114 protein-coding genes and 2 pseudogenes (2 of these 116 only partly in view) are annotated in these 110,960 nt (G+C 68.1%); 49 read left to right on the top strand and 67 right to left on the bottom strand.

Features of this window, described 5'->3' with window-relative positions; genetic code table 11:
• The 5 genes in view from FVE89_RS20800 to FVE89_RS20780 are tightly spaced (at most 40 nt apart) and all read left to right on the top strand, a layout consistent with a single transcriptional unit that may run on beyond the window.
• Positions 1 to 821: the 3' portion of an acyl-CoA dehydrogenase family protein gene (locus FVE89_RS20800; RefSeq protein ID WP_160536151.1), read on the top strand. 262 nt of this gene lie to the left of the window's left edge; the window shows 821 of its 1,083 coding nt (coding positions 263-1,083); its start codon lies beyond the left edge, outside the window; its stop codon occupies positions 819 to 821.
• A 1-nt stretch (position 822) separates the two neighbouring features.
• Positions 823 to 1,971 (top strand): acyl-CoA dehydrogenase family protein, encoded by a 1,149-nt coding sequence (locus FVE89_RS20795; protein ID WP_160536149.1) that lies wholly within the window; start codon positions 823 to 825, stop codon positions 1,969 to 1,971.
• 40 nt (positions 1,972 to 2,011) lie between these two features.
• The gene (locus FVE89_RS20790; RefSeq protein ID WP_160536147.1) at positions 2,012 to 2,812 is read left to right on the top strand and encodes a crotonase/enoyl-CoA hydratase family protein; all 801 of its coding nucleotides are present in this window, start codon (positions 2,012 to 2,014) and stop codon (positions 2,810 to 2,812) included.
• A 2-nt stretch (positions 2,813 to 2,814) separates the two neighbouring features.
• Positions 2,815 to 2,985, top strand: coding sequence for a hypothetical protein (locus tag FVE89_RS20785; protein WP_202130967.1), 171 nt, complete (start codon positions 2,815 to 2,817; stop codon positions 2,983 to 2,985).
• Entirely contained in the window at positions 2,934 to 3,854 is a 921-nt protein-coding gene (locus tag FVE89_RS20780) for a CoA ester lyase (RefSeq protein WP_342390069.1), read from the top strand. Before FVE89_RS20785 ends, FVE89_RS20780 begins: the two co-directional genes overlap by 52 nt.
• 9 nt (positions 3,855 to 3,863) lie before the next feature.
• Here the strand turns inward: FVE89_RS20780 and FVE89_RS20775 are convergent, their stop codons facing one another.
• From FVE89_RS20775 to FVE89_RS30615, 6 genes are read right to left on the bottom strand one after another with little or no spacing between them, the layout of a single operon-like run.
• A complete protein-coding gene (locus FVE89_RS20775) occupies positions 3,864 to 4,628 on the bottom strand; it encodes a 3-hydroxyacyl-CoA dehydrogenase (protein ID WP_160536145.1) in 765 nt (254 codons plus the stop codon).
• Entirely contained in the window at positions 4,621 to 5,121 is a 501-nt protein-coding gene (locus FVE89_RS20770) for an AMP-binding protein (RefSeq protein WP_160536143.1), read from the bottom strand. Before FVE89_RS20770 ends, FVE89_RS20775 begins: the two co-directional genes overlap by 8 nt.
• Positions 5,097 to 5,702: an AMP-binding protein gene (locus FVE89_RS31570; protein WP_342390068.1), complete on the bottom strand. Its 606-nt coding sequence runs from the start codon at positions 5,700 to 5,702 to the stop codon at positions 5,097 to 5,099. Before FVE89_RS31570 ends, FVE89_RS20770 begins: the two co-directional genes overlap by 25 nt.
• Positions 5,675 to 6,115: an AMP-binding protein gene (locus tag FVE89_RS31565; RefSeq protein ID WP_160536139.1), complete on the bottom strand. Its 441-nt coding sequence runs from the start codon at positions 6,113 to 6,115 to the stop codon at positions 5,675 to 5,677. Before FVE89_RS31565 ends, FVE89_RS31570 begins: the two co-directional genes overlap by 28 nt.
• The gene (locus FVE89_RS30620) at positions 6,112 to 6,648 is read right to left on the bottom strand and encodes an acyl-CoA dehydrogenase (RefSeq protein WP_202130956.1); all 537 of its coding nucleotides are present in this window, start codon (positions 6,646 to 6,648) and stop codon (positions 6,112 to 6,114) included. Before FVE89_RS30620 ends, FVE89_RS31565 begins: the two co-directional genes overlap by 4 nt.
• Positions 6,645 to 7,259: an acyl-CoA dehydrogenase family protein gene (locus FVE89_RS30615; protein WP_202130955.1), complete on the bottom strand. Its 615-nt coding sequence runs from the start codon at positions 7,257 to 7,259 to the stop codon at positions 6,645 to 6,647. The genes FVE89_RS30620 and FVE89_RS30615 overlap by 4 nt, the downstream gene beginning before the upstream one ends.
• 104 nt (positions 7,260 to 7,363) lie before the next feature.
• Between FVE89_RS30615 and FVE89_RS20750 the strand changes: the two genes are divergently transcribed.
• On the top strand, positions 7,364 to 8,131 hold the full coding sequence (locus FVE89_RS20750) for a helix-turn-helix domain-containing protein (protein ID WP_160536137.1): 768 nt from the start codon (positions 7,364 to 7,366) through the stop codon (positions 8,129 to 8,131).
• A gap of 26 nt (positions 8,132 to 8,157) precedes the next feature.
• On the opposite strand, the gene FVE89_RS20745 is transcribed toward FVE89_RS20750, so the two are convergent.
• Complete coding sequence (locus FVE89_RS20745) at positions 8,158 to 9,459, bottom strand: MFS transporter (protein ID WP_160536135.1); 1,302 nt, start codon at positions 9,457 to 9,459, stop codon at positions 8,158 to 8,160.
• Between the two features lie 50 nt (positions 9,460 to 9,509).
• Positions 9,510 to 10,505, bottom strand: a complete 996-nt coding sequence (locus tag FVE89_RS20740) for an enoyl-CoA hydratase/isomerase family protein (protein ID WP_246731058.1) — start codon at positions 10,503 to 10,505, stop codon at positions 9,510 to 9,512.
• Here FVE89_RS20740 and FVE89_RS20735 point away from each other — a divergent pair.
• The 7 genes from FVE89_RS20735 to FVE89_RS20710 all read left to right on the top strand — a co-directional run bounded on the left by FVE89_RS20735 (position 10,504) and on the right by FVE89_RS20710 (position 16,292).
• The gene (locus FVE89_RS20735; RefSeq protein ID WP_246731057.1) at positions 10,504 to 10,860 is read left to right on the top strand and encodes an acyl dehydratase; all 357 of its coding nucleotides are present in this window, start codon (positions 10,504 to 10,506) and stop codon (positions 10,858 to 10,860) included. The two genes, FVE89_RS20740 and FVE89_RS20735, sit on opposite strands and share 2 nt — an antisense overlap.
• Entirely contained in the window at positions 10,860 to 12,137 is a 1,278-nt protein-coding gene (locus FVE89_RS20730; RefSeq protein ID WP_160536130.1) for a CoA transferase, read from the top strand. The genes FVE89_RS20735 and FVE89_RS20730 overlap by 1 nt, the downstream gene beginning before the upstream one ends.
• A 49-nt stretch (positions 12,138 to 12,186) precedes the next feature.
• Positions 12,187 to 13,374 carry an acetyl-CoA C-acyltransferase gene (locus FVE89_RS20725; protein ID WP_160536128.1) on the top strand — a complete coding sequence of 396 codons (1,188 nt, stop codon included), beginning with the start codon at positions 12,187 to 12,189 and terminating at the stop codon, positions 13,372 to 13,374.
• An 82-nt stretch (positions 13,375 to 13,456) separates the two neighbouring features.
• Positions 13,457 to 14,824 (top strand): MFS transporter, encoded by a 1,368-nt coding sequence (locus tag FVE89_RS20720; RefSeq protein ID WP_160536126.1) that lies wholly within the window; start codon positions 13,457 to 13,459, stop codon positions 14,822 to 14,824.
• A gap of 69 nt (positions 14,825 to 14,893) precedes the next feature.
• Positions 14,894 to 15,241 carry a hypothetical protein gene (locus tag FVE89_RS31560; RefSeq protein WP_342389711.1) on the top strand — a complete coding sequence of 116 codons (348 nt, stop codon included), beginning with the start codon at positions 14,894 to 14,896 and terminating at the stop codon, positions 15,239 to 15,241.
• Position 15,242: 1 nt separating this feature from the next.
• On the top strand, positions 15,243 to 15,536 hold the full coding sequence (locus FVE89_RS31555; protein WP_281408995.1) for a hypothetical protein: 294 nt from the start codon (positions 15,243 to 15,245) through the stop codon (positions 15,534 to 15,536).
• A 63-nt stretch (positions 15,537 to 15,599) separates the two neighbouring features.
• The gene (locus FVE89_RS20710; protein WP_160536124.1) at positions 15,600 to 16,292 is read left to right on the top strand and encodes a nitroreductase; all 693 of its coding nucleotides are present in this window, start codon (positions 15,600 to 15,602) and stop codon (positions 16,290 to 16,292) included.
• A gap of 705 nt (positions 16,293 to 16,997) precedes the next feature.
• On the opposite strand, the gene FVE89_RS20705 is transcribed toward FVE89_RS20710, so the two are convergent.
• From FVE89_RS20705 to FVE89_RS20690, 4 genes are read right to left on the bottom strand one after another with little or no spacing between them, the layout of a single operon-like run.
• The gene (locus tag FVE89_RS20705) at positions 16,998 to 17,705 is read right to left on the bottom strand and encodes a hypothetical protein (RefSeq protein WP_160536122.1); all 708 of its coding nucleotides are present in this window, start codon (positions 17,703 to 17,705) and stop codon (positions 16,998 to 17,000) included.
• Positions 17,705 to 18,160 (bottom strand): hypothetical protein, encoded by a 456-nt coding sequence (locus tag FVE89_RS20700; RefSeq protein ID WP_210254065.1) that lies wholly within the window; start codon positions 18,158 to 18,160, stop codon positions 17,705 to 17,707. The genes FVE89_RS20705 and FVE89_RS20700 overlap by 1 nt, the downstream gene beginning before the upstream one ends.
• Positions 18,160 to 18,663, bottom strand: coding sequence for a three component ABC system middle component (locus FVE89_RS20695; RefSeq protein ID WP_160536119.1), 504 nt, complete (start codon positions 18,661 to 18,663; stop codon positions 18,160 to 18,162). The genes FVE89_RS20700 and FVE89_RS20695 overlap by 1 nt, the downstream gene beginning before the upstream one ends.
• Positions 18,663 to 19,832, bottom strand: coding sequence for an ABC-three component system protein (locus FVE89_RS20690; protein ID WP_160536117.1), 1,170 nt, complete (start codon positions 19,830 to 19,832; stop codon positions 18,663 to 18,665). Before FVE89_RS20690 ends, FVE89_RS20695 begins: the two co-directional genes overlap by 1 nt.
• 668 nt (positions 19,833 to 20,500) lie before the next feature.
• Here FVE89_RS20690 and FVE89_RS31690 point away from each other — a divergent pair.
• Both FVE89_RS31690 and FVE89_RS20680 read left to right on the top strand, forming a co-directional pair.
• On the top strand, positions 20,501 to 21,934 hold the full coding sequence (locus FVE89_RS31690; protein WP_043074449.1) for a tyrosine-type recombinase/integrase: 1,434 nt from the start codon (positions 20,501 to 20,503) through the stop codon (positions 21,932 to 21,934).
• Between the two features lie 81 nt (positions 21,935 to 22,015).
• A complete protein-coding gene (locus tag FVE89_RS20680; protein WP_043074448.1) occupies positions 22,016 to 22,579 on the top strand; it encodes a metallophosphoesterase family protein in 564 nt (187 codons plus the stop codon).
• Here the strand turns inward: FVE89_RS20680 and FVE89_RS20675 are convergent.
• The 9 genes from FVE89_RS20675 to FVE89_RS20635 form a co-directional block, all read right to left on the bottom strand.
• Positions 22,576 to 23,058 (bottom strand): hypothetical protein, encoded by a 483-nt coding sequence (locus tag FVE89_RS20675; protein ID WP_052516919.1) that lies wholly within the window; start codon positions 23,056 to 23,058, stop codon positions 22,576 to 22,578. The genes FVE89_RS20680 and FVE89_RS20675 overlap by 4 nt on opposite strands.
• A 64-nt stretch (positions 23,059 to 23,122) precedes the next feature.
• Positions 23,123 to 23,797, bottom strand: a complete 675-nt coding sequence (locus tag FVE89_RS20670; RefSeq protein ID WP_043074447.1) for a hypothetical protein — start codon at positions 23,795 to 23,797, stop codon at positions 23,123 to 23,125.
• Between the two features lie 93 nt (positions 23,798 to 23,890).
• Positions 23,891 to 24,172 carry a hypothetical protein gene (locus FVE89_RS20665; RefSeq protein WP_043074446.1) on the bottom strand — a complete coding sequence of 94 codons (282 nt, stop codon included), beginning with the start codon at positions 24,170 to 24,172 and terminating at the stop codon, positions 23,891 to 23,893.
• Positions 24,173 to 24,264: 92 nt separating this feature from the next.
• A complete protein-coding gene (locus FVE89_RS20660; RefSeq protein ID WP_059409973.1) occupies positions 24,265 to 24,774 on the bottom strand; it encodes a hypothetical protein in 510 nt (169 codons plus the stop codon).
• Between the two features lie 114 nt (positions 24,775 to 24,888).
• A complete protein-coding gene (locus FVE89_RS20655; RefSeq protein ID WP_160536115.1) occupies positions 24,889 to 25,038 on the bottom strand; it encodes a hypothetical protein in 150 nt (49 codons plus the stop codon).
• 98 nt (positions 25,039 to 25,136) lie between these two features.
• The gene (locus FVE89_RS20650) at positions 25,137 to 25,658 is read right to left on the bottom strand and encodes a hypothetical protein (protein WP_059409974.1); all 522 of its coding nucleotides are present in this window, start codon (positions 25,656 to 25,658) and stop codon (positions 25,137 to 25,139) included.
• 2 nt (positions 25,659 to 25,660) lie between these two features.
• Positions 25,661 to 25,897 carry a hypothetical protein gene (locus tag FVE89_RS20645; RefSeq protein WP_043074443.1) on the bottom strand — a complete coding sequence of 79 codons (237 nt, stop codon included), beginning with the start codon at positions 25,895 to 25,897 and terminating at the stop codon, positions 25,661 to 25,663.
• Positions 25,894 to 26,133 (bottom strand): hypothetical protein, encoded by a 240-nt coding sequence (locus FVE89_RS20640; protein WP_043074442.1) that lies wholly within the window; start codon positions 26,131 to 26,133, stop codon positions 25,894 to 25,896. Before FVE89_RS20640 ends, FVE89_RS20645 begins: the two co-directional genes overlap by 4 nt.
• On the bottom strand, positions 26,130 to 26,474 hold the full coding sequence (locus FVE89_RS20635) for a hypothetical protein (protein ID WP_245337773.1): 345 nt from the start codon (positions 26,472 to 26,474) through the stop codon (positions 26,130 to 26,132). Before FVE89_RS20635 ends, FVE89_RS20640 begins: the two co-directional genes overlap by 4 nt.
• A gap of 185 nt (positions 26,475 to 26,659) precedes the next feature.
• Between FVE89_RS20635 and FVE89_RS20630 the strand changes: the two genes are divergently transcribed.
• Positions 26,660 to 27,133 carry a hypothetical protein gene (locus FVE89_RS20630; RefSeq protein ID WP_312892895.1) on the top strand — a complete coding sequence of 158 codons (474 nt, stop codon included), beginning with the start codon at positions 26,660 to 26,662 and terminating at the stop codon, positions 27,131 to 27,133.
• 97 nt (positions 27,134 to 27,230) lie between these two features.
• Positions 27,231 to 27,854: a hypothetical protein gene (locus FVE89_RS20625; RefSeq protein ID WP_052516918.1), complete on the top strand. Its 624-nt coding sequence runs from the start codon at positions 27,231 to 27,233 to the stop codon at positions 27,852 to 27,854.
• 75 nt (positions 27,855 to 27,929) lie between these two features.
• On the opposite strand, the gene FVE89_RS20620 is transcribed toward FVE89_RS20625, so the two are convergent.
• The 11 genes from FVE89_RS20620 to FVE89_RS20570 form a co-directional block, all read right to left on the bottom strand.
• Complete coding sequence (locus tag FVE89_RS20620; RefSeq protein WP_043074441.1) at positions 27,930 to 28,238, bottom strand: hypothetical protein; 309 nt, start codon at positions 28,236 to 28,238, stop codon at positions 27,930 to 27,932.
• A gap of 466 nt (positions 28,239 to 28,704) precedes the next feature.
• Positions 28,705 to 29,136: a hypothetical protein gene (locus FVE89_RS20615; RefSeq protein ID WP_043074440.1), complete on the bottom strand. Its 432-nt coding sequence runs from the start codon at positions 29,134 to 29,136 to the stop codon at positions 28,705 to 28,707.
• Positions 29,137 to 29,257: 121 nt separating this feature from the next.
• Complete coding sequence (locus FVE89_RS20610) at positions 29,258 to 30,376, bottom strand: RNA ligase (protein WP_059409976.1); 1,119 nt, start codon at positions 30,374 to 30,376, stop codon at positions 29,258 to 29,260.
• A 1-nt stretch (position 30,377) separates the two neighbouring features.
• Positions 30,378 to 30,617 (bottom strand): hypothetical protein, encoded by a 240-nt coding sequence (locus FVE89_RS20605; RefSeq protein WP_043074439.1) that lies wholly within the window; start codon positions 30,615 to 30,617, stop codon positions 30,378 to 30,380.
• Positions 30,618 to 30,653: 36 nt separating this feature from the next.
• Positions 30,654 to 30,881, bottom strand: a complete 228-nt coding sequence (locus FVE89_RS20600) for a hypothetical protein (protein WP_043074438.1) — start codon at positions 30,879 to 30,881, stop codon at positions 30,654 to 30,656.
• 2 nt (positions 30,882 to 30,883) lie between these two features.
• Positions 30,884 to 31,045 carry a hypothetical protein gene (locus tag FVE89_RS20595; RefSeq protein WP_160536113.1) on the bottom strand — a complete coding sequence of 54 codons (162 nt, stop codon included), beginning with the start codon at positions 31,043 to 31,045 and terminating at the stop codon, positions 30,884 to 30,886.
• 203 nt (positions 31,046 to 31,248) lie between these two features.
• Entirely contained in the window at positions 31,249 to 31,485 is a 237-nt protein-coding gene (locus FVE89_RS20590; protein ID WP_043074437.1) for a hypothetical protein, read from the bottom strand.
• The gene (locus tag FVE89_RS20585) at positions 31,478 to 31,681 is read right to left on the bottom strand and encodes a hypothetical protein (protein WP_043074436.1); all 204 of its coding nucleotides are present in this window, start codon (positions 31,679 to 31,681) and stop codon (positions 31,478 to 31,480) included. Before FVE89_RS20585 ends, FVE89_RS20590 begins: the two co-directional genes overlap by 8 nt.
• Positions 31,682 to 31,983: 302 nt before the next feature.
• Positions 31,984 to 32,895, bottom strand: coding sequence for a hypothetical protein (locus FVE89_RS20580; RefSeq protein ID WP_043074435.1), 912 nt, complete (start codon positions 32,893 to 32,895; stop codon positions 31,984 to 31,986).
• A gap of 95 nt (positions 32,896 to 32,990) precedes the next feature.
• Positions 32,991 to 33,365 (bottom strand): hypothetical protein, encoded by a 375-nt coding sequence (locus FVE89_RS20575; RefSeq protein WP_043074434.1) that lies wholly within the window; start codon positions 33,363 to 33,365, stop codon positions 32,991 to 32,993.
• Between the two features lie 199 nt (positions 33,366 to 33,564).
• Positions 33,565 to 35,682, bottom strand: coding sequence for a hypothetical protein (locus tag FVE89_RS20570; protein WP_059409977.1), 2,118 nt, complete (start codon positions 35,680 to 35,682; stop codon positions 33,565 to 33,567).
• Between the two features lie 167 nt (positions 35,683 to 35,849).
• On the opposite strand from FVE89_RS20570, the gene FVE89_RS20565 reads away from it, so the two are divergent.
• From FVE89_RS20565 to FVE89_RS20555, 3 genes are all read left to right on the top strand, one after another.
• Positions 35,850 to 36,689 carry an IS5 family transposase gene (locus tag FVE89_RS20565; RefSeq protein WP_043074432.1) on the top strand — a complete coding sequence of 280 codons (840 nt, stop codon included), beginning with the start codon at positions 35,850 to 35,852 and terminating at the stop codon, positions 36,687 to 36,689.
• A gap of 47 nt (positions 36,690 to 36,736) precedes the next feature.
• Positions 36,737 to 38,062, top strand: a complete 1,326-nt coding sequence (locus FVE89_RS20560) for an IS701 family transposase (RefSeq protein WP_063111814.1) — start codon at positions 36,737 to 36,739, stop codon at positions 38,060 to 38,062.
• A 1,009-nt stretch (positions 38,063 to 39,071) separates the two neighbouring features.
• Positions 39,072 to 39,829, top strand: a protein-coding gene (locus tag FVE89_RS20555) for an IS5 family transposase (protein ID WP_160536110.1) whose coding sequence is annotated in 2 segments (ribosomal slippage) — positions 39,072 to 39,408 and positions 39,408 to 39,829 — 759 coding nt in all. Because the reading frame shifts where the segments join, the coding sequence is not laid out codon by codon here.
• 244 nt (positions 39,830 to 40,073) lie between these two features.
• Here FVE89_RS20555 and FVE89_RS31275 read toward each other — a convergent pair.
• Positions 40,074 to 40,333 (bottom strand): annotated as a pseudogene (locus tag FVE89_RS31275) (IS630 family transposase); the annotation flags it as partial.
• Positions 40,334 to 41,180: 847 nt separating this feature from the next.
• Entirely contained in the window at positions 41,181 to 42,539 is a 1,359-nt protein-coding gene (locus FVE89_RS20550) for a TAXI family TRAP transporter solute-binding subunit (RefSeq protein ID WP_043074419.1), read from the bottom strand.
• A 206-nt stretch (positions 42,540 to 42,745) separates the two neighbouring features.
• Here FVE89_RS20550 and FVE89_RS20545 point away from each other — a divergent pair, with 206 nt between their 5' ends.
• The 3 genes from FVE89_RS20545 to FVE89_RS20540 all read left to right on the top strand — a co-directional run bounded on the left by FVE89_RS20545 (position 42,746) and on the right by FVE89_RS20540 (position 44,153).
• The gene (locus tag FVE89_RS20545) at positions 42,746 to 42,979 is read left to right on the top strand and encodes a hypothetical protein (RefSeq protein WP_043074418.1); all 234 of its coding nucleotides are present in this window, start codon (positions 42,746 to 42,748) and stop codon (positions 42,977 to 42,979) included.
• A gap of 75 nt (positions 42,980 to 43,054) precedes the next feature.
• Entirely contained in the window at positions 43,055 to 43,228 is a 174-nt protein-coding gene (locus tag FVE89_RS30610) for a hypothetical protein (RefSeq protein ID WP_179239941.1), read from the top strand.
• Positions 43,229 to 43,361: 133 nt separating this feature from the next.
• Positions 43,362 to 44,153, top strand: a complete 792-nt coding sequence (locus FVE89_RS20540) for a fumarylacetoacetate hydrolase family protein (protein ID WP_043074417.1) — start codon at positions 43,362 to 43,364, stop codon at positions 44,151 to 44,153.
• Here the strand turns inward: FVE89_RS20540 and FVE89_RS20535 are convergent.
• The 11 genes from FVE89_RS20535 to FVE89_RS20490 form a co-directional block, all read right to left on the bottom strand.
• Complete coding sequence (locus tag FVE89_RS20535) at positions 44,140 to 44,601, bottom strand: PTS sugar transporter subunit IIA (RefSeq protein ID WP_059409527.1); 462 nt, start codon at positions 44,599 to 44,601, stop codon at positions 44,140 to 44,142. The genes FVE89_RS20540 and FVE89_RS20535 overlap by 14 nt on opposite strands.
• Positions 44,602 to 44,632: 31 nt before the next feature.
• Positions 44,633 to 45,379 (bottom strand): response regulator transcription factor, encoded by a 747-nt coding sequence (locus FVE89_RS20530; protein WP_043074416.1) that lies wholly within the window; start codon positions 45,377 to 45,379, stop codon positions 44,633 to 44,635.
• Positions 45,376 to 48,090: a sensor histidine kinase KdpD gene (locus FVE89_RS20525; RefSeq protein WP_059409526.1), complete on the bottom strand. Its 2,715-nt coding sequence runs from the start codon at positions 48,088 to 48,090 to the stop codon at positions 45,376 to 45,378. Before FVE89_RS20525 ends, FVE89_RS20530 begins: the two co-directional genes overlap by 4 nt.
• A 9-nt stretch (positions 48,091 to 48,099) precedes the next feature.
• Positions 48,100 to 48,705, bottom strand: coding sequence for a K(+)-transporting ATPase subunit C (locus FVE89_RS20520; protein WP_043074415.1), 606 nt, complete (start codon positions 48,703 to 48,705; stop codon positions 48,100 to 48,102).
• A 60-nt stretch (positions 48,706 to 48,765) separates the two neighbouring features.
• Positions 48,766 to 50,856 (bottom strand): potassium-transporting ATPase subunit KdpB, encoded by a 2,091-nt coding sequence (gene kdpB / locus FVE89_RS20515; protein ID WP_043074414.1) that lies wholly within the window; start codon positions 50,854 to 50,856, stop codon positions 48,766 to 48,768.
• Positions 50,857 to 50,917: 61 nt separating this feature from the next.
• Positions 50,918 to 51,115 carry a hypothetical protein gene (locus FVE89_RS20510; RefSeq protein WP_043074413.1) on the bottom strand — a complete coding sequence of 66 codons (198 nt, stop codon included), beginning with the start codon at positions 51,113 to 51,115 and terminating at the stop codon, positions 50,918 to 50,920.
• Positions 51,116 to 51,118: 3 nt separating this feature from the next.
• Entirely contained in the window at positions 51,119 to 52,834 is a 1,716-nt protein-coding gene (gene kdpA / locus FVE89_RS20505) for a potassium-transporting ATPase subunit KdpA (protein WP_043074412.1), read from the bottom strand.
• A 22-nt stretch (positions 52,835 to 52,856) separates the two neighbouring features.
• The gene (locus FVE89_RS20500; protein ID WP_017484418.1) at positions 52,857 to 52,946 is read right to left on the bottom strand and encodes a K(+)-transporting ATPase subunit F; all 90 of its coding nucleotides are present in this window, start codon (positions 52,944 to 52,946) and stop codon (positions 52,857 to 52,859) included.
• 551 nt (positions 52,947 to 53,497) lie between these two features.
• A complete protein-coding gene (locus tag FVE89_RS30605; protein WP_179239942.1) occupies positions 53,498 to 53,638 on the bottom strand; it encodes a hypothetical protein in 141 nt (46 codons plus the stop codon).
• Positions 53,639 to 53,776: 138 nt separating this feature from the next.
• A complete protein-coding gene (locus FVE89_RS20495) occupies positions 53,777 to 53,974 on the bottom strand; it encodes a hypothetical protein (RefSeq protein WP_043074411.1) in 198 nt (65 codons plus the stop codon).
• Between the two features lie 125 nt (positions 53,975 to 54,099).
• Positions 54,100 to 54,426 carry a YnfA family protein gene (locus FVE89_RS20490; protein WP_043074410.1) on the bottom strand — a complete coding sequence of 109 codons (327 nt, stop codon included), beginning with the start codon at positions 54,424 to 54,426 and terminating at the stop codon, positions 54,100 to 54,102.
• 183 nt (positions 54,427 to 54,609) lie between these two features.
• Here FVE89_RS20490 and dapA point away from each other — a divergent pair, with 183 nt between their 5' ends.
• The 4 genes from dapA (at position 54,610) to FVE89_RS20470 (ending at position 58,943) form a co-directional block, all read left to right on the top strand.
• Positions 54,610 to 55,599 carry a 4-hydroxy-tetrahydrodipicolinate synthase gene (gene dapA, locus FVE89_RS20485; protein ID WP_059409524.1) on the top strand — a complete coding sequence of 330 codons (990 nt, stop codon included), beginning with the start codon at positions 54,610 to 54,612 and terminating at the stop codon, positions 55,597 to 55,599.
• A gap of 441 nt (positions 55,600 to 56,040) precedes the next feature.
• A complete protein-coding gene (locus FVE89_RS20480) occupies positions 56,041 to 56,634 on the top strand; it encodes an AAA family ATPase (protein ID WP_179239943.1) in 594 nt (197 codons plus the stop codon).
• Between the two features lie 57 nt (positions 56,635 to 56,691).
• Complete coding sequence (locus FVE89_RS20475) at positions 56,692 to 57,036, top strand: hypothetical protein (RefSeq protein WP_143739238.1); 345 nt, start codon at positions 56,692 to 56,694, stop codon at positions 57,034 to 57,036.
• The gene (locus FVE89_RS20470) at positions 57,033 to 58,943 is read left to right on the top strand and encodes a TniQ family protein (protein WP_043074407.1); all 1,911 of its coding nucleotides are present in this window, start codon (positions 57,033 to 57,035) and stop codon (positions 58,941 to 58,943) included. Before FVE89_RS20475 ends, FVE89_RS20470 begins: the two co-directional genes overlap by 4 nt.
• Here FVE89_RS20470 and FVE89_RS20465 read toward each other — a convergent pair.
• Positions 58,940 to 59,602, bottom strand: a complete 663-nt coding sequence (locus FVE89_RS20465) for a hypothetical protein (protein WP_043074406.1) — start codon at positions 59,600 to 59,602, stop codon at positions 58,940 to 58,942. The genes FVE89_RS20470 and FVE89_RS20465 overlap by 4 nt on opposite strands.
• A gap of 814 nt (positions 59,603 to 60,416) precedes the next feature.
• Here FVE89_RS20465 and FVE89_RS20460 point away from each other — a divergent pair.
• The 7 genes from FVE89_RS20460 (at position 60,417) to FVE89_RS20430 (ending at position 67,714) form a co-directional block, all read left to right on the top strand.
• Positions 60,417 to 61,238: an AraC family transcriptional regulator gene (locus FVE89_RS20460; protein ID WP_053621823.1), complete on the top strand. Its 822-nt coding sequence runs from the start codon at positions 60,417 to 60,419 to the stop codon at positions 61,236 to 61,238.
• 160 nt (positions 61,239 to 61,398) lie between these two features.
• Positions 61,399 to 61,671, top strand: coding sequence for a hypothetical protein (locus FVE89_RS20455; protein WP_244573433.1), 273 nt, complete (start codon positions 61,399 to 61,401; stop codon positions 61,669 to 61,671).
• Complete coding sequence (locus FVE89_RS20450; RefSeq protein WP_246731056.1) at positions 61,668 to 62,486, top strand: TetR/AcrR family transcriptional regulator; 819 nt, start codon at positions 61,668 to 61,670, stop codon at positions 62,484 to 62,486. Before FVE89_RS20455 ends, FVE89_RS20450 begins: the two co-directional genes overlap by 4 nt.
• 582 nt (positions 62,487 to 63,068) lie before the next feature.
• The gene (locus FVE89_RS20445; protein WP_052516914.1) at positions 63,069 to 63,281 is read left to right on the top strand and encodes a YtcA family lipoprotein; all 213 of its coding nucleotides are present in this window, start codon (positions 63,069 to 63,071) and stop codon (positions 63,279 to 63,281) included.
• A 15-nt stretch (positions 63,282 to 63,296) separates the two neighbouring features.
• Complete coding sequence (gene mdtN, locus FVE89_RS20440; protein WP_043074402.1) at positions 63,297 to 64,325, top strand: multidrug transporter subunit MdtN; 1,029 nt, start codon at positions 63,297 to 63,299, stop codon at positions 64,323 to 64,325.
• Positions 64,312 to 66,198 (top strand): FUSC family protein, encoded by a 1,887-nt coding sequence (locus tag FVE89_RS20435; protein WP_083461035.1) that lies wholly within the window; start codon positions 64,312 to 64,314, stop codon positions 66,196 to 66,198. The genes mdtN and FVE89_RS20435 overlap by 14 nt, the downstream gene beginning before the upstream one ends.
• Positions 66,191 to 67,714, top strand: a complete 1,524-nt coding sequence (locus tag FVE89_RS20430) for a TolC family protein (RefSeq protein WP_244573431.1) — start codon at positions 66,191 to 66,193, stop codon at positions 67,712 to 67,714. Before FVE89_RS20435 ends, FVE89_RS20430 begins: the two co-directional genes overlap by 8 nt.
• A gap of 76 nt (positions 67,715 to 67,790) precedes the next feature.
• Here FVE89_RS20430 and FVE89_RS20425 read toward each other — a convergent pair whose 3' ends face one another.
• From FVE89_RS20425 to FVE89_RS20390, 8 genes are all read right to left on the bottom strand, one after another.
• On the bottom strand, positions 67,791 to 68,735 hold the full coding sequence (locus tag FVE89_RS20425; protein ID WP_043074428.1) for an FAD-binding protein: 945 nt from the start codon (positions 68,733 to 68,735) through the stop codon (positions 67,791 to 67,793).
• A 70-nt stretch (positions 68,736 to 68,805) separates the two neighbouring features.
• On the bottom strand, positions 68,806 to 69,555 hold the full coding sequence (locus tag FVE89_RS20420) for an electron transfer flavoprotein subunit beta/FixA family protein (protein WP_059409523.1): 750 nt from the start codon (positions 69,553 to 69,555) through the stop codon (positions 68,806 to 68,808).
• A 64-nt stretch (positions 69,556 to 69,619) separates the two neighbouring features.
• Positions 69,620 to 69,928 carry an SCP2 sterol-binding domain-containing protein gene (locus FVE89_RS20415; RefSeq protein WP_043074401.1) on the bottom strand — a complete coding sequence of 103 codons (309 nt, stop codon included), beginning with the start codon at positions 69,926 to 69,928 and terminating at the stop codon, positions 69,620 to 69,622.
• A gap of 64 nt (positions 69,929 to 69,992) precedes the next feature.
• On the bottom strand, positions 69,993 to 71,777 hold the full coding sequence (locus tag FVE89_RS20410) for an acyl-CoA dehydrogenase C-terminal domain-containing protein (RefSeq protein WP_059409522.1): 1,785 nt from the start codon (positions 71,775 to 71,777) through the stop codon (positions 69,993 to 69,995).
• A 4-nt stretch (positions 71,778 to 71,781) separates the two neighbouring features.
• Positions 71,782 to 74,103 carry a 3-hydroxyacyl-CoA dehydrogenase/enoyl-CoA hydratase family protein gene (locus FVE89_RS20405; RefSeq protein WP_043074400.1) on the bottom strand — a complete coding sequence of 774 codons (2,322 nt, stop codon included), beginning with the start codon at positions 74,101 to 74,103 and terminating at the stop codon, positions 71,782 to 71,784.
• A complete protein-coding gene (locus FVE89_RS20400; protein WP_059409521.1) occupies positions 74,103 to 75,239 on the bottom strand; it encodes a thiolase family protein in 1,137 nt (378 codons plus the stop codon). The genes FVE89_RS20405 and FVE89_RS20400 overlap by 1 nt, the downstream gene beginning before the upstream one ends.
• 274 nt (positions 75,240 to 75,513) lie before the next feature.
• On the bottom strand, positions 75,514 to 75,918 hold the full coding sequence (locus FVE89_RS20395) for a MerR family DNA-binding transcriptional regulator (RefSeq protein WP_244573430.1): 405 nt from the start codon (positions 75,916 to 75,918) through the stop codon (positions 75,514 to 75,516).
• A 57-nt stretch (positions 75,919 to 75,975) separates the two neighbouring features.
• Complete coding sequence (locus FVE89_RS20390) at positions 75,976 to 77,697, bottom strand: long-chain fatty acid--CoA ligase (RefSeq protein ID WP_089231099.1); 1,722 nt, start codon at positions 77,695 to 77,697, stop codon at positions 75,976 to 75,978.
• Between the two features lie 605 nt (positions 77,698 to 78,302).
• On the opposite strand from FVE89_RS20390, the gene FVE89_RS20385 reads away from it, so the two are divergent.
• Positions 78,303 to 79,616: an outer membrane protein transport protein gene (locus FVE89_RS20385; RefSeq protein WP_043074398.1), complete on the top strand. Its 1,314-nt coding sequence runs from the start codon at positions 78,303 to 78,305 to the stop codon at positions 79,614 to 79,616.
• Here the strand turns inward: FVE89_RS20385 and FVE89_RS20380 are convergent.
• Together FVE89_RS20380 and FVE89_RS20375 are read right to left on the bottom strand one after the other, a co-directional pair.
• Positions 79,617 to 80,449, bottom strand: a pseudogene (locus FVE89_RS20380) (DUF4113 domain-containing protein); the annotation flags it as partial.
• 598 nt (positions 80,450 to 81,047) lie between these two features.
• Positions 81,048 to 81,611, bottom strand: a complete 564-nt coding sequence (locus FVE89_RS20375; RefSeq protein WP_053621836.1) for a TetR/AcrR family transcriptional regulator — start codon at positions 81,609 to 81,611, stop codon at positions 81,048 to 81,050.
• Positions 81,612 to 82,124: 513 nt separating this feature from the next.
• On the opposite strand from FVE89_RS20375, the gene FVE89_RS20370 reads away from it, so the two are divergent.
• The 6 genes from FVE89_RS20370 to FVE89_RS20345 are packed head-to-tail and all read left to right on the top strand — an operon-like array spanning position 82,125 to position 88,097.
• Positions 82,125 to 82,352 carry a ferredoxin gene (locus FVE89_RS20370; protein WP_043074396.1) on the top strand — a complete coding sequence of 76 codons (228 nt, stop codon included), beginning with the start codon at positions 82,125 to 82,127 and terminating at the stop codon, positions 82,350 to 82,352.
• Positions 82,349 to 83,635, top strand: coding sequence for an FAD-dependent oxidoreductase (locus tag FVE89_RS20365; protein WP_043074395.1), 1,287 nt, complete (start codon positions 82,349 to 82,351; stop codon positions 83,633 to 83,635). Before FVE89_RS20370 ends, FVE89_RS20365 begins: the two co-directional genes overlap by 4 nt.
• 35 nt (positions 83,636 to 83,670) lie before the next feature.
• Positions 83,671 to 84,933 (top strand): cytochrome P450, encoded by a 1,263-nt coding sequence (locus tag FVE89_RS20360; protein WP_043074394.1) that lies wholly within the window; start codon positions 83,671 to 83,673, stop codon positions 84,931 to 84,933.
• Positions 84,930 to 86,054 carry a catalase family protein gene (locus FVE89_RS20355; protein ID WP_179239945.1) on the top strand — a complete coding sequence of 375 codons (1,125 nt, stop codon included), beginning with the start codon at positions 84,930 to 84,932 and terminating at the stop codon, positions 86,052 to 86,054. The genes FVE89_RS20360 and FVE89_RS20355 overlap by 4 nt, the downstream gene beginning before the upstream one ends.
• A 36-nt stretch (positions 86,055 to 86,090) precedes the next feature.
• Positions 86,091 to 86,702 carry a hypothetical protein gene (locus FVE89_RS20350; RefSeq protein ID WP_043074392.1) on the top strand — a complete coding sequence of 204 codons (612 nt, stop codon included), beginning with the start codon at positions 86,091 to 86,093 and terminating at the stop codon, positions 86,700 to 86,702.
• A 3-nt stretch (positions 86,703 to 86,705) separates the two neighbouring features.
• On the top strand, positions 86,706 to 88,097 hold the full coding sequence (locus tag FVE89_RS20345; protein WP_043074391.1) for a peroxidase: 1,392 nt from the start codon (positions 86,706 to 86,708) through the stop codon (positions 88,095 to 88,097).
• Between the two features lie 617 nt (positions 88,098 to 88,714).
• Here the strand turns inward: FVE89_RS20345 and FVE89_RS20340 are convergent.
• The 9 genes from FVE89_RS20340 to FVE89_RS20300 all read right to left on the bottom strand — a co-directional run bounded on the left by FVE89_RS20340 (position 88,715) and on the right by FVE89_RS20300 (position 100,002).
• Positions 88,715 to 89,743: an IS110 family transposase gene (locus FVE89_RS20340; protein WP_043074390.1), complete on the bottom strand. Its 1,029-nt coding sequence runs from the start codon at positions 89,741 to 89,743 to the stop codon at positions 88,715 to 88,717.
• A gap of 234 nt (positions 89,744 to 89,977) precedes the next feature.
• Positions 89,978 to 90,901 (bottom strand): hypothetical protein, encoded by a 924-nt coding sequence (locus FVE89_RS31270; protein ID WP_245337774.1) that lies wholly within the window; start codon positions 90,899 to 90,901, stop codon positions 89,978 to 89,980.
• A 362-nt stretch (positions 90,902 to 91,263) separates the two neighbouring features.
• Positions 91,264 to 92,214 (bottom strand): FAD-binding protein, encoded by a 951-nt coding sequence (locus FVE89_RS20330; protein WP_043074389.1) that lies wholly within the window; start codon positions 92,212 to 92,214, stop codon positions 91,264 to 91,266.
• A gap of 65 nt (positions 92,215 to 92,279) precedes the next feature.
• On the bottom strand, positions 92,280 to 93,029 hold the full coding sequence (locus FVE89_RS20325) for an electron transfer flavoprotein subunit beta/FixA family protein (protein ID WP_043074388.1): 750 nt from the start codon (positions 93,027 to 93,029) through the stop codon (positions 92,280 to 92,282).
• A gap of 49 nt (positions 93,030 to 93,078) precedes the next feature.
• The gene (locus FVE89_RS20320; protein ID WP_043074387.1) at positions 93,079 to 94,308 is read right to left on the bottom strand and encodes an acyl-CoA dehydrogenase; all 1,230 of its coding nucleotides are present in this window, start codon (positions 94,306 to 94,308) and stop codon (positions 93,079 to 93,081) included.
• A 26-nt stretch (positions 94,309 to 94,334) separates the two neighbouring features.
• On the bottom strand, positions 94,335 to 95,489 hold the full coding sequence (locus tag FVE89_RS20315; protein ID WP_043074386.1) for an acyl-CoA dehydrogenase: 1,155 nt from the start codon (positions 95,487 to 95,489) through the stop codon (positions 94,335 to 94,337).
• Between the two features lie 13 nt (positions 95,490 to 95,502).
• On the bottom strand, positions 95,503 to 96,684 hold the full coding sequence (locus FVE89_RS20310; RefSeq protein WP_043074385.1) for an acyl-CoA dehydrogenase family protein: 1,182 nt from the start codon (positions 96,682 to 96,684) through the stop codon (positions 95,503 to 95,505).
• Positions 96,685 to 96,689: 5 nt separating this feature from the next.
• Entirely contained in the window at positions 96,690 to 97,877 is a 1,188-nt protein-coding gene (locus FVE89_RS20305) for an acetyl-CoA C-acyltransferase (protein WP_043074425.1), read from the bottom strand.
• 43 nt (positions 97,878 to 97,920) lie between these two features.
• Complete coding sequence (locus FVE89_RS20300) at positions 97,921 to 100,002, bottom strand: 3-hydroxyacyl-CoA dehydrogenase NAD-binding domain-containing protein (RefSeq protein ID WP_059409616.1); 2,082 nt, start codon at positions 100,000 to 100,002, stop codon at positions 97,921 to 97,923.
• Positions 100,003 to 100,286: 284 nt separating this feature from the next.
• Here FVE89_RS20300 and FVE89_RS20295 point away from each other — a divergent pair, with 284 nt between their 5' ends.
• From FVE89_RS20295 to FVE89_RS20260, 8 genes are read left to right on the top strand one after another with little or no spacing between them, the layout of a single operon-like run.
• On the top strand, positions 100,287 to 101,450 hold the full coding sequence (locus FVE89_RS20295) for an ABC transporter substrate-binding protein (protein WP_043074384.1): 1,164 nt from the start codon (positions 100,287 to 100,289) through the stop codon (positions 101,448 to 101,450).
• 7 nt (positions 101,451 to 101,457) lie between these two features.
• Complete coding sequence (locus FVE89_RS20290) at positions 101,458 to 102,330, top strand: branched-chain amino acid ABC transporter permease (RefSeq protein ID WP_043074383.1); 873 nt, start codon at positions 101,458 to 101,460, stop codon at positions 102,328 to 102,330.
• A gap of 10 nt (positions 102,331 to 102,340) precedes the next feature.
• The gene (locus FVE89_RS20285) at positions 102,341 to 103,339 is read left to right on the top strand and encodes a branched-chain amino acid ABC transporter permease (protein WP_089231103.1); all 999 of its coding nucleotides are present in this window, start codon (positions 102,341 to 102,343) and stop codon (positions 103,337 to 103,339) included.
• Complete coding sequence (locus tag FVE89_RS20280; protein ID WP_043074382.1) at positions 103,332 to 104,042, top strand: ABC transporter ATP-binding protein; 711 nt, start codon at positions 103,332 to 103,334, stop codon at positions 104,040 to 104,042. The genes FVE89_RS20285 and FVE89_RS20280 overlap by 8 nt, the downstream gene beginning before the upstream one ends.
• Positions 104,035 to 104,745: an ABC transporter ATP-binding protein gene (locus FVE89_RS20275; protein ID WP_043074381.1), complete on the top strand. Its 711-nt coding sequence runs from the start codon at positions 104,035 to 104,037 to the stop codon at positions 104,743 to 104,745. Before FVE89_RS20280 ends, FVE89_RS20275 begins: the two co-directional genes overlap by 8 nt.
• A complete protein-coding gene (locus FVE89_RS20270) occupies positions 104,742 to 105,500 on the top strand; it encodes an enoyl-CoA hydratase-related protein (protein WP_043074380.1) in 759 nt (252 codons plus the stop codon). Before FVE89_RS20275 ends, FVE89_RS20270 begins: the two co-directional genes overlap by 4 nt.
• Before the next feature lie 5 nt (positions 105,501 to 105,505).
• A complete protein-coding gene (locus FVE89_RS20265; protein ID WP_245337775.1) occupies positions 105,506 to 106,312 on the top strand; it encodes an IclR family transcriptional regulator in 807 nt (268 codons plus the stop codon).
• 16 nt (positions 106,313 to 106,328) lie between these two features.
• Complete coding sequence (locus FVE89_RS20260) at positions 106,329 to 107,507, top strand: CoA transferase (protein WP_043074378.1); 1,179 nt, start codon at positions 106,329 to 106,331, stop codon at positions 107,505 to 107,507.
• 526 nt (positions 107,508 to 108,033) lie between these two features.
• On the opposite strand, the gene FVE89_RS20255 is transcribed toward FVE89_RS20260, so the two are convergent.
• Both FVE89_RS20255 and FVE89_RS20250 read right to left on the bottom strand, forming a co-directional pair.
• Positions 108,034 to 110,706 carry a hypothetical protein gene (locus tag FVE89_RS20255; RefSeq protein WP_052516912.1) on the bottom strand — a complete coding sequence of 891 codons (2,673 nt, stop codon included), beginning with the start codon at positions 110,704 to 110,706 and terminating at the stop codon, positions 108,034 to 108,036.
• Positions 110,676 to 110,960 carry the 3' portion of a hypothetical protein gene (locus FVE89_RS20250; protein ID WP_043074377.1) on the bottom strand. Its footprint extends 561 nt past the window's final position, so 285 of the gene's 846 nt are visible here — the last part of the coding sequence; its start codon lies off the right edge, out of view — the gene reads right to left on this strand; it ends in the stop codon at positions 110,676 to 110,678. Before FVE89_RS20250 ends, FVE89_RS20255 begins: the two co-directional genes overlap by 31 nt.

The following is a 110,960-nucleotide window of genomic DNA, read 5'->3' as shown; positions in this document are numbered from 1 at the left end:
TGCTCTCCGAGGCGGACCTGCCACCTTCCGAGGGACCGGCATCGCTGGCGGCCTCGCGCGCGGGCATCGAGGTCGGGCGATCCGGCGATGGTGGAGAATGGACGCTGACCGGCACCGTTGCCGGCGTGCCCTGGGGACGCACCGCGCAGACCCTCGCCCTGCTCGTGGCGCACGGGGGTGAAACGTGGATCGCCCGGATACCGCGATCCGGCTGGTCCGTGGCGGAGGGCCGGAATCTCGCGGACCTTCCGCGCGACGACCTGACCTTGCGCACCGCGCTGTCGGCCGGCGAGGTGCGTCCCCTCTCCGCTTTCTGGAATGCGGAGCGCCTGCGCGCGACCGGAGCGGCGCTGCGGGCCCAGGAAATGGCCGGCGCATTGGAGAGCATACTCGACCTCACGGTCCGTTATGCCGGCGAGCGCGTGCAGTTCGGGAAGCCCATCGGCAAGCAGCAGGCGGTCCAGCAGCAGATCGCCGTCCTCGCGGGCCAGACGGCCGCGGCGGGGGCCGCCGCCGCGCTGGCGGCGGACGCCCTCGTCCTGCCCGAGGGCACCGCGACGATCGCGGCGGCCAAGGTCCGGGCCGGGGAAGCGGCGGGGATCGGAGCCGCCATCGCGCATCAGGTCCACGGGGCCATCGGCATCACGGCCGAGCATTCCCTGCACGTCTTCACCAAGCGCCTTTGGGCGTGGCGGGACGAGTTCGGGTCGGAGCGGGCCTGGAGCCTGTATCTCGGACGGCTCGCCCTCGCCGCCGGAGCCGACGGCTTCTGGCCTTTCGTCACGGACGCCGGCGCGCGGACGCTGGAGGAGGTTGCCTGACATGGAGCGTTTCAGCTTTCCCGATGCGCCTCACGCCCCCGAGGCGGAGCAGCTTCGCACCGAGATCCGGGCCTTCCTGCGCGAAGAACTCAAGGACATGCCGGCCGAGGCCCGCACCGGTTCATGGACCGGGTTTGATGCCGGCTTCAGCCGCCGGATGGGCGAGCGGGGTTGGATCGGCATGACCTGGCCGAGGGCCTATGGCGGCCGGGAACGGTCCGCCCTCGAACGGTACGTGGTGCTGGAGGAGATGCTGGCGGCCGGTGCGCCGGTCGCCGCCCACTGGATCGCGGATCGCCAGACCGGGCCGCTCATCCTGCGCTTCGGCACGGAGGCGCAGCGCAGGACCTACCTCCCCCGGATCGCGGCGGGCGAGTGCTTCGCCTGCATCGGCATGAGCGAGCCGGATTCCGGCTCGGACCTCGCGGCCGTGCGCACCCGGGCCGAGCCGGTGCCGGGCGGCTTCAGGGTCAACGGCACGAAGCTCTGGACCACCTACGCGCACGAATCGCACGTCATGGTCCTGTTCTGCCGAACCGACCCGAAGGCGCAGAGGCACGAGGGCACGAGCCAGCTTCTCATCGACCTTCGCGATACGCCCGGTGTCACGATCCGGCCGATCATCGACCTGCAGGGCGCGCACCATTTCAACGAGGTCGTCTTCGAGGACGCGTTCGTACCGGAGGCCAACCTGATTGGTAATCTCGGCGATGGCTGGAAGCAGGTCACCGCCGAACTGGCGAACGAGCGCAGCGGCCCCGAGCGCTTCCTGTCCTCCATGACGCTCCTCGTCGAGCTGATCCGCCTGCTCGGCCGGGAGCCCGGCGACGAGGCCGCCATCGCCATCGGGAGGCTCACCGCCCACCTGATCGTCCTGCGTCGCCTGTCGCGCGGGGTCGCCCGCCTGCTTCAGGACGGGGCGGACCCGGCCCTTCAGGCGGCCATCGTCAAGGATCTCGGCAGCGTCTTCGAGCAGGCGATCCCCGACGTGGCCCGCGCCCTCGTCATCCTCGACCCGGACGAGCCCGTGACGCGCCGGTTCGGCGAGGTCCTCGCCCGCACGGTGATGAGCGTCCCCTCCTTCTCCCTCCGGGGCGGCGCCCGAGAGATCCTTCGCGGCATCATCGCCAGGGGGCTCGGCCTCCGGTGACCGGGGGAACCGCCTGCGACTCACATCTGACAGGACCGACATGACCGACCCCATCCTCTACGAAGCCACGGACGGGATCGTCACGCTGACGATCAACCGTCCCGACCAGCGCAACCCGATCTCCGATCCCGAGGTGGTGGAGGCCGTCCTCGCCGCCCTCGCCCGTCTCGACACCGACCGGGAGGCGAGGGTCGCCATCCTGACCGGCGCCGGCTCGGTCTTCTCCAGCGGCGGCAACATCAAGACGATGGGCGAGGCCGGCGGCTTGAGCGACGCCCTCCCCGCCCGCACGCGCCTCAACTACAAGCAGGGCATCCAGCGGATCCCCCTCGCCTTCGAGCGCCTGGAAGTCCCGGTCATCGCGGCGGTGAACGGTCCGGCGGTCGGGGCCGGTTGCGACCTGGCCTGCATGTGCGACATCCGCATCGCCTCCGAAGCGGCGTGGTTCGCGGAGAATTTCGTCACCCTGGGTCTGATGCCGGGCGATGGCGGGGCGTGGCTGCTGCCGCGGGTGGTGGGCTTCTCGAAGGCGTGCGAGATGGCGCTCACGGGCGAGCGGGTCGCGGCGGCGGAGGCCCTCGCCTGCGGGCTCGTCTCGCGGGTGGTCCCGGCCGACCGCCTGCTCGAGGAGGCGGTCGGCCTCGCCCGCCGGATCGCGGCGAACCCGCCCCACGCCGTGCGCATGACCAAGCGGCTCCTCTGGGCCGGGCGCTCGGGACGGCTCGATCAGCACCTGGAGACGGCCGCCGCCATGCAGGCCCTCGCCCATGCGACCGCCGACCACCGGGAGGCCGTCGCGGCCTTCCTGGACAAGCGCCCGCCGACCTTCGTGGGGGCATGAGGATGCCCGGCCTGTTTCTCGAAGACTTCACGGACGGGCTGGTGATCGACGCCGACTGGCGCCGCGCGGTCACCGAGGCCGACAACGTCCTGTTCTGCGGCATGGCGATGACCATCGCCCTCTGCACCCGAATGGCCCTGACGCGCCGCCGCCTCGTGGAGGAACGGCGCTGAAGCTGCGGACACTCCTGTTTGCCCCCGGCGATTCGCCGCGCAAGATCGCCAAGGCCCTCGCCGCGGGGGCGGACGGCACGATCCTCGATCTGGAAGACTCGGTCGGGCCGGCGGGCAAGGTCGCCGCCCGCGATCTCGTGGCCGCGGCGCTCGCCGGCCTCGACCGCGATGACATCCTGATTCGGATCAACGCGCGGACGACCCCGTGGCATCTCACTGACCTGGCGGCGGCGGTAAAGGCACGGCCCGCGGCGATCGTCCTGCCGAAATGCACCGGTCCGGCCGACTTCTCGATCCCCGATCACCAAATCTCGGCGCTCGAGGCCGCCCACGGCCTACCGCAGGGGAGGATCGCGATCCTGCCTCTGGTGACGGAGACCGCAGCGTCGATCCACGGGCTCGACTATCGCGGCGTGTCCTCCCGCCTGCTGGCCCTGGCCTTCGGCGCCGAGGATATCGCCGGCGACCACGGCGTCGCGCCTCGGAACAGGGCGGGCCTCTTTTCGGCGCCGGTGATGCAGGCCAGGGCGATGACGCTGCTCGCGGCCACCGCTGCGGGCGTCCCCGTCATCGATACCCCGTTCGCTGATCCCCGGGACGGGGCGGGGCTTGACCGCGAAGCCCGCGCGGCCGCCGAGGACGGCTTCTCGGGCCGGTTCTGCATCCACCCGGACCAGATCGATCCGGTGCGGCGGGCCTTCGCGCCGGGGCCGGAGCGTATCGCCTGGGCGCGGGCGGTCCGCGACGCCTTCGCGGCATCGCCGGAGGCGGGCGTGCTCACCCTAGACGGGCGCATGATCGAAGCAATGCACCTGCGGCTGGCCTACAAGATCCTCGCTCAGGCGGATGCCGGGGGTGACCCTGCCTGAGCGCCGCCGTCAGCGCGGCGGCATGCGCAGGGCGCCGTCGAGGCGGATCACCTCGCCGTTGAGCATCGGGTTCTCGCAGATGTGCCTGACCAGCGCAGCGTATTCGGACGGCCTGCCGAGGCGCGGAGGGAAAGGCACGGTCTTGCCGAGGCTCTCTTGCACATCCGCCGGCAGGCCCGCCATCATCGGCGTTTCAAAAATGCCCGGGGCAATCGTGACCACGCGGATGCCGTGACGGGAAAGTTCGCGGGCCACCGGCAGAGTCAGCGCCGCGACGCCGCCCTTCGAGGCGGCATAGGCCGCCTGCCCGATCTGCCCGTCGAAGGCGGCGATGGAGGCGGTGTTGACGATCACACCCCGCTGGCCGTCTGCGTCCGGCTCCTCCCGCGACATGGCATCGGCCGCAAGCCGGATCATGTTGAACGTGCCGACGAGGTTGATCGCGATCGCCCGAGAGAAGCTGTCGAGCCGATGAGGGCCATCGCGGCCGACGACCTTCTCGCCGGGGGCGATGCCGGCGCAGTTCACCAGACCGTGCAGGTGGCCGAACGTGTCGAGGGTGAGGCGCACGGCGGCCTGCCCGTCGGCTTCCTGCGTCACGTCGCAGGCGGAGAAGCGCGCCGCCTCCCCGAGTTCCGCCGCGACCCGCTCGCCGGCTTCGCGACCAATATCGGCGAGCACCACGCGCGCACCCTCGGCGACGAACATCCGAGCCACCGCGGCGCCGAGGCCGGAGGATGCCCCGGTCACGATGTAGATGCGGTCCTTAATCATCGCGATTCCTCGGGCGCCTGGGGTCGAGCAGGTCCTCGACCTCGTCGTTGAGATAGGTGAGCTTGTGGCGCTGGAGCTTCTCGGTCTCAGTCTTGGGCAGCGTGTCGAGGAACTCAACGTAGCGCGGCAGCATGAAGGTCGGAAGATGCGCGGCGAGATAGGCGCGGACGGCGCCGGCCGGGAGGTCCGAGTGCTCGGCGCGCACCACCGCAACCTTGATCTCCTCGCCCAGGATCGGATCGGCCACCGCCACCGCCGCGCAATCTAAAATCCCCGGAAGCTTGAGCAGGCGGGTCTCAATCTCGGCGGGCGCGATCATCTCGCCGGCCCGGCGGATCAACTCCTTCGACCGGCCCTGAAACCAGAGGTAGCCGTCCGTGTCGAACCTGCCGAGATCGCCGGTATGGAACCAGAGGTTCCGGCACGCCTCGGCGAGCTTGTCCGGCTGGCGATAATAGCCCGACAGGATCACGTCTGGCTCGCTCGGACGCACCACGATCTCCCCTGTCTCGTCGGGGCCGAGGATCCGTGACGCGTGTGGGTCAGCGTGTTGGCGGTCACCCAGCCGCCGATCTCGGTCATGCCGTAGAGCTCGTGGACCTTGATACCGAACCGCTCCTCGACCTCATGCCACACGGAGAGCGGCGCGCCGCCGCCGAGGCAGAAGCGAAGGGCGTGATCCCGCCGCGGGTCCGGATGGCGGGCGGCGAGGATTGCCAGCACCGTTCCGACGAAGGTGAAGCCGGTGGCGCCGAAGCGCGCCGCGTCCTCGAAGAACCGGCCCGCAGAGAACCTATCTCGGAGGATCAGCGTCGAGCCGACATGGAGGGCCGACATCACCGCGTACATCTGCGGGTTCGCGTGGAACAGGGGCAGGACCACCATGCAGCGATCCCCAGGGGTGAGCCCGACCATCGCGGCGGTGTGGCGCCCGGCGGCGAGGTAGGCGGCGTGGCTGTTCACCACCCCCTTAGGCGCCCCGGTCGTGCCCGAGGTGTAGAGGATCATCGCGGGCGCCGAGGCCGGGCGCTCCGCCCGCGTGGTCGCTAGGGGCCATCCGGCAGCCTCCGCCAGGAAGGGTGCCTCCCCCTTATCCGCATGACCGGTAGGTCCGGCGGCGCCTCGTCGAGGCCGGCGAAGGGGCCGTCCAGGAATGCATCGTCCGCGATCAGCAGGCGGGCATCCGACTGGCGCAGGACATAGGCGAGCCCGTCCCCGATGAGGGCGGGATTGATGGTCACCGCCACCGCGCCGGCCGCCATGATCCCGAACCACGCGACGAGGTAGGCGGCCGAGTTGCCGGCGGCCAGGACGACGTGGTCACCGGGGTGGATCCCCTCCCCGGCTAGGCGCCCGGCCGTGCGCAGGGCGGCTTCATAAATTGCCGCGTAGCCATGGACGCCGTCCTCCGTCACGGCGAAGGGCCGATCGGGCGTCGCGGCGGCGTTCCGGCCAAGGAGGTCGGTGATCGTCGCGGACGCGGTCATGGCTGCGCCGCCGGCACCAGGTGGGCGAGGAGATACTTGCCGATGGTGTTGCGCAGGATCTCGGCGGAGCCCCCCGCAATTTCATAGGCTTTCGCATCGCGCAGGTAGCGGCCGAAAGGCGCCGTCTCCATCGTGCCGTAGGCCCCGCAGATCTGGACCGCCTGGGAGGCGACCTGCGTCGCCACCGCAGCCGCCTTGAGCTTCGCCTCGCTGCCGTAGCGCTCCGTCTCGAACCCGTCGTCGAGGACCCGCGCGGCCCGGTAGACGAGCAGCCGCGCTGCATCGATCTCGCTCAGCATGTCGGCGAAGTACCATTGGATGCCCTGGAACTCTGCGACCCGCTTGTCGAAGGCGCGGCGGTTGCCCGCGAAGGCGAGGGCCCCGTCGAAGGCCGCCCGGGCGATGCCGATGCTGATGGCCGCCGCCAGGGTGCGCGAGTAGTTCAGGGTTCCGACCGCTTGGCGGATGCCCTTGCCGTCGATGCCGATGAGCGCGTGCTCCGGCAGCCGAACGGCGTCGAGCACGAGGTTCACGTGCGGCCTATTGCGCAGGCCGAAGGTCGCCGAGTTCGTGCCGACATAGGTGGAGAGGCCCGGCGTGTCGCCGGGGACGGCGAAGGCGGAAATGCCGGCGTTGGTCTCGGCGAGGATGATGAAGAACTCAGCGCCCGACCCGGAGGTGATGAAGGACTTCTCCCCCGGATCGTCCAGCCCTCTCCCTCCCGCACGGCCTTGGTGTCGAGGCTGCGGATGTCGCTGCCGTGGCTCGCCTCCGTCAGGGCGTAGGAGGAGATCAGCCCCTGCGCAAAGCGGGGCAGAAACTCGTCCTTCAGCTGGTCCGAGCCGAAGAGTTTGAGGATCGTCTGTGCCTGAAAGATCGTGATGAGCGAGATGCCGACCGCGGCGCTGGCGTAGGAGACTTCCTCGAAGATCGCCGCCGCATGGCCGTAGCCGAGGCCGCCCCCGCCGTATCGCGGCTCCGTCGTCGCCGCGTTGTAACCGGCTATCGCGAGCGCTTTCACGATGGCCGTGGGGTATACGTCCTCCCGGTCGATCGCGTCGGCCTCCGGGGCGATATGCTCCGCCGCGAAGGACCGCAAACCCTCGACGTAGGCGGGATCGATGCAGGGCTGCCACAAGCTCACGATGCGTCACCACTCTGATGCAGGGACTGACTGTGCCCCGTGCAGGCCACGAGCTTATTCGTCCATTTGATTTCAAAAATCGAGCAGGTGATTAAGCGCGGATCATGGCCAGACCGCGCAAGCCGAAGCCCGAGGGGCCCCAGGTCAAGTCCGCCACGCGGGTCTTGGACATCTTGGAGTATTTCGACCGCATCGAGCGGCCCGCCACCGTGTCCGAGATTTCCCGTGCCTTGGAGATCCCCCAGTCGAGCACCTCGATGCTCGTGGGATCCCTGATCGACCGGGGATATCTCGCCGACACGGGCGATGGGCGCGCTGTCGTTCCGACCGCCCGCGTTCCGCTCCTGGGACGATGGGTCAATGTCGGGGTTACCGACGGCCGGATCGCGCAGATGATGCACGATCTCAGCCTGCGGACGGGCGAGACGGTGCTGCTCGGCATCGCTACGGATATCGTCGCCACCTATATCGATGCCATCCCGGCCACCAAGCCGATGCGCCTGCACATCACGCGCGGCACCGTGCGGCCGCTCGCGACATCCGGCATGGGCGTGCTGCTCCTGTCGGGTATGAGCGACGAGGAGGTGGAGGCCCGGATCGCGCGGGTGAACCGGGTCCGCGAGGGGCGCGACGAGCCGCTGGTCGACCTTGCCGCCGTGGGGGCCGAGATCGCCGCTGTCCGGGCTCGCGGCTACTCCCTGTCGATGGACCGCGTGGCGGCGGGGGCCGGTATAGTCGGCATGCTGCTGCCTGACTCGGTGGCGGGTCAGCCGATCGGGCTCGGCCTCGGCGGGTTGTCCAGCACCATCGAGGCCCAGTCGGAATTCCTCGTCGCCGAACTGCGCGCGGCCATCGCACGCCATCTCGGCTGACGGGCGCCGTTTCCGTCCCGTCCCCGTCATGGCCGCGCCGGGGCCTGGTCGATGGCCCGGAGGTCACGACCCCTCGTCTCCGGAAGGCAGAGGGCGGCGACGAACATGATGCCGTAAGCGACGCTCGCGAACAGTGCCATCGCAGTCGCGAGCGGCATGACCGACGAGAGGTATCCGACCAGCGTCGGGGTGAGGGCGCCGAGCCCGCGCCCGAAATTGTAGCCGAAGTCCTGGCCGGATCCGCGCAGGTGGGTGGGGAACAGCTCCGTCAGGAAGGCGCCGAGCCCGGAAAACGCCCCCGAGGCGAAGAAGCCGAGGGGGAAGCCGAGCACCAGCATCACACCGTTCGAGATCGGGACTTGCGTATAAACCAGCACGATGGCGCAGGCGCCCACCGAGAAGGTCAGGAACAGCGGGCGCCGGCCGTAGCGATCCGCGAACCACGCCCCGTACAGGTAGCCCGCGAAGCTGCCGAGGATCAGGACGGTGAGGTAGTCGGTCGAGTTGATGACGGTGAGACCGCGTTCGACCTTGAGGTAGGTCGGCAGCCATGTGGTGATGGCGTAGTAGCCGCCCTGGACACCGGCCACGAGGACGGCTGCGAGCATCGTGGTCCCGACGATGCTGGGGGCGAAGATGGCGAGCAGGCCGGGCCTGCGCCTGTCCTCCACGCCCGCCCGCGCCGTCTCGGAGATGGCCGGCTCGGCCACGTTCCGGCGCACGTAGACGATAAGCAGGGCAGGGAAGATCCCGATCAGGAACATGGCGCGCCATGCGAGTTCGGGCTCCAGGGCCGAGAAGACCACGGCTTGCAGCAGCACCGCGCTGCCCCACCCAACCGCCCAGGCGGACTGGATCGTGCCGACCGCGCGGCCCCGGTATTGCGGCCCGATCGTCTCGCCCATCAGCACGGCGCCGGCCGCCCACTCGCCCCCGAAGCCGATGCCAACGAAGGCACGGGCGATGGTGAGCTGCGTGAAATCCTGCGCGAAGGCGCAGAGGAAGGTGAAGAGGGAGAACCACAGGACGGTGATCTGCAGCGTGCGCACCCGTCCTATCCGGTCGGACAGGTAGCCCGCGAGCCAGCCGCCGACAGCCGAGGCGAGGAGCGTCAGCGTCGTGGCGAAGCCCGCCCAGCTGCGGTCGACGTGCCAGGTCGCGATGATCGTCGAGAGCACGAGCGGGTAGATCATGAAGTCGACGCCGTCGAGCGCCCAGCCCGTGAAGCAGGCCCAGAAGGCGCGCCGCTCAGGCGGAGTCATATCGCCGTAGAAGCTCGTGAGCTTGGTGTTCGCTATCGGAACGCTGGGGACCGGGGCCGCATCCATCGCATCTGCTCCCTGGATCGCCCGCCGGGTGTCCTCAATCCGTCCGTGGGTCAGGCCGACGCCTGGTCGTGTGAGGCCGCGTGCAGCATCGCTTTCCAGGACACGATCGCGTCCCGGAAGCCGGGCTCCGTGAGCGAGCGCAGGCGCTCCTTGGTCAGGCGGGTGGCGGTGGCCGGGCGGGACCCGAGTTCCGCGGCGAGCGCCAGGGCCTCGGGCAGGACGTCGGCCTGCGGCACGATCCGATTGAGGAGGCCCATCGACTTCGCCTCCTCGGCGGGCATGAGCCGCCCGGTCATCACCAGTTCGGCGGCCCTAGCGGGGCCGAGGCAGGCATGGAGGATCCACGGTCCCATGCTGCTCGGGATGCCGTTCTTCAGTTCCGGCTGGCCCACCCGCACGCCCGGATGCCCGATGCGCAGGTCGCACATCAGCGCTGCTTGAAACGACGAGCCGGCGGCCACGCCGTTCAGGGCCGCGATGATCGGCTTGCCTAGGCCCCGCAGCGCTCCGAAGAAAACCGCCCACTCGTCGATCCAAGCATCGATCTTCGCACCGCCGGAGGGCCGTTTCTCGCGGAGGTCCTGCCCGGCCCCGAATGCGCGTTCGCCCGCGCCGGTGAGCACGACGGCCCTCACGGACGCGTCGCGGTCGTAGGCATGTAGCCAATCCGCGATCCGCCGACGCATCGCCGCGTCCCAGGCGTTCATGACCTCCGGCCGGTCGAGGGTGATAACGCCGATCCCCTCACGACTCTCGGACCGCACCCCCTCGGACATGCCGTTCCCTCCCAGAACGTCGTACATCGGGTACTTGATCATATATGCGATTAATAAAATCGCATTGACGATTTTGTATCGGAACGCGTAGGCTGAATACAAGATGGCCGGAATGAACAATCTTGGAGGAAAGATGGAAGCCAGCCCCGCAATCCCGACCGTTGGTCTTGGGCTGCCGTGGGAAGACACGCCGGTCGGATTCCGCTTCAAGACGATCGGCCGAACGATCTTCGATGCCGACATCACGGCCTTCATCGGCGTCACGGGCATGGTCGAAGTCTTGTTCACGAACGCCGAGTACCTGCGCGAGCGTTCGCTCTACGAGGGACGCCGGCTTGTGCCCGGCGCGCTCGTCTATTCCTTTGCCGAGGGTCTGCTGATGCAGTCGGTGGTGCAGGGCACTGGCCTCGCCTTCCTGGGCATGGAGCTGTCCGTCGAGGCCCCCACTTTCTCCGGCGATACGATCCACGTCGAATGCGAGGTTCTGGAATCGCGGCCGACCACGAAACCCGGCCGCGGCCTGGTCAAGACTCGCAACCGGATCATCAATCAGCGGGGTGAGTGCATCATCGTCTACAGTCCGGCCCGGCTCGTGAAGGGCCGGGAGAGCCTCGGGGGCCTCTAATGGGGCCGCTTTCCGGCATCCGCATCGTCGACATGACGACGGTGATGATGGGCCCCTCGGCGACGCAGGCGCTCGCCGAGATGGGAGCGGACGTCATCAAGATCGAAGCACCAGGGGGAGACGGGGTGCGCAACATCGCCCCCGGTCGCCATCCTGGGATGGGCGGCCTGTTCCTCAACAACAACGCGAACAAGCGCAGCCTTGCGGTGAACCTGAAGCGGCCGGAGGGGCGCGCCGCCCTGCTGCGGCTCGTGGAGACGGCCGACGCACTGGTCTACAACGTCCGCCCCGCCGCCATGGAGCGCCTCGGCCTCTCCTATGACGCGGTAGCGGCCGCCCGGCCCGACATCGTTTATCTCGGCATGTTCGGCTACGGCCAGGACGGCCCCTACGCCGCGCGCCCGGCCTACGACGACCTGATCCAGGGTGCCGCGATGATCCCGGCGCTCGTCGCGCAGGCCAGTGGCTGCGAACCGCGCTACGTGCCCAATGCCATCGCCGACCGCATCGTCGGGCTTAGCGCCGTGAGCGCCCTGTGCGCCGCGCTCTTTCACCGGGAGCGCACGGGCCAGGGCCAGCGCATCGACGTGCCGATGTTCGAGACCATGACCGCCTTCGTGCTCGGCGATCACATGGCGGGCCGGACCTTCGACCCGCCCCTCGACGGGGGTGGCTACGCCCGGCTCCTCGCCCGCGAACGGCGCCCGTTCCGCACCCGCGACGGCTACCTCTGTGCGCTTCTCTACAACGACACGCAATGGCGGTCCTTCTACGCGGCGATCGGGCAGGCCGAGCGCTTCGAGGCCGATCCGCGCCTGACCACAATGGCCGCCCGCAGCGTCCACATCGCCGACCTGTACGCTGAACTGGCGACGATCTTCGCCGGCCGGACCACGGCGGAGTGGGCGGTCCTTCTCGACGAGGCTGACGTTCCGTTCGCGCCGATGCACGACTTCGAGACGATCTTCGAGGATCCGCATCTCAAGGCGATCGGGTTCTTTCGGACCGAGGAGCATCCCACCGAGGGATGCGTGCGCCGCATGCGGACACCCAGCCTCTGGAGCGAGACGCAACCGATCCTCGACCGTCCGGCTCCCGCCTACGGCGAGCACAGCGTCGAAATCCTGAAGGAAGCGGGCCTCGCCAGGGATGAAATCGCCGCGCTGATCGACGGTGGGAGCGTCGCTGATGGGGCCGCGCGTCCGGTGACCGCCGTGGCTACGGAGCCGGTCGGGCCCCAACGCATGGACACGCTCAAGGCCGCCGATCCGGTGTAACGCCCCCGGGCGGGCTGGATCGGGAGAAGGATGGCAGGAGGAGGATGCAATGACGGATGACCCCATCGCCATCGTCAGCTTCGCCCGCACGCCGATGGGCGGCTTCCAGGGCGAACTCTCCGGGGCGACGGCGACAGAGCTCGGATCGGCCGCGATCCGCGCCGCAGTCGAGCGGGCCGACCTGTCTGGCGAGGACATCGATGAGACCCTGTTCGGGTGCGTGCTGCCGGCCGGTCTCGGGCAGGCGCCGGCCCGGCAGGCCGCTCTAGGTGCTGGGCTGCCGCGCGCCGTCGGGTGCACCACCGTCAACAAAATGTGCGGCTCGGGGATGAAGGCCGTGATGATGGCTCACGACGGCCTGATGGCCGGTTCCATCCGGGTCGCCGTCGCGGGGGGCATGGAGAGCATGTCCAACGCTCCCTACCTGCTTGAGAGGGCACGCAGCGGCTACCGGATGGGTCACGGCCGCGTGGTGGATCATATGTTCCTCGACGGGCTGGAGGACGCATACGACCCCGGCCGGCTGATGGGCACCTTCGCGGAGGATTGCGCCGAGGCCTACCAGTTCACCCGGGAAGCCCAGGACGCCTACGCGCTCGCCTCCCTCGACCGCGCGCAGAACGCGATGAGCGAAGGCGCGTTCTCCAGCGAGATTGTGCCCGTGTCGGTGAAGGCGGGCAAAGGCAAGCGGGACGTGACGGCCGACGAGCAGCCGCCCAAGGCCAAGCCCGACAAGATCCCCTCGCTGAGGCCGGCGTTCCGCGAAGGCGGCACGGTCACCGCCGCCAACAGCTCGTCCATCTCCGATGGCGCGGCGGCCCTGGTCCTGATGCGCCTGTCGGAGGCCGAGCGGCGCGGCCTCACACCGGTCGCCGCCATTCGCGGGCACGCCTCCTTCGCCGATGCGCCACACCTTTTTCCGACAGCGCCGGTCGGCGCCGTGCAGCGTCTCGTGGAGCGGAACGGATGGTCGCTCGGCGATGTCGACCTGTTCGAGATCAACGAGGCCTTCGCCGTCGTCGCCATGGCCGCCATGCGCGATCTCAGCCTGCCGCACGACAAGGTCAACGTCCATGGCGGCGCCTGCGCCCTCGGACACCCGATCGGCGCCTCGGGCGCGCGCATCCTCGTCACCCTGCTCGCCGCCCTCGAACGCCGTGGGCAGCGCCGGGGCATCGCGGGGATCTGCATTGGCGGCGGCGAGGCGACGGCCATCGCCGTCGAGCGGCTGAGCTGAGACGGCGTTACCGCAAAAGGCGGGGCACCGAACCGGGCCGGACCGCTCACAAGATGCGGCCGGCTGTATTGGGAGGAAGGCCATGCAGCAGGTTGCCGCCGAAGGAGACCTCAAACGAACGGCTGCAGCGGAGGGCGCGCGCACCACGCGGTTCCGCTGGGTTCTGATGGTCCTAGTCTTCGGGATCTACACCCTCGCCTCGGCCGACAGGGCGAATGTCGGCATCGTGCTGCCGTTCGTGAAGGCCGAGTTCGGCATGACCAACACGGAGGCCGGCGCGGTCATCAGCCTGTTCTTCGTAGGTTACTCCGTCGCGCAGATCCCCTCGGGCTTCCTCGTGCGGCGGTTCGGGGTGCGCAGCACCTTCCCGATCTTCATGCTGCTCACCTCCCTTTTCACGCGCCTTCTCGGCACCGCCGGCTCCGCTTTCGCGATGAAGGCCAACCGCCTCGCCCTCGGCCTCGCGGAGGCGCCCCTGCCGGTGGCTATCCTCTCCATGCTCAACCGGTGGTTTCCACCACAGGAGAAGGGCACCGCCGTCGGGATCTTCCTCGCTGCGGCGAAGTTCGGGCCTGTCCTCGTCCCACCCATCGGGGCCGTCATCATCACGGCCTATGGCTGGCCCTACGTCTTCTACTTCTGCACGCTTCCGGGAATCGTGTTCTCGATCCTCTGGTTTGGGCTGGTAACCGACGATCCGGGGCGCAACCAGTTCGTGTCCGAAGGGGAGGCCAACCACATCCAGGCCGGCCCGCGCACGGCCCCCAGTCCCGAGACCACCACTGCGGCGGCGGAACCGCGCTGGATCGGCCGCCTCGACCGGCTGGTGCGGGCGCGGGTCGTCCGCCCAATCATCACTGCCCGGGAGACCTTCGCGAGCCCGCACATCTGGGGCCTCGCGACCGGATACTTCCTGATGAGCGGGATCATCACGGTGATCCTATCGTGGCTGCCGACCTACTTGGTCACGGTCAAGCATTTCTCGATCATGAATGTCGGCTTCGTCTCCTTGGCGCCATTCGTCGGTGGCGTTCTCGGCAATCTCGTCGGCGGGTGGTTCTCGGACCGGATCGTGGCCAAGCGGCGCAAGCCGACGATCCTCATCAGCACCATCTCGACGGTGTTCATGATGTACGCGCTGGTGCACCCCCCGAACGATCCGCCAACGCTGGCGGCCCTCCTCATGCTGACCGGGTTTCTGCTGAACCTCGGCTACTCGGCATTCACCGTATATCCGGCGGGGCTGACCACGAAGGAAGCCTATCCCCTGGCCGTGTCCGCGGTGAACACCGGTGGTCAAGCCGGGGCCGCCCTCCTGCCGTTCGTCACGGGGGTGATCCTTGATCACTCCGATTGGGACCATGTGTTCCTCTTCCTCGGCGGCGCTTCGCTGGTCGCGCTGACCGTCATGATGACAATCATCGACCCGATCGAGCGGCGCGCCGCTTAGCAGAACAAGCCTCAAAGCAACGAAGGACACGTCGAATCCGATAGTCGCGGTGCACCCGATGCCGTCCTCGTGCAGGACGAGTGGCGGGCCCTTATCGCCCTGCCGATCCCCATGTCGAGCGATGCGCTGGACCGGCTCGGCGAGATGGTGGGGCCGCACCGCTACGACGGGCAAGGCAAGCTTGTCGGCACCGCCCTCACCATCATGACCCGTCCGGGACACAATCTCGGGATGCACGTGACGATGACCCTGATGAAGCTTGGACACGTCCTCGTCGTCGGTGGCGGCGGGGACCTGAACAACGCACTTTGGGGCGACTTGATGCGCGCCTATGCGGTGTCCCGCGGCCGCGCGGGTTTCGTCATCAATGGCGCCATGCACGATTCCGCTTGCTTCGCGACGGGAGACTTCCCCTGATATGCCCCTGGGTTCGTCCACCGGGGCCTACAAGTCAGGGCCGGTCCGGCTAAACGTGCCTGTCTGCGTCGGCGCCGTTGTGAACCCCGGCGATGTGCTGGTTGGGGACGAGAACGGCCTCGTCGCCTTCCCGCAGGAACAGGTGCCGATGCTGACCGAACGCGCCCAGGCGAAACTGCGCCTAGAGCAGGCCATCATGGTCGGGATCGACGGCGGAGCCGGGCGGCAGGACTGGCTGCACGACACGCTCTGGACGCTGCGCTTGGAGAAGTGTCCGCCGCTCTCGTCACCATAGGTGTCGAAGCGAGGTGCCGCCTAGGGTGCCGCGGTACCTGGCCGAAGCAGGGAGAGGCATTTGATGCATGAGGTCCCCAACGGGTTCGACAGCGTCGCGGAGGCGATTGAGAGCCGCCGCAGTGTGCGCGGCTTCCTCGACCAGCCGGTAGAGCAGGGTCTGATCGAGCGCCTGCTCGTCTTGGCGGGCCGAGCGCCGAGTGGCAGCAACATTCAGCCTTGGAAGTTGCACGTGCTGACCGGGCCGGCCCTCGCCCGCCTGACCGAGGCCTTAACTGCGGCCCATTCCGCGGGCGAGCCGGAAGCGCGGGAATACGAGTACTACCCGACCCGATGGCGCGAGCCCTATCTCGGGCGCCGCCGCGAGATCGGCTGGCGGCTCTACGAACTCGCCGGGGTCGCGCGGGGCGATCACGAGGGGTCGCTTCGGCAGCGTGGGCGCAACTATACGTTCTTCGGCGCGCCTGTCGGTCTCATCTTCACCATCGATAAGGACCTGGAGCAGGGCAGCTGGCTCGATTACGGGATGTTCCTTCAGACCCTGATGATCGCGGCGCGCAGTGCCGGGCTCGACACCTGCCCCCAGGCGGCCATTGCGAGCTACCCGGCCATCGTGCGGCGGGAGGTCGGCATCCCGGAGGATGAAACCATCGTGTGCGGGATGGCCCTGGGGTATGCCGACCCGGATGAGCCGACCAACGCCCTGCGCGCCGACCGCGCGGCAGTTTCGGCTTACGCGACGTTTCACGCGGAGTAAGCGCTGGAATGGGCCGGCAGACATCACGCCCAGGTCGGCGCCTCGCCTCGCGGCTTCGACGGGCCTTCGACGTCGGGGCTAATTTGTTGGGTTCGCCCCACTTATCCGCCACTCCGCCCGTCCCATGTGGTCGGTCATGAGCAACACCCTGGTTCTGTCGAGAGCCACACCCACAAGGCGTCCCTGTGCTTTTTTGTCGGCGTTGAGAAGCGGTCAGCACGTTGACCGGCTCGCCTGCGGGCTTCCCGCCGCTAAACGGCACGTGGATGAGAGGCCGAGCGCCCGAAAGCCCTGCTATGTGGTGATAAGCGACCTTACCGGCGTCCTGCACAGAAGTCTGGTGCTGGCGCGACTCCGATTGCTGATCCAGCCGCATTGATGTCCGCTCCGGGCGCAAAGCTGTCGGACGTTCGCTGGGATTGAGCGCCTGCTTTTTGGATTCCGCCACCCGAAACCGGACCGTCTGGAAACCACCCAGCCTTGCCGCCTGGAACGCCGCGGATGGTTCTCCAGGCCGCTCGCTCAGACTGAAGCGGCAACTCAAACACCGCCGGAAATTGCTGTTGCCTCTTCACGCAGCGTCCGGTGCGAGGCGAAGCAAAAAGATTCGCGGGAGCTTTGCATCGGCTTGACCGACAAACATTGCACTCCGAGGCCGACACACTCGCTGCACACCCGAGATCCGCGGTTAGCGATATCAAGGATTTATAAGGACGTGTGCCGACAAACTTCGGCTACCAGCACACCCAGCTGGATCTCGATGCCGTCGAGGGCATTGCACAGCATGACGATCTGCTCGCGTCCCCCGGCTCCGGCCGCTGCGAGGGTCGTGGAAGGTTCATCAACCAGACGGGCTCGGAGCCAGCGCGAAAGCTCGAGCCGTTCGCGCTGCATGAACAAGGCATCCGCATAGAGCGCGCTGCTCTCCGTGAGCCGCGTGATCTCCTTCAATCGAAGCCTATGTTCGGCCAACCGGGATGCCGAAGCCGTCTCCTCCCGGCGGAGGCGCTCCAGCCGGGACAGGGTTGCGTCCATGCCGGCCATGCCCGGCCTAGGCGGAGCCGACGAGGTCCCGACGCGGCGCAGCAGACCCAGGATCCGGGGCCAATCAGTCGGAAGGGGTGGACCGGGGGGCAGAAGTCCGAGTTCGACGGCTTCGCGCAGCCATGCCTGCGCCTCGGCCTGCCAAGCGCCTGTGGCGCCCTCTACGGCACGAAGCTCGCTCTGCTTGCGCCGCAACGTCCGCATGGCTCGATCGAGATCGTGGCGTGCCATGAGAACCTTCGCCGTCACCGCGTCGAGCACATACGGAAAGATGGTCTTGAGCTTCTCGCGGTGTTCGAACGTGTCAGCCTTGAAGAACAACACGTCAGGGTTGGCGACGATGTTCTGCGGCTGGAAGATGAAGGCCATCAGATCCCAAAACTCGGTCGCGCCTTGAACGAGCCGTCGCCCCCCGATTCGAAATCGAGGCCCGTCAAGCCGGCGAGGCGATTGAGCATTGCCTTGACCGTCTCGACGTTCGTGTTCTTTCCCGGGATACGCGCCGGGACCACGAATTCGGGTCCTTCGAGGACGAACATGTCGTCCGTGTTCTGCTGATCGCCCGGTTCTCTCCGAGCGAGCAACTTGCGGCCTTCGAGCGTCTCGATCACGACGCCGAACCACGAACATCGCTCCCTTATGGTTCCGACCGGGATCGCGCACTTCTCTGCGCAGAGGCAGTAGTCGACGATCGGGATGACGGCCGACTTGCCCGTCTTCGACGCTCCGGTGATGACGTTGATCGCACCGAGTTCGAAATTCAGTTCGCGCAACGGGGCCTGTACGCGGGGCCAAAGGATCAGCTTGGACAGTTGGAAATACATCAGAACCGCACCGCCAGATGCGTGCCGACCTGTGCCGGACCCACCATCGCAAACCAATGGCCGAGCTTTTCCGCCGCCGAGGCGATAGGTTTGAGGCCGACAGGCAGGTCGGGACGCCGGATTCCGATTGTGTTCGAGCGCATGCGTGCTTCCGCATGATCGAGTGTGGCCAAGCCCGTCGCTGCCGCCACCCCGATGGCCTCCAGGGACAATCCGCGCATGGCCAGGGCGCGCGTGTGGACGGCAAGGAGGTTCTCCCGTTCCTGGCCTAGTTTCGCTGCGAAGAGGGCGAGGCCGGAACCTGTCCGAGTCGATTCGACGTGTCGCACGGTCGGCTTGTGCAGAACAATCGGGAGAACGAGGAACGATAACGGGACGAGGGGAGGCGAGCCGCACTGATCCTGATGACCGACACCGAACCGCCACAAGGCATATGCGCCCAGGGCGGTGTTATGGATGATGCCGATCTCGTCCGGAATCGCGGCGCCTCGGCGGTAGGACATCAGGATCCGTCAGAGTGCAGCAGGGCCGCGTAGTCCGGATGCCAGCCTATGCGGAAGTCGTCGGCGAGAGCGTTGAGGCACCCATGAACGAAGTGCCCCGGCACGGCTCGTCCCTCCAGCGCAGCCTCGATCCGACTGCTTTGACGATAGGCCAAACGCCCTCGCACCACCCCGGTTCGGTCCGTATGAGTGTCCTCTATCTCACCGCGGATCGCGGAGTGGCGCCTGATCAGATCTTCGTCCCAAAGGTCCAGGCTGCCGGGATAGAGGAGACCTTGTTCCGCCCACATCGTCTTGTCCGCCGACGTTCGTAGATAGTCGCTTACCGCACGGGACGTCTCGTCCAGCCCCACATCGATGATCTCGAGCTGGCGGACGAAAGTGGGTCGGACGGCCAGTACGGCTTCGATGTCGTCGGGCACGGGCTTGGGCGCCAGGGAGACCAGCAGGTCTGGCAGGTTGTGCCTTCGAACGAAGGAGCGAAACTGGCGCTTGTAGACATCGCCTTCGATGATCGCCGGCTTGCCCTGACGGATCAATTCGTCGGCCAATTCCTTCGCTATGCCGATGGCGCTCCTGGCTATGGGCAACGCGAGTTCCGGCGGGACCGTCACCTCGATGAGTTTCAGCAACGGCGAAACGGGAGACTGGTCGCGGTTCTCCAGGCGGAACCGAGCGATCACGCATGCTCGAAGGTTCTTGTCAGCGGCCAGATAGCTTCTCAGATGCGATGCGCATGCGGCGGATGTCGCGGAATTCTCGAGCAGTCTTCCGACCTTCGCGTCGATCGAAGCCGCCTCCTCTTCGGTCCGGGCTTCGTGAAGCGCCTGGACCAGCTTTCCTGCCCGCGTCGGCACCACGTAGAGGCTGAAACGCGCCTTCAGAACGTCGATGCCGCCACGCCCGCATCCCTCGAACCAATGCGAGAAGGTCTTCCAGAGATCGGCCGCCCTATCGGACACCGGATTCTGCTTGAGGGCGCTCTTGCATTGCTCCAGCAGGACCGAGCCATTCGGGTAGTGAACGGCGACATCGTCGAGGTGCTCGAGCGAGACGAGCGCTCCCGGTGGAGCCGTCAGAAGATGATGGCAGAGCCGCACTGGCTGGAGCGCGAAGCCGAGATACTGGCCAGGCGCCGCGTGCGCGGCTGGCTTCGAGGCGATATTCATTCCGTACCCTGAGGAATAGTTCCGCAAGGAGGAGGGGAGCTCAATCTCCCTCGGGACACGCGTCACCCGATTGCTGTCGTCCTCGGCAGAAGCGGAAGAGCAATTCTCGTCCCGATAACGGTCTCGGCGACCGCCGGGCAGGCTTCGCCGGATCATGCTTCCGGTAAGGCGCTGGGATGCGACGATGGATCGTCCGCTGACATACGGACGGCACGCCTCTCATTTCCGCGTTCGGATGGGGAGGACCATACCGTCCTCGACCTCCGCAATCGGCGGCGGCAGGTGCTTCGCGGGGATACGTGTCGCGCGGCGTGGTTCCTTACAACCGACCGATACACATCGGATCGAAGGAACGAGGGATCCTTCCCATCTAGCGAATCAGCTGTGAGGCGAGACCCGCTGCTTCATACAGACGCTCCTTTGATCGATGGAGCCGGCACCGCTTCATGGGGACAAATCGGGGGCAAACCACAAAATAGACCCAGAAAAAATCCAACGATCACAATGTTTTAGGCGGGGTTGAAACGTTATGGCGGAGACGGAGGGATTAGACCCCAAGCATCGCTTAACCGATTCTAGGATAAGCAAGCCCCGGCGATTGCACGGAATCGCGGTTCGAGATAGCGGTACGACTGCGGTACGAACCCCCTCCCGAGGACGTCCATCCAGTGCCCCGCAGAACCAACACAGGCGTGCGCTACCTCGCCGAGTATAAGGGGTACTACCGCGTGACGATGGCGGTCCCCCGGCAGCTCCAGGACCAGCTCGGCCAGCGCCTCGTCAAGGGGCTGGACACGCAGTCCCTGCTCATCGCGAGGGCTCGCGCCCCGCAGGTCATCGCCGAGTTCAAGCGCCGGATCGAGGATGCCTGGACGGCGCGCGGAGGCAAGAAGCACAGCCTCCTCGCCGAGGCCCTGGAGGTCCGGGGCATGCTGCAGGACGCGGACGAGGACATGGAGCACTTCCTCCGCCAGGGCATGAACGAGCGCATCGACAAGATCCTCAGCAAGGGGGCGACCTACAAGACGGTGTGGAACCCCGAGCTCGGCCCGGACGAGATCCGCATCCCCACGAAGGAGGCCCTGGCCGAGGCGGAGGAGTACCGGCAGATCGTCCGTGGGAGCACGCCGATCGCCTACCACCACGAGTCGTTCATGCGGACGCTCAAGATCGCGGACCGGTCGAAGCTCGACGAGCCGCGGGCGCTCGGGATTTTCCTGGACTGGCTGTCGACCCGGAACCCTCCGATCCAGCCCTTCATCGAGAACGTGACCCGGCCCGTCGCGCTCCGGTACATGGACGAGATGCCCGCCTACACCGGGCTCGCGTGGGGATCCAACGCGAAGTATTTCGGGAGGCTCAAGTTCTACTGGTCTTGGCTGTCGAAGCGGGGCTTCGCCAAGGGGAACCCGTTCCATGACCTGACGATCGCCAAGGACAAGGTCGCGCACGACGAGGAGGAGCGGGCGTTCACGGACTCGGAGATGCAGCGCCTGTTCATGGGCGACCCGCCCGAGGGCAGGTCCATGCTCGACGTCATGTGGGTGGCGGCCCTGACCGGGGCCCGGCTCGACGCGGTGATCGACCTGCGCGTCGGCGAGTGCGACGACGGCTGGTTCACCTTCAAGCCGCAGAAGAAGGAGAAGTCTTCGCGCGACGTGCCGATCCACCCGGACCTGCTGCCGATCGTGCGCCGGCGCATCGAGGGCAAGAAGCCCGACGACGACCTGTTCCCCGAGTGGCCGGCCCCCAAGCCTCCCTCGGTCAAGCCGCGTTCATCATATTATTCGAAGAGGTTCACCAAGTATTCGCGTGATATCAAGGTTCGTGATGAGCTGGAAGGCAAGAGAAGGTCTCTAATCAACTTTCATTCATTCAGAAGATGGTTCATCACGAAGATGGAGCGCGCGGCCGTCCCGGGCGACCTCATTGCGGCCATCGTCGGCCACAAGCGGTCCGGGCTGACGCTCGGCCGCTACAGCGACGGCCCCGAGATGGGGGCCGCCATAGAGGCCATCAAGAAGGTGCGGATGCCCCCGCTCGACGGCAGCGTCGTCATCGAGGACCGCAGCCTTACACCGCGCCGCAGGAGGCAAGCATGAAACCGTTCCCCCGTTCGAATCCCGACTCCTCCGCCAAACCCTAGGGCCTCGCAGGGGGTCCGCCCCCTACGGATCCTCGCCATGACCATTTTCCTGACCGCCGACCAGCACTTCGGGCATTCCCAAATCGCCAGAATGTGCGGCCGCCCCTTCGACGACCGCGACGCCTCGGCCATGAACGAGGCCATGGTCGCGGCCTGGAACGCCCGGGTCCGGCCGGCGGACGACGTCTGGCACGTTGGCGACTTCGCCATGAGGCTGAAGGCGGGGCCGCTGCGCGAGATCTTCGACAGGCTCAACGGGACGAAGCGCCTGGTCCGAGGCAACCACGACCACCGCGACACGCTCGACCTTCCGTGGGCCGAGCCGCCGCGCGACCTCGTCGAGACGACGGTCGAGGGGCAGAAGCTCGTCCTCTGCCATTTTCCTATGCGCGCGTGGCGGGGGTCGATGGGCAGCGCCATCCATGCCTACGGCCACGTGCACGGCCTGTTCGAGCCGACTCGGCTGAGCCTGGACGTCGGCGTGGACGCATGGCCCGGCATGGAACCGGCCAGCCTCGCCCAGGTCGTCGCCCGGGTCGAGCGGTCCGAGCTGGAGCCGGAGGAGCAGCGGCTCGTCCGGGAGCGGCGGGAGAGGGCTTAGAGCAGGTCCTGCCCGCGCGTCTCGCTCCAGTCGACCGGCCCGGCGGCGAGGACCTGCCCCACGAAGGCGTCAAGGTCGAAGTCTTCCTCAGGGGCGGCCTCGGCCGCGGGCGACCCAGATTCGCGCGGTGGCTCGCCGTCCGACCCGGGCTCGCCTTGGGCCCCGGGCGGGGCCCCTGCATCGTCGGCGGCGGCATCGAGGGTGGCGGCCCGCGTCCGCAGGTCGGCCGCGGCGGCCCGGGCGATCGCCGGCAGGGAATCGACGACCCACTTCGGGACTGGCTTCGCCGCATCGGTCTCCAGGAGCCACTGCGCCACGCGGGCGCGCCCGATCTCGCGACCCGTCGCCTCGTGGATCGCCTTGGCGAAATCGGCGTGCCAGGTCCCGGTCCTCGCGCCGAAGGACGCATCCCCGATCCGGCGGACGAGGTCCCGGCGGCGTCCGCGCTCTCCCGCGTCAGTGAACTCGCGCGCTCCCATCGGTACCTCGTCGCCCCTTAGTGAACGGATCGTATCACCAACTGGAGGAAGTGAACACACGCGTTCACCAGACGAGTGCCTCCATCGCATCGGCGTCGTCGTCTGGCAGCTGCACCGGCCCTCCGAGCATCGCGGCCTCGCGCGCATACGCGGGTGCGACGAGGTCCCAGAGGTCCGGGGCCAGCACGGAGAAGGCGGGCACGACGACGGCGGCGCCGAGCTCGAATTCCTCCGCCACGTGACGGGCGGCCTCCAGGGCGACGCGTGCGTGCTCGGCGCACGATGCCCTGCTCGTCTCCACCCGGGCTCGCATGGCCGCCGCGACGCAGGCCTCGGCTTCGGCGATTGCCGCCCGGCACAGGGCGGTCCCGTTCTCGCGGAGGCGCGCGTGCTCCGTGCTGCCGCCGGCGATGTGCGCCATCGAGCGGCCGGCGCAGAGGGCCGACACGTTCGGGACGGGCACGACGCGTTCGGACGCGTGGCGCACCCTTCCCCTCGCCACGTCCCGGATCTCCCGCGTCCGCAAGGCCTGGGCGAACCTGTTCAGCGCCGGTGTCAGGCGAGGGGATTCGACGGCCACGAACAGCGTGTGGCTCGGACCCGAGGGACGGATCGGCCCGTACAGCGACGTCACCCCATGCAGCAGGCGCAACGGCGCGCTTTCGTGGTGCTTGAGCGACGTGACGGACGCGGCCTCGCGGAGCGCCCTAAGCAGCGTGTAGTGACAGGTGCGTTCCATGACCGCCTCCGAATGGCATCGGCCCTTGTCGGGACGGCCCTGGCCGAGGGCGGTCCGGAGAAGGGCCGGGGCACGGGGCCCCGGCTGCTGGGTTCAGTCGCGGTAGTTCCCGAACCCATCGCGGGGGCGGTCCCAGTCGTGCGCATCCTCACGCTCGTCGCGGGCGATGCGGGCGTCGTCGGCGGCCTCGCGGTACGCGACCTCGGCGCGCTCCTCCGCGGCGGATGCCGCAGCGATCGCGTCTGGGGTGCCGTGGGCGAACGCGGCGGAGGAGGCGTCCCGGGCACGGACGAGTTCGCGGTAGGCGGCCGCGCTGGCGGCCTTGGCGGCATCGTAGTTGGCGCGGGCACGAGAGTGGGTCTGGGAAGATGACACGGGTGTCTCCGAAGTTGGCGGGGCGGCTCGGCTGAGGCCCGTGCGAGGCCGGCGAGATCCGCGGAATCGCGGCGCCGGCCCCGAGGCGGGCGTCAGTCCACGCCCTCTGCCAGGGCAGCAACGTCCGGGACGTACAGGCGGGCATCGGTCACGCCGACGTAGCCGTCGGCCATCGCCTTTTCGGCAACCTTGCGGGGGCAGTCATGGATCACGACGACCGCGTCCACTACGGTCCGCCAGTTGGCCCTGGAGCCGCCCGACGTGACGGATCCCTCCAGGCGGACCACGCCCTCGCCGAGCTTGGCGCTCGAGTCCCGCCCGAAGGCCCGGGCAATGACCCGGCCGGCGACCTCGACGGGTCCCTGCCAGCTGTCCTTCTCGATGTGGCACTGCAGGGAAACGGTGTCCGGCTCGCCCTCGCCGTCGCCGCCGTAGGACCGCTTGAGTGCGGCCCGGACCAAGGCCTCGTTGCGGGCGTCGACGCGCCAGGCCGGGGACTCCCAGCGGCCGCCCATGTCTCTGAGGCGCTTGTTGAAATTCGTGTTCATGTGCGGCGTCTGCACCAACAGGTCGGTGCCGGACTTGGTGATCTGAATGGCCACGTGGCGTTCTCCGAGATCGTGCCCGCGAGGTCGGGCGGGTGGGTAGGCCCCTCGACGAGCCGCCCTTGCGCGAGGGCGGCTGGTGGAAGGGCCGGGGCGAACCCCCGGCGGTGGTCAGAGGACGGTGGGGAAGGGGAGGACCTCGCCGGTCACGGGCAGCTCGACGAGCTCGGCGTTCTTGGCCTCGACGATCGCCACGAGGGCGTCGAGGGGGATCTCGATCGAGGTCTGAGGGATCGTGGGGGTGGTGGTGGGCTGGGTCATCTTGGCCTCCGCGAGAAGCGTTCTGCTCTCTCAGTGAACATAATGGTTCACTGAAACGGAGGCAATGGGTAGGTGAACGTTTTTGTTCACCATGTCGCTCAGGCGCCACCCCTGCCGCCAGCGCCGCCCTCCGCCGCTTCTCTGGCCAGGCGGTTGCGCCGCCTGGTCTCTGCGGCGCGGCGGGCGGCCTCGCGCCGTTTCTCCGCCTTGTGCAGATACTCGGCGTCATCGACGTCGAGCCGAGCGAGGGCCTCGCGGGCGTCGCCGGTCAGCAGGGCGAGATCGGGGTAGCGCCGCCAGACCCTGCGAGCCCGGTCGTAGCCGATCGGGACTTGGCGCTCTCCGTCAAGCAACCGCACGCGCTGGGGGGCACCCGGCGCGAGCGGCGGCGGGAACCAGAGGCCAGCGCGGCCGCCGTCGAACAGCAGGACTTCGGCGGTGAGGCCTCCGATGGCGTCGTGTTCGATGGCCGTCACGAGGACGACGGGGAGAGGCACCTCCGGCGGCACCCAGGGCAGCGCCAGGCGGAGCAAGGCCTTGACCAGGGCGTCCTCACCGGGGGCGACGCGCTCGACGACGAGCAGGTCGTCCAGCGCGGGGATCAGGGATTCCTGCGGCATGGCTACTCCCCCCACCGGATGCCGGTGCGGACGCCGGCGAGCCAGGCGAGGGCGCCCAGCGCGACGTACGCCCAGCCCCACGTCCCGACCCAGACGACGGCCATCAGCTGCGGGCTGTCGGTGCCGAACAGCGCGACCCCGGCCGGCGTGAGCGTGCCGGCCGTCAGCAGCCGGTCGATGGGCTCGCCCGCCGCGGCGGCGATGCCCTCCCTCAGGGCGGAGCGGAGATCGGGAATCATCGGACCGCCCCCGGCTTCGCGGGCGCATCGACGGGGCCGTATCGCCGCGGCAGCTCGGCGAGGCCGAGGGCGGCCAGGACGCGCTCTCCCGGATCCCGCTTCCCCGCGAGGACTTTGCCGACGTAGCTCTGGTTGATCTCGTGCAGCCGCGACCAGACCCTCTGTCCGCCCGCAATCCGGACGGCGGCTGAGAGCACGATGCGGACGTCCTCGTCCGTCAGGGGGCGCCGGCTCACGACCGGGACTCCCGCAGCGCCTCGCGGCCCCGCTCGTCCGTGGGCAGGCCGTGCCGGGCGGCGGCCTTGGCGATCGTGCTGGGCTTGCAGCCGTAGGCCGCGGCGATCCGGGCGATCGGGATGTCGGTGTGCGCCAGGGCCATAGCGAGCGCCTGGGCGTTCGGCGCGCGCCCATTGGGCTTCCCGATGCCGAGCCGCCGGCAACGGTAGGCGACGCGGTGCTCCTCGACGCCGTGCATCCGCGCGATCGACGCCCTGGTCTCACCCACATCCAGGAGCTGGCGCAGCAGCGCAGGCGGCGCCCGGTACTCCCCATCCCTTATGTACATCGGCGCGCCCATCCCCTTGCCTCCCGGTCCCTTTGAGTCCACGATTGGCCTCAGTGGTACGAGATGTAATCGCAAATTTTGCGGTTAGAAAGGGTTCTACGATAACGAACGCGCCCCATGGTGAATCGAGGCTGAGTCCTGCCCAGGACTCGCCCCCGGCGTCCGGGACGGTGACGGTAGTGATGAGGGCCGGGGCCGTGCTCCGGCCGGTCCTCGTGTGGAGCGGGACGCGCACGCGCCTGGAGGACCGGCTGGTCGCCGGATTCCAGAGCTATCCCAAGCGGCCGCACTACATCGACGAGGCGCAGACGACGTGGAAATCCGCGCACGACCTGCCCGTCGGCGCGGTCGTGACGACCGCGCGCCAGACGCCATGGGATGACGATACGTACCTGGTCACCCCGGACGGCCTGAATGCCATCACGCGTGCCCAGGCGTGGGACATCATCGACCCGGCCGGCGCCGAGGACAGGGCCGCCGAGCGCGAGCACCACCACCGCGCCGACTTGGAGGCCCTGCCGCTGCATCTCACCCGATTCGTCGGCCACCACGGGTTCCAAGACGGGGTCCACCCGGCCGGGAATTCCTATTATTTCGCAGAGAGATGCACGCGCCGGCAGGCTTTCATGCGCCGGGCCACCCGGGCGGAAATCGCGGCCCTCGGTGGCTAGTGCGCGCCTGCGCGCTTTGTGGCTCTCATGGCGGAGTGCTCTGCTCCGGATGAGGGGCCGGCGCCAGTGACCGCGCCCCCTACGCACAGGGGTTCACATGTCCTTCTTCGCCCGCCTCGCCTCCATCTTGGCCCGCATCATGGGCGGCCTGGGCACCGCCGTCGGCTACGGCCTGCAGGTCCCCGGCGCGCTGCTCAGGAGCGTCTTCCCGAACCCGGCGCTGACGCCCCGCCGCGTGGCCGACGACGCCGTCGCCGAGGACGACGCCACCGACCCGGGTTTCAACTTCGAAACCCCCGGGTTCGGGCTGTTCGTCCAGCACGCCGCGCAGGCGCTCAAGGATGGCGGGGAGGCCGCGTTCGCAGAGCATGTGCCCCACATCTCGGAGCCCGTCGCCGACTGGCTGCGCAGCCTCAACCGGGCCGAGCTCGCCAAAGTCTGCAAGGTCGCGGTGCCGGATCTGACGCGCCACGTCGCCGCCAAGACCGTCGCCGAGGGCTCGCCCCTGCTGCCGTCCTACGTCCGATTCGTCGAGCAACAGTCGGCGGCAGAGGCGCGCAGGACGGTCGAGATCGCCGTGATGGCCGCGAAGGCCCGGACCTCGTTCAAGACGATGGAGGCCGAGGTGGCCGCGATGGCGAAGCGCGGGCCGCGCCCGATCGCGGAGCCGACATGGGACGAGCGCCACGACCTCGGTGGGGCGCGCCCCGCCTTCCGCTGAGCCATCCCCAGGAACGAAGAAGGGGCCCGCCGGTCATCCCGGCGGGCCCCTTCTCTTTTGGCGGTCCCCGGCGGCTCAGATGCCCAGGGCTTCCCGGAGCGCCGCCGTCATGTGCCTCTCCTGCGCCAGTGCCTGCCGCAGCGCCGCGATCTCCGCCTGGGCGGCCCCAAGGCGGGCCTCGGCCTGGGCCGCACGCCGGAGCGCGCCGCGCTGCGCCTGCCGGGCCTCCTGGAGGCGGATCGCCAGCTCCGTGACCGAGTCGACGGCCTGCTCGCGGCGGATCCGGTGCTCGGCCTTGGCGATGGCGATGCCGAGGCCGATCGAGCTTCCGACCCTGGCCATCGTCCCTGTGACCTCGATCGCCGCTGCCGTCCCCATGCTCATGGCCGTCTTCCCTTGTTCCGTGAGCCCAGGAGAATCGAGTGGGAGTCCCGGGTCAACGGGGGTCCGCTGGCCACGGTTAAGGGATCCCTGGCCGGGCCGCGGGCCGACGTGCGCCCGACGTCGGGCCGACGTCGGCCTTAAATAGCCTTTCTGTAATTTTGTATTCAGCCCGATAAGCGACTCTCGCGACTCGGGAAATCGACGTTTTCCGAAATGGCTAGGTACAAGAAGCGCGTTACTAGGGGTTCAGGAGCGTTCCAGGCGGGGTGTCCCGTATTGAATCAGGAAAGCCCCGGTCGCGGAAGCATGGGCGAGCGTTACTCGTCTGTGGATAAGCTGCGTTGCAACGGGGGGTGGACGTGCGTTGCAACGCGATTTCCGGTCAGGCACTCCCTCGTTACACAATAGGCAGGTAACGGTAGGACAACTCGTCGGCGTGAATTTCACTCGCCTCCGGAACGATGGCCTAGACGTGGGTGCCCGCGATCCCGACAGCGACCGTGGCCCCGAATAGCGCAGCGCCCGTGTTGACGAACTCGATCAGCGACCCCGGCGACACGAGAAGGGCCCCGGCCCCTGTCAGCGGCATGCTCCCTCCGCCTGCGGGGATCGCGGCCGGGGCGACGGTGGCTCCGTCGACGTGGATCTCGAACGTCGTGGCCGGCGGCGAGGCGGCCGAGGTCGGCGAGGGCAGCAGCACGATCCCCGAACCGGTCCAGGCCAGCGGGATCGAGATCGGGGTCGCGAGCCGGCGCACCGCGCACGTGCCCGCCGGGATCCGGTTGGCCGTCACGTCCACGGGCGAGCGCATCGAGAGTTGACGCGAGCGCGAGAGGACGGTCTCCGACGTCCAGTAGGGATAGCCGCCCGGGTCCACGCTGCCCGGCGCGCTGCCCACGGGGATGACCCTGGTCGGGTCGGTCCAGACTGCATCCAGCCGTGGCGGTGGATGCGACCGCCAGACTCGGCGATGGGGATGGCCCGCTCCAGGGTCATCAGTCCCTCGACCATGCCCATGGTCAGGCCTCATCATCCAGCATGCGGCCCATGGCGTAGGACGGCACGTAGCCGTCGAGGACGTTCCCGCTCGGCCTGATGGCCCGCAGCATCGCCGTGTAGACCTTGCCCTTCAGCACCCCTCCGGCCTTGCGGTAGGCGAATAGGAACGGCCGCACGTCCTCGGGCTGAGCCGCGAGCGTCAGGCCGAGCTCGCGGTCAGACAGGTGCTCGACAGCCTTGGCGGCGGCCTGGATCTTGGCGGCCAGCGCCATGGCACGGCCATCGAGGATTCTGACGATCGCGTCGAAGTCCCCCCAGAACTCCTCGGGCAGGTCGCGGCGCTTGTCGTCGAGCGGCAGACCGGCGTTGAGCACGTCCCACACGGCGAGCGGCGTGCAGCGCGAGATCAACGCGTGGATCCGCTTGTACTCGGACCCCTTGATCTTCAGCCGCGTGCCGTCGCTGAACCGGACGACGAACCCCTCCATGGTGCGGGGCATGTCGCCGGCGATGCGGACGAGCTCCGCGATCGACTGGAACGGGTGCCTCCACGCTACGAAGAACCCGGTGGCGTCGCCGACCTGCAGCATCTCGGACCTGTCGAGCTCACGTCCGGTGTCATCGTAGGCGCCCAGGAAGACCAGCCCGGAGGTGACGTAGCGGACGACGATCACGTTCTCCGGGTAGAGCGCCTCGAACAGGTAGGTGGTGCCGGGCACCAGGGCCGAGGTGTCCCGGGCATCGAGCCAGGCCTGCGCCCATGCCGCCTGGGTCGAGACGAAGGCGCCCTTGGTCGCCGTGCGCCACCGGCCGGCGTGGTGGAAGGCGATGATCAGGCTGCCGTCGAGCTTGTCGAAGGCCTCGAAGGGTAGGTCCGGCGCCACGCCCCGGCGCTCGCCGAGGTTGAAGAAATTCGGGAACGGGGTGGCCACGACGGCTTGCTCCGCCGGGTCGACGATGAGGCCGCGGGCCACCAGCGAGAACGCGTCCCAGGCGTCGTCGTACACGCACCGCTGGGTGTAGCAGTAGATGTGCAGCCCGGTCTCGGGGCACTCCTTGCGGCTGACGAGGCCGCGACCGCGCGCAGCCTCCAGGCCCGCGACGAGGTCGGCATAGGGGATCGTGCGAGCGGGGTGCATCTCAGCCTCGTGCTTCGTGGGTGGCGGTGGTGATGGCGGTGGCAGCCGGGGCCAGTCCGAGCTCACGCCGCAGGTCATCCCGTGCCGCGAGCAGGCCGTGCCGGTAGGCCTGGTGCGCCCACGGCAGGATCCCCTCGGGCGGCTCGGGCTGCCACGCGGCGAGGTCCCGCTCGTAGCCGTCGAGCTCCTGCCTCGCCGTGGCTGCCTGCCGGGCGGCAAGGCGCTCCTGTGCACGTGTCATGGATCGCTCCTGAGGGAGGGGCCCCGATTGAGGCCCCTAGCGCGCCCGCTTCCGCTTCGGCTGCCGGTCCGTCTCCGCCGGCGGCAGGCCAAGCTTCCGGCGGAGCTGGTCCCTGCGCTTGACGAAGGTGGCGAGGTCCAAGGCGAGGAGCGCCGCGGGGATGCCGGCAGGCGGCTCGTCCCTCACCTTCCGGACGGTCTCCTCCATCTCGGCCAGCTCCTGGCGCCAGCGGCTCTCGGCGAGGCTCTCGTCGAAGATCGGCATGGTCAGCGCTTCCTTCTCTTGGCGGTTTCACGGAGGATGTCGGCGATGCCGTCCCGACGGGGCCGGGGACGCTCTGCGGCGGCCAGCGCGCCCACGAGGACGACGGCGAGGACGAGCACCAGGGCGGCGCCCCAGATGACGAAGTCGAGGGCGAGCTCAGCCATCGCTGCGCTTGCTCCAGGCGATCGCCTTGCCAATGGCGACGCCGATCGGGACGGACGCGACGGTCCAGACAGCGATGACCTCGGGCACGGTCACGGGCGGCTCTCCCGGCTATGGGTGGCGAACAGGGCCAAGGCGACCGAGGCGAATAGGAGGGTCGCTCACGGCAGGGTCACGATGAGCAGGAGGGCGAGGCCGGGCGGGCTCACCACGCGCAGGCTCCGGCGGGCTCAGGCTTGGGGACGATGCCGAGGGCCTCGTGCCGGGCGGCGAGTCTGTCCTCGATCGCGGCGATGCGGTCCTCGACGGCACGGGCCCACGCGGCAGATGCGGCGTACCGGACGGTGTCGCGGTCGGCCTTCCACGCCTCCAGGCGCGCCACGAGCTCGGCGGTCGTCAGCCGGTCCAGGAACTCGTCGCGCGGGAGGGCGGAGCTACGCATCGCCGCCGACCACGACATAGGTGACCCGGCGCTCAACCCCGACCGAGGCCAGCAGCCTCGGGCCCGGCGTACGACGTCCCTGCAGGACGTCCCGGACGTGGACCTCGCTCAGACCGGCCTTGCGCGCGAAGGCACGGACGGAGCCAACCGCCGAGACGAAGCTGATGATGCGTGCGAGTACGGCGGCTTGATCCATGTCCGGGCCGGGATCCTGTTCGCCGCGAATCCTCGTCGTCCGCTGCGAGCCAAGAAGCTAACAGGCGCGCACGCCTGGAACAGCGCTCTCGGGCGGTTCGATTTCAGAGTTGACGTGACGGCTCCTAGGAGAGGTCCGCATCCGATGTCTACAGGCGTGTCGGAACAGCATGCGGAGTTGCCGGAATGCCACATGTACATGTGTGCACCCCGGACATGTACATGCCAGCGACGTCGGCGATGCTTCGGGTACCGTCCAGGCTTTCTCAGAAATACCTGGACGAGGGGCCTCAATCGGGGCCCCTACCGTCCCTTGCGGGCCATGTGCTCCAGGCGGTCCGTGAATTCTTGGGCGAGCCGGTCCGGCATCGTCTCGGCGGCCTCCTGCATCGCCCGCTGCCAGCTCGGCGTGGCGATCGGCTTCATCTCGGCCTTCGGGGTGCTGAGGAGGAGGAGCCGCGGCACGTCGTTGTTCACGACCTTCGGGACGCTGACCTCGGTGCCGTCGCGCCGGGTGAACTCCGTCGTCGGGGCGGACATGCGGCCGGCCTTGATCGCCCGGGCCGTTCGCTTGCGGCCGACGCTGGCCACGACCCGGGGCGGGCGAGCCCAGATGCCCGGCTGCCACGTGTAGCCGCTAAGGGCCTTGTCCCCCGGCCTGACCTCGAACACCCCCCACCGGGCCGAGCCGGCGGTCATGCCGGGGGTGCCGATGTTGCGCTGGTAGCCCCGGGCGGCCATGCGGGCGATGTTCTTGGCGTCCCGCCCGGGGACCTTGTCGCCGGCGCCGGGGCGGCCGAGGCCGGTGTAGCTGATGGCCCCCGGGTTCGGGATCTTCAGCAGCGTCTGGTCGGCGAAGTAAGCCTCCACGCCGACGTCGCCGGGGAGACGGGTCTGGTTGCTGTCCCCGAAGGCGTACTTCAGCCATGTCGACTGCAGCGGCAGGACGAACACGGCGGCCGAGGCCTCGCCGACGGTCGTGACCTTGTTCAGCAGGTCCTTGTCGACGACGTACCGGACGGCGTCCCGGGTTGCCCGGTTGGGATGGTCGAAGGTCGTGTCCACGGACCGGCGCCACCGGTTCGCGCCGTCGATGACGGTCCCCGTCAGGGCGTATTGGACGGCGCGGGGGAAGCGGTCGAGCCCGAACGACTCGAACGCCTGCTGGGCCTCGCGGACGGCCTTGGCGACGTCGAACCGGACGGACAGGGACACGGGGCGGCTCCGGGAGATGGCGGGGCTGGAGGAGGTCCTCGACGGCCGCCGCGGGAGTCTACGCTGGCCCCCGGAGGGAACAAGGCCGGGACAACTCAGGCGGCCTCGGCGACGGCCGCGGCGGGATCCGGAGGGGCGCCGAGACGCAGCCGCTCGCGGACGGCCTCGCGGGCCGAGGCGGGATCCATGCCGGCCTCCTGAAGCCGCTCCCGGGCCCGGCGGACGACGTCGACGAGGGGTAGGGCCGGATCCCGGCGGCCGGTGGCCTCGCGGGCTTCGATGTGCAGCCGGACGAGCGTCGCGACCACGGCGGCGTCCACCGCGGCGACGTCGGCCTCGGCTTCCAAGGTTGCGAGCCGGTCTGCGCGGGCCTCGCGCCACCGCCTGTTGCGCTCGCGGCCGCGCTCCAGGCGTGCCTCGTAGATGGCCTGTGCGATGGGGGTGCGGGACTTCTTCCGGGGCTTGGCCATAGCGGGATCCGGCGGCGTTGCAACGCGCGCAGCATCGGATGCCGGGATGCAAGGATCAAAGGACGGACGGAAGGCGGGGTCCAGAAACACGGAAGCCCCCGCGGTAGTCCGCAGGGGCCTCACACGTGTGGTGCACGTCCCAACCAGCGACGGCAGGTGAAGGGATTCTAGCGGACCACCATGCCCGCCACAAGGGCGTTCAGCGACCGGACGCCCGGCGGTAATCCTCGGCGGAGGCGGCGATTTCCTGAGGGGTCATAGGGCGCCGCGCAGCCGAGGAGCGGGGCGCATCGGCGATGGGGCGACGCCGGGTGAAGGCCCGGACGGGGCGGGGCTGCCGGACTTTGCGGGGCGGAGGAACGGCGAGCGGCTCCAGGTGCTCCGGGAGGCTCGTCCACTCACCGGTCAAGCTGAGGACGACCCGGCCGTGGAACCGGTCCTTGGGGTCGTCGATGACGACGTAGCCGACGTCGGGGGCGACCTCGATCATGACCGAGATGTCCGAGATGCGCCGAACCTTGGGCTCGGGGTAGGGGGCGGGGCCAACGTCGACCTCGGCCGTCGCGAGGGGGGCAGGGCCCGGGGCGGAGCCCCCGATAAAGCGTGACGGAAACCGAACCCCCAGGTCCTCGGATTCGCGGACATCGGACGGCTCGATGACGGTCTCGACCGGCTCGACCGCGACGGGCTCCATGGCGACCGGTTCGGCGAGGGGCTCGGCCGGGGCAGCCGCCGCTAGCTTCATGGCCTCGATGGCCCACGTCCGGCCACGTCCCGTGGCAACCCGGATGGCCTCGATTGCCGCGTCCGCCGTCCCGCACTCGGACCGGATGGCCAGACCCTGACGGCCCGCCTGGAACTTGGCGTCGGCCCGGTCGGCGCGGGGGACGGCACCGTCCCGGATCCTCTTCGCTGCCTGCCGCTCCCTCGGCGGGATAGACCTTGCCTTGCCAGGGCGGACCAAGTTCAGGCCCGCGGCATCCGCCTCCTCCTGGGTGACGCCGAGCAGATCGGCCATCTTGGCGCCGGAGTGGTGGAACAACACGTTCCAGACTTCGTCCTTGTACTCGGACGTCTCGCCGGCCTCGTGCCGCCGCATCCTCCGGCCGAGGCTCTGGAGGCAGTCCAAGGCGTCAGGGACCGTCAGCCCAGCCATGTGGGCGTACAGCGCCGCCCAGGTCTCGGGGTTGCCGCCATGGATATGCGCGTGGCAGTTCGCGACGAGGAACAGCCAGCAATGGCGATGCCCCTTCGCGATGCCGCCGCGGTGCCCGTGGAGGCGCATCAGGTCGGCGAGCATCCGATCCCTCACCCCGGCGGTACCGGCGTACTGCCGGGCGCGGCCGACGTTCCGCTGCGGCCTGCTCCGAGGGTTCTGGGCCTTCCACGGGGCCCTTTCGGCGAGTCGCCTGCGCAGCTCTGTGCTCGTGATCGGGAGCACCGAGTCGGCGAGGTCGTCGAAGCGGCACCTCTTGATGTCATCGATGCAGTCCGGCCAGAGCCGTTCGCAGTACGAGTCGGATGCCTGGTTGTAGCTACCCCAGATCCGGAGCACGCGGCTGGAATCCTGCGTGCCGCGGTCCAGGCCGGCGTCGCGGAACGCCATCCACATCCCGACGAGTCGGTTCTCCTGGGCGTCGCGGTCGGGGTCGTCGTACCGCCTCGCCGGGACGCTGCCGTCATCGGTCAGGGTCGGGCCGTAGAGCGCGTCCATGACCCTCTGCACCTTGCCGGCGGCCTCGCCCGGCAGGGCTTCGCAGGCCCAGGCCGCGTGGAGCCCGCGGCCGCTCCGCGTCCAGTAGCTCGGAGCCGGGACGCCGGCAGCGGTGATCGCTGCTGTGAGCAGGACCTGCAGGTCCTTCAAGGGCATTTCGCGGTAAGGAAGGGGGTTGCCGTTCTTGTCCTCGGCGTAGGGGTCGAACTCCAACCAGGCGTGCCCGACGGAGCACAGGGCATCCCCCTTCCGGCTCCAGGAGAACCTATTCATGCTGACGAACTGCGCGTCCCTCAGGATGTCACACGGGATATCGCCGCGCGCGCGGATCAGGGGGAATTGGCGGTAGGTGCCATGCCACTTCGAGGAGAGGACGATGTATCCGTCCGAGCCCTTGGGATGGAGGATCCGGATGTGCTCAAGCATCTCCATCACGTCGCGCGGCAAAAGGCTGTGCTTGGCGTTGCGCGGCTTGCTACCATCTCGCGTGGCTAGCAGGAACGCGGGGACGATGGGACCCCGCACAGCCACGGCCTCGCCCTGCAGGCTGCCTGCACCCGCGGCGGGAATGGCTTTCGGGGAGACATGGGTTCGGGGCGCCATCTTCCGTCGCTGTGGGTTAGGCGCGGGCACCACTCCGCGCGTCGAGCCATGAGGCTAGCCCCGGACCCAGCAATCTCCAAACGGGCACCGACACGCAGAACTACCTAGGCCGCTTCCCCTAGAGGCTGTTATGGACCTGCGTCGGGCTGATGCTCAGATGAGCGGGGATGAGCCCGACCCGCAAGTCGTATCCGTCCGACGTGTCCGATGAGGAGTGGGCGCTGGTCGCGCCCTACCTGACGCTGCTGCGTGAGGATGCCGGTCAGCGTGAGCATGCGTTGCGCGAGGTGTTCAACGGGTTGCGCTACGTGGTCAGGAGCGGCTGCCCGTGGCGGCTGATGCCCCACGACCTGCCGCCCTGGTTTGCCGTGTATCAGCAGGCCCAGCGCTGGCTGGCGGCCGGCTGTTTCGAGCAACTGGCCGAGGATCTGCGTGCGGTGCTGCGCATGGCGGCCGGTCGGGCGCCGGAGCCGAGCGCGGCCGTGCTCGACAGCCGGACCTTGCGCTCCTCACCCGAGAGCGGCGAGCGGGCCGGCTACGACGGAGCCAAGCGCAAGAAGGGTTCGAAGCTGCACATGGCGGTGGATACCCTCGGCCACCTCCTGGCGCTGCATGTCACACCCGCTGATGCCGATGATCGCGCTCAGGTCGCCCGGCTGGCCAAGACCGTGCAGGCGGCCACCGGCGCGAGCGTCGAGATCGCCTTCGTCGATCAGGGCTACACCGGCGAGAAGCCGGCCGTGGCCGCCCGTGCGCACGGCATCGAACTGGAGGTCGTGAAGCTGCCCGAGGCCAAGCGGGGCTTCGTGCTGCTCCCACGCCGTTGGGTCGTCGAACGCTCCTTTCCCTGCTCCACACGCTTCCGCAGGCTCGTCAAAGATTACGAACGCTATGCAAGCACCCTGGCAGACCTGCACCTCGTCGCCTTCGTCTGCCTTCATGCTCAAAAAGGCCGCTCAACTCGCCGCAGGTTCATAACAGCCTCTAGCACTACCTGGGCACTTTGAGGGGCGGTGGGCGTTTTGATCCCGCGGTGGCACTGCGGGAGATGGACATGGGCGAGAGATCGTCGGGGCCGGACCTCGATGTATGGCTGGCCCCGTTTCTGGCTGCGATGGGGCGCAAGACGCGGCGGACCTGGGCGCCGCTGTACCTGCGCGGCCTGCTCGGCCCCGGGGATCGCAAGAGCCTGCAGCCGATGGCCGCCCGTCTCGGGCTGCCGGGTCACGACCAACTGCAGCACTTCATCGCCAGCCCGGCCTGGGACGACGGCCCGCTCTGGGCGGAACTCACCCGTACCGCGGACCGGCTGGTCGGCGGATCCGACGCCTGCCTGGTGATCGACGATACGGCGCTGCCGAAGAAGGGCACGCGCTCGGTGGGCGTGGCGCGCCAGTACTGCGGGCACCTCGGCAAGAAGGCCAACTGCCAGTCGCTCGTCTCGCTCACCCTGGCGCGGGGCGAGGTGCCCGTGCCGGTTTGCCTGCACCTGTTCCTGCCGGAGGAGTGGGTCGCCAACCCGAAGCGGTGTGAGCGGGCAGGTGTGCCCGAGGCGGCGGTGGTGCCGCAGAGCAAGGGCGAGATCGCGCTTGCCGAACTCGACCGCCTGCAGGCCGAAGGCGTCCGCTTCGGTGTGGTACTGGCCGATGCCGGCTACGGCTGTAGCGCCCTGTTTCGGCATGGCCTCGACGCGCGCGGGCTGACCTGGGCGGTGGGGATCGCCAAGAACCAGAAGGTCTACGATCCCGACGTGCGGCTGGTGGAGCCGGGCGGGAGGGCGCGCAGACCCGTGCCGGATCAGGAGCCGCAGGAGGCCGAGGCGGTTCTCGCTGCGCTGCCGTGGCGGCGCGTGACGTGGCGACAGGGCACGAAGGGCGCGCTCGCGGCCCGGTTTGCCATGACCCGCGTGCGGGTGGGCGACGGTCCGATCTGGGGCAACAACCGCCATCTGCCGGGCGCCGAGGTCTGGTTGGTGGGCGAGTGGCGCGCCTCGGGCGAGCGCAAGTACTACCTCTCGAACCTGCCGCCCCGCACGACCCGGCGCGCCCTGGCCGGCACAATCAAGGCGCGCTGGGTGTGCGAGCAGGGCCACCAGCAGTTGAAGGAGGAACTGGGCCTCGACCACTTCGAGGGCCGCTCCTGGACCGGCCTGCACCGGCACGCGCTGATGACGTGCATCGCCTGCGCCTACCTGCAGCACCTGCGCCTGGCTGGGCCCGACCGGACGGATGGGGGAAAAAAAGGTGGCCGGCCTACCGGGACCGCCACCGTCTCCGAGCCTGCCCGCCGTGCGGCAGGCCATCATCGGCCGCCTGTTCGTCGGCCTCATCCCACCGGTGCGATGCCCGCACTGTCGCCGCCGCTTCCGGCTGCCGTCTGACCTCAAAGTGCCCAGGTAGTGCTAGGGGGAGGCCCATGTCGGGGGCATGCCGAGTCCGGATCCAGCCCGCCCGGCGCGCGAATCGACGGCCACGATTCGGTCCCAGGGCCGGCAAGATCCGGATGGCCCATCCTCGGCCTGATCAATTATGACTGAGTACTGGTCGGACGGTAATTACCGTGCACTTGAGATGCGCCTCCCTCTCGGAGGGCGGGCCGCAGTCGCGGTTTCGGTAAAGCCGTGAGAGCTTCAGACGAGGTGTGGTCGCGAGGGCTGGCCGACTAGTTTTCGTGTGTGGTCAATAGCAAGGAGTTTGAGGTTAGCGTATCAAGTCGCCAAGCTCTTCGATGTCAGACCTACATCCAACGATCGGCCGTCTCGAAGATTTTGGAAGAGTCATAGTCCCCGCTAAGATGTCTCCCGCTACGCCGAGGATTTGGCTAGCTCGATGTAGCCAAACGCGTTCAGGCGTGAGCAGAATACACCGATCATCGTTCGCTAATATTACATGCTCTGGGCGTCTAGATATTAATCTTGATCTGATTGCGAAAGCCCAAGCTCGCGGCGGCGTGACTGTGAGCAGCAGCGCAAATGGATTATCTTCGTTGTAATTGAAAATATGAACTGATTTGATGACATTGTAGGGTATAAATTTTCTTGCATCCTTGGTTAGTGGTGCAAAATTCCAGATCGGGTCATCGGATAAGTTGCAAGCAACAGGTTCAATTTGAATTTTTAATTTAGGGTCGTAAGTCGCCCCATTCTGAAAAGGAAACCGGTTAGGTTTAATTGATCGCCAGATTCGAGTCATTCTGATTTATCCCAAAATATAAATCTTTCAGACCGCCTCAGAAAGATAGTTTCATCATGGCTTTTGCTTTGCGTAAGCGAGATTTTTGGCAGGGACCAGCCTAAAGCGGTGAGTGACTAGGGTGTGAACCGAACCAAGGCGTTGCAGGGTTTGTCGTTTTGTGATTCCAGGCGGCCGTTTTGCGGCCTGGAGGTAGCGATGGCGGACCTGTTCTGGCTTTCGGATGAGCAGTGGGCGGTGATCGAACCGTTCATGCCCAAGGATCAGCCCGGCCCCGAGCGGAAGGACGACCGGCAGATCATCTCGGGCATCCTGCACGTGCTGACATCGGGCTGTCGCTGGCGCGATTGCCCGGCCGCCTACGGCCCGCGTACCACGGTCTACAACCGCTTCAACCGCTGGTCGCGGCGCGGCTTCTGGAAAGCCATGCTCGCCGCGCTGGCCACGGCCGGATGGGCAGGTGATGCAGCCGCCCTCGACAGCAGCTACGTCCGGGCCCACCGCTCAGCCCATGGCGGCAAAGGGGGGCGACGGCGCAGGCTATCGGCCCGTCGCGCGGCGGCCAAACGACCAAGATCCACGCGCTCACCGATGTCCTCGGTCGCCCTGGCGTCCTGCTACTGACGCCCGGCAACACCAGCGATGTGACCACCGCTCCGGCGGTCTTGGCCGAAGCGCCTGGTCGGATCCAGCGTCTGGCCGCCGACAAGGGCTACGATGCCGACTGGCTGCGCGCTGACCTGCGCAAGAGCGGCATCACGCCGGTCATCCCGGGCAAGCGCGGCCGCAAGCGGAAGATCCGCCATGACAGGCCCCGCTATCGGGAGCGCTGGCGGATCGAGGCGACCTTCAACCGCCTCAAAGACTTCCGCCGCATTGCCACCCGCTACGACAAACTCGCCCGCAACTACGCCTCGGCCCTCGCTCTGGCCGCCGTCATCGCCTTCTGGTGCTGATCGAGTCCACACCCTAGCACGCGCTCATACATAGAATGGGGTTAAGACGCCATATGACTCCAGAGCTGAAGCGACGGCTACTGGTCGAATCGTGCAACGCACGTTCACAGACGTATCGGAACGTTAAGTCGAGTTGCTGTGCGGCAACACCTCTGCAAGCGTTCAACGCTCAAGAAGCTTAGTGCCGCGTCCCGGTTTTCTCGCTAAGCATTATGGCAAAGGTCACAACTAGAGCCATGCCCGCTCACGTGGCGACGGCCAAGTTAATTTCGTGCCCGGCGGCAGCGATGCAGATGCTGCACTCATCGACCGTGAACCGAGTGAAGGCCTGCCGGATGGTGTACCACAGCTCGGGGATAGTCCGGGCCACCGCAGTTCGGAGCAGGCCCTTCAACTTAGCGAAGATCTGCTTGATCGAATTGAAGTCCGGCTGTTGGGCGGGAGGTAGAGCAGCCTCGCCCTCACGGCCTCTATGGCCTTCCGCGGAAGACTCACGGGGTTAGCCAGGAACAGCTTCTCTGTTGCGCAGGTCGTTCACGGTGGGTGCCTCTCCACACGCGAACCCGTCCCCATGATGCAGCTTGTCATCCCGGGACGGGATGGCGCCGCAGGAAACCGAGCAGGATCGCGTTGAACCGCGCGGGCTGTCGGAATGCAGTCAGTACGCCCGACGCGATCATCGTCTGCTTACTGGATCTCGCTTGGGCCAACTGAATGGCTGTGATAGGCGCGAAGCCGAACGGCCGATTTTGCAATCATTGTCGACTCGGCATGACGTCGTCGGGCCGAAAGCGGAATGGCTGCTGTTAGGCTCAGATTGCGGGCAAGCGGACGTTCAGCGCGGCTAATTTAATGGGCTCAGAGTGCCGTCCTCAGGACCATCCACATCATACCACTGAAGGTCTGCATCAAGTTGCGAATCGGGCGTGACGCTGCTGATGCTGGCGCAAGCTGACGCCCAGTTTTTGCACCCCGGCGCAATGATGTGCTCTGAGGCGCAAAGTTCTGCTTAGATATATCTCAAGTTAGCCAAGTGGCAACAAATTAAACCTGAAGATATTTCGATTGATCGTCTTCCCTTTTTTGCAACCCGGCTCCCGGACCTGATCATCAAGGACTACGCCGTGCTGGCAGGCCGGTGGCCCGTCGTTTCCGAGGCAAAACCGGCTACCTGCGCGCACGCGCCTTCGGCGCAAGCCTAGGCATCGCTAGGACCCGCAGGCATCGAATGTTTCGAGACTGGCAAGCACCACTCATCGCGCCGCCGCCATCTCGGCAGCCTCGGCCTCACCTCTGCGGCCACCGACAAAAATACAGGTTGCGGCGCCCGGCGGCCTCGCACGAGTCGATATCACGTCGGCACTCCGTTCCGGTCCAAGACCCGCTTCACGGTCGAGCGCGCCGCCTCGATGGCCACTGTGGCGGCGCCGAGCGTCCGCGGTTCGGTCGGCCTATTCAGGGCATGGCGGGCAATGCTCCCGGCGAGGTCGTCCACCTCGCCCGCCATCGCCTCCAGGCGCGCACGGTCGGTCTCGCGGCGCGCCTCCGAACGAAGCTCCAGCAGCCTCCCTATGGCCACCTCGATCCGCTCCCGGCGGATGCGTCCGAGGCGCTGCCGCAGCCACGCGGCGGTCGAACCCAGTCCACCACCGAGGATGGCGACGAGGTAGATCCAGCTCTCGTAGCGCTCGATGAAGGTCTCCTGCTCGCGCTCGTAGTAGTCGATGGCACCCGGATGGCTGGGCAGGCGAGCGCTGGTTGCGTCGGCGGTGTCCTCGTAATCGGGGTGGGTGACGTCCTCGGCCGCCGGCACGGTCTCTGCGAGCGCCGTGCGCATCTCGAACAGGTGCTGGGTCACTTCCGCGGCCACGCTGCGCGACAGGCCGGAACGGGCCATCAGCCGGTAGGACGAGCCCACGGTCGCGACGTCCTCGCCGGGGAGGCGCGGGTTGCCGCCGTACAGGGCCGCAGGGACCGTGACCGCTTGCAGGCGCGGCCACCGGGCCAAAAGGGCGGCGGTGTCGGGAAACCCGATCAGCGCGACCTCGCCGGCTTCACTTGCCTCCCCCACGAGGCCGACGATCCGTCTCGCGGACGGGAGGGTGGGCGTCGTCACCAGCGCCATGGCGTCGATCCGACCGTCGCGGAAGGCGGCCGCGACGTCGGACTTCTCCACGGGAACCAACGCGACGGACTTTCCGCCCACGACACCGGTCGGAGGATTGGTCAGGAGTTCAAGCCCATCGTGGGCGAGGAGATCCCGCAGCAGCGTGCGATCCGCCGTCCGCGCGGCCAGCATGCCCAGCCGCTTCCCCGCGAGGTCCGGGATGGCCTTGATGCCGGACGCTCCGGGAGCCACGACGAAGGCCGCGAGCTCGCGCAGGATGGCGAGCGTGAGGCCGTTCCCCGGCAGCGCGACGTCGGGCCTGACCACCGCGAGGTCGGCCTTGCCGCCCCGCAGTGCCTCGGCGCTTTCCTGCACGCCGCCGAACGCGACGACCTTCAGGCGGACGGCGAGCTTTCGACGGGCGAGTTCGTCGGCGTAGGCCTGCAAGAGGGCTGGCTCGGTTCCGCCGCTCGGGGCGACCGCGATGGTCAGAATCGTGGCCCGGGTCAAGTAGAAGCCAGTGGCGACGAGAAGGATGAGCAAGAGCGCCAAGCCGAGGGGCAGCCATGCCCCGCGACCATCCGGAAACGCTAACTTGCGCACGACTGCCCCCCAACCTCGCCGGGTCGACCGGCAGTAGCGCCCAGTTGGGCGGCGGGCCTCCCGATTTCGAGGGGACGGAAAGTCGGCACCAGAAATCCTAACGACACACTTACGGAATCGACGTCGCTTCCCGCTCGAACCCTAACGCATTCGGGCCCAGCTTAGGGTCGCGGTTCAACGAGGACCGCGCGAACCCCAGACACACGATGTCTCCCACCATCCACGTTGCCGCCATCCATGCCGAGGCCCCCGCCTCGGACGCGGCCCGGTTCATCGTAGGCCAGGACCCGGAAGGGCACTGGGTCGCCATCGAGACCCACGGGCGGGCCGGCGGCATCTTCCGCAGCCGGAAGGCCGCCGTCGACTACGCCGAGGACGAGACCGACCACCGGCCTGACGCGGTGTTCCTGTCCGGGGAACGCGTCGAGTTCCGCATCTGAGAACGTGCCCGGCCCACTGGAGCGGCCGGGCCGCGCTTCCCATATCACTCCCGTAACAGATCCCAGGGGTCACCCGTGTCCACCCGTTCCGTCCGAGCCCGCCACTTCCGGCACCTGGGTTCCGGGCGCCGCAGCGCAGACGCCGTCCGGACATCGGACCTCGTCCTCGCGGTCGCGGGTGTCGCCACGCTCGGCGGCTTCTGCCTCCTGCTCGCCGCCGACGTCCTTGGCGACCTAGTGGGCATCTGACGCCCTTCGAACGGCGGGCGATGCGGTCGGCAGGTCCTTAACGGGATACTGATACAGCGACCCCGTCCGCCTTCTCGAACCCTTATGCGAGAGCGTGCAGGCTCCGGGACCTTCCGTGTTCCCAGAACTTGCCATGCTCGCCCTCCGCACCGCCAGCATCGACCCAGACGCGCAGGGGCGGCGGCTCGCGCAAGCGCGCATCGCAGGCAACCTCGCCGACGTCGACCTTTCGTCCGTGATGACCTTGGAGGATGCCGAGGACGTATCCGACGCGACCGTGAGGGCGCTCGGCTGGGCGCAGATCGGCTACGCCCTCGTCGGCACGCATCCCGCGGTGGCGCGCACTCTCCGGCTGGGCGGGCCGGTCGTCGGACCGCTCCTGCGCGAGGCCATCCTGGACGACGGCGGGACGCTCCGGCTGCCGCGCGGCGCGCTCGGCGCCAGCGTCGGCCTCACCTTCATGATCGGTCGCTCGTTCCCATTCACCGACGAGGAGGCGACGACCGCGCGCAACGCCCTCGGCGCCTGCGCCGCCTGCCGGCTCGACCTGCACATCGTCGGGCGGCGCACCGCGCTGCCGACGGTGCTCGACGAGCGGGCGGCGACAGCGGACCTCGGGCTGGAGGTCGCCCACGTGGCCGGACCATGGATCGACGGCTGGATGAGCGCGGACATCGCCGCCGGAGAGGCGAGCCTCGCCATCGACGGGAACGTGGTCGCCCGTGGCCACGGGCGCGACGTCATGGGCGACCCGCTCAACGCGGTCGCGTGGCTGGCACGCCACCTCGCCGACCGCGGCTCGGGCCTGAACGGCGGCGACCTCGTGTCGGTCGGCAGTTGCTGCGGCCTCGCGCAGGTGTTGCCCGGCCAAATACTGACGGCCAGGCTTGGCGGGCTCGGCCCAATCTCGCTCAGGCTTTGCTGAGCATCCGGTCGCCGACGACGGCGTGCAGCGCGGCGGCGTCGCGGGCGCCGCGCAGGGCCGCCGCGGTCTCAGGGTCCCGCAGCCACCGCGCCACGCAGGCCAGGGCGTTCAGGTGCCGCCCCTCGCTGCCGGCGGGGAGCAGCAGCAGGAAGACGAGGTCGATCGGGCGGTCGTCCACCGCGTCGAACTCCATCGGATCGCGCAGCCGCGCCAGCAGGCCGAACGGTCGGTCGATGCCTTCCAGCCTCGCATGGGGCAGCGCCACGCCGTCCCCTACGCCGGTCGAACCCAGTTCCTCCCGCCTGGCGAGGGGGGCGAGGATCACGTCGACGGCGAGGCCGAGCCGGTCCGCGGCCCGCGCGGCCAGGCTCTCCAGCAGGGCTTTCTTGGATGGGGCGCGCAGGCCCGCCAGGACGTCCTCGGGCGCGAGGATCTCGTCGATGGTCATGGTGCCGGCCGGCGGGGCGTCGAGAGCGGCATCAGTGCGTCGTCTCCGTCGTTCGCGGCCCGGCATCGTTCGCGGCGCGCGGCTTGAGGTTTGGCTCGTCGTCCGGGGCCCGGAGGCGATAGCCGACGCCGGTCTCGGTGAGAAGGATGCGCGGCCGCTCGGGGTCGGCCTCAAGCTTCTGGCGGAGCTGGCGCACGTAGACGCGGAGGTATTGCGGCTCGGACGAGACCGCGACCTCGTGCATGAGTTGCGCGTGGGTGAGCACCTTGCCGGCATGGAGCACGAGCACGCGGAGGAAGTCGTACTCGCGCGGGGTGAGCTTCACCTCGACGTCGTCGACCCTCACAACCCTGCGGACGAGGTCCACGCTCAGGCCGTCAATTCGGAACACCGGACGCTCGCCGCGCTGGGCGAGTTGGTGGCGCAGCGCCGCCCGGAGTCGGGCCAGGAGCTCGGCCATGCCGAACGGCTTGGTCACGTAGTCGTCTGCGCCAAGGTCCAGCGCCTCGACCTTGCCGGCCTCGTCGTCCCGGCTCGACAGGACCACCACCGGCAAGCCGGGATGGCTCGCCCGGATCGTCCGCAGGAGGTCGTGGCCGCGCATGTCCGGCAGGCCGAGGTCGAGCAGGACGAGGTCCACGCCCTCCCGCCCCAGCACGTCCAGGGCGGTCGCCCCGTTCGGCGCCTCCAGGATGGCGTAGCCCTGGGTCGAGAGGCCCATGCGCAGCAGCTTACGGATCGGCGGCTCGTCGTCGATCACGAGGACGGTCGGGCTCATGCGGCGATGTCCTTTGACGACCGAGCGGGGACGGGCAGTGTCACGGTGAAGACCGCGCCCAGCCGGTCGTGCCGGTTGCCCGCGGTGACGGTGCCGCCCATCGCCTCGACGAAGCCGCGCGAGATGGCCAGGCCCAGCCCGGTACCGGCTCGGACGCGGTCGCTCTTGCGCACCCGGTAGAACTTGTCGAACAGGCGCTCGACGTCCGCCTCCGGGATGCCGTTGCCCTCGTCGAGGATCTCGATGCGGACGGACCGTCCGTCCTGGCGGGCCCGCACCGTCACGGTCGTGTCCTCGGGCGCGTACTTCGCGGCGTTGTCGAGGAGGTTCACGAGCACCTGCTCGAACAGGACCGGGTCGAGGCGCAGGGTCGGCAGGTTAGGCGCGAGGTCGACCGCGATCCTATGGCCGCACAGCACCTTCTCGACCCGGCGCAGCGCCGTGTCGACGGTCTCGGCCACATCCTGCGGGGCGAGGTTTGGCGCGACCGCGCCTGCCTCCAGGCGGGTCATGTCGAGGAGGTTCACGATGAAGCGGTTCAACCGCTCCGATTCCTCGATGATCGTACCGAGCAGCTCCGCCTTGGCCGCGCCGTCAAGCGCGGTGTCGAGGTCGCGCAGCGTGCTGGCCGCGCCGAGCACCGACGCCAGCGGCGTGCGCAGGTCGTGGCTGATCGAGGTCAGCAGCGCCTGCCGCAGTCGGTCGGTCTCGGCGGCGCGCTCGGCCCGGTCGAGATCCTCCACGAGGCTCACCCGCTCGATGGCGAGCGCCCCCATGTCGGCGAGGGCATCGAACATGCGGCGGCCCTCCGGCGTGAGGATCGGCCCGGTCCCGTCCGCGTCGAGGCCGACCACACCGACGGTGCCGCGCCCGGTCCGCATCGGCAGGAACAGGCGCTTGGCGCCGGGCAGCGTGTCGGCGCCCCGGCCCGCGGGGCGGTCGTTGTCGAAAGCCCACTGCGCCGCCGCGACGTCGGCCTCGTCCAACATGTCCTCCGGCGGGTAGCCGGCCCGCACCGTCACCGCCTTGCCCTCGGGTAGGAGGAGCACGACGCGCACCTTCAGGATCGCCGCGACCTGGGACGAGGTCGCCCAGAGCACGTCGTCGAGGGTGCCGCAGGCGGCGAGCTTGCGCGAGAATCCGAACAGCCGCTCCGTCGCCCGCGCCCGTCCCTGGCTCACCATGGCGGTCAGCCTCGCCCGGGCGGCGAGGTTGGAGACGAGCACGGCCACCAGGGTGAAGAGCAGGAACGCGGCGACGTTGGTCGGGTCGGCGATGGTGAGGGTGTAGACCGGCGGCAGGAAGAAGAAATTGTAGGCGAGCGAGGCGGCCACCACCGCGGCGAGCGCCGGGCCCAGGCCCCATTTGACCGCGACCCCAACCACGGCGGTGAGCAGGAACAGGTCGGCGTTCTCGACGCCCGCGTAGGGTTGGGCCACGACCGCCGCACCGAGGCCGGCCCCCACCGCGGCCAGAGCAACGAGGTAGGGCCGGGCGTCGAACGCCGTGCGCGGTGCGGCGGTCGCGACGGCGCGACGTGTCGGCTTCTCCGGCTCCACGGCCTCACCGGGCACCACGTGCACGCAGATGTTGCCCCCGTCCCGGACGAGGTCGTGCACCACCGAGCCGTTGACGAGTTCGAACAGGCGGGAGCGCTCCGACTTGCCGACCACGACGTGGTTGACGTTGGCCGAGCGGGCGTAGGCCAGGATGTCGTCGGCGGTCCGGCGGCCGCCGGGGAGCGTGACGGCGTCGCCCCCGAGCTTGTCGGCGAGCCGCAGGGCCTCGGCGATCCGGTCGCGCTGGGCCTCGCTCAAGGAGGCGGCGCGGGTGCCCTCCACGGCGAGCGCGGTCCACGGGGCGTGCAGGCGGTCGGCGAGACGCTTCGTGTAGCGGACGAGGCCGGAGGACCGGGGATCCTCGCTGACGCAGACCAGCACGCGCTCGCCCGCCGCCCAGGGGCCAGCGATGGCGTTGGCCCGCATGTGGCTCAGGAGTTCGTCGTCCACCCGGTCGGCCGTACGCCGCAGCGCCAGTTCCCGCAGGGCCGTCAGGTTGCCCCGGGAGAAGTAGTGCTTCAGCGCGCGCTCGGCGTTGGTCGGGACGTAGACCTTCCCGGCCTTCAGGCGCTCGATCAGGTCGTCGGGGTTAAGGTCCACCACCTCGATGTCGTCGGCCCGGTCCAGGACCCCGTCAGGCACGGTCTCACGCACCCGGATGCGGGTGATCGAGGCGACGACGTCGTTCAGGCTCTCGACGTGCTGGATGTTGAGCGTCGTCAGGACGTCGATGCCGGCATCGAGCAGTTCCTCGACGTCCTGGTAGCGCTTCGGATGGCGGGAGCCCGGCGCGTTGGTGTGGGCGAGCTCGTCGACGAGGGCGAGCGCCGGCCGGCGGGCGAGCAGGGCGTCGAGGTCCATCTCTTCAAGGACGGTGCCGTGATACGGCACGGGCCGCCGGGGGATCACCTCGAAGCCGTCGAGCAGGGCCTCGGTCTCGGCCCTTCCGTGTGTCTCGACGACGCCGATCACCACGTCGGCCCCGGCCTTCAGCCTGGCACGTCCGATCGTCAGCATCTCGTAGGTCTTGCCGACGCCGGGGGCGGCCCCGAGGAAGACCTTGAGTCGGCCGCGGGTCCGTTCCTCCCGGCGCGCCGCTTCGAGCAGCGCGTCGGGCGAGGGGCGGTTCGGGTCGCGGCCGTTCTCGGACATGCTCGTTCCTCAGCGCTTGGCGAGGTCGTCCAGGGCGAGGTTGAGCGCCAGGACGTTGACGCGCGGCTCGCCGAGCAGGCCGAGCGTGCGGCCCTGGATCTGACCGGCGACGAGGTCGCGCAGCTTGTCCTCCGGGACGTTGCGGGCCTTGGCGACGCGCGGCACCTGGAACAGGGCTGCGTCGGGTGAGATGTCCGGGTCGAGGCCGGAGCCGCTGGTCGTCACGAGGTCGACCGGAACGGGCTGGCCGGGGTTCTCGGCCTTCAGCGTGTCGAGGTCGCCCTTGACCCGCTCGGCCAGCGCCGCGCTCGTCGGGCCGAGGTTCGAGCCGGAGGAATTCGCCGCGTTGTAGGGCGCCGGGACGGTCTTGGTGGCGTCGGCCGGGTCCGCCGCCGTGGTCGCCGAGGGGCGGCCGTGGAAGTAGTTGGCCCCGGTGAAGTTCTGGCCGATCAGGCTGGAGCCGACGACCTTGCCGTCGCGCTCGATCAGGCTGCCGGCGGCCTTGGCCGGGAAGATGGCCCCCGCGATGCCGGTCATCGCCAGCGGGTAGGCGAGGCCGGTGACCGCCGTCATGGCGACGAGGAGGACGAGGGCGGGGCGAAGCTGGTTCAACATGGCGAGGGCTTTCGTTGGACGGCTCCCCTCCCCACGAGGGAGAGGGAGAGGACGCAGACGTTACGCGAGGTGCAGGGCGCTGACGGCGAGGTCGATGGCCTTGATGCCGACGAACGGCACCAGGACGCCGCCGAGGCCGTAGATCAGCAGGTTCCGGCGCAGCAGCGCGGCGGCGCCGACGGCCCGGTAGGTGACACCCTTCAGGGCCAGCGGGATCAGCGCCACGATGATGAGCGCGTTGAAGATGATGGCCGACAGGATCGCGCTCTGCGGCGAGGCCAGGTGCATGACGTTCAGCGCCTGGAGCTGCGGGTAGAGCGTCAGGAACATCGCCGGGATGATGGCGAAGTATTTCGCCACGTCGTTGGCGATGGAGAAGGTCGTCAGCGCGCCGCGGGTCATCAGCAACTGCTTGCCGATGCCGACGATCTCGATGAGCTTCGTCGGGTCGCTGTCGAGGTCGACCATGTTCCCGGCCTCGCGGGCGGCCACCGTACCGGTGTTCATGGCGACGCCGACATCGGCCTGGGCGAGCGCCGGGGCGTCGTTGGTGCCGTCGCCACACATGGCGACCAGCTTGCCCTGGGACTGCTCCTTGCGGATCAGCGCGAGCTTGTCCTCCGGGGTGGCCTGGGCGAGGAAGTCGTCCACCCCCGCCTCGGCCGCGATGGCGGCGGCGGTCATCGGGTTGTCGCCGGTGATCATCACCGTGCGGATGCCCATCTGGCGCAGTTCCGCGAAGCGCTCGCGGATGCCGCCCTTCACGATGTCCTTGAGGTAGACGACACCGAGTAGGCGGCCGTCCTTGGACACGGCGAGCGGGGTGCCGCCGGCCTTGGCGATGGTTTCCGCGATGGCACGGATCTCGGTCACGACGCCGGTCTCCGCCTCGGGACGGACGGCCAGGGCCACGTTCGAGCCCCGGCTCGCCATCGGCTGGCCCGAGACCGAGGCGATGACCGCATCGACCGCGCCCTTGCGGATCGACGTGCCCTGCAGGTCCACCCCCGACATCCGCGACTGCGCGGTGAACGGCACGAAGGTGGCGTTCAGGCTCGCCATGTCCCGGGCGCGGATGCCGTACTTCTCCTTCGCGAGGACCACGATGGAGCGGCCCTCCGGCGTCTCGTCCGCGAGCGAGGCGAGTTGCGCCGCGTCGGCCAAGTCCTGCTCGGTGACACCGCGGACGGGACGGAACTCGGTGGCCTGCCGGTTGCCGAGCGTGATCGTGCCGGTCTTGTCCAGCAACAGCGTGTCGACGTCACCCGCCGCCTCGACGGCGCGGCCGGACATGGCGAGCACGTTGAAGCGCACCAGCCGGTCCATGCCGGCGATGCCGATGGCCGAGAGCAGCGCGCCGATGGTCGTGGGGATCAGCGTCACGAACAGGGCGACCAGCACGATCACGGGGATCGACCCGCCCGCGTAGCTGGCGAAGCTCGGGATCGAGGCCACCGCGAAGACGAACACGAGGGTCAATCCGGCGAGCAGGATGTTCAGGGCGATCTCGTTCGGCGTCTTCTGCCGCGACGCACCCTCGACCAGAGCGATCATGCGATCGACGAAAGTCGAGCCGGCGGCCGCGGTGATCCGGACCTTGATCTCGTCGGACAGCACCTGTGTCCCGCCGGTCACCGCAGAGCGGTCACCGCCGGACTCGCGGATCACCGGAGCGGACTCGCCGGTGATGGCGGCTTCGTTGACCGAGGCGACGCCCTCGATCACCTCGCCGTCGGAGGGGATCAGGTCGCCGGCCTCGACGAGCACCACGTCGCCGACCTTCAGCGAGGTGCCGGGCACGCTCTCGTAGCTGCGACCCTGGCCGGTGAGCCGCTTGGCGGTCATCTCGGTGCGGGTGCGCCGCAGGCTGTCGGCCTGGGCCTTGCCGCGGCCTTCCGCCAGCGCCTCCGCGAAGTTAGCGAAGATCAGGGTGAACCACAGCCAGAGGATGATCTGGCCTGAGAAGAGGAGGTCGCTGCCGCCGGTGAGGAGGTCGCGGGCGAACAGGATGGTCGTGAGGACGGCCACGACCTCGACGACGAACATGACCGGGTTCCGGATCATGGCGCGGGGGTCGAGCTTCCTGACGGAGCCGACGAGGGCCGGCCCGACGAGGGCGGCGCTGAACAGGGATGAGGTCTGGCGGGACATGGTCTGAGGTGTCCGGAGAGGGGCGGTGGGGCCCGGCCGCGAGGGCCGGGCCTGCCTTGGTTCAGGGAGCGGTCGCACCGGAGGTCAGGACGAAGGCGGCGGCGAGGGCGAGGCCGCCGAGCATCACGACGCCGAGCAACGCCATCACGAGGTCGGAGGTCCGCAGGGGCTGGGCACCGCCGCGGTCGTGCCGCAGCGGGGGGCGGTGCAGCGCGAGGTGGTGGCGCGGCACACGACGGGCGTGGAGGGCGCGAGGCATGCCTCAGCCCCCCGTCGCGAAGGTCTGGCCGGCCACGGCCGCGAAGTGCTCGACGATGGGTCCGAGCGCCAGGGACGGGAAGAAGGTCAGGCCGCCCATGATCAACACCACGCCGACCAGCAGCCCGATGAACAGGCCGCCATGGGTCGGGAAGGTGCCCGCGGAGGCCGGAACCGTCTTCTTGGCTGCGAGCGAGCCCGCGATGGCGAGCACCGGGATCTTCACGAAGAACCGGCCGACCAGCATGCCGATCGCCAGGGTGCTGTTGTAGAACAGGGTGTTGGCCGTCAGCCCGCCGAAGGCCGAGCCGTTGTTCGCGGCCGCCGACGTGTAGGCATAGAGGATCTCCGAGAACCCGTGCGGGCCGGCATTGGCCGGACCGGCAAGGCCCGCGGACACCACCGTGGCGAGCGCGGTGAAGCCCAGCATCATCAGCGGCAGGCAGAGGATGCCGAGCATCGCCATCTTCACCTCCTTCGCCTCGATCTTCTTGCCGAGGTATTCGGGCGTGCGGCCGACCATCAGGCCCGCCACAAAGATCGCCACGATCACGAAGATCAGCATGCCGTAGAGACCGGCGCCGACACCGCCGATAATGACTTCGCCGAGCTGCATGTTGATGAGCGGGATCAGGCCGCCGAGCGCCGTGAACGAGTCGTGCATGGCGTTGACGGCGCCGCATGAGGCCGCGGTGGTGATCACCGCGAACAGTGCCGAGGCCGCGATGCCGAAGCGGGTCTCCTTGCCCTCCATGTTGCCGCCCGTGAGCCCGAGCTGGGACAGGACGCCGGTCGCGTTGGCTTCCGCCCAGTAGGTGACGGCGACGCCGGCCACGAAGAGCAGGCCCATCGCCGCGAGGATAGCCCAGCCCTGGCGCTCATCCCCGACCATGCGGCCGAAGACGTTGGTGAGCGCCGCCCCGATCACGAAGATCGAGATCATCTGGAGGTAGTTCGACAGGGCGGTGGGGTTCTCGAAGGGATGCGCGGCGTTGGCGTTGAAGAAGCCGCCGCCGTTGGTGCCGAGCATCTTGATCGCCACCTGGCTCGCCACCGGACCGACCGCAATGGTCTGCTTGGCGCCCTCCAGCGTCGTGGCGTCCACATAGCCGCCGAGGGTCTGCGGCATGCCCTGCGAGACCAGGAACAGCGTGAAGACGATGCAGATCGGCAGCAGCACGTAGAGGGTGGCGCGGGTCATATCGACCCAGAAAGAGCCCAGCGTCTTTGTGGAGGCACGGGCGAACCCGCGGATCAGCGCCACGGCGACCGCGATGCCGGAGGCCGCCGACACGAAATTCTGGTGCGTCAGCCCAAGCATCTGGGAGAGGTACGAGAGCGTGGTCTCGCCGCCGTAGGACTGCCAGTTCGTGTTGGTGACGAAGCTGGTCGAGGTGTTGAACGCGAGGTCCGGGGCGACCGCCGACTGTTCCGCCGGGTTGTACGGCAGCACCGCCTGCAGCCGGAGGATCGCGTACAGCAGCACGAAGCCGAGCAGGTTGAAGACGATCATCCCCCCGGCGTAGCCGAGCCAGGTCTGTTCCTGGCGGGCGTCGATGCCAGCCACGCGGTAGAGCCCGCGCTCGATGGGAGCGAGCACGGGCGAGAGGAAGGTGCGCTCGCCGTTGAAGACCCGGGTCATGTAGGCCCCGAGCGGCTTCACGAGCGCCAGAACGACCGCGCAGTACAGCGCGATCTGGATCCAGCCGTTGGTTGTCATGGGGGGAGGTCCGTCTGGCCGCTCAGAACCGCTCGGGGCGGACGAGGGCGTAGGTGAGGTAGACGAGGAGGCCGGCGGTCACGAGGGCGCCGAGGGCGAGGTCGAGGGTCATGGCGGCGTGCCTCAGAGGCGATCGCAGAGCGCGGTGTAGCCGGCGGTGAGCGCGAAGAAGGCGAGGCCTCCGGCGATGAAGACGATGTCGAGCATGGGGGTCGTGTCCGGTTCGGCGGGCCGGAAGCGGGGACGCCGCGACCGGTCTTTGCCGACCCTGAATGTGGACCGGAACCGCGTTAGGGTTCGAGACGGAGCCAGGGGCGATCTTATAAGGAAGCCGTTAGGATCGCTCCGATTCCGATCTACCCGCGCTTGCCGGACCAGCGCCTGGACGCCACGCGGCGCGCAATTCGTGGCAGGCTCCGGGCACGTCGATGTGCGCCGACCGATGGCATGCCGCGCGCCACAGGGCCCGGTCGACGCGGACCACGCCGGTGTCTCCGCCGGCGAAGCCGCTGAAGGGGATGCCGCAGGCGGTACAGCGACCGTCGATATGTCGGAGCACGACGGCGTCGGACGCGGTCCCCACCTCCGGCATCGGGGAGGCGGAGGGGAACCTGGGGATCGGGCACGGCAACCGGCCGCGCAGGCCTGGGCGGGAACCGGCGCTCAAGATGGGGGCAACACGTCGATGACGTTCAGGGCAAGCAGCCCGAAGCAGAAGGCCGTCCACGAACCGAGGACCAGGACCATCAGAGCGAAGACGCGGTCGTCCCTGCATTCCGCGGCGATGTGCCGAAAGACGATCATCTGGATGCTCCACGCGGGCGAAGGCCCGGTGGTGCGAGAGGTCTCGCTTACGCCGTTAGGGAACAAGACGGAGGCGGGCGCCGCGGTATAGGTAAGTCATAAGGCGCCGCGGTCGGGTTCCGGGACAGGTCCCTTGGCTCAGCGCTTACCCGCGAGGCGGTGGTCCCTGATCGCGCGCCGGGTCGCACGGCTCGTGCACAGCCGCCGGAATGCGTGCTGCGCCTCTTGCTCGGACGGCACGGCGGCGCGGGCCCGCAGCGTGGCGGCCAGGGCCTCCTCGCCGCGACAGGCATCGAGGGCGCCGAAATCCCTGTCGTCGTTCAGGTGATGGGTCATGTCCGCGCTCCGGTGATGAGGGTCATCCCAGGTGAGCACGGGACCGCGTAAGGATGCGAGATGCCTCGGATGGCATCTCCATCAGGGTTTCATCAGGAGTGCGGGTGCCGATCCTGTCCCGGGAATCAGCTTCCCCGCGGCGCGAAGATGATCAGGCCGCTGCCGAGCAGGCATATCATTCCCCCGACGACGTCCCACCTATCCGGCCGGTGACCCTCGAAGCCCCATAGCCAGAGGATGGCCGCGACGACGTAGATCCCGCCGTAGGCTGCGTAGGCGCGACCGGCGGCCTTGCTCTCCACGAGGGTCAGCAAGTAGGCGAACAGCGCCAGCGAGGCCATGCCTGGGATGAGCCACAGCGGTGACCTGTCGAGGCGGAGCCAAGCCCAGAATGCGAAGCAGCCGGCGATCTCGGCCAGGGCGGCCGCTGCGAAGGCGGGGTAGGTGAGCATGGCCGCGTGTTCGCACGGGCGGGCAACACAACCAAGCCGGGGCGCCGGGCCCCTGTCCTGATGACTTCCTAATCCTGCGAGCCCGCTTGGCGTCTCGTTCCCTTATGCGGGTCGCCTTATCGTCGACGCCAAGGCTTACCGCCCCCCCACCTCACCGCGGCCTGGCCGATCCCGAGGTTCTTCATGTCCCTATCCCGCCTCGACCGGGCCGAGCCGTCCGATGCCGCCAACGCCGGAGCGGACCGGTTCGGGGGCTCGCTGACGGCCCTGGTGACGCCGTTCGCCGACGGAGGACGGAGGCTCGACGAGCGCGCCTTCGCCGGGCTCGTCGAATGGCAGGTCGCGGAGGGCACCGAAGGCCTGGTGGTCGCCGGCACCACTGGCGAGGCGCCCACGCTGACGGCGGGCGAGCACGACCGGCTGCTCCGCATCGCCGTAGAGGCCGCCGCCGGGCGCGTTCCGGTCATCGCCGGCACCGGCACGAACTGCACCCGCAGCAGCATCGAGCTCACGCGGGCCGCCCAAGCCGCGGGCGCCGATGCCGCGCTCGTGGTCACGCCCTACTACAACAAGCCGATGCAGGAGGGGCTCTACCGCCACTTCGCCGCCATCGCCGGCTCGGTCGACCTCCCGATCCTGCTGTACACCGTGCCGTGCCGGACGGGCGTCGACATCGCCGCCGACACGCTCGCGCGGCTGGCGGCGATCCCGAACGTCGTCGGGATCAAGGACGCGACGGGCGACTTGGCACGGCCGACGGCGACCGCCCGGTCGATTGGGACCGTCTTCCTTCAGCTCTCGGGCCACGACGCGACCGCCGCCGCCTTCAACCTCGCTGGCGGACGGGGCTGCATCTCCGTGGTGTCCAACGTCGCGCCGCGGCTGTGCGCCGACCTGCAGCGCGCCTGCCGGGATGGCGACTTCCGGGCCGCGGCGGCCATCCAGGCCCGGCTCGCGCCCCTGGTCTTGGCGCTGGAGCGCGAGACCAACCCGGGGCCGGTCAAGCTGGCCCTCTCCCTCCTGCAGGCGGACGTGTCCCCGGACATGCGCCTGCCGCTGGTCGCGCCCTCGACCGGGACGGCCGTGGCGGTCGCCGAGGCCCTCGAAGCGGTCCTCGGTTCGAGGCCGGAAGCCTCCGGCCTCGAACCCGAGCCGACGTCCCGCGCGGCCTGACGGCGCGCGTCCACCCTCGGCAGGTCGCCCATCCGTGAAGACTGCCCGCTTGCGGGCGAGGTGTCGCCGCCCGAGATCCACCTTGGCCGTGCCGATGACCGGTCCGTTGTCCGCCAGGGCTCGCCACCATGGACGCAGATGCTGGCCTCACCTCCTGAACCTTCCCGGACGCAGACGCCTGGCGTCGTCATGGCTGTCAACACGGTCGGTTCCCTCGGGCGCCCCTACGAGCGGAGACGCGGGGTCCGGTAGCATCGGCGTCTCGGTGGCTACGCCGGCCGGCGGGCGCCGCCGCCCGGGGACTGTCCCATCCGCGCCGCCCGGGCTGGCCGGCTCGATCAACCTGTTTGGGGAGGACGTCGAATGAGCGCCGATAGCGACAGCCTTATCGCCGCGGGTGCTGGCTCGGGGAACCTCTCGTCCGACGACCTTCGTCGGCGGATGCGATCAAAGCTGCCTGATCGAGACCTGAGGGGGCTGACCCGGCTCGACAAGCTCGAAGACGTCTATGTCGAATGCAGCCGCGACAGGATCCTGGAGGATACCTTCGCTCAATTCATGAAGTACCACCTCACCGAGAAGCGCCTGCGCCTCAAGGAGGCTGAGGTCTTCTTCATGATCGGTCCCAGCGGGGCGGGGAAGAGCCTCGCGATGGATCGGGTGTTGCGCGCACACCCGTCCCTTCAGGCGGAACGGCGGTCCTTCGGCGTCGTGCGGCCCCGCATCTCCATTTCCCTGAGCGGATACGTCCACCCCAGGATCCTCGCCGAAATGATCCTCGACGAGGCCGGAGCGCGCGTCGGCAAGATCGGGCGCGGCGACATCTGGTACAGGCTGCCGGAGGAGCTCCTGAAGCGGGAGGTCAGCGTCGTCCATATCGACGAGTTCAGCCATCTCATCCGGAAGGGCAAGACGCCCGAGATCGAGGAACTCGCGGATGCGATCAAGGGGGCATCGATCTCGCGGACCCATCCGGTCGCCTTCGTCCTGTCGGGGCTACCCAAGATCACGAGGCTTCCCATCAAGGACGAGTAGGTAGAACGGCGTAACTGGATCGTTGAGTTCCCCGATCTCCAGATGGAGAGCGAAAGGGTGCTCGTCGTGAAAATCCTCAATACGATGGCCAAGGCGGTCGAGATGAAGATCGGAGCCATGGCGAAGACGGACATGCCCGAACGGATTGCGCACGCCGCACGCTATCGTTTCGCCCGCATCTGCCAGGTCGTCGCCGCCGCGATCCATCAGGCCCTGCACGCCAAACCCGACGCGAAGGAACTCACGCGGGAACACTTCGCCCTCGCTTATGCGAACCGATCCCTCGCCCGTGGCCGCAACGATCGGAACCCTTTCCTCGTGGACGACTGGGATGCGCTGCAGCCCGGGTCGTTCCTCGGGGATACCAAGAACAAGGAGGACGACGACGAGGACGAGCGATGACCCGGGTCGCGGACGTCGAACCTCTGCAATGGGCTCTGCGGGTGCATCCGGGGGAGGTAGCTATCGGCTACGCCTCGCGCCTCGCCGCCCTCAACGGGTATGACCTTCCCACCCTCATGCGCGGCACCGGCGTGGATGTTCGAAGGCTCCACGTTGGCGACGAGGCGGCCGTCCGCCATGTTGCGGCGCTCGGTGCGCTCGATCCGGCCGAGACGGATGGCCTGGTTCGTACGACCCCTCGCAGAAACGGACCTTCGGATTCCAGGATTGGGAGCGAGAGACTCGCGCGGCGCTCACTGCTCACGGGGTTCGTTCGGTTCTGCCCCCACTGCATCGCCGGGGACATTTGCGACGGTCCTGGGGACGTGACGCCCACGGCGCTGACATGGCTGCGTGTCGAGTGGATGGTCGAGCAGATCCACTCTTGCCACGTGCACGCGATCCAGCTCGTCGAAACAGATCTCGTCGCAGGCTTTCCACTTGTGGACTTTTCGAGTGCTATTGCGACAGAGGTGCTGCCTCGGCTCGAACGATTGCGTGTCGAGGCCGTGCCCTCCAAGCCGAGCGACTTCGAGAAGTGGGTGCTCCGGCGCCTTTCCGGCATCATGAACCCGGATGACTGGCTCGACCGGATGCCCCTCTACGCCGCAGTCGATATCTGCGAGGCCCTTGGGATCGAGACGGTCGATAAGGAAGCACACCCTTACGAGTGTCTCGATCCAGCGGAAAGGGCGGCCGTCTCCCTCGCCGGCTTTCGGGTCGCGCAGGGGGCGGAGCCCGGCATCGAGCGCTTCCTCGATGGCCTCGTCTCACGGGCCAACCAGGCTGGCTACGTGGGGAGCAACAAGGTCTACGGGCAAATTTGGAGATCCGTCGGGCGGAACTCGGATCCTGCGTTCGACCCTTTCCGGGACATCGTGCGGCGGCATGCCCTCGACAACGTGCCGTTCGCGGCTGGCACCGTGGTGCTCGGGCAGGTCCTGGAGGCCCGGCGGCTGCACACCATGTCCTCCGCCGCGAGGGAGTCGCGGGTGTGCAACCAGACCCTACGCGGCATGTTTGCAAGACCCGGCGTGGCGCCGGCGCTTCCCGCCTCGGAGCGGACGCGGCTGATGATCGGCGCGGCCGAGTTCGAGGAGCGACTGCGCGAGTTCGGGGTTGCCCTGCCCGTCGCCGCGGTCGTGGCATCGACCGGCATCATCCATAGGCACTTGCTCGAACTCATCGTCCAGGGGGTGATCCCCGTGTTGTTCGGATCGCGCGACGTGGCCAACGCGCGTCACCGCATCGCCCGTGCGGACTTGGAAAGCTTCATCGGCCGCCTGGGCGAGGGAGCCGTGCCTGTCGAGCAGCCGACCCGCTTGCAGGTCAACCTGGGTCATGCGTGCCTGGTCGCATCGACCAACATCGTGGAACTCGTGAGCTTGGTCCTCGCAGGACGGCTCACGTGGAAGGGCCGCCTGGGTGGCGGTGCTCGATACACGGACCTGCTGGTGGACGCCGGCGAGGTGTTGAACGTCCTCAGGCAGGACAGGCCGCCCCCGACGCACATGACCAAGTTCGACGTGGGCGCCGAGATGCGGGGGATGAGCCATCAGCTGGTCGGCCGGATGATCCGGGCGGGCCACCTGAAGGTCGAGAAGGCATTCTGCCCGAGGGTCCGGCGGCGTATCCCCTTGATCACGCGCGAGAGCTTCGAGACGTTCCGCGGCAGGTACGTGACCCTCACGGAGCTCGGGCATACTCAGGACTTGCACTGGCGTATCGTGAGGCGGCACCTCGATACGTCCGGGTGCATGCCGACATATTCTTGGGACGGGCGGGGCAACGCCATCTACGCGTTGTCGAAAGACTTGGAGAAGGCATTGGCCACGCTCCCCGGCGGCGGTGCGCCGAAGGCGCCCTAGTGCATCGGGACCGGAGCCTCGGCCTCGTAGTCCGCCCAGGCAACATCCACGAACGAGAACTGCGTCCGGCCAAGTGCCATGGCGACCTCGCAGGCCACGGCGAGGCTCTCTCGGTCCTTCGCTGACGCCGCGGCGACCTTGTCCGCCGTGACCGGGCCGTCGCCGGAAATGATCCGGCGGAGCCGGGCAAGCTGCCGGCAGGCCTGTTCCACGGTGAAGCCGTCATCGGCGAGGCGCGCGGCCACCCCGGGTAGATAATCCGGGTCGACCGGAACCTCGACCTCGTCGAACACGAACCACCGCATGGCCGTGTCGAAGCTGGCCAAGTAATGCTTCTCTCGCTCCGCGCAGACCGACAGCTGCCTGATTGCGCTCTCCAACGCCGCCCTGCGCGTCGCGCACGGAACGGCGTTCCCGGTCACCACCGGCACGCCGAGCGGAAGGTTCTCGAACACCAAGTCGGCATTCCATCCGCCGTCCGCCTCGTAGACGTGAACGCCGGCGACGTTGGACAGCCGCCAGTGCGGGGATGCAGTCGCGGCCTGCATCGTCATGGTCGTTTCGACGGCCTCGCTTGCGTCGACCAGCCTTCCCTTGAGGTGCTCAAGCAGAGATGCGGCCAGGCGCCGGTTTGGCCGACTCCCATGAACGTAGGCCATCGGAAGATCCCCGGGCGGCTTTCCATCGGGCCGCTGCGGCGAATGTCGAGTGGACCGGTGCAAGCCACAAACCGAGATCGAACGTCGGGTGCCGCAATCATTCGCAGAGAGAGCAGAACTTTGCGGCGCTCAAGACCACAACTTTGCGCCGTTAGTGGTCCGCTACAGAGGGAACGGGGAGCAGATCATTGCACCGGAGCGCAGTTTTTGCGCTCCGGACCAATGATATGTTTTGCAACTCAAAGTTATTCTTAAAGCAGATCCAACTTAACCGGAGGATACGATCGTCAACCTGAGGCTGATTTAGGTCTTGCGTGCGCTGGATTTGATCGCCTTGACCTCCCCAAGGGCATCCTTGGCGAAGTCCCGCCCTGTGGCGGTAACCACCAAGCCGGCCCTAGCCGCGCGTGCCGTCAGATGGCGAACTCGACGTCCGGCACCACCGCGAGCCGCTCGGGCAACGGCGCCTCGAGCGTGAACCGCACCCAGCCGGGCGGTAGTCGATCCCGGCCTTGCCGCCCATCTCGGACGCGAGCGCCCGCTCGATCAGGCGTAAGCCCAACCCGGCGGTCGTCTCTCTGATCGAGGCCTCGGCCGGAAGTCTGTGACGCGCAGGGTCGCCGATCCGCATCGCGCCCGGCAGACGCACCCGTACCCGCATCATGCGCCGTTGCACAAAGGGCCCGAATTCCGCTCCTTGGTCATCCGGACGACCAAGCTTCGACCTTCCGCGGCAGGATCCCGTGCACGTCCGTCCCGCAGCCTTTTGAAGCTTGCAACTTGCGCGGACCTATATATGTACGTGTGAGCATATATGGGGACGGTGACGATGCTGGCTGAGGGGTCAATCGGCGCTCGACGGACGTCGCGGCAGGCATTCCTGTTCCCCGGGGCGGCGCTGTTCCTCGGCCAGGCCACCGATCAGCGGCTGCATCGCCACAGGGCGTTCGAGGTCGCCATCCCGCTGGAAGGCCATCTGCGCATCGAGACGGCGCGCGCCCCGGGCATCGGTCCCGAGGCAGGCGTCCTCGCGCCACTCGAACATCATCGCGTCATCGCGACCGGCAGGACCGCCTTCCTGTGGGTGGATCCTGAAACCCGTGCGGCCCGCGCCTTGGCGCAGGTCCGCCCCTCCGTGGACGGCAAGGGGCACGAGCGGTTGGTGTCACTGCTGCGCGAGATGGACCGTTCGGAGCCGACCCATGACGAGGCATGGGCGCTGCTCGACCTCTGGCGTTCGATCTGGCTCGACGGACTGCCGCAGTTGCCGCGGCTGGACCGCCGCGTGTCAGAGGTTGTCGATCTCATCGATTCCGCGCCGGTACCGCTGGCCAACCGCTACGAGGCTGCCGACCAGGTCGCCCTCTCTCCGAGTCGGTTCTCGGCGCTCTTCACCCAACAGGTCGGCATGCCGCTCAGGAAGTACCTCCTCTGGCGGCGCCTGCTCTTTGGCATTCGCCGCCTCGGCAACGGGGCTTCGGTGACGTCGGCCGCGGTCGAGGCCGGCTTCGCCGACGGCGCGCATTTCAGCCGGGTTTTCCGGGCGACCTTCGGATGCAAGCCCTCGTCGCTCGCGAACATGAGGGTCGTCGCGAGCGAAGCCCACCCGATCTCGCCGCGACCCCGACCGAGCTAGGACGCGGCCCCGTCTCGCGGGACCGTCGTATCGTTCAAGGAATTCCCGTCGCCCGGCCCAGATGTAGGTGCAACCAGCGCAAGACCGGGTCGAGGGCGAAAGCCCCCACGTCAGGTATCCGCATTTGCGCGGAGCTCTTGCAGAAACATGGAGATCATCGATGAGAGCCGTAGGCCCCCGTAAAAAGCACCTTCCCACCGCGCTCGTCGGACTGGTGCTGACGTGCCTCGTCGGATCGGTCATGCAGGTCGAGGCACAGGAGTTTCACGACACCCCGTCGGAGACGATCCGCGACCGCCAGGCATGCACCTCTGACGTCATGAATCTCTGCCGGGCCTTCATCCCGAACCGGACCGCCATCACCAACTGCCTGGTCGAGAACATCGACCATCTCAGTCCGGCCTGCCGCACCGTGATCGCGAGCCGTCGATGACCGCGGCACCACTCGACCAGCCCCTGGCCGGCGACGGGGTGGGCGGCGAGGCCGGTCACGGTCATCCGCCCTCGGTGGGCCGCCGCGTCTGCTTGCAGCGTCGACGCCCGACGTTATATGTACGAAAGGACACTTATTCGGCGGGTGGGATGGTTTCTCGACCCAGAGGGCCGGCCGAGGCGGGAACCCGTCCGCGCGGCCGCAGGACCAAAGACATGCCGGACGGTCGGCAGGCCCTTCTCCGTGCGGCGACCCTCGCGTTCTCCAACGACGGCTTCGACGGAGCCGACATCCGGAGCATTTCCATCGCTGCGGGGGTCAGCCCGAACCTGGTTCGCATCCATTTCGGCAGCAAGGCGGAGCTCTGGGAAGCCTGCCTCGACTTAATCGTGACGGCGACGACGCCTGTCATCGACGAGGTCGGAAAGCTTTCCAGGCAATCGGATAGGCCCCTTTACGAACGTCTGAGCAATCTCATCACCACGGTCGCGAACTTCTACGCGGTCCATCCGGAGGTAAGGGATTTCGTCTTCCACCACGGGTCGGACGCCCCCGAGCGAGCGGTGATGGTGACGGAGCGCCTCCTCAGGCCGGCCTACGAGGCCTGCCGTTCGTTGTTCGCAGCCGGCATCGAGGCCGGGATCGTGCGCAGCAGCCATCCGGCCCTGTTCTTCTCGCTGCTCAACGGTGCCGTGGGCCAGCCGCCCGCCTTCCCGGCGATGCTGAATCGGCTCGCGCCCGACATCGACGTCGAAGAGGCGCGCAGGCGCATGGCCAAGACCGTGGTCGCATCGCTGCTTCACCGGGCCGCCTGACCCGACCAGCCTTCTCCCGACGTCGATGGCGCCGGACCGAGCGACGGGACGCCGGCATCACCAGCCGGGTCCCGGCTGGCCAGCGGTCCCGGGCACGATGGTGAAGATTGAGAGAGCCGCCATGCCGCTCACCTTCGTTCGACGTCCATCCTCTCACGGAGGCCGACCACGCCTCCGCATAGGACGCTGGGCCTTCGGCTTCGCCCCCTCGCCGGAAGTCCAGCCAGCAGGCCGCGCGGGCAATAAGCCCGATCCCCGCGCGGCCTCCGACCTCGCCGACTTCCGGGGGGCGGTCCGCGGCAAGGAAAGCCTTCGCCGGTGCCGGTGGACCGAAATCCAGCCGCGGCAGGATCATCGGCTACCCCCGTGCCGAAGCCATCACTTGTTCGAAGAACTTCGAACCCATCGCCTTAAGCCGCGGTGGAGAACTTCGTCTCGGCTGCCGCCAGCGACGGCAAGTCAGTCGTATCGTTCAAGCGTTCAGGGCCGCCTGCCCGTAGCGTCCCTGCTCCGGCCCGAGGGCCGAAGCACCATCGGCCGGGGGGCTCAGTGAATGTGCCGGCTTCCCGGACGATGGCAGTGATGCAAGCCGCGGCACCGACCTTCAGCCTCTTCGGGGCCTTCTTCCCTGCGTGGCTCGTCTGCGCGGTCGCGGGGATCGTCGGCGCGTTGTCGCTCAGGGTGGCATTCTCCGTCATCCAACTCGACGACGGCATCCCGTTCAAGCTGCTGACCTACACCTGTGCGGCCTTGGCCATCGACTGTGGCCTCTGGCTGCTGCTGTTCGGCCCGTGAGCGATATGCGGCCGCATGGTTAAGGCACTCCTCGGCAGGCTCGTCGCCCTCGCGATCATCCTCACGGCGGTCGGCGTAGGCTGGAGCTACTACCGCGCGACGCAGCACAACCCGACCTCCGACGATGCGTCCATCGATGCGGACGTGGTCCACATGGCCGCCTCGGTCGGGGGACGGATCGTCGAGTTGCCGGTGCAGGAGAACCAACTGGTCCGGAAGGACGAGGTGGTGTTCCGCATCGACCCGGAGCCCTACCGCCTGCGCCTGGAGGCGGCCCTGGCCGAGGTGAAGGCCGGCGAGGGCCTGCTCGCGAGCCAGACCCGGGCCGTCGCCACCGAGCGGGCGAACGTGGAGATCGCCGATCAGCAGGTCGTGCGCGCCCGTTCAAACCTCGAACTGGCCACGAACACCCTGGCGCGGATCAAGCCGCTGCATCCGAAGGGGTACGTGTCGGATCAGCAGGTGGACGATGCCGCCACGGCCAAACGCAACGCCGAGACAAGCCTGACCCAGGCGATGCAGCAGGCCGCCGCCGCCCGCGGCGCGGTCGGTGACACGGAATCGGCGAAGGCCAACCTGGAGACCCGCAAGGCCACGGCGGCCCTGGCGGCGCGTGACCTCGCGAACACGGTCGTCAAGGCGCCCCACGAAGGCCGCGTCACCGGCCTCACCGTCAAGTCGGGGGAATTCGTCGCCCCCGGCCAGTCGCTCTTCACCCTGATCGTCACCGACGAGTGGTTCGCCGTCGCCAACTTCCGCGAGACCGAACTCAACCGCATCCGGGGCGGCGGGTGCGCGGTCGTGTACTCGATGATCGACCGGACTGTGCCCATCAAGGGACGCGTCGACAGCATCGGCTACGGCGTCTCGGGACAGGACCGGGTGAACCTGCCGCGTTCGGTCCCCATCGTCGTCCGTTCCGTCGACTGGGTCCACGTCGCCCAGCGGTTCCCCGTGCGCGTGAAGCTGGAGAACCCGCCGGAGGATCTCGCCCGGCTGGGCGCCAGCGCCATCGTCAGGATACCCCGCGATGGCGACTGCTGAAGCACGCGGCCCGTCGCCCCTCCTCGCCGAGTTGGCGCCTTTCCCAGGCCGCACCGGGATGGCCCTGCGGGTGACCGCGGTGTCCGTGCTCGTCGTCCTGGCATCGATGACCTTCAAGGTCCCCGAGACCGCGGTCAGCGTCTTCCTCGTCCTCTTCCTGCAGAAGCCCGACAGCGCGACCACCGTCCTGATGTGCATCGCCCTCTCGGTGCTGCTGCCCATCATCGTGGGGATCATCTTCGCCGTCGCGATCCTGACCCTGGACTTCCCCCAGGCGCGGGTCGCCGCGATGGTCCTGCTGTCGTTCGGCATCCTTTGGTTAGCCTCGGCGAGCAAGCTCGGCGCCCTGGGCAACACGATAGGCCTCGTCCTCGCCTACGGCATCGACCTGCTCGGCAAGGGCGCCAACGGCGAGCTCGTGACCCGGGGCCTGCTTTATGCCCTGCAGTTCTCGATGATGCCGCTCGCGGTGTTGATCGCCTTCAACCTGCCCTTCGGCCGGCATCCGGAGCGGCTCGCGAGGGAGGCGCTGGCGGAACGCCTCAGGCTCGCTGCCGCGTGCTTCGAGGACCCGGGCCGCGCGGATGCCATTCGCGTCGTGGACCTGGACGATGGCGCGATCCGGAAGCTGGTACGTCTGGCCGGTCTCCTGGGCCGTCTGAAGCGGACGTCGGCGGCGCGGCTGGGCGCCCTGATGCCCGTCAGTCGGGCGCTCCTGATCAGGCTTGCCGCCGGTGGGGGCGCCGGACAGCCCACGGACCGTCCCGACCTCGGCGCCCGGTGCCGGGACCTGGCGCAGACGGTCGAACACGGGCGACCGACGACAGGGGGCGCAAGGCCGGCCGTCCAGCCGGGAGACGCCCTCGGGGATCTGGTCACGGAAGCGGAGGAGGCTTTCGCGAGCGGCCGGGCCGCAGCGAAGCCGAAGGTCGCGAAATCGGGATTCCTCAAACCCGACGCGTTCTCGAACCCCGACCACGTCCGCTACGCGCTGAAGACGACGTTGGCGGCGATGGCCTGCTACCTCACCTACGCCATCCTCGACTGGCCGGGCATCCACACCTGCATGATCACGTGCTTCGTGGGGTCGCTGCTCACGGTCGGCGAGACCAACCGGAAGCTGGTCCTGCGCCTATCCGGCTGCCTGATCGGCGCGACGCTCGGCCTCGCGACCCTCGTGTACGTCCTGCCGCACATCGACGGCATCACCGGCCTGCTCGTCGTCGTCGCCGCCGTCGTCCTGCCGAGCGCGTGGGTCGTCGTCGGCAGCGAGCGGATTTCGTACATGGGCATCCAGATCGCCTTCGCGTTCTGCCTGTGCGTGCTGCAGGGCTTCGCGCTGAAGACGGATCTGACCGTCGCCCGCGACAGGATCATCGGCATCGTCTTCGGCGACCTCGTGATCTTCCTGGTGGCGACCCGGCTCTACCCCGTTTCGATCCTGCCGGAGGTGGAGGCGACGGTGCGCCGCTTCCTCGCCGGCATCCGCGGCCTCGTGGCGAGGGAGGAGACCGGTCCCGTCGGCCAGCGTTCCGACCCCGGCGCGCTGGAAGCCCTGGAGCGCCTGCGGGACCAGATCGACGCCCTGGCCTACGAGCCGGGCGACGGCCCCGAACGGGCGCGGCCCGCCACCGACATGCTCGACGCCGGGGAGCGTCTCTACGAGCGCGCGGCCCGCATCGGATCGCTCGCCGCGGAGCACCGCCCCCCCGCCATGGCCGGTGCCCGAGCCATGGCGGCTGCCGTGGACGGGGCGATGCACGAGGCGGACGACCCCGAAGCGCCCGCAAGGGGCGCCCCGGACGTGGCCGGGTTCGCCGAGGCGTGGCGGACGCTCCGTTCGGACGCAGCGAGGCGTCACGCACATGCTTAGGATACTCCGTCGCGCCTTCGGTCTGGCGACCGTCCTCCTCACGGCGGGATGCGCGACGTCGTCCCTGGACCTCGCCCCGGCGACGCCCGGCACGCCCTTCGTGCCGCCGGGCGCACCGGCGCCCATCGAGATGAGCGAGGTCGATTTCGGTCTCCCGGCCAGGCCTGCGCTCGCGGTCGTTCAACCGCCGCCGGCCACAGACCCCGTCCGGGTCCACACCTTGCCGGAACTCATCGACATCGCGCAGACCACGAACCCGACGACCCGCATCGCATGGGAGCAGGCCCGGCAGGCGGCTTTGGCGGTCGGCATCGTCAAGGCGAGCTACCTGCCGGTCGTCACCGCCACGGTCCTCGGCGGGTATCAGTATACCTCGTCGAGCCAGACGCTGCCGCTCACCGGCCGGACCGGCAACCTCGGGACCGAGGCTACCGGCACGGTCTCGACGGCAGCCTTGCAGTGGCTCCTGTTCGATTTCGGGCAGCGTGACGCGCTGGCGAAGGCGGCCGGCAAGCTGTCGCTCGCCTCGAACATCTCGTTCAACGCCGTCCACCAGAAGATCATCTATGACGTCGGGCGGCAGTTCTACGAGTTCGGCGCCGCCCGCGAGCGCGTCCGCATCGCGGGTGCGTCGCAGCGTGACGCGCGGGCCGTCCTCGACGCCGCCGAGAGCCGCCTGCACCAGGGCGTCGGGACCACCGTCGAGGTCGCGCAGGCCAAGCAGATGCTCGCCCAGGCCGACTTCGACCTGGTCCAGGGCCGGAACGCCGAGCGGGATTCCTACAACGGCCTCATCGGCGCGATGGGCGTGTCGCCGGTCACGCGGATCCGCGTCGAGGACGCTTCCGTCCATCCTCTGCCCCCATTGGTCGGTGCCCCCCTGGAAACGCTCGTCGGAACGGCCCTGCGCCACAGGCCGGACCTGCAGGTCGCGGTCGCGACCGCACAGGCCAGCCGCGCCGGCGTCGCCGCGGCGGAAGCCGACTTCCTGCCGAAGGTCTTCACGTCGGTCTCGGGGAACTCCGTGAACGGCCGGCTGAGCGTGACGTCGTTGCCCATCGTGGGGAACGTCGGGAGCTCCGCCCTTGGCACGTCGCCAGGAAGCAGCAACGTCACCGTGCTCGGCGGCGTTTCCGTGCCGATCTTCGACGGAGGCGTGCGGGCCGCGCGCCTCGAAGAGGCGAGGTCCCGGACCGCGCAGGCCGAGGACACGTTCATCCGCCTACAGCAGGACGCGGCGCGGGAAGTGGTCGTGTCGGTCGACGCGCTGAAGAGCGCGCTCGCCGCGTTCCGCGCCGCTACCACGCTCGTGGCAGCGTCCGCGGTCAGTTACGACGCGACCCTGTCTGCCTATCGCAGCGGCGCGGGGACGATCACGGCGGCGCTGGAGGCGCAGAGGGCTCTCTTGGCGGCCCGGAATGCGCGGGGCCAGGCCCATGGCACGGCGCAGATCGCCGCCGCCACGCTGGCTTTCGCCATGGGTAGCGCGACCAACGCCCGGGCTTTCTCACGATGACCGCGGCGCCGCCGTCCCGACGACGATCTGCACTTGGCGTGCCGCCGGGACCTGCTTACTGAATGAGCCTCTAGCTTTAAGCTTTAGCGATCTCGGATCGCAGCTCCGGGACGACCTGGAACAGATCGCCAACGAGGCCGTAATCGGCAACTTGGAAGATTGGCGCGTCCTCATCCTTGTTGATCGCGACGATGATCTTCGAGTCCTTCATGCCGGCCAGATGCTGGATCGCGCCGGAGATGCCGACCGCTACGTAGAGGTCCGGGGCCACGACCTTGCCGGTCTGGCCGACCTGCCAGTCGTTCGGCGCGTAGCCGGCATCCACGGCTGCGCGCGAGGCACCCACCGCCGCGCCGAGGCTGTCAGCTAGGGGCTCGATCAACTCATGGAACTTGTCCGACGATCCTAGCGAGCGGCCACCCGATACGATGATCCGCGCGGAGGCCAGCTCCGGGCGGTCGGACTTGGCGATCTCCTCGCCCTTGAAGCTCGAACGGGCCGCGTCAGGCGCGGCGGCGGAGACCGGCTCGATCGGGGCCGCGGCTCCACTTTCCTCGGCGGCCTTGAAGGCCGCGGTGCGCACCGTGATCACACGCTTGCCGGTCGGCGTCTGCACGGTCTGGATCGCATTGCCGGCGTAGATCGGCCGCTCGAAGGTGTCGGGTGCGATGACCTTGATGATGTCCGACACCTGCGCCACGTCGAGCAGGGCGGCCACGCGCGGCAGCACGTTCTTGCCCGTGGTCGAGGCCGAGGCGATGACCGTCTCGTAGGGGTCGGCGATCGACGCTATCAAAGCCCCGACCGGCTCGGCGAGATCGTGATCGTAGACCGCATCCTCGGCAACGAGCACCTTCTCGACGCCGTCGAGCTTGGCGGCCGCTTCCGCCACGGATTTCGATCCGGAACCGAGCACGAGGGCGTGGATCGGTGCGCCGATAGTCTTGGCGGCGGTCAGCGCCTTGAGCGTGCCGTCCTTGATCCGGCCGTTGCCGTGCTCGACGAAGAGAAGTGTGGTCATGTGCGTGCGAACCCCTGTGTGTGCGGGCCGCGCTCGACCGTAGCGGGAGCGCGGCCACGGTTGCGTAGACTTATATGACGCCGGCCTCGACCTTGAGTTTCTGTACCAGCTCGGCCGCGGAGCTGACTTTGACGCCGGCTGACCGGCCCGGCGGCTCAGCAGTCTTGAGCACCGTGAGCTTCGGCGTCACATCGACACCGAGCGCGTCGGGCGCGAGTTCTTCGAGCGGCTTCTTCTTCGCCTTCATGATGTTTGGCAGGGAGGCGTAGCGCGGCTCGTTCAGGCGTAGATCCGTCGTGACGATCGCCGGAAGCGTCAGTGTCACGGTCTGCAGGCCGCCATCGACCTCGCGGGTCACGTCGAGGCTGCCCTCGCCGAACTCGATCTTGTACGCGAAGGTGCCCTGCGGCCAGCCGAGCAGGGCGCCGAGCATCTGCCCGGTTTGGTTTGAATCGTCGTCGATCGCCTGTTTGCCGAGGATGACGAGTTCGGGATTCTCCTTTTCCACGACCCCCTTCAGGAGCTTGGCGACCGCGAGCGGCTCGCAGTTGACGTCGGTCTTCACCAGAATAGCCCGGTCGGCGCCCATGGCGAGCGCGGTGCGCAGAGTCTCCTGCGCAGCCTGCGGGCCGATCGAGATGGCCACGATCTCGGTGACCTGGCCTTTCTCCTTGAGCCGGATCGCCTCCTCGACGGCGATCTCGTCGAAGGGGTTCATCGACATCTTGACGTTAGCGAGTTCGACCCCGGAGCCGTCGGCCTTTACGCGGATCTTGACGTTGTAGTCTACAACCCGCTTGACGGGCACAAGAACCTTCATCCTGTCTCTCCTGAAGATCTTCGATGGCTGCACGCGCAGACCGGCGTCACCTCCAGCGCACGCATCACTGATCGAGAAGACCGGCGAGCTTCATCGCCACGCCCTGCGAGCCCTGGACCTTGAGGCGGCCGGTAGAGAATGCGATCGTCGGGCTCAGCTTGCCCCGCACCAGCTTAAGAAGGTTGTCGGAACTCAGCTTCATCACCGTATCGGCCTCGCCGCCCTCGCCGGTGGAGACGTTCACGCCGCCGCCGGTCGCGTCCACGAGGATGCTGCCGCCATCGGTGAGATCGAACCGGACCCGGTAGCCGAGGGCACTGAGCGCCTCCGACCGTTGCTCGATGCAATCGACCAGTTGCCCGAGATCCGCCATTGCTCTTCTCCGCATCGCCTCGAATGAATGCCCCCGCCCGGTTTTCGGCCGAGGAAGCTTCCCGTCAGAACATCGCCTCGTCGAGCGCCATCATCGCGCCCTTGCCGGACTTCACCGCCGCCAGCAGGCCCGCGACCTGGGGCAGGATGCGCTCCATGTAGAAGCGGGCCGTCGCGAGCTTAGCCTCGTAGAAGTCGCGCTCGTCCGTCCCGGCCTCGAGCGCGGTGTGGGAGACCTTGGCCGTGCGCAGCCACATGTAGCCCAACGCCACCAACCCGAAGAGACGCAGGTACTCGGTGGCGGCGGCACCCGCCTCCTCCGGATCCTTGAGGCCCCGCTGGGCGATGTGAGCGGTGGCGAGTTGTAGGGCGCCGAAGGCCTTCGACAGGGGCTGGGCGAGGGGGGCGAGGTCGTCGTCCTCGATCGCCTCGTCCAGGGCAGCGAGCACCGGGTGGAAGAAGCTGCGCAGGTAGCGGCCGGCATGGGCCGGGAGTTTGCGGCCGACGAGGTCGAGGGCCTGGATGCCGTTTGTGCCCTCGTAGATCATCGAGATCCGGGCGTCGCGGACGTACTGCTCCATGCCGTGGTCGCGGATGAAGCCGTGGCCGCCGTAGACCTGCATGCCGATGCTCGCCGATTCGAAGCCGAGATCGGTGAACAGCGCCTTCACGATGGGGGTCATCAGGGCGGAGAAATCCTCAGCCCGCCGCCGCTCGGCCGGATCGGGATGGTGCTCCATCACGTCGAGGCTTCGGGCGACCCAGGCGCCGAGCGCCCGGCAGCCCTCGTTGTACGCGCGGATCGTCATCAGCATCCGCCGCACGTCCGGGTGGACGAGGATCGGGTCGGCGGGCAGGTCCGGCCGCTTGGCGCCCGAGAGCGCGCGGCCCTGGAGGCGCTCCTTCGCGTAGGCGATGGCGCCCTGGTAGGCGGCCTCGCCCGCGCCGAGCCCCTGGATGCCGACCGACAGGCGCTCGCTGTTCATCATCGTGAACATCGCGCGCATGCCCTTGTGCGGCTCGCCCACGAGCCAACCCGTGGCGTCGTCGAACGACATCTGGCAGGTGGCCGAGGCCTTGATGCCCATCTTGTGCTCAAGGGCGCTACAGGTCACGCCATTGCGCTCGCCCGGCGAACCGTCCGCCCGCGGCAGGAACTTCGGCACGAGGAACAGGCTGATACCCTTCACGCCCTTGGGCGCGTCGGGGATCTTGGCCAGCACCAAGTGGATGATGTTCTCGGTGAGGTCGTGGTCGCCCGCCGAGATGAAGATCTTCGAGCCGGTGACGCGAAAGGACCCGTCGTCCTGCGGCACGGCCTTGGTCCGCAGGAGGCCGAGATCGGTGCCGCAATGGGGTTCGGTCAGGCACATCGTGCCGGACCACGTGCCGTCCACGAGCTTCGGCAGGTAGGCCGCCTTCAGCTCCTCCGAGGCGTGGCCCTCGATCGCCTGATAGGCCCCGTGGCTGAGGCCGGGATAGAGGCCGAAGGACAGGTTCGTGGAGCAGATCATCTCCTCGACGAGCTTGTTGATGCCCGCCGGCAGGCCCTGGCCGCCATAGGCGGGGTCCGCGCCCATGGCGGTCCAGCCGCCCTCCCGGAACGCCTTGTACGCCTCGGGAAAGCCCTTCGGCGTACGGACGACGCCGTTCTCCAGGCAGCAGCCCTCCTCGTCGCCGGAGGCGTTCAGCGGCAGCAGGCGCTCCGTGCAGAACTTGCCGGCCTCCTCCAGGATGGCGTCGGCGACGTCGGGGGTGAAGTCTTCCAGGCCCGGCAGGGGCTGGGCGTCGGCGTGCAACTCGTGCAGCACGAAGCGCATGTCGCGCAAGGGAGCCTTGTAGGTCTGCATCGGGTCAGTTCCTCACCGGCCGGCCGGTTTCGATCACGCTCTCGAACCGGTCGAGGGTCGCCTCCGTCCGCACGAGGCGCATGAAGCTGTCACGTTCGAGTTCGAGGATTGCATCCTCGTCCAGCGCATCCAGGATGTCGGCCTCGCCCCCGGAGAGCACTGAGGCCAGTTCCCCCGCCACGACGAGGTCGTGCTTGGTGGCGATGCCGCGACGGGCGAAGCCCTCCGCCGCCATGCGCATGGCGACCCCGCCCGCGGGGCCGGGCAGCGTCACAGTGACGGGCTTGGGTGCCTCGTAGCCCTCGATGAGCGACAGGGCCTTGGCCTTGGCGTCGGCGAGCAGCCGGTCGCGGTTCATGGTGATCCCGTCGCTCTCGCGCAGGAACAGGAGGTCGCGGGCCTCCTCCGCCGACTTGGCGACCGTGGCGGTCGAGATCGTCTCGAACACCTTGGCGGCGGCGGGCATCGGCCCCCTCGGCAGCTTCGGCGACGATTGCCAGCGGGCCAGCATCTCCTTGCAGCCGCCCCAGGCCGGCACGAGCCCGACGCCCGCCTCCACGAGGCCGATATAGCTCTCGGCATGGGCCTGCACGGCATCGCTGTGCAGAAGGATCTCGCAGCCGCCGCCAAGCGCCATGCCGGCGGGGGCGCTCACCACCGGGAAGGGCGCGTATTTCAGCTGACCGTAGGTCTGCTGACCGAGGCTGACCAGCTTCTCGATCTCGCCCCAGGCGGCGATGTTGGCGGCGAACAGGGCCAGCCCGAGATTCGCGCCGACCGAGAAGTTCGAGCCTTCGTTGTAGACGACGAGCGCCTTGTACTTATCCTTGATCAGCTTGATGGTCTTGCCGAGCAAGACCATGATCTGCTCGTCCAGCGCGTTCGACTGCGAGATGAACTCGAAGCAGACCACGCCGTCGCCGATATCCCACAGGGCGGCGGAGCCGTTCTTGAGGAGTGGCTTGGCGGACAGTTTGATGTCCTCCAACCGCAGAACGCCCTCGGGGCGGACGACATCCTTGTAGCCGCCCTCGGCCTGCAGCACCTGCCGACGGCCGTTCTCGACCCGGTAGAAGGTCTGGCCGTTGAGCCCGGCGAGGATCGGCGGGACGGCATGGCCGTCCTTCGCCAGCCGCTCGGCCACGTAGGCACCGCCGATCCTGTCGGTCAGCTCGAACGGCCCCCACTTCCAGTTGTAGCCCAGGCGCATGGCCTCATCGATGGCGGCGACCTCGTCGCTCGCCTCGCCGACGAGCCCGGCGGCATAGGCCAACGTCGGGCCGATCACCTTCCAGGCGTAGTCGCCGGCGCGGCCCTTCAGGTCGAGCACCGCGCGCGGGCCCTTGGCCTCCTTCAGCGCCGGCAAGTCGGCCTTCGCGGAGGGCCTGTACTCACCGGTCTTTAGGTCGATGGCTTCCTTGGTCTTCTGCCCGTCCTTCCGGTTCAGGCGGTAGAAGCCGCCCTTGCCCTTGCGGCCGGTGAAGCCCTCCGCGATCAGCTTCGTGACCACCGGCATCTCGCGATAGGTGGCGTGGAATGCGTCCTCCGGCGGCAGGGCCGCCCGCAGGCTCTTCGTGGTGTGCGGGATCAGGTCGAGCCCGACGAGATCGACGAGGCCGAACACGCCGGTCTTCGGGATGCCGAAGGGGCGGCCCATCACCGCGTCCGCCTCCTCCACCGGCACGTCGAGGTCGTCGGCCGCCGCGATGGCGTTCTGGATCCAGAAGATCCCGAGCCGGTTGGCGATGAAACCCGGCCGGTCCTTGCAGCGGACGATGCTCTTGCCGAGCTTGCGGTCGGCGAAGTCCGCCACGGTCTGGGCGAGCGCCGGATCGGTCTTCGGCCCCGTCACGATCTCCAGAAGCCGCATGTAGCGCGGCGGGTTGAAGAAGTGGGTGATGAGGAAGTCTCGCTGGAATGCCTCGGGCATCCCTTCGACCAGCGCGTCCAGCGGAATGGTCGAGGTGTTCGACGAGACCGCCGTGCCGGGCCGGCGCACGGCGTCGATCCGCTTGTAGAGCGCCTGTTTCGCGTCAAGCCGCTCGATCACCACCTCGATGATCCAATCGACCTCGCCGAGGCGGTCGAGATGGTCCTCGACGTTGAGCGTCTCCACGAGCTTGGCGGCCCGCGGGGACATGAAGGCGGCGGGCTCGGTCTTGAGCAGCTTCGCGATGGCGCCCTCGGCCAGCGCGTTCCGGCCGGCGGCGCCCTCGGGGACGATGTCCATGAGGAGCACCGGCATGCCGGCATTGGCGACATGGGCGGCGATGCCGGCGCCCATGACTCCGGCGCCGATGACGGCGACTTTGCGGATCCCGGTCATCAGATGCGCTCCAGAACGGTGGCGATGCCCTGGCCGCCGCCGATGCACTGGGTGGCCAGCGCGAAGCGACCGCCCTCGCGGGACAGGAGCGAGGCCGCCTTGCCGACGATGCGGGCCCCTGTGGCGCCGAGCGGATGGCCGAGCGCGATGGCGCCGCCGTCGATGTTGACGATCTTTTCGTCGAGGCCGAGGTCGCGCATGCAGGCGAGCGCCTGGGAGGCGAAGGCCTCGTTCAGCTCGACCACGCTTAGGGCGTCGGCGGCGATGCCCGCCCGGGCCAAGGCCTTGCGCGAGGCGACGACGGGACCCATGCCCATGATCTCCGGCTCGCAGCCCGCGACCGCGACCGAGGCGACCCGCGCCAGCGGCTTCAGCCCGTGACGGTTCGCGAAGCCTGCGCTGCACACCAGCACCGCCGAGGCGCCATCGGTCAGCGGCGAGGACGTGCCGGCGGTGACTGAGCCGTCCTGCTGGAAGGCGGGCTTGAGGCTGGCGAGACCTTCGGCGCTGGCATCCGCCCGGATGCAGCCGTCCGTCTCGACCGTGCCGCCCTTGGTGGCGATCGGGACGATCTCGGCGGCAAGCCGCCCTTCTCCCTGCGCCTTGGCCGCCTTGTGGTGGCTCGCCACCGCGAAGGCCTCCTGATCCGCACGGGAGATCTCCCAGCGGCGGGCGACGTTCTCGGCGGTGTCGCCCATGCCCATGTAGGCGCCGGGGCGCTTCTCATGGAGAGCCGGGTTCGGCATCGGGTTGAAGCCCATCATCGGCACGCGGCTCATGCTCTCCACACCCGCGCAGACGAAGGCCACGCCCGCGCCGAGGGCGATCTGCCCCGCCGCCATGTGGACCGACTGCATCGACGAGCCGCAGAAGCGGTTCACCGTGACGCCGCCGACGCCGAGGTCGAGATCGGCCATCAGGCCGATCAGGCGGGCGATGTTGAAGCCCTGCTCGCCCTCGGGGAAGGCGCAGCCGACGATCAGGTCCTCGATGTCCTTCGAGGGGATCCCGATGTCGGCGACCAGCTTGCGCACCACCTGCGCGGCGAGGTCGTCGGGACGGACCCGGGCGAGCGCTCCCTTCTTCGCGGGTGTGAAGGGCGAGCGGGCATAGCCCGCGATGACGATGTCGGTCATGTTTACCTCCCGGAAAGACTACGATGAGAGAGCGCCGGCGACGTCGCGGCTGCGGGCAGCCGCATCGCCTCCGCGAAGCCCTGGGCGCATGGGCTTGTGAAGTGCGGCCCGACCCACGCCTCCAGGGCGGGATGCAGTCCCGGGGATGCGGCCGGAAAGCCTGCCGGCGCCCGGCGGTGGCATCCCGCGGGCAGGCCGGCGCTGCGTCCGACTGAATCCTCGGTGCGCAGCAGTTCTTCGTCGCGAGACCGGCGACGGTTCTTGCGAGCCCTTGCTAGCGCGCGCGCCGCGTCTTGTCGGGCTCCGCGTCGTCGAGGCCGGCCAGAGCGTAAAGCCTGAGCTTCTCCAGTTCGCCGAGCGTCTCGATGAGCGCCTTCTGCTGATCGACGAGTTGATCGATCCGGCCCTGAACCTTCTTCAGAAGGTCGCGCCACTGCTCTCTCTGGGTCGGATCGGCCGCGTAGAGGTCGAGATATTCCTTGATCTCGCGGAGCGAGAAGCCCAACCGCTTGCCCCGTAGGATGAGGATCAACCGGACCTTGTCGCGATGGGCGAAGATGCGGGTATTCCCGGCGCGCTGCGGGGTCAGCAGCCCCTTGTCCTCGTAGAAGCGCACCGTCCTCGCCGTAACCCCCAATTCCGTGGCGAGTTGGGTCACGGTGTACAGCGTTTCGGACACAGACGGCCTTTTCGTGAAGAACGTCATCGTATGCCCCGAGGGTCCTTAGGGTCAACATCATGCCGAAGCCCGCCTGTTCATGGCCGCCAGCCCGGCCCGTTCGCGCTCCTCCGCGATCAGTTCCTTCTTCGACAGCTTGCCGACCGCGGTCTTCGGCAGGCTTGTCCGGATCTCGATTTCCCTGGGCATCTCGATCTTCGAGATACGCTCGGAGAGGAAGGCGCGAAGCTCATCGGGCGTCGTCGGGAACCCGGCGCGCAGCTTCACGAACGCCTTGGGACTTTCGCCGCGGTACGCATCCGGGATGCCGATCGCGACCACCTCTTCGACGGCCTCGTGCTCGTACAGTGCATCCTCGATCTGGCGCGGATAGACGTTGTATCCGCCACAGATGATGAGATCCTTGATCCTATCGACGAGGAACAGGAATCCCTCCGGATCGCGGTAGCCCACGTCCCCGGTCCTGAGCGCCCCGTCGACCAGAACCTCAGAGGAGTCGGCCGGACGGCGCCAGTAACCCGCCATGATCTGCGGGCCCCGGATGTAGACTTCGCCCTTTGCGCCAGCCGGCATCAGCCGATCGGGGCAGTTCGGATCCCGGATCTCGATGGTCGTGTCCACCAGTGGCAGGCCGACCGAACCCGCGCGACGCCGGGCGTCGAACGGATTGACGCTGACGACGGGCGAACTCTCCGTCAGCCCATAGCCTTCCGACAGCCGGCATCCCGTCAGCGCCTCGAAACGGGCCCCGACCTCGGCGGGCAGCGGCGCGCCGCCCGAGATGCACAGACGGATGGAGCGGAGATCGACGTCGGCCGTTTCCGCCGCCTTGTTGATCGCCGCGAAGATCGTCGGGACGGCCGGGAAGAACGTGGGCTTTGTTCGTGCGATCGTGGCGAGGAGTTCCTCGATCTTGAATTGCGGAACGAGGACGATCTGGGCGCCCATATCGAGGGCCAGATTCATCGCGACGGTCATCGCGAAGACGTGGAACAGCGGGATCACGGCGAGCGCTCGCTCTTGTCCGTCGCGCAGCCCTCCGCCCTGCATCAGGGGCGACAACTGACGAACGTTTCCGGCGAGATTGGCGTGGGTCAGCATCGCACCTTTGGGCACGCCGGTCGTCCCGCCGGTGTACTGCAGCAGCGCGACATCGTCCGGACGCGGTGCGGGACGTCGCTGGGTAGCGCTGCGGCCGGACAGCAGCTTCGAGAAGGAAACGTGCCGCGCATCGTCATGAACGCGGGCCTTTTCCGTCCGCTTGAACAGCCGATAGAGAACGCCGCGGCCGAAGGGCAAAGCATCCGCAAACGGACAGACGACCAGATGGCGAAGACCGGCCTCATCCGCCACGGCGGCGACGGGGCCATAGACCCGTTCTATGTCGGGCAAGACCATGATCGTCGTGTCCGAATCGAGGATCTGCGCTAGGCACTCCCGCGGGGTATAGAGTGGATTGTAGTTGACGACGGTTCCGCCGGACTTGAGAATGGCGAAGTAGAACACCACCGAATACGGCGAGTTCGGCAAGCACAGACCGACCTTAACGCCGTGTCCGACGCCGAGGCGGATGAGGCCCTCGGCCACGCGATCGGTCAGCTCGCCGACGTCACGATAGGTCCACTTCCGCCCGAAAAAATCGAGCGCCGGCCTGTCCGCGAAACGACGCACGGCCCGGTCGAATACCTCCGGCAACGTGTTCGGCTCACTGGCGGACAGACGTGGTGCCGAGGGTGCGGCTGCTTGCCTGCAACCGCCATCATCGTGGGTGGCCGACATGTTCCCCCCTTCCTGCGTCGCTCTCTTCGGAAGCGCTTCGTTCGAGCAGGTCTGGATTGACGTATACGTTAGTCTATATCCGCATAGGTAAACCAAACGCAAGCCCCCACCCCGGCATTCGATCGCGGCGGTGTCCGGTCGAACTTGGGTTCTGCCGCGCCCGACGGATGACGGGACGCCGGTGGTCGACCTTCGAGATCTCGCTGCCGACGAGGATCCGAGGCGCGGCCCGCCGTTCCGTGCCGAGATCGGCGGCCCTCACACCGCGCGCGCGAATATTTGCGCAACACGTCGTTGTGCGCTGCAGCGAGAGCGCCGTTGGTGCCCAAAGGCCACATCCATTGGCGATTACATTCGGCCGATCGAATTTCGGTGAGAAAGGGGCAATCCGTGCTTGCAACTTTTTGCAGCATTAGTCAGCATCATGACGTATAGGTTATGTTAGTGCCACAAGCCGGCGCGATGAGTCGGTCTCGGCACCTCGGCATCCGATCTTGCCAGCCGCCGTTTCTCCCGCCCGTGCCTGCTAAGCCTGGGCGCTCCGGAACGGACTCAAAATTCGAAATCCGCATCGGCTCAATCAGCGGATTCGTGTGGGGGAAACCATGAATTCACGCCTTCGCATCGGCTCGATTGCCGTCCTCACCGCGCTCTGCGCCGTTACGGAAGCATCTGCGGGCGCATTCGGCCTGCGGGAGCAGAGCACGCAGGCCCAGGGCCTGGGATTCGCGGGTGCGGCGGCCGGCTCCGGCGGCGTGTCGTCGATGTTCTGGAACCCGGCCGTCATCACGATGCGGCCTGGCTTCGTCACCGAGCAGAACCTCACGTATCTCGGTCCCTCTGCGACCATCACCCCGTCCACCGGCACCAACCCGGCCTTCGGGGGCCTCGGCGGCTCGGGCGATATCGGCCAGGGCGCGGTGCTCCCGGCGGGTGCAAGCTCTTACCAAATCAACGACCGCCTCTGGCTCGGCATCTCCACCGGCGCGCCGTTCGGCCTGACTACCAAGCCGAACGAGGTCTGGGCCGGCGAGGTCTACGGTCGCTCTTCGCGAATCTTCTCGCTGGTCTTCAACCCGGTCGTCGGCTTCAAGGTGAACGAGTGGCTCTCGGTCGCCGCCGGTCCGAACATCGAGTATTTCCGCCTAACCCTGCGCCAGGCCCTGCCGCTTCCCGGCCTGCCCCCGACGGCCTATCCCAGCTCCTTCCTGAAGGGTGAGTCCTGGGGTGTGGGCTTCACCGCGGGCGTGAACATCACGCCCTGGGAAGGGACGGCGCTCGGCATCGGCTACCGCTCCTCGGTGCATCACGACATCGACGGCTCGATCGGCGTGCCGATCCTCGCCCTGGCGCCGCTGGCCGGACAGGTGCGCGCAAACTTCAACACGCCGGAGAAGCTCAGCGTGGGCCTGACCCAGGCGGTGAGCCCGATCGCCCGCGTGTCCCTCGGCTTCGAGTGGGACAACTGGTCGAGGCTCGGCACCGTCGGCATCGTGTCGAAGACGCTGGGCGTACCGGTGAACTCCCTGCCGCTGAACTACAAGGACGGGTATTACTACTCGATCGGCGGTGAGTACGACGTGAACGCCGCCCTGACGGTGCGCGCCGGCTTCGGCTACGAGACTTCGCCGATCGACTTCAGCAACCGCTCGGTCCGCCTGCCGGACGGCGACCGCTACAGCCTGAACGTCGGTGCGAGCTACCGCTGGAACAATCAGCTGACGCTGAACGCCGCCTATTCTCACCTCTTCCTGGACCGCTCGCGTATCCTCGCGGGCATCGGGCGGGACTACAACGTTGGCAACATCGCCTTCGCGGGTGTGGTCGATTCGAGCGTCGACATCGTCTCGGTCGGCTTCCGCTACGCCTTCGGCGCCCCGCCGCCGCCGGCGCCCGTCCCGCTGGTCCGGAAGAACTGATCAGGTTTCCGCCCAGCATTTGTCTTGACGGTAAATCGCAGCCTTCCAGGCAGATCGTACGGGATTGTCCGCCGCAACGACCAGGATCTCGTCCAGCCGGGTCGTGTAGCGCGGCGAGCGCATCTCGAACTTGGTCGACCATGCCCGCGCCGGGGTGAACCCGGCCGCGGCTGGGACGACCGCCCCGCGCCCGAAGCGCCGGTTGCAGGCATCGAGCGCCGCCATCAGCGCGGCCCCCGCTCGCGGTCGAGCTGGCCGAGGCCGGGTATCGCTCGCTGGGAGGCGTGGAGAGGCAGGAGGTCCGTCGTGACCACTCCGGCCTTCGAATAACAAAAGCCGTCCCGCCAGGTCTTGCGGACGCCATGCAGTGCGGCCTTCACCAGCACCAAAGTGTCGTTCGACGATTCCGGCAGGGTCACCACCGTCGAGACCGACCGCTGCAGCCGAGTCCGGTCGTGCTCGGAGGTGCGGAAGAAGACCGTGACGTGGTCGGTTCCGAACCCCTCCCGGCGGAGCTTTTCCCCGAGCCGGGTCGCGTTGGCGGCGACCGCCTGCTCCATCGTTGCGTGATCCTCGACCCGGTCGGAGAAGCTCCGGTTCACGGCGCAGCCCTTCCGAGTCGCGGCGACCTCCTCCAGGTCGAGACAGGCCTCGCCGCGTAGCTGCCGCAACAGCCGCTCGCCGACCACTGTCATGGCCTTGCGCACCGCCCGGGGGTCGAGATCGCGCACGTCGGCGGCGCTCTCGCACCCCAGCGCCCCAAGCTTGCGGGCGTTCACCGGGCCAACGCCCCAGATGTCCTGCGTCAAGTTCTGGGCCATCCAGTGGTCGTGGGCGGGTCGGTCCGGTCGTAGCCCGAACGGCTCTGTCAACAAGTGGAGCGGGAATACGGGTATCGGCACCCGCCATGTCTGCTTTGGAGATGCCATCGAACCCCTGCGAACGACTGGCTTGGGCGCACAGCCGAACGACCGCTTTTGCGCCTGTCGGCTATCCGGCATGGCGTAATCTGGCCGAAAGCGGTCTGGCAGCTTTCGGTCGCGCGAGGCGCTAAACCGGACACCGCAGCGTTCTCGCTGCCGGCTACCGACGGATACCTTTTCTCGACATTTGAATTTCCGACGCAGTATTCCAAGAGAATCCGGCAGCCTCGGCGGGCGCAACACATGCATAGACCGCGTTTGTTGAAAAACTTTCCTTTTATCTGCATCGCTGAGCGCGCTACCTATCGTTGAATTCCGATTGGGCAAGCAATGTGGAACAGCGCAGCTAGAACTCATCCTTGCCGGTCAGCTCACAGAGAGAAGCTGGAACTGTCCGTCCGCTACAGATGCGCCTTCAGACAACAATCGCCGGCATCTTCTCCTGACACCGACCGAAGACAGAGATATGATTTTGTATAATAATTCTGCATATGTTTAACCGATACTATTATTTATTTTTGCACCAGGCCAGAAACATTCTGACACCTTCTCTTACTTGAGCTTCAATTTCGATTGAAGAAGGACGCTCACCTAGAAGCATTCGCTCTCGGATCTGTCCTGTCGTCACGGACACAAACAACTGAACGGCGGTCGAGACATCCTTGATCACGAGCACACGTCGAGCGACTTGATCGGTGAGATACGCCGTCACGACTTCACGGAACGCGTCGGTGCTCTCTCGATAAAGCGTTACGAGGTGGGGGAAGCGACCGGCTTCCGTGATGACAAGCCTGTAGAGTCCGAACTCACGCTCCGATGTCCAATGGTAGGCGGTGGTCAGGGCAAAGGTCGTCAGACCTTGCTCGGGGCTGATTGAGCCATCCATCAGCTCCTGTGCCAGTCCTTCGCGCGAGGCCTCCGTTAGGTGAACCACGACTGCCAGCAGCAACTCGTCCTTTGTGGCGTAGCGCGCGTAGATCGTCTTGGGCGAAACTCCTGCGGTACGGGCTACACGCGCGATATTTGCCCCCTCATAGCCGTATGTCAGAAACTCGGCAGTGACGATGTCCATCAGCCGATCCTGACGTGCCTGGATCGTTGCCGCGCGCGGGCGTCCGGGGCTGAGGGCACGCTTCCGCGACGCCAACGGCGACGCCTCTTTCTGGCTTGTCGTCACTGCATACCTCCCCGTGACATTCCTACTTGAAAAGGAACTTATTATTTCCTTTATGGTTCTACGACGGGGCGCATCCAGAGAGCCGCATCATGTCGCGTTTGACACTCCTAATCCTATTCCTCGTCGTCGGTACCAGTCTCAACGGCGCCGCTGCCGAGACAAGTATCACGGAAGCGACCTTGGCGTGTCGCAGCGACGTCCTGCGCCTGTGCGCTGAGGACGTGCCCAACCGTCCGGCGATCATCGCCTGCATGCATCAACACCGCGAGCAGTTGAGTGCTCGGTGCGGTGCCGTGTTCGATGAGGGGACGAGCGCGCCATCCTCCGCCGGGAGGTCACACGACTGACGCTCCGCGTCCTCCAGTGACTGCCGCCACCGGCGCTTGCCCCTTCGACGGAGTGTCATCCATGAAGGTCGTCGTCGACCTCAACCGCTGCCAAGCTTACGCGCAGTGCATCTACGCCGCTCCCGACCACTTCGCCCTGCATGGTGCAGAAGCGTTGGTCTACGACACGGCACCCGACGAAGCCGCTCGAGCCGAGATTGAGCGCGCGGTGCAGGCCTGCCCGGTGCGTGCCATTACTGCGACGAGCGACGTTCCGGCCCTTATGCCGCATAAAGTGGGCGACCGATGACAGCGCCCACCGAAGCTCCTCGCCAGATCGTCATCGTCGGCGCCTCGCTCGCGGGCCTGTCCGCGGCGCACGCACTGCGTGACGTGGGCTACGAAGGCAGGATTGTTCTGATCGGTGACGAGAACGAGCCGCCCTACGATCGTCCGCCGCTGTCGAAGCAGGTGCTCCGCGGCCTGTACAGCGCGGAAACATCCCTGCCGCAACGGGCCGATCTGAACGCCACGTTCCGCCTCGGGGTCGGTGCATTGGGGCTCGATACGCTCGCACATCGTATCTACCTCTCGGACGGCACACAGATCGTATACGACCGGCTGCTTATCGCGACCGGGACTCGGGCACGCCCGTGGCCGAACGGTGCGGAAGCAGCTTCCTCGAACGTGTACACGCTTCGCGGCCACGCGGACGCAGAGCATCTTGCGCGTGGCCTCGCCGGGAAACCGCGCCGCGTGCTCATCATCGGTGGCGGGTTTATCGGCTGTGAGATCGCGTCGTGCTGCCGCGATCTCGGCCTCGACGTGACCCTGGCGGTGCGCGGTGCGCTCCCGTTGGTTCATGCCCTGGGTTCCGTCACGGCCGCTTTCATGCGGGACGTAATCCGCGACCGCGGCGTGGACCTCCGACTGGAGACAGAAGTCGCGCGATTTCAACCCGACGCGGATAGCCGGGTCGTCGCGGCCATCCTGCGCAACGGCCAACGGATCGAGGCCGATTGCGTCGTCGCTGCCCTCGGCGCCCTGCGCAACACTGAGTGGCTGGCCGGTGCAGGCTTGGCGGTTTCGCCTAAAGGCGTCCGGGTGGACACCCACTGCCGCGTCCTCACCGCCACTCGGGCAGTTGTGCCGGATGTCTTCGCGGCCGGCGATATCGCTCACTGGCCGAGCGCCATCTACGGCAACCGCCTCCTCGCCGTCGAGCATTGGGGCAACGCGGTCGCTCAAGCGGAGACGGCAGCCCGGAACATGGTCGCCGGTGAAGCGGGACTAATCCCCTACGACCACCTGCCGGACTTCTGGTCGCAGCAGTTCGGCCTCAACATCAAGCTCGTTGGCCTGCCGACCGGGGCCAACCAATTCGCCGTCGTGCAGGGTTCGTTGCGGGATCGCCGGTTCATCGGCGTGTACGGCGCGCAGGGGCGAACTGTGGCCGCTGTCTCCGTAGACAGCGCCCGCTGGCTGCCCGCCTACCGGGCGGCGGTGGCGGAGGCGACGCCTTTCCCACCGATCGTCGGCGCTCTCGACCAAGCCGACATCCGGCCTCAACCGCTGGCCCGGGCCGTGTCCTGACCGCATCCCGCACCACCGTCCGACAGGAGCTCACCGTGAACGGCACGCTGTTCCAGCAGATCCTCGATCCGGCCAACCGCGCCGACCCGTACCCGCTCTACGCCGAGATGCGCCGGACGCCCGTGAGCCGCCAGGACGACGGCAGTTACGTCGTGAGCACTCACGCGGAACTCTACCGCCTCCTGCACGATCCGCGCATCAGCTCGGAGGATCTGCCCGATCCGCCTCTATTCCGCTGGACCGGGCATCCACTGAGCGATCTGTTCGTGCGCCCGGTCCGCAGCCGGATCACCGCGCGCCATCGTCCCTTCATCTTCCGCGATCCGCCAGACCACGACCTCCTGCGCCGGCAGGTCATGCGCGAGTTCGCACCTGCTCGCGTGCGGGCGATGCACCGTAAGGCGGAGCAGCTCACCCACGCCCTCCTCGACGGGCTGCGGGACCGGACCGACCTCGATCTGGTCGACGATTTCTCCTACCCCCTGCCAGTCACGGTGATCTGCGAGCTGCTCGGCGTCCCGCGCGAGGACGAGCCCCGGTTCCAAGGATGGGCGACTCAGCTCGCCACCGCCCTCGAACCGGACCGGCGTACGGACCGCGAGAACGCCGGCAGGACTGAGGAAGCGTTCACGGCGATCACCGACTACCTGCAGGGATTGATCAAAGAGAAGCGCCGGGCGCCGCAGGACGACCTGCTCTCCGGGCTCGCAGCCGAGCACGACGGCGAGCGGATGAACGACCACGACCTCGTGGCCACGGCCGTCCTCCTCCTGGTCGCGGGTCACGAGACGACCGTGAACTTGATTACCAACGGCGTCCTTACGCTGCTCCGCTTCCCCGAGCACCTGGAACGCCTGCGCCGAGAGCCGGAAGTCGCGCCGCGGCTGATCGAGGAGTTGCTGCGCTACGAGCCGCCCGTCCACTATCGCACGCGGCTGGCGCGCGCCGACATCGCGATCGGTGGAACCACGATCCCGGAAGGGGCGCCGGTGGTGCTCCTGCTCGCCTCCGGCAGCCGCGACCCGCTGCGCTTCGCTGATCCGGACCGCTTCGTTCCCGACCGCGCGAACAACCAGCACTTCGGGTTCGGCGGCAGCCTGCACTACTGCGTGGGCGCGCCGCTCGCGCGGATCGAGGCGGAGGTCGCACTCGTGGCATTGGCCCAGCGGCTGCAAGCGCCGCGGCTTCTCGCCGACCCACCGCCATACCGCCCCGGCGCCTCGCTGCGAGGCCCACGGCACTTGCTTTTGGCCATCGACGCCGTCACACCGAGCGCATCGGCGGAGCTCGCGGCATGAGTACGCTCGACGGGAGTTCTCACCGCGACGCCGGAAGGCCCTATCTTCGCTACACGCCGGATGTCGAGGTTCAACAACCCGATGAGGCGGCCCTGACGGCCGAAATCCTCGACGTCATGGCGCGCTCGAACCATGTGGCGTTCGAGCGGCATCGTCACGCGGTTCGCGACGCCCACGCGAAGAGCCACGGCATCCTCACGGGCGAGCTTGTCATATCTGACGGGCTGCCGGCATACCTGCAGCAGGGGATCTTCGCACGACCCGCCGTCTATCCCGTCGTCGTGCGCCTGTCCTCCGCGCCCGGCGACATCCACTCCGATACAATCCCGGCTCCGCGCGGCATGGCGATCAAGGTGCTCGGGGTCAAGGGCGAACGCCTTCTGCATGAGGATGCGGGAGGCAACCAAGACTTCCTGCTGGTCAACATCCCCGTACTCAGCTTCGGTACCATCCAGGCCTACAGGCAGCTCGTCGATCTCCTGGAAAAGAACGCCCGAAATCCAGCCTTCCTGCAGCGGGCGCTCGCCGGCGCCGCGCGCGGGATCGAGTCGGCGGCCGAAGCGATCGGTCTCACGCCCGGCGCGACCCTGCGCGGGTTGGCCCGGGACAACGCGCACCTGCTCGGCGAGACCTACCACTCCATGGCGGCGCTCCGCTTCGGCGACCACGTCGCCAAGATCAGCGCCGCGCCGTTGTCCGCGAACGTGAGGGCGCTGGCGGGCAAGGAAGTCGGCCCGGTCGACGATGGGACTATGCGCAATCTCGTAGTCGAGCACTTCCGGACGGCAGGGGCCGAGTATCAGCTGCGTGCCCAGCTCTGCACCGATCTCGCGGCGATGCCAGTCGAGGATGCGTCGGTGCTCTGGCCGGACGATCTCTCCCCGCATCAGCCGATTGCGACCCTGCGGTTCCCACCGCAGGATGCCTACTCTCCGACCCGGCGTGTCTACGGCGACGACGTGCTCTCGTTCAATCCTTGGCACGGCATCCAGGAGCACCGGCCACTCGGCTCGATCATGCGCGTGCGCATCGCCGCCTACGAACGGTCGAGCGCACGTCGACACATGCTGAACGCACAGCCACGCGTCGAGCCGACGTCGATCGAGCAGATACCTGACTGAAGGGATCTCGAACCCCAGACGCGACAGGAGCCACCGATGACCGACAGCCACGACGCCCCGCAGATCGACGAGACCCGTCTCCGGGCGATCCGCCGCCGGATCGAGGAGGTTGCGGGCGACGCGCCGCAGCTCGCCAAGCTTGCGCTCGAACAGATGATGACCAAGCACAATCCCGACTTGAAGGGCTCCGCGGGCTCGGCCGGGCGGATCGGTGCACAGTCCGGCAACGTCTCGGAGCTGACGGCGATCGCCAGGCTGAAGCCTGGAGGCGCCGAACGGCTGCGGCGCATCTTCGGCCTGGTCAACGGCAACTTCGACGGCGCGCAGAAGGTCGGCACACTCCACGACATGCGCTTCGCCTTCTTCGACGATGACACGCGCATCCTGTTCGCCACCACCTACGACGGCGACTGGGACACGTACATCAACGACTTCGCCACCAAGATCCCGGATCTGATGGATCTGCTGTTCCAGTCGGTTGAGGGCTGGCCGGGGATCAAGAGCCCGAAAGTCAAGGACTTCATCGCCGGACATCAGATCACCGCGGCCGGCTGGTTCGTGGCCAACCCACAGGTCACGGTCGTCGACGTGCGCCGGCTCCAGCGCTTGGAGCGCGCGTTCAACGAATTCCTGGACAAGGTGGGTTGAAGCATGTCGATCATCGAACGACTCGCATCGCGCTTCCGCAGAGACACCGTCTCGCTGGAGCTCGACGACATCCAGGCGCTGATCCTGCGCAGCCGTCCCGAGCCGTACGTCGGCATCCACGCCATGCTCCACTTCGACGACGCGGAGGGTGCGCGCGACCTGCTCGGACGCCTTGCTCCCCACATCGCGTCGGCCGACACGTGGACCGACGAACTCGATCACTGGATCGGCGTGGCCATCAGCTACGAAGGGTTGAAGGCCCTTGGTCTGCCTGAGGCCCAGCTCAAGACCTTCCCGCTGCCCTTCCAGCAGGGCATGGCCGCACGCGCGCCGCAGCTGCGCGATCAGGGGCTCAACGCGCCGGAGAACTGGGACGCGGTGTTCACGCCCGGCCGGTGCCACCTCGCGCTGACCATCTATGCGGTCGACGATGCCGCCCTCGATAGAGCACTCGCGAGCGCCCGCGCGGAGCTCGACCGTGCTGTGGGGGTGACACTTCTCGGAGAGCACCGCTTCGGCGCGCCCGAGGGCGCGAAGAACCCGTTCGGCTTCCGAGACTCAATCTCGCAGCCAGCGATCGAGGGCAGCGGCGTCGCCCCGCTGCTCGGCGAGGCACGGCCGATCAAGGCTGGCGAGTTCATCCTAGGCTACCCGAGCGAGACCGGCGTGCCACTCGCGATGCCTGTGCCAGCCGTCTTGGGGCGGAACGGCACCTTTGTGGTGCTGCGCAAATACCAGAGCCGCGTCGGCTGCTTCAACGCCTTCCTGAAGGCCAACGGCGAGACGACGGAGGCGCGTGAGCGCCTCGCCGCCAAAATGTTCGGGCGCTGGCGCTCAGGCGCACCCCTTACCCTTGCGCCCGACACTGACGATCCCGAACTCGGCGCTGATCCGCGCCGCAACAACGACTTCGCCTACGCGGACGACCCGAGAGGGCGTCTCGTCCCGCTCGGCTGCCATATGCGCCGGCTCAACCCACGCGACGCCGAGCTGACACTGCTCACCGACGTCAATATCCACCGCATCATCCGCCGCTCCAGCACCTTCGGGCCTGTCTACTCCGAGGACGTGGTACCGGCGGACGATGCCAAGGGCGAGCGGGGCATCTTCTTCATCTTCGTCAGCGCGCGCGCTTACGATACGATCGAGTTCATGCAGCAGGAGTGGATCAACCGCGGCAACTTCATCGACCTCGGGGAGGAGCGAGATCCGGTCGTGGGGTTGCACGAGGGTGAGCAACGCTTCACGATCCCGCAGGCTCCGGCACGCAAGCGCATCGACGGCGTGCAAACCTTCAACGTCATGAAAGGTGGCGAGTACCTATTCATGCCGAGCCTCTCGGCGCTGAACTGGCTAGCCAAAGCCGGATGGCGCAATGCTTCCAAACACGACTGACATAATTGGTCCCAGTGCGGTATGTCGAAACTAAATCGGTCAGATAATGGGCCGAGAAGAATCATTCAATTTGAATCGAAATCCCCGAGTCTCATCTGTTGCAGCGAGCCGCGCGAACACAAACCTGTTGCGATGATCAGCCGATCGCAGGGAAGAATACCGACTGTCTCGCGAGCGGTGCTCGTCGTACTGCTATTTCGTAAGCTGCCCTTACGCGAATGGCCTATCGAGCCGGTAGCGTCCGCTTACGGGACGTCGGCAGGACCTTCTGAATGACCGGGACGGGCGCGCAGCCGAATGTCAGGTCCTGCGCGCGCCGGCAATTCGGCGTGACGAAGTATGGCCACAAGCGGCCTGTCCTGTGTGGATGGCTCCCGCATTGCAAGTGGCGAATTGAGCTTCTGACGCGTTGGTCGGGTGCAGTCTTGTGTCCGGCCTGTCGATGCAGTCGTTCATGTTGACCGCTGGCCCTGATGGTATCCGCGAGCTGGGTCCCACTCTGCTTCGCGGGCTATGACGCCCTGGACAGGCGGCGGGGTGTCCCGGCTCCCGGTCTGACCGGTTCGCCATCAACTCTCATCGTCCTCGCAACCTGGAAACGTCTCCTTCGCGTGCTGTCAGGCGGCCGTGGCCGCCGGTGCGCGGTAGGTGCCGCCGCGGGTCATGATCGCCCAGGCGACCCGCGCCGTGCGATTGGCCGCCGCCACGGTCACCACGCGCACCGGCTTACGCTGCAGCAGCGCCGGCAGCCGCGGGTCGACCGAGGTCGGTGTCGTCTTCGCACGCCGGATCAGAGAGGTCATGCCGACCACGAGCAGCCGGCGCAGGTAGCGGTCGCCCATGCGCGAGATCCGGCCCAGGCGCTCTTTGCCGCCACTGCAGTTCTGCAGCGGTGTCAGGCCCAACGAGGCCGCGAACTGCCGACCGGAGCGGAAGCGTTCGGGCTCGCTCACCGAGGCGGCCAACGCGGTTGCCGACACGATGCCGACACCCGGGATCGTCGCCAGGCGCTGCGACAGGTCGCTGTCCCGATGCCAGGCGAGCAACTCCTTCTCCAGTCGGGTGAGTTGGATCTGCAAGGCACCGATCTGATCGGCCAACCCGGTCACCACGCGCTGGGCTAACGGCGGCACCTCGGCCGCGTCGCCGGCCGAGAGTCGGGCCGCCAGTTCGAGCGCGTGCCGCAGGCCCCGCGCCATCTCGATCCCAAACTCAGCGAGCAGGCCGCGGATCATGTTCACCAGCTGCGTGCGTTGCTTGACCAGCAGGTCGCGCGTCCGGTGCAGCGCCAGCGCCGCCTGCTGCTCGGTCGACTTCACGGGCACGAAGCGCATGCTCGGGCGCGTCACCGCCTCACAGATGGCTGCGGCATCGTTCGCATCGGTTTTGCCGCGCTTGACGTACGGCTTCACGTAAGCCGGCGGCATCAGCCGCACGTCGTGGCCGAGGCTCATGAGCTCCCGGGCCCAGTGGTGCGCTGTGCCGCACGCCTCCATGCCGACCAGGCATCGCGGCAGCTTGGCGAAGAACGGCACGACCTGCGCCCGCCTCAAGGCCTTGCGCACGACGACGTGCCCAACTGCATCGACGGCGTGAACCTGAAAGATGCTCTTGGCCAGATCGATGCCGACGGTGGTGATCTCCATGGGGATGGCTCCTGCATGAGCGTGGCTGCTGCTTTGACAGCAACCACATCTTGGCATCGAGACGCCGTCAGTCGGAGCGGGAGCCATCCACCCCATCTGCTTCGGAGCAGGTCCGCTTGAAAATTCGACAGCCTCCTATCGACCCGACCCGGCCGCGCGGACGGCCGCCTGCGTCTCCCGTAAGCAGCCATCTGTCGGTAGTCCCGCAACTCGGCTCGGGAAGGAAACCGGACCTCAGTTTGCAGACACCGCGATCCGATAGGGCGATACCTCAAATGGGCTGACGCGGATGTGCGCGCCGTCGTCCTTGAAGACCGCCAGCTCGTGCAGCCGCCCGCCAACGACGTGAAGCAGGAGGTTGACCGCCGGGCCAGACAGCTCATCGCCATCCCGGTAACGGCCTTCTACCGGGACCCGCCGGGCGACCGCGACGGGCTCGCCCTCAACCCGGAACCTCAGGCTGCCCTCGTCGTCAATCCGACGCACTAGGGCGGTCCGAGCTTGTTCGGCGAGCCCGTCCCTGCCGGGGAAGTCGGCGGCAAAAAGGCGGTCGAGCACGGCCCGCTCGCGCGGCGCCGGTACACGCCAATCAACGACTGCACTCCAAGGTACGGCCAGCGACGCCGCGGCCGCGAGATCGCTCTCGCGCAGCCACGCGATCACGGCATGCGCCTCTCGCTCGGCGGCTGCGGCCGAGTCGAACAGACCGGACCAGCCAAAACCAGCGCCATCCCACCGCGACCACGAGCCATTCTCATCGTCCTCGTGGCGGAGGATGCCCTCCCCATAGGCGTATTGGCTGCCGGGGGTCTTGAAGACCCAGACGCAACGCAGGCCGTCCGGGCTCGACCACTGCCCAACGAGATTGCCCGCCCCATGCAGGTGCGCATCGCGCAGGCCGAGGAGCGCGCGGGCCGCTCGCGTTCGGTTGGCAGGCGGCAGCGACAGATGCATTGCCTCGATTTCGATCCGCACGAGGTGTGCGATGAGCACGTCCTCGAACACTGCTGTGTCTCGCACCAGGATGACGAAGTCGGGAACGTAGGCATCGTACTCGTCCGCTGGTCCGGCCGTCCCGAGGCCGATTGGATCCCAAACCCAGCGCAGCACCTCGGCAACGTGCGACGCCAGTTCCCCGTTGTCGCCTTCATCAGGCATCGCACCCTCTCGGCATCCTGTTCATTTGCCATGCGGCTCATTCGGCCATCGACACCGAGAGCCCGCAAGGGGTCGAGAGCGGGCATGGCGACGATGTCCGCTTCCCGACCTTGTCGTCCGGAAGGGGACCGGCAGAAATCCACCCATCTGAGACGTTCGTCCGGGCACTGGGCGGCGGCAGATGCTGGCCGTAAGCCGAAAGGCCGCTTCGGAGCAGGGCCACCGCAAAAGCGGACAGCCTTCTGCCGATCCGTCCCGGCCATCCAACGAGACGCTAGCGCTTCTCCAGAGTTATCATTCGCAGGGACAGCTGCGGTGTGGTTGCAGTAAGGAGGCTGGTGAGCCTCATTCTCCGGCCGATCTCATTCTTTAGCCCTGGCAATCTCGGACTGAAGCTCCGGCACGACCTGGAACAGGTCACCGACCAAGCCGTAATCGGCGATCTGGAAGATGGGGGCGTCCTCGTCCTTGTTGATTGCGACGATGACCTTCGAGTCCTTCATGCCGGCGAGGTGCTGGATGGCCCCGGAGATCCCGACCGCCACGTAGAGATCCGGCGCGACCACCTTGCCCGTCTGGCCTACTTGCCAGTCGTTGGGGGCGTAGCCCGCATCCACCGCCGCCCGCGAGGCGCCCACGGCGGCACCGAGCGTGTCGGCCAGCGGCTCGATCAGTTCGTGAAACTTGTCCGACGAGCCGAGGGAGCGGCCACCGGAGACGATGATCCGCGCCGAGGCCAGCTCCGGCCGGTCGGACTTGGCAATCTCCTCGCCCTTGAATGTCGAGCCGCCGGCCTCCGGGGTTGCGGCGGATACGAGCTCAATCGGGGCGACGCCGCCGCCCTCGGCCGCCGCCGCGAAGGCCGCCGTGCGCACGGTGATCACCCGCTTTCCATTGGGAGCCTGCACGGTCTGGATCGCGTTCCCGGCGTAGATCGGCCGCTCGAACGTGTCAGACGAGACCACCTTAATGATATCAGAGACCTGCGGGACATCCAGCAGCGCGGCCACCCGTGGCAGGACGTTTTTACCGGTGGTCGAGGCGGAGGCGATGATCGTCGTGTACGGCTCGGCGAGCGACGCGATCAGCGCGCCCACCGGCTCGGCGAGGTCGTAATCGTAGGTGCCGTCCTCGGCGTTCAGGACCTTTTCGATGCCGTCGAGCCTGGCCGCTGCCTCCGCGACGGGCCTGGAGCCGGCGCCCAGGACCAGAGCATGGATCGAGGCGCCGATCGTCCTGGCGGCGGTGAGCGCCTTCAGCGTCCCATCCTTGATCTGGCCGTTGCCGTGCTCAACGAAGAGGAGTGTCGTCATGGTTGTCTGCGCTCTTTAGGGTGGTGGCGCAAGGCTCGATCTGGGAGGCGAGCCTCGCCTGCGGATCAGATGACGCCGGCTTCGACCTTGAGCTTCTGGACGAGCTCGGCCACCGACGCGACCTTGACGCCGGCGGAGCGGCCCGGCGGCTCGGCGGTCTTCAACACGGTCAGCTTCGGGGTCACGTCGACGCCGAGGGTGTCGGGCGCCAGTTCCTCCAGGGGCTTCTTCTTGGCCTTCATGATGTTGGGCAGCGAAGCGTAGCGCGGCTCGTTGAGGCGCAAGTCCGTCGTCACGATCGCCGGCAGCGTCAGGCTGAGGGTCTGAAGGCCGCCGTCCACCTCTCGGGTCACGTCGAGGCTGCCCTCGTGGGGCTCGATCCTGTAGGCGAAGGTGCCCTGCGGCCAGCCCAGTAGCGCCCCGAGCATCTGCCCGGTCTGGTTCGAATCGTCGTCGATCGCCTGCTTGCCGAGGATGACGAGCTGCGGGCTCTCCTTCTCGACGACGGCCTTCAGAAGCTTGGCGACGACCAGGGGCTCGCAGGCGACGTCGGTCTTGATGAGGATCGCCCGGTCGGCGCCCATCGCGAGCGCCGTGCGCAGCGTCTCCTGCGCCTGCTGCGGGCCGATCGACACCGCGACGATCTCGCTGGCCTTGCCCTTCTCCTTCATCCGGATCGCCTCCTCGACGGCGATCTCATCGAAGGGGTTCATCGCCATCTTGACATTGGCGAGTTCGACGCCGGATCCATCCGGCTTCACCCGGATCTTCACGTTGTAGTCGACCACCCGCTTGACGGGCACCAGAATCTTCATGGCGAACGCGATCCTTCCGAATTCTTCTCCGGGCGTGGGCGATTGCTTCTCAGAAGAACGCCTGTAGACCCGTCTGCGCCCGTCCCAGGATCAGGGCGTGGACGTCGTGGGTGCCCTCGTAGGTGTTCACCGTCTCGAGGTTCTGGGCGTGCCGCATCACGTGGTACTCGCCCATGATGCCATTGCCGCCGTGCATGTCCCGGGCGACCCGGGCGATGTCCAGCGCCTTGCCGCAATTGTTGCGCTTGATCAGACTGATCATCTCCGGCGCCATCTTGCCCTCGTCCATCAGCCGCCCGACCCGCAGCGAGGCCTGGAGGCCCAGCGTGATCTCGGTCTGCATGTCCGCGAGCTTCTTCTGGACGAGCTGCGTCTGCGCCAGCGGTCGGCCGAACTGCTTGCGCTCCAGCGTGTAGTCCCGCGCCCGGCGCCAGCAATCCTCCGCCGCGCCCATGGCGCCCCAGGAGATGCCGTAGCGCGCCCGGTTCAGACAGCCGAACGGGCCCTTAAGGCCCGAGACGTTCGGGAGCAGCGCGTCCTCGCCGACCTCCACATCCTCCATCACGATCTCGCCCGTGGTGGAGGCGCGCAGGGACAGCTTGCCCTTGATGGTCGGGGTCGAGATCCCCTTCATGCTGCGCTCCAGGACGAAGCCGCGGATCGCATTGTCATGCGCCTCCGACTTTGCCCAGACGACGAACACGTCGGCGAAGGGCGCGTTCGAGATCCACATCTTGGCGCCCGACAGGCGGTACCCGCCCGCCGTCTTGACCGCCTTGGTCTTCATGCCCGCCGGGTCCGAACCCGCATCCGGCTCGGTGAGGCCGAAGCAGCCGATCCATTCGCCCGAGGCGAGCTTCGGCAGGTACTTCCGGCGCTGCTCCTCCGAGCCGTAAGCATGGATCGGGTACATCACCAGGGAGGATTGCACGCTCATCATCGAGCGGTAGCCGGAATCGACCGCCTCCACCGCCCGCGCCACCAGCCCGTAGGCGACGTAGGACGCGCCCGCGCAGCCATATTCCTCCGGCAGGGTGACGCCGAGGAGGCCACGCTCACCCATCTCGCGGAACAGGCCGGGGTCGGACTTTTCGGTCGCGTAGGCCTCGACGATGCCGGGCAGCAGGCGCTCGCGGGCGAAGTCCTGGGCGGCGTCGCGGATGGCGCGCTCGTCCTCGGTCAGCTGATCGTCAAGCAGGAAGGGATCGTCCCACACGAAACGCGCGGAGGGCGGGGCGTCGGGGGCGGCGGAGCCCGGCGGGCGCATCGGGGCGTTCATGGGCAAGTCTCCCTGGATCGTTCGTTTCACGCTGCGCCGAGAAGGCCGCCCGCGTCGCTCACCCGACGCAGGTGATAGGGCGTATCGCCGAGCAGGTATTCGATCGTAGCGAGGCGGCGGAACAGGTGGGCGCCGAGATACTCGAGCGTCATGCCGATGCCCCCGTGCAGTTGCACGGCTTCCTGTCCGATATAGCGGGCCGCGCGGTTGACCTGCACCTTCGCGGCCGAGACCGCAGGCGCGCGCTCGGCCGCGTCGTCGGACCCCGCCATCATGGTGGCGTAGAGGGCCATGGAGCGGGCCTGTTCCAGCGACATCAGCATGTCGACGGCCCGATGCTGCAACACCTGGAAGCCACCGATTGCGGTGCCGAATTGCTTGCGGGTCTTCAGATAATCGACGGTCAGCGCGTGCAGCGCCTCCATCACGCCGACCGCCTCAGCGCACAGGGCCGCGATGCCCTCGTCCAGAACCCGCTCGATCACGGGGAGCCCCGCATTGGCCTCCCCGAGCAGTGCATTGGCGGGAAGGATTACATCGTCCAGCACGAGATCGGCCGCCCGGCCGCCATCCTGCGTCGGGTAGGGCTTGATCGTGAGGCCAGGGGCGTCGGCGGGCACGAGGAACAGGCTGATGCCCGCCTCGTCCCGCTGGCCGCCCGCCGTGCGCGCGCTGACCACGAGGGTCTGCGCCGCGTCGGCATTGAGCACCACGGCCTTGGCCCCGTCGAGCCGGAAGCCGTCGCCCTCCCGGCGGGCCGTGGTCGCCACGTCCGCGCGGTCGTAGCGGGCCTGACGCTCGCCATGGGCGAAGGCGAGGCGATGGCTTCCCTCGACGAGGCCGGGGACTAGGGCTTCCCGCTGCGCGGCGGTGCCTGCGAGCCGCAGGGCGCCGCCGCCGAGCACGACGCTCGCGAGATAGGGCTCGGGGGCGAGGTGTCGGCCGAGTGCCTCGACGGCGATCATGGTCTCGACCGGCCCGCCGCCGAAGCCGCCATCCTCCTCCGAGAAGGGCAGGCCGAGCAGGCCGAGTTCAGCGAGTTGCGACCACGCACCCCCATCGAAGCCCAGCGGCTTGCGGCGGGCGGCCTCGACTTGCTCGAGGCTGCCGTAACGGTCCGCGGCCCAGCGGGCCACGCTGTCCTTCAGCAGGCTCTGTTCGTCGGTGAAGTCGAAATCCATCGCGAAAACTCCTTCAGAGCCCCAGGATCGCCTTGGCGATCACGTTGCGCTGGATCTCGTTCGAGCCGCCGTAGATCGAGACCTTGCGGGTGTTGAGGTAGGTCGGCGCGGCGAAGGCTTCCCAGCCGAGGGCATCGACGTCGTTCGCCACGGGCGCGGGCAAGCTCAAGGGACCCGCGAGTTCGACCAGCAGCTCGGTCGCCATCTGCTGCAGTTCCGAGCCCTTGATCTTCAGGATCGAGGAGGCCGGGTCGGGCTTCGAGGCGTCGCGGCGTCCCTGGGCCGAGACCACCCGCATCTGGGTGATTTCCAGCGCCTTCAACTCCACTTCCAGGCTCGCCACCCGGCTGCGGAAATCGGGCTCGTCCCACATCGTCCCGGCGCCGGCGGGCGTCTCCTTCGCCAGCCGCTTCACCCGGGCGACACGCTCCTTGGTGAGGCCGATGCGGGCGATGCCGGTGCGCTCGTTGGCGAGCAGGAACTTGGCGTAGTCCCAGCCCTTGTTCTCCTCGCCGACGAGGTTCTCGACCGGCACGCGCACGGAGTCGAAGAACACCTCATTGACCTCGTGCCGCCCGTCGATCGTGATGATCGGGCGCACGGAGATGCCGGGGGTCTTCATGTCGATGAGCAGGAAGGAGATACCGGCCTGCTTCTTCGCCGCCGGATCGGTGCGCACGAGGCAGAAAATCCAGTCGGCATACTGGCCGAGCGTGGTCCAGGTCTTCTGGCCATCGACGATGTAATGGTCGCCGTCGCGCACCGCCTTGGTCTTGAGCGAGGCGAGGTCGGAGCCCGCGCCGGGCTCGGAGAAGCCCTGGCACCACCAATCGTCGAGGTTGGCGATGCGCGGCAGGAAGCGCTTCTTCTGCTCTTCGTTGCCGAAGGCGGCGATGACGGGGCCCACCATGAAGCAGTTGAATTGGAGCGGCAGCGGCACCGCCGCCTGCATCAGTTCCTCCATGAAGATGTAGCGGCGGATCGGATCCCAATCCTGCCCGCCCCACTCCTTCGGCCAATGGGGCACGGCCCAGCCCTTGGCGTTCAGGATCCGCTGCGAGGTGACGTAATCCTCCCGCGCGAGGGAGCGCCCCTCGGAGATCTTGCGGCGGATCTCGGCGGGAATCTCGGTGCGGAAGAAGGTGCGGACCTCCTGGCGGAAATCAGCCTCTTCCTGTGTGAAGCGCAGATCCATGGGTCTTACTCCCCCTCGATCTCGAACAGGCCGGCGCAGCCCTGGCCGCCGGCCACGCACATGGTGACGACCGCGTAGCGCACACGGCGGCGGCGGCCCTCCAGAAGGGCATGGCCCACCAGCCGGGCGCCCGACATGCCGAACGGATGGCCGACGCTGATCGCGCCACCGTTGACGTTGACCTTGTCCGGGTCGATCCCGAGCTTGTCGCGGCAGTAGATCGACTGCGAGGCGAAGGCCTCGTTCAACTCCCAAAGGCCGATATCGTCCACGGAGAGCCCGTTGCGCTCGAGGAGACGCGGCACCGCGAAGACCGGGCCGATGCCCATCTCCTCCGGCCCGCACCCGGCGGCTGCGAAGCCGCGCACGATCCCCAGCGGCTTGAGGTTCCGGCGCGCGGCCTCCTCGGCGGACATCAGCACGGAGGCCGACGCGCCGTCGGAGAGCTGGCTGGCATTGCCCGCTGTGACGAAGGCGGCCTCGCCGCGCACGGGCTTGAGCTTGGCGAGGCCGTCCAAGGTGGTCTCGGGCCGGTTGCCCTCGTCCTTGGCAAGGCGGGTCTCAACCTGCCTCGTCTCGCCGGTCGCCTTGTCGGTCACGGCCATGGTGGCGGTGATCGGCACGATCTCGTCATCGAACAGCCCGGCGGCTTGAGCGGCGGCGGTGCGCTGCTGGCTCATCAGGGCGAATTCGTCCTGCGCCTCGCGCGAGATGCCGTACCGCTCCGCCACGATGTCGGCGGTCTCGATCATCGGCATGTAGATCTCGGGCAGGTTCCGCTCGAGCCACGCGTTGCGGGTGAGTTCGCGCCGCACCTGCGGCTGGACGAGGCTGATCGATTCGACGCCGCCCGCCACCGCCACCGGCACGCCATCGAGGCGGATGCGCTTGGCGGCATCCGCGATGGCCTGGAGGCCCGAGGCGCAGAAGCGCGAGACCGTGGCCCCCGCCGACTGGACCGGGATGCCCGCGACGAGGCTCGCATGCCGGGCGACGTTGCCGCCGGTCGCCGCTTCCGGGTAGCCGCAGCCCATCACGACCTCTTCGACGGCCTCGGGCTCGACACCCGCCTTGCCGAGGGCGTGGCGGATGGCGTGGGCGGCGAGGTCGGCCCCACCGGTCAGGTTCAGCGCCCCGCGATGCGCCTTGCCGATGGGCGTGCGAGCGGTGGCGACGATCACGGCGTCAGTCATCGGGATCTCGTGAGCGAAGTTGCGGTGCGGGCGGAAGCGGGATTCACCGGCCACCCCAATCGGAAAAGCGCTTGCCCTCCTGGGCAAGCCGGGCGAGCAGCGGCGCGGGGCGCAAGGTCTCGTCGCCGCTCTCTTCAGCGAAGCGGTCGAGATCGGCCGCCACCGCAGCGAGGCCGAGGCTGTCGGCCCAATGCATCGGCCCACCGCGCCACGCGGGCCAGTTGTAGCCGTTGAGCCAGATCGTATCGATGTCGCCGGGGCGGGCCGCGATGCCCTCCTCGAGGATGCGCGCGCCCTCGTTGGCCATCGGCAGCATCAGCCGGGCGACGATCTCATCCGGCGAGAAGCTGCGGCGAGTGGTGCCGTGCTCGGCAGAGGTTCGCTCGATCAGCGCCTCGACCTCGGGGTCGCGCGAGCCCGTCCGGGCACCCTCGGGGTAGAGGTAGAAGCCCTTACCCGTCTTCTGGCCGAGGCGACCCGCCTCGCAGAGCGCATCGGCGACCGGGGCCTTGCCGCCGGTGGCCTTCCGGGTGCGCCAGCCGATATCCAGCCCGGCGAGGTCGCTCATGGCGAAAGGCCCCATGCGGAAGCCGAACTCCGTCACCGCCGCATCGACCTCGTGTGGCAGGGCGCCCGCGAGCAGCAGGCGCTCGCCCGCCGCGCTGCGCCGGGCCAGCATGCGGTTGCCGACGAAGCCGAAGCAGACGCCGACCGTCACCGGCAGCTTGCCGAGCCGCCGGGCGAGGTCGTTGCCCGTGGCCAGGGCATCCGGCGCCGTGCGCGCCGCCCGCACCACCTCCACGAGGCGCATGACGTTGGCCGGGCTGAAGAAATGCAGGCCGAGCACGTCGCCCGGCCGGTCCGTGGCGTCGGCGATCCGGTCGATGTCGAGATAGGACGTGTTGGTGGCGAGAATCGCGCCGGGCTTGGCGATCCGCGACAGGGCGGAGAAGATCGTCTCCTTGATGCCCATCTCCTCGAAGGCCGCCTCGACCACGATGTCGGCCTGTGCCGCGTTGTCCAGGCCGACCGCGCCCGTGATACGGCTCAGCCGCTCTTCCATCGCCGCCTCGCTGAGCGAGCCGCGCTTGACGGACGAGGCGTAGGTGGCGCGCATCCGCGCCAAGCCGCGGTCCAGGGCCTCCTGTTCGGTCTCGATCACGATGACGGGAATGCCCGCATTGGCGAAGCAGAGGGCGATGCCGCCGCCCATCGTGCCCGCGCCGATCACGGCCGCCGACGCGATCTCCCGCCGTGGGGTCTCCTTGGACAGGCCCGGCACCCGCGCGGTCTCGCGCTCCGCGAAGAAGGCGTAGCGCAGGGCCTTCGAGCGCGGATCGTCCACGAGCGCGAGGAAGCGGGTGCGCTCCGTCTTCACGGCCTCCTCGAAAGGCAGGTCGAATCCGGCCCGGACCACGTCGGCCAGCGCCGCCACGTTCGGCTGGCCGGGCGCTTTCTTCACTGCTTCATTGGCCTTGGTCTCGAAGCCTGCGCGTGTCGCCGGGTCCAGCCGCTCGCCTCGGTCGCGGACCCGCACCGGCGCGCCGCCTTCGGCAAGCTTGAGCGCATGCGTGCGCGCCGCCTCCACGAGGTCGCCTGTCTCGAGGGCATCCGCGAGGCCCATCGCGACGGCCTTCTTGGCATCGACAGGCTCACCGCTCAGCATCATGGCGAAAGCGGACTCGGGGCCGACGAGGCGCGGCAGGCGCTGCGTGCCACCCGCGCCGGGGATCAGCCCGAGCTTCACTTCCGGCAGGCCGAGCTTGGCCTTTGGTCCGACCACCCGCGCGTGACAGGCGAGGGCGAGTTCGAGGCCGCCGCCGAGGGCCGCCCCATGGATTGCGGCGACGACCGGCTTGCCCGCACCGTCGAGGCGGTCGAGCACGTCCGGCAGCAGCGGCGCGCGTGGGGGCGTGCCGAATTCGGAGATGTCGGCTCCACCGACGAACACCTTGCCCTCCGCCGCCAGCACCACGGCGCGCACTGAGGCATTCGCCAGCGCCGCCTCCAGCGCGCTATCGATGGCCGCGCGCAGGCCATGGCCCAGCGCGTTCACTGGCGGGTTCGACAGCGTGAGCACGGCGACGCCGCCCAGGGTCTCCTGACGAACCACGGTCCCTCCCATCGTTCTGCATTGCAGAATATCGGTTTGCATTTGTGGCCGCATGTCGGGTCGGGGCGCGACGTTTGTCAAGTCTGGCGGCGAAAATCGTGGCGTTTGAAACAGACTTGTTCCGTCATGCAGAACATTGAACCGCTTTCGATTGACAAATTCGGAGCGGGCGTGCGAAGGCGCATCCGCCGAGGCCGCCATGCGGTCTCGCTGTGGACGAGGGTCGTCAGAACCCACGCACGGGATGAAACACGCGCGCTACCGTCATGACGGGCCGCGCCCAGGGAGGAACCCGCATGCTTCGCAGAGCCGCCGCGGCCGCGTCGATCGCCATCGCCACCATGTTGGGGGCGGGGGCCCGTGCCGACGAGATCCTCGTCGGGGCTCACATGCCGCTGACCGGCTCGCTGGCCCGCTCGGGTCAGGCCTTCGACGAAGGCATGCGGGTGGCGATCCAGATGTTCAACGCCCGCTCCGAGAAGCACAAGATCCGCCTCCAGGTGATCGATGACGAGAGCACGCCTGCCAAGGCGGTGTCGGCGGTCGAGAAGCTCGTCTCGGACGGCGCGGTGGCCCTGGTCGGCGGCTACGGCTCGAACATCATCGGCCCGGCCTCGGACGCCTCGAACCGGCTCAACACCACCTACATCACGGCGGGCGCGGTCAGCGACGAGCTGACGGCGCGGGGCCTGAAGACCTTCTTCCGCATCAACAACAACGCGGGCTACCAGCGGGGCATCGGCACCCTGCTCGAGACCCTGAAGCCGACCTCCGTGTCGATCCTGGCCTCGACCAAGGAGGCCCCGGCGCTGCTCGCCAAGGGCTTGCAGAAGGACCTGACCGCCAAGGGCGTGAAGGTCACGGTCCACGAGTTCGACCCGGCGATCACCGACTTCAAGCCGATCATCAACAAGGTGAAGCTGCAGGACCGCTCGGACATCCTGATGATGTCGGCCTACGAAAACGACTATGTCGGCATCATCCGCGCCGCCAAGGTGCTGAAGCCGCCGGTCAAGCTGGTCGTCGGCGCGTGGTCGCTCGCTACCCCGAAGATGTATGCCGAGTTTCCCGACCTGATGAACAACGTGGTCGGCACGTCCTTCCTGCCCTTCCCGGTCGAGATGAAGGACGAAGAGGGCAAGCGCTTCGCGGAGGTCTACAAGAAGACCTACAACAAGGAGATCGAGTACCTCTCGACCCTGAGCTTCGTGGAGACCACGATCCTCGCGGAAGCCATTGCCCGCGCGGCCGATGCCGGCACACTGAAGTCCGGCGGCCTGCCCGATGCCATGCGCAAGACCGACCGCGAGACGTTGCTCGGCCCCGTCCAGTTCGACGCTACCGGCGACAACCCGCGCTTCTCCGTGGCGATGGGCCAGCACCGTGCGGGCAAGGTCGTGCTGGTCTCCCCGGCGGCCGCCGCGACGGGCGAGATCGTCTTCCCCGGCCTGCCCTGGTGAGGCGGGAATGACCGATCTCATCCTCCAGGCCCTGTTCTCCGGGCTCCTCGTCGGCAGCGTCTACGCCCTCGTGGCGCTCGGCCTCGCCCTCTCCTTCGGGGCGATGCGGATCATCAACCTCGCCCATGGCGAGCTCGTCCTGCTCGCCGCCTATTGCGCCTACGTGGTCGAGGCCCGTGCGGGGCTCGATCCCTACTACGCCATTCCCCTGGCGCTCCTCGTGGTCACGGCGGTCTGCGCCGTTCTGTTCCTGATGATCGACCGCATCCGCGAGCACCGGGAGCTGAACTCGCTGATCCTGACCTTCGGGATCGGCATCATCCTGACGAACGCGATCCTCCTGGCCTTCGCCAGCGACGTGCGCACCACCTCCTCGCCGGTGTTGCAGGACGCGACCTCGGTCGGACCGGTCTATGCCATGAACGGTGAGATCGTCGCCTTCGGCGTCAGCCTCGCGCTGATGGTCGCCCTGTGGTGGTGGCTCAAGAAGAGCTGGTACGGGCGGGCCGTGCGCGCCGTCTCGTCGAACCGGGCGGCGGCCAAGCTCATGGGCATCAGCCCGGTGCGGACCGAGCTGGTCTCGTTCCTCGTCGCGGGCGCGCTCGCGAGCTTCGCGGGCGTGGCGCTCTACACGATGAGCGTGGTGCAACCGGCGGTTGGCCATGCGCTGACCGTGAAGGCGTTCATCGTCACGGTGCTCGCGGGCGTCGGCTCGATCCCCGGCGTGTTCCTGGCCGCGATCCTCCTCGGCGTCACCGAGGCACTCACCGTCACGCTGGCGAGCTCCGCGCTTCAGGAGCTCGCCGGGATGGTGCTGTTCCTCCTCGTCCTCTTCCTGCTGCCGAACGGGCTGTTCGGCGCACGCGCCCGGCGCGGCTGAGGAGAACCCCATGGCCTCCCTCGATTCCGCCCCCGCCGTACCGTTGAAGGCGGCTCCCGCGAAAGCACGCGTGCCCGTCGGCGCCCTGATCGGCCTCGGACTCCTCGTCCTGGCGGCTTTGCCGGTGCTGCTCGGCGCCAGCAACTACATGCTCGGCCTGCTGATCTCGGCGCTGATCCTGTCGGGCGTCGCCCTCGCCTGGGCGCTGCTCGGCAATCTCGGCGGCATGGTCTCCTTCGGCCACGCCGCCTTCTTCGGGGTCGGCGCGTACGCCTCGGCCCTGCTCGCGGGCAAGCTCGGCCTGCCGGTGCTGCTCACCGTGCCCCTCGGCGGGGTCGTGGCCGTCGTGTCCTCGCTCGCCATGCTGCCGGCGTTGCGCCTGTCGGGCGCCTATTTCGCGCTTGCCATCCTCGCCTACGCGCAGATCTTCCGCATCCTCGCGACGGAAGCGTCCTGGCTGACCGGCGGCGGCGCGGGCTACCAGCGTTATCCCGGCCTGCCCACCGTATTCGGGTTCGATCTCGCGAGCCGCACCGGCAGCTACCTTCTGCTCGTGGCCTGCGTGGCGCTCTGCGCGCTGGCCTACCACGCGGTGCGGCGCAGCCATGTCGGGCTGGCGCTCCGCGCCATCGCCGACAGCGAGGACGCGACGCGGGTGGTAGGCGTCAACAGCACCTTCCTGAAGTGCCTGATGCTGATGCTCTCGGCCTTCATCACCGGCGTGTTCGGCGCGCTGAACGCCCACATCATCGGCTTCCTCGAGCCGGATTACGCCTTCTCCGGCATCTGGAGCCTGATGCCGATCATCGCTGCGATCTTCGGCGGCTACCGCACCATCGCCGGGCCGATCGGCGGCGCGGTGATCATCTACCTGTTCGACCAGATCGTCGCGAAGGGGCTGATCGCGGTCGGCCACCAGATCATCCTCGGCTTCGTCCTCGTCGGCATGGTGCTGGCCGCGCCGAACGGGCTGCTCGGTCTTGTCAGGAAGAGGGCCCGCCATGCTTGAGCTCGACGCCGTCACCGTCCGCTTCGGCGGGCTGGTGGCGCTCCGCGACGTCACCTTCTCGGTGAAGCCGGGGGAGATCCTGGGGCTGGTCGGCCCCAACGGGGCGGGCAAGACCACCCTGTTCAACGGCATCTCCGGGCTGACCCGGGTGCGCGGGCGCATCCGCTTCGAAGGCCGCGACGTCACGAAGCTGCCGCTTTACCGCCGGGCCCGGCTCGGGATCGGCCGTACCTTCCAGATCCCGCAGCCGATGCAGCACCTCACCGTGCGGGAGAACCTCGCCGTCGCGCAGGTCTTCGGCGCGGGCAAACACAATCCAGAGCGGATCGAGGAGATCCTCTCCGTCATGGAGTTGCAAGCGCAGGGCGACCGCCCGGCCGAGAGCGCACTGGCCCTGCAGGAACTGAAGCGCCTGGAGATTGCCAAGGCGCTCGCCACCGAGCCGCGCCTCCTCCTGCTCGATGAGGTCCTGGCGGGGCTGGAGAGCCAGGCCAAGCGCCAGTTCGCCGCCAAGCTGAAGGAACTGCATCAGCGCTTCGGGCTGACCATCGTCATCGTCGAGCACGACATCGAGACGATCTCGGGCCTCTGCTCGCGGGCGGTGGTGCTGAACTTTGGTGAGATCATCGCCGACGGCACTCCGGCGCAGGTGTTCCGCGATCCCCGCGTCGTCGAGAGCTACACGGGGACCGCCCATGCTTGAGACCCGGAACCTCAAGGCCGGCTATGGCCATATCACCGTCCTGTGGGACCTCTCCCTGACCTTCCGGGAAGGGGCGCTCACCGCCATCGTCGGCCCGAACGGGGCAGGTAAGACCACGCTGCTGCGTGCCCTGACCGGGCTGATCCCCTACGAGGGCGAAATCCGGCTCGGCGGCGAGCGGCTCGCGGGCAAGACCTGGGATCTCGCGTCCCAGGGCCTCGTGATGGTGCCGGAAGGGCGCCTCGTCTTCCGCGACATGAGCGTGGAGGAGAACCTCTGCCTCGGGGCCTACCCGAAGCGGTGCCGGGGCAACCTGTCCGCCGGGCTCGACCGGGTCTACGCGCTGTTTCCCCGTTTGCGCGAGCGGCGCAACCAGGCGGCGGGCTCGCTCTCGGGCGGCGAGGCGCAGATGGTCGCAATGGGTCGGGGGCTGATGTCTCAGCCCAAGATCCTGCTGATTGACGAGCCGAGCCTCGGCCTCGCCCCGGTCATCGTCAACGAGGTGTTCGACATCATCGCCCGCCTGAAGGAAGCCGGGACGACGATCCTGCTGGTCGAGCAGAACACCCGCGTCGCCCTCTCCGTGGCCGACGATGTGCATCTCCTGCGCGGCGGGCAGGTGCGCCTCAGCGCCCCTGCGGGCGAGGTCGATCTCGACCGCCTGCACGATCTCTACTTCGCGCGGGAGGCGCAGAGCGCATGACCGGGACCCTGCGGATCTCCGACCCCGCCGAGGGCGTCCGTCTCCTCACCATCGACCGGCCGACGCGCCGCAACGCCCTCGACCGGGCGACCTACGGAGTCTTGCGGGAGGCGATCCTCCGGGCCGGGGACGAGGGGACCGTGCGCGCCATCGTCCTCACGGGCGCTGGCGGTTGCTTCACCGCCGGCAACGACCTCGCGGATTTCCGCGAGACCGACGAGACCGGGCAGGACAGCCCCGGCCTCGCTCTCCTGAAGGTGCTCGCCGCCTGCCCGAAGCCGCTGGTGGCGGCGGTGGAGGGGCACGCGGTCGGCATCGGCACGACGCTGCTCCTGCATTGCGACCTCGCCTATGCCGGGGAGGGCGCACGCTTCCGCCTGCCCTTCGTCAATCTCGGGCTCAGCCCCGAGGGAGCCTCGAGCTATCTCCTGCCCCTGGTCGCGGGCACGAAGCGCGCCGCCGAACTCCTGATGCTGGGCGAGGTGTTCGGACCCGGGATCGCGGCGGAGGCGGGCCTCGTCAACGCGGTGGTGGCGACGGGCCAAGCCCTCGACACGGCCCTGGCGCGGGCCACGGCGCTGGCGGCGCTGCCTCCGGTCTCGATCGCCGCCACCAAGCGGGCGTTGCGGGCGGGCCATGCGGAGATCGTCGCGCGGACGCTCGCGAGCGAGGCCGAGACCTTCCACGCGCTCCGCCGCGGCCCCGCGGCCCAGGCCGCCTTCGCGGCCTTCTTCGCACGGAATGCGGGACGATGAGCGACATGGCCGAGCTGACGACCGAGGCCGAGCCCGAGGAGGGCGGTCCGAAGGAGGACCGGCACTTCGTCACGGCGCTCGCCCGGGGTTTGGCCGTGCTCGCCTGTTTCGGCCGCGGACGGCGGATGCTCGCCAACCACGACATCGCCGAAGCCTGCGGTCTGCCGCGCTCCACCGTGTCGCGGCTGACCTATACGCTGACCAAGCTCGGCTACCTGCAATTCGTCGAGGAATCCGGGAAATACGCGCTGGGCGCCCAGACCATCGCGCTGGGCTCCATGGCGCTCGGCGGGCTCGATGTCCGCCACATCGCGCGGCCGGCGCTACGAGCCGTGGCCCAGGCCGCGAACGCCTCGGTCGGCCTCGGCGTGCGCGACCGGCTGAGCATGCGCTACGTCGATTGCCAGCGCGGCCCGGCCGCGATTTCGCTCAACCTCGATATCGGCTCGCGCATTTCGCTGGCCCGCTCCGCCATGGGCCGGGCCTATATCGCCGTCTGCTCGGACCGGGAGCGCGCCGCGCTCTACGAGGAACTGAAGGCCTACGATCCGCTCGCGTGGCCTGCCCTGCGCACCGGGCTGGACCGGGCGGTGGAGGAGCACCGGGAGATCGGCTGCTGCACCTCCTTCGGCGAGTGGCAGACCACCGTATCGGCCATCGCGGTCGGCTTCCATCCGGGCGGTGGGCTTCCGCCGATGTCGATTAATTGCGGCGCCCCCACCGTCATCACCGACGGCCGCTTCCTGATGGAGGTGGCCCGGCCCAAGCTCATCGAGGCCGTGCGCGGTCTCGAGGGCGTGATGGGCACCTGAGACAACGAGGATCCCGATGCTGTTCGATCCCGACGACCTGCCGCTCGCCGGCATCCGCGTGCTGGACCTTTCGCGCGTGCTCGCAGGCCCCTGGTGCGCCCAGGTGCTGGGCGATCTCGGCGCCGACGTGATCAAGGTCGAGCATCCCGAGCGCGGCGACGACACCCGCGATTGGGGGCTGCGGACGGGGCCGAGCAACACCTCGTATTTCGACAGCGTGAACCGCAACAAGCGGTCCATCGGGATCGACCTCACTGATCCGGAAGGGTTGGCGCGGGTCCGGGAACTCGCTCGCCAGAGCGACGTGGTGGTGCAGAACTTCAAGACCGGGGGCGCCGACCGGCTCGGCCTCGGCTACGCGGCGCTCTCCGCCGAGAACCCGCGCCTGATCTACTGCTCGGTCTCAGGTTACGCCTCGGACGGGCCCGAGGCGACGCGGCCGGGCTACGACCTCGTGATCCAGGGCGAAGCGGGGCTGATGGCTCTGAACGGCGAGGTCGGGCAACCGCCCCTCAAGTTAGGCCTCGCGGCGGTCGATCTGTTTACCGGCCAATACGCGGCGCAGGCCGTGCTGGCCGCCCTCTTCCAGCGCGAGCGCACCGGACGTGGGCGCCTCGTCGAGTTGGCCCTATTCGATTGCGGCGTAGCCCTGACGTCCTACTACGGGCTGGAGGCGATGGCGCAGGGCTACGATCCCGTCCGCTACGGCAACGCGCACCCCTCCATCGTCCCCTACGGCGTCTTCCAAGCCGGAGACGGGCCGATCATCCTGACGGTGGGGAACAACGGTCAGTATCGACGCCTCTGCGAGCAGGTGTTGGAGCGTCCCGACCTCTCCACCGATCCCCGCTTTGTCACCAACCTTGACCGCTCGCGGAATCGCGCCGACTTCGTCCCGGTGCTTCAGGCGGAACTGGCCAAGTGGACGCGCGTCGAACTGCTCGTGCGCCTCTCGGCCGTCGGCATTCCCTGCGGCGAGGTGCTGGGGCTCCGTGAAGCGCTGATCTCGGATCGCGCTAGGACGGCGGGCCTAATGATCCCCCCGGGCGACGAGAGGCAGGCTGGCGGCCGCGCCCACGTCTTCGCCCCGCCCTACCGCTTTGACGGCGCCCGTTTGCCCGTTCGCAGACCACCGCCGCCCCTCGATGACGGGCGTGCCGAGATCCTGACCTTACTCTCGACCAATCCGGCATGAAGCACCGCCCATTCCGTAGCTCGTGGGTGATCGCCATCCGGGTTGACGCCGTAGCGCTTGGCCACCGCTCTCACGCGCTCTCGACTGGGCTGTAAGGCGCGACGGACGGCCTGTATCTCTGAGGTGCCCGTCGGCGCGAAGTCAGCGAGGTCATGTCCGCTTTGCAGATGGGAAGAGCCAGCTGCGCACGGCAGCAACGGGCGCATTGCAGAACGGCCGCTTCCGGGCGACGGTCCATCACCGCAGTTGACCCTTAGCGGTCGTTGGCAGGGTCCGCTGTTAGGCGTGTTGGTTTACAGATGACCCAGACGACGTGACACAACGTCCCGACGTCGGAGCGCTGCTGTGCGGCGGGCAAATTGATCGGATAGCGAAGCTGCGACTCTAATCTAATCTGAATCACGGCATGTGCAATTCCTGGCACTTCGCCTTAAAAATAACGGTTTAGACCGATCTATACTTGCAATAATAAACAAAAGTAAAATTATCTGTGATTAACTAAGCGTAGCGGCTTCCAGATAATATTCTATTCGCTTTCAGATTTAACATGATAATCAATTTCTGCTAGTTCACTACTGATCATAAATTTGCAGTCATCAGTAAGTTTTGCGGTTTCATGCGTGAGTCGTTTGAGATATTTCTTCCCGTTTTTCTGTTGGCCGATCCGCCGTAGGATTTTTGATACCTCTCCCGTGCGACACGCAGTTAATGCAAGGTCAGAGGGGGGCCAGGAGGACGACATGAATGCGTCCACCAGTTCGTGACGGGCCGCCTTGCATCGGTCCCAATCGAAGAACGGGATAAACTTGAAGAGGTCAGGGACGTCGTCGTACCTCGCGAGCTCGCGGTGGACCGATGGAAATGCCGCGACGATCATCGGGGAGATCGGTCGATCACGGGACCTGAGCAGGACCGGCAAGAGATGTCCCGAGGCCGAAAGGAGCGCCCTGGGCGCGACCTTTTCTGCGTCGAGCATGAGTGCGGCACAGGCTTCCACCGCGGCAGCGTCAAGGTCGAGGCTCGGGCGTTGGACCAGCGTCCGGGCGATGTCTTCCATGGCCCAGGCCGCCCGGAGGCGGGCCGGCTGCGTCGCTCTCCCCAGGGCGACCATGTTGCGGCTCGCGGTCACGCCGTCCAGGTCCCTGCCCAGGCCCATTCGCGCGAACCATGCGCCGTCCAGGCCGTCTCCCACGGCGCTGAGCAACGACGCGATGAGATCGATCTCGTCGCCGTCGAAGCGATCCCTTAGGAAACGATGCAGGGCATGCCCCGCTAGCTTGAGCCTGGCCTCGCCCCGAAGGTCCTTCAGCACGCGCGGCAGGACCCTGGCGAACGTCTTCACCGTCAGCGCGTCGCCGGACATGGCGCGAAGCAGTAGCTTCGGTGCCTTGCTCTCCATGACGCTGAGGGCATGCGCGCCGACGCGCTTGTCTCGAAGCATGGCGGCGAACTGCCAGTCGTCCGCGCGACCAAGGAGGTCGAGCAGCATCGCCGTCGCCGATTCCCGATCCAGAAGCTTGGCGTCGAGCTCGTAAAGCCAGCGTGCGTCCTCAGCGCCGGGAACAAGCGTCCGGGCGATCATCTCGTCGCGCCGTGGCGTCTGTGGCAGCGTCACCAGCGTCGATTGAACATCCTCTTTGGTGCCTGCGGACAGCGCCCTGTCCAGGACGAGGCCGGAAAGTTGCGCCCCCGCGAAGTCGTTCGCTTGTCCGAGGTGGCGCAACTCTGAGGCGAGCCGAGAAACATCGAGGCGTCGGATCAATGGTTCGGCAGCCGGAAGATGCCAATCATCGATCAACCGCGGGAGAAGGCTCGGACCGACGGCATCTAGGGTCTCGTCGTCCAGCGCAGGGAGGATTTGGCCGAGCCGCTCGACGAGAGGGCGGTCGTCTGCGACGTGTCCGGCCAGCGCATCACCTTGAGCCAAGAGCCTCCCCAGCACGGCCGGGGCGGCCTCGCGCAAGGCGCGCTCCGCACGGTCCGTAAAGTTGCTGCCCAGACCTGCGGCGATGCGGGGCACGAGCTCGGTGAGGACTTTGCGGGGGTCGTCCTGCGACAGGAGCGAGACCGCCCCCTCCGGCGCGCGTTCGGCGAGCCTCTCGACCGCGTCCGCGACGGCCGCACGCCCCGCCGGCATGGACCGTCCCTGCAATTTCCGGGAGATGGCGCCCAGAAAGCCCCAAGCGTCGTCGTCCGCGAAGGTCGTGGACGCGCGGTTCGTTGCCTCCACCAGCGACGGTTCGATAGCCTTAATCGCGAGGGAGTCGCGGACCTTGCCGGAATTGACGATGTCCAGCAGGCCGAGGGCGGCCGTCGGCGTGTAATGGATCTTGGTGACCAGTTCGTCCCACAGCAACGCGATCCGCAGGGCCGCCGCGTCGTCCTGGCCGGCGTCGTTCCCGCCCACCAACCCGCTCTCGGGGATGGTCAGGAGGCGCGGGTGGGGCTGGTCGAAGACCCGGGCTACGATCGCGCCCGTCCAACGGTGCCGGCCGTCCTGCACTAAGCGGCCATCCACCCGGCGCCCGTTCCAGTCGGCGAACCTCGACCGTGCGTCCTTCGGGGCGAAGACGAGGTCGAAGTCGCGGCCTCCAACCTTGCGCGGGGACCGCGCGAATGTCGACACGGCGAACCGTCGCCTCAGGGAGGGCCAGAGCGCAGTGAGCAGGCGCGTCGCGACGAGCTCGGGTTCCAGCGCGTCCAGCATGACGACGGGCCGTGCGTCCTCCAGGAACAGCGCTTCCAAGAGCTCGCTGCCGTTGAACGGCGGCGCCGGCGGCAGCGGCTTAATTTCCGTGTCCCAAACGACGACTTGTGTGGCGTCCCGGGCGTCGGGAAGCCTGTCCAGCCGCAACTGGTCGAAATAGGCGGACAGACCTTCGGCCCGGACCCATTCGTCCATAGGAATTACGAGGCTCAAGGTTCGGACACATCCCGCCCGCGCGACCGTCAGGTCCTGCCAGGTCCGCGCAAGCACGAAGCGCTTGCCCCCCGGCAGCGGATACGCCGTCAGGTATGGATCGAACCGCTCCCGCGGCCGCAAGGGTCCCGCGACGTCGGACAGTTGGTTGACCACCGACTGTTCCGCCTTCGGAAGGGGCATGGACGTCGCGAGGAGCTGGTGCCCCTGCTGATACCCATGGACTTGGCGCTCGACGGCTGACACGATCAGACGCCGACGGCCCACGCGATGGGCCACGTCAGGTCGAGATCCCGACGCCAGGTCCCTCCGTCGTCCTCGGCCGCCACCCACCCACGGCCGTCGAGGCCGTTCTCCTGGACGTCGTCGCGGCAGGACTCGTCCGCCTTGAGGTCGCCGCCCACCACGCTGAGGCCGAAGACTCGGATGTCTAGGCCCTCAATGTCGTCGAGCCGTCCCGCGAACAGGGGGTACTCGCGCCCGAGCCATGCCTTCGGCCCAAGCTTGAATGTCTCGGGGTCCACCAAGTCCCA

Source organism: Methylobacterium sp. 2A (assembly GCF_009806555.1).
In the GTDB taxonomy this organism is placed as follows: domain Bacteria; phylum Pseudomonadota; class Alphaproteobacteria; order Rhizobiales; family Beijerinckiaceae; genus Methylobacterium.
Note: the sequence above shows the minus strand (reverse complement) of the source record. Positions and strands in the feature narration are given on the sequence as shown.

Bases quoted from the DNA above. Each gene is read 5' to 3' on its own strand.
- FVE89_RS20795 (WP_160536149.1), top strand. From the start codon at position 823: ATGGAGCGTTTCAGCTTTCCCGATGCGCCTCACGCCCCCGAGGCGGAG.
- FVE89_RS20790 (WP_160536147.1), top strand. From the start codon at position 2,012: ATGACCGACCCCATCCTCTACGAAGCCACGGACGGGATCGTCACGCTG.
- FVE89_RS20785 (WP_202130967.1), top strand. From the start codon at position 2,815: ATGCCCGGCCTGTTTCTCGAAGACTTCACGGACGGGCTGGTGATCGAC.
- FVE89_RS20775 (WP_160536145.1), bottom strand. From the start codon at position 4,628: ATGATTAAGGACCGCATCTACATCGTGACCGGGGCATCCTCCGGCCTC.
- FVE89_RS31565 (WP_160536139.1), bottom strand. From the start codon at position 6,115: ATGACCGCGTCCGCGACGATCACCGACCTCCTTGGCCGGAACGCCGCC.
- FVE89_RS20750 (WP_160536137.1), top strand. From the start codon at position 7,364: ATGGCCAGACCGCGCAAGCCGAAGCCCGAGGGGCCCCAGGTCAAGTCC.
- FVE89_RS20745 (WP_160536135.1), bottom strand. From the start codon at position 9,459: ATGGATGCGGCCCCGGTCCCCAGCGTTCCGATAGCGAACACCAAGCTC.
- FVE89_RS20735 (WP_246731057.1), top strand. From the start codon at position 10,504: ATGGTCGAAGTCTTGTTCACGAACGCCGAGTACCTGCGCGAGCGTTCG.
- FVE89_RS20740 (WP_246731058.1), bottom strand. From the start codon at position 10,505: ATGCCCGTGACGCCGATGAAGGCCGTGATGTCGGCATCGAAGATCGTT.
- FVE89_RS20730 (WP_160536130.1), top strand. From the start codon at position 10,860: ATGGGGCCGCTTTCCGGCATCCGCATCGTCGACATGACGACGGTGATG.
- FVE89_RS20725 (WP_160536128.1), top strand. From the start codon at position 12,187: ATGACGGATGACCCCATCGCCATCGTCAGCTTCGCCCGCACGCCGATG.
- FVE89_RS20720 (WP_160536126.1), top strand. From the start codon at position 13,457: ATGCAGCAGGTTGCCGCCGAAGGAGACCTCAAACGAACGGCTGCAGCG.
- FVE89_RS31555 (WP_281408995.1), top strand. From the start codon at position 15,243: ATGCCCCTGGGTTCGTCCACCGGGGCCTACAAGTCAGGGCCGGTCCGG.
- FVE89_RS20710 (WP_160536124.1), top strand. From the start codon at position 15,600: ATGCATGAGGTCCCCAACGGGTTCGACAGCGTCGCGGAGGCGATTGAG.
- FVE89_RS20705 (WP_160536122.1), bottom strand. From the start codon at position 17,705: ATGGCCTTCATCTTCCAGCCGCAGAACATCGTCGCCAACCCTGACGTG.
- FVE89_RS20700 (WP_210254065.1), bottom strand. From the start codon at position 18,160: ATGTATTTCCAACTGTCCAAGCTGATCCTTTGGCCCCGCGTACAGGCC.
- FVE89_RS20695 (WP_160536119.1), bottom strand. From the start codon at position 18,663: ATGTCCTACCGCCGAGGCGCCGCGATTCCGGACGAGATCGGCATCATC.
- FVE89_RS20690 (WP_160536117.1), bottom strand. From the start codon at position 19,832: ATGAATATCGCCTCGAAGCCAGCCGCGCACGCGGCGCCTGGCCAGTAT.
- FVE89_RS20680 (WP_043074448.1), top strand. From the start codon at position 22,016: ATGACCATTTTCCTGACCGCCGACCAGCACTTCGGGCATTCCCAAATC.
- FVE89_RS20675 (WP_052516919.1), bottom strand. From the start codon at position 23,058: ATGGGAGCGCGCGAGTTCACTGACGCGGGAGAGCGCGGACGCCGCCGG.
- FVE89_RS20670 (WP_043074447.1), bottom strand. From the start codon at position 23,797: ATGGAACGCACCTGTCACTACACGCTGCTTAGGGCGCTCCGCGAGGCC.
- FVE89_RS20655 (WP_160536115.1), bottom strand. From the start codon at position 25,038: ATGACCCAGCCCACCACCACCCCCACGATCCCTCAGACCTCGATCGAG.
- FVE89_RS20650 (WP_059409974.1), bottom strand. From the start codon at position 25,658: ATGCCGCAGGAATCCCTGATCCCCGCGCTGGACGACCTGCTCGTCGTC.
- FVE89_RS20645 (WP_043074443.1), bottom strand. From the start codon at position 25,897: ATGATTCCCGATCTCCGCTCCGCCCTGAGGGAGGGCATCGCCGCCGCG.
- FVE89_RS20635 (WP_245337773.1), bottom strand. From the start codon at position 26,474: ATGGGCGCGCCGATGTACATAAGGGATGGGGAGTACCGGGCGCCGCCT.
- FVE89_RS20625 (WP_052516918.1), top strand. From the start codon at position 27,231: ATGTCCTTCTTCGCCCGCCTCGCCTCCATCTTGGCCCGCATCATGGGC.
- FVE89_RS20620 (WP_043074441.1), bottom strand. From the start codon at position 28,238: ATGAGCATGGGGACGGCAGCGGCGATCGAGGTCACAGGGACGATGGCC.
- FVE89_RS20610 (WP_059409976.1), bottom strand. From the start codon at position 30,376: ATGCACCCCGCTCGCACGATCCCCTATGCCGACCTCGTCGCGGGCCTG.
- FVE89_RS20605 (WP_043074439.1), bottom strand. From the start codon at position 30,617: ATGACACGTGCACAGGAGCGCCTTGCCGCCCGGCAGGCAGCCACGGCG.
- FVE89_RS20600 (WP_043074438.1), bottom strand. From the start codon at position 30,881: ATGCCGATCTTCGACGAGAGCCTCGCCGAGAGCCGCTGGCGCCAGGAG.
- FVE89_RS20595 (WP_160536113.1), bottom strand. From the start codon at position 31,045: ATGGCTGAGCTCGCCCTCGACTTCGTCATCTGGGGCGCCGCCCTGGTG.
- FVE89_RS20590 (WP_043074437.1), bottom strand. From the start codon at position 31,485: ATGCGTAGCTCCGCCCTCCCGCGCGACGAGTTCCTGGACCGGCTGACG.
- FVE89_RS20585 (WP_043074436.1), bottom strand. From the start codon at position 31,681: ATGGATCAAGCCGCCGTACTCGCACGCATCATCAGCTTCGTCTCGGCG.
- FVE89_RS20575 (WP_043074434.1), bottom strand. From the start codon at position 33,365: ATGGCCAAGCCCCGGAAGAAGTCCCGCACCCCCATCGCACAGGCCATC.
- FVE89_RS20570 (WP_059409977.1), bottom strand. From the start codon at position 35,682: ATGGCGCCCCGAACCCATGTCTCCCCGAAAGCCATTCCCGCCGCGGGT.
- FVE89_RS20565 (WP_043074432.1), top strand. From the start codon at position 35,850: ATGAGCCCGACCCGCAAGTCGTATCCGTCCGACGTGTCCGATGAGGAG.
- FVE89_RS20560 (WP_063111814.1), top strand. From the start codon at position 36,737: ATGGGCGAGAGATCGTCGGGGCCGGACCTCGATGTATGGCTGGCCCCG.
- FVE89_RS20545 (WP_043074418.1), top strand. From the start codon at position 42,746: ATGTCTCCCACCATCCACGTTGCCGCCATCCATGCCGAGGCCCCCGCC.
- FVE89_RS20540 (WP_043074417.1), top strand. From the start codon at position 43,362: ATGCTCGCCCTCCGCACCGCCAGCATCGACCCAGACGCGCAGGGGCGG.
- FVE89_RS20535 (WP_059409527.1), bottom strand. From the start codon at position 44,601: ATGACCATCGACGAGATCCTCGCGCCCGAGGACGTCCTGGCGGGCCTG.
- FVE89_RS20530 (WP_043074416.1), bottom strand. From the start codon at position 45,379: ATGAGCCCGACCGTCCTCGTGATCGACGACGAGCCGCCGATCCGTAAG.
- FVE89_RS20525 (WP_059409526.1), bottom strand. From the start codon at position 48,090: ATGTCCGAGAACGGCCGCGACCCGAACCGCCCCTCGCCCGACGCGCTG.
- FVE89_RS20520 (WP_043074415.1), bottom strand. From the start codon at position 48,705: ATGTTGAACCAGCTTCGCCCCGCCCTCGTCCTCCTCGTCGCCATGACG.
- kdpB (WP_043074414.1), bottom strand. From the start codon at position 50,856: ATGTCCCGCCAGACCTCATCCCTGTTCAGCGCCGCCCTCGTCGGGCCG.
- FVE89_RS20510 (WP_043074413.1), bottom strand. From the start codon at position 51,115: ATGCCTCGCGCCCTCCACGCCCGTCGTGTGCCGCGCCACCACCTCGCG.
- kdpA (WP_043074412.1), bottom strand. From the start codon at position 52,834: ATGACAACCAACGGCTGGATCCAGATCGCGCTGTACTGCGCGGTCGTT.
- FVE89_RS20500 (WP_017484418.1), bottom strand. From the start codon at position 52,946: ATGACCCTCGACCTCGCCCTCGGCGCCCTCGTGACCGCCGGCCTCCTC.
- FVE89_RS30605 (WP_179239942.1), bottom strand. From the start codon at position 53,638: ATGATCGTCTTTCGGCACATCGCCGCGGAATGCAGGGACGACCGCGTC.
- FVE89_RS20495 (WP_043074411.1), bottom strand. From the start codon at position 53,974: ATGACCCATCACCTGAACGACGACAGGGATTTCGGCGCCCTCGATGCC.
- FVE89_RS20490 (WP_043074410.1), bottom strand. From the start codon at position 54,426: ATGCTCACCTACCCCGCCTTCGCAGCGGCCGCCCTGGCCGAGATCGCC.
- dapA (WP_059409524.1), top strand. From the start codon at position 54,610: ATGTCCCTATCCCGCCTCGACCGGGCCGAGCCGTCCGATGCCGCCAAC.
- FVE89_RS20480 (WP_179239943.1), top strand. From the start codon at position 56,041: ATGCGATCAAAGCTGCCTGATCGAGACCTGAGGGGGCTGACCCGGCTC.
- FVE89_RS20470 (WP_043074407.1), top strand. From the start codon at position 57,033: ATGACCCGGGTCGCGGACGTCGAACCTCTGCAATGGGCTCTGCGGGTG.
- FVE89_RS20465 (WP_043074406.1), bottom strand. From the start codon at position 59,602: ATGGCCTACGTTCATGGGAGTCGGCCAAACCGGCGCCTGGCCGCATCT.
- FVE89_RS20460 (WP_053621823.1), top strand. From the start codon at position 60,417: ATGGGGACGGTGACGATGCTGGCTGAGGGGTCAATCGGCGCTCGACGG.
- FVE89_RS20455 (WP_244573433.1), top strand. From the start codon at position 61,399: ATGAGAGCCGTAGGCCCCCGTAAAAAGCACCTTCCCACCGCGCTCGTC.
- FVE89_RS20450 (WP_246731056.1), top strand. From the start codon at position 61,668: ATGACCGCGGCACCACTCGACCAGCCCCTGGCCGGCGACGGGGTGGGC.
- FVE89_RS20445 (WP_052516914.1), top strand. From the start codon at position 63,069: ATGCAAGCCGCGGCACCGACCTTCAGCCTCTTCGGGGCCTTCTTCCCT.
- mdtN (WP_043074402.1), top strand. From the start codon at position 63,297: ATGGTTAAGGCACTCCTCGGCAGGCTCGTCGCCCTCGCGATCATCCTC.
- FVE89_RS20435 (WP_083461035.1), top strand. From the start codon at position 64,312: ATGGCGACTGCTGAAGCACGCGGCCCGTCGCCCCTCCTCGCCGAGTTG.
- FVE89_RS20430 (WP_244573431.1), top strand. From the start codon at position 66,191: ATGCTTAGGATACTCCGTCGCGCCTTCGGTCTGGCGACCGTCCTCCTC.
- FVE89_RS20425 (WP_043074428.1), bottom strand. From the start codon at position 68,735: ATGACCACACTTCTCTTCGTCGAGCACGGCAACGGCCGGATCAAGGAC.
- FVE89_RS20420 (WP_059409523.1), bottom strand. From the start codon at position 69,555: ATGAAGGTTCTTGTGCCCGTCAAGCGGGTTGTAGACTACAACGTCAAG.
- FVE89_RS20415 (WP_043074401.1), bottom strand. From the start codon at position 69,928: ATGGCGGATCTCGGGCAACTGGTCGATTGCATCGAGCAACGGTCGGAG.
- FVE89_RS20410 (WP_059409522.1), bottom strand. From the start codon at position 71,777: ATGCAGACCTACAAGGCTCCCTTGCGCGACATGCGCTTCGTGCTGCAC.
- FVE89_RS20405 (WP_043074400.1), bottom strand. From the start codon at position 74,103: ATGACCGGGATCCGCAAAGTCGCCGTCATCGGCGCCGGAGTCATGGGC.
- FVE89_RS20400 (WP_059409521.1), bottom strand. From the start codon at position 75,239: ATGACCGACATCGTCATCGCGGGCTATGCCCGCTCGCCCTTCACACCC.
- FVE89_RS20390 (WP_089231099.1), bottom strand. From the start codon at position 77,697: ATGTCGGCCACCCACGATGATGGCGGTTGCAGGCAAGCAGCCGCACCC.
- FVE89_RS20385 (WP_043074398.1), top strand. From the start codon at position 78,303: ATGAATTCACGCCTTCGCATCGGCTCGATTGCCGTCCTCACCGCGCTC.
- FVE89_RS20375 (WP_053621836.1), bottom strand. From the start codon at position 81,611: ATGGACATCGTCACTGCCGAGTTTCTGACATACGGCTATGAGGGGGCA.
- FVE89_RS20370 (WP_043074396.1), top strand. From the start codon at position 82,125: ATGAAGGTCGTCGTCGACCTCAACCGCTGCCAAGCTTACGCGCAGTGC.
- FVE89_RS20365 (WP_043074395.1), top strand. From the start codon at position 82,349: ATGACAGCGCCCACCGAAGCTCCTCGCCAGATCGTCATCGTCGGCGCC.
- FVE89_RS20355 (WP_179239945.1), top strand. From the start codon at position 84,930: ATGAGTACGCTCGACGGGAGTTCTCACCGCGACGCCGGAAGGCCCTAT.
- FVE89_RS20350 (WP_043074392.1), top strand. From the start codon at position 86,091: ATGACCGACAGCCACGACGCCCCGCAGATCGACGAGACCCGTCTCCGG.
- FVE89_RS20345 (WP_043074391.1), top strand. From the start codon at position 86,706: ATGTCGATCATCGAACGACTCGCATCGCGCTTCCGCAGAGACACCGTC.
- FVE89_RS20340 (WP_043074390.1), bottom strand. From the start codon at position 89,743: ATGGAGATCACCACCGTCGGCATCGATCTGGCCAAGAGCATCTTTCAG.
- FVE89_RS31270 (WP_245337774.1), bottom strand. From the start codon at position 90,901: ATGCCTGATGAAGGCGACAACGGGGAACTGGCGTCGCACGTTGCCGAG.
- FVE89_RS20330 (WP_043074389.1), bottom strand. From the start codon at position 92,214: ATGACGACACTCCTCTTCGTTGAGCACGGCAACGGCCAGATCAAGGAT.
- FVE89_RS20325 (WP_043074388.1), bottom strand. From the start codon at position 93,029: ATGAAGATTCTGGTGCCCGTCAAGCGGGTGGTCGACTACAACGTGAAG.
- FVE89_RS20320 (WP_043074387.1), bottom strand. From the start codon at position 94,308: ATGAACGCCCCGATGCGCCCGCCGGGCTCCGCCGCCCCCGACGCCCCG.
- FVE89_RS20315 (WP_043074386.1), bottom strand. From the start codon at position 95,489: ATGGATTTCGACTTCACCGACGAACAGAGCCTGCTGAAGGACAGCGTG.
- FVE89_RS20310 (WP_043074385.1), bottom strand. From the start codon at position 96,684: ATGGATCTGCGCTTCACACAGGAAGAGGCTGATTTCCGCCAGGAGGTC.
- FVE89_RS20305 (WP_043074425.1), bottom strand. From the start codon at position 97,877: ATGACTGACGCCGTGATCGTCGCCACCGCTCGCACGCCCATCGGCAAG.
- FVE89_RS20300 (WP_059409616.1), bottom strand. From the start codon at position 100,002: ATGGGAGGGACCGTGGTTCGTCAGGAGACCCTGGGCGGCGTCGCCGTG.
- FVE89_RS20295 (WP_043074384.1), top strand. From the start codon at position 100,287: ATGCTTCGCAGAGCCGCCGCGGCCGCGTCGATCGCCATCGCCACCATG.
- FVE89_RS20290 (WP_043074383.1), top strand. From the start codon at position 101,458: ATGACCGATCTCATCCTCCAGGCCCTGTTCTCCGGGCTCCTCGTCGGC.
- FVE89_RS20285 (WP_089231103.1), top strand. From the start codon at position 102,341: ATGGCCTCCCTCGATTCCGCCCCCGCCGTACCGTTGAAGGCGGCTCCC.
- FVE89_RS20280 (WP_043074382.1), top strand. From the start codon at position 103,332: ATGCTTGAGCTCGACGCCGTCACCGTCCGCTTCGGCGGGCTGGTGGCG.
- FVE89_RS20275 (WP_043074381.1), top strand. From the start codon at position 104,035: ATGCTTGAGACCCGGAACCTCAAGGCCGGCTATGGCCATATCACCGTC.
- FVE89_RS20270 (WP_043074380.1), top strand. From the start codon at position 104,742: ATGACCGGGACCCTGCGGATCTCCGACCCCGCCGAGGGCGTCCGTCTC.
- FVE89_RS20265 (WP_245337775.1), top strand. From the start codon at position 105,506: ATGGCCGAGCTGACGACCGAGGCCGAGCCCGAGGAGGGCGGTCCGAAG.
- FVE89_RS20260 (WP_043074378.1), top strand. From the start codon at position 106,329: ATGCTGTTCGATCCCGACGACCTGCCGCTCGCCGGCATCCGCGTGCTG.